This is a genomic window from Martinezella multihospitum, from assembly GCF_900094585.1.
Taxonomy (GTDB): domain Bacteria; phylum Pseudomonadota; class Alphaproteobacteria; order Rhizobiales; family Rhizobiaceae; genus Rhizobium; species Rhizobium multihospitium.
The window spans coordinates 338,184-420,742 of sequence record NZ_FMAG01000006.1; the positions used below are offsets into that span (position 1 = coordinate 338,184).

General features: G+C 59.6%; 92 protein-coding genes and 2 tRNA genes (1 of these 94 only partly in view). 36 read left to right on the top strand and 58 right to left on the bottom strand.

The window, feature by feature from the left end; all coding sequences use genetic code 11:
* Positions 1–1,067, top strand: the 3' portion of a protein-coding gene (locus GA0061103_RS24490) for a porin (RefSeq protein WP_092715745.1). The gene continues 40 nt to the left of window position 1, outside the view; 1,067 of the gene's 1,107 nt are visible here — the last part of the coding sequence; the start codon falls outside the window, past its left edge; its stop codon occupies positions 1,065–1,067.
* 338 nt (positions 1,068–1,405) lie between these two features.
* On the top strand, positions 1,406–1,573 hold the full coding sequence (locus tag GA0061103_RS35135) for a hypothetical protein (RefSeq protein ID WP_167376643.1): 168 nt from the start codon (positions 1,406–1,408) through the stop codon (positions 1,571–1,573).
* A 198-nt stretch (positions 1,574–1,771) separates the two neighbouring features.
* Here GA0061103_RS35135 and GA0061103_RS24500 read toward each other — a convergent pair whose 3' ends face one another.
* The 3 genes from GA0061103_RS24500 to GA0061103_RS24510 form a co-directional block, all read right to left on the bottom strand.
* A complete protein-coding gene (locus GA0061103_RS24500; RefSeq protein WP_092715749.1) occupies positions 1,772–1,957 on the bottom strand; it encodes a hypothetical protein in 186 nt (61 codons plus the stop codon).
* Between the two features lie 310 nt (positions 1,958–2,267).
* Positions 2,268–2,672 (bottom strand): DoxX family protein, encoded by a 405-nt coding sequence (locus tag GA0061103_RS24505; protein ID WP_092715906.1) that lies wholly within the window; start codon positions 2,670–2,672, stop codon positions 2,268–2,270.
* Between the two features lie 297 nt (positions 2,673–2,969).
* Positions 2,970–3,044 (bottom strand) — tRNA-Asn (locus tag GA0061103_RS24510).
* 116 nt (positions 3,045–3,160) lie between these two features.
* Between GA0061103_RS24510 and GA0061103_RS24515 the strand changes: the two genes are divergently transcribed.
* On the top strand, positions 3,161–3,472 hold the full coding sequence (locus GA0061103_RS24515; RefSeq protein WP_092715908.1) for a hypothetical protein: 312 nt from the start codon (positions 3,161–3,163) through the stop codon (positions 3,470–3,472).
* Positions 3,473–3,585: 113 nt separating this feature from the next.
* Here GA0061103_RS24515 and GA0061103_RS24520 read toward each other — a convergent pair whose 3' ends face one another.
* Positions 3,586–4,143, bottom strand: a complete 558-nt coding sequence (locus GA0061103_RS24520) for a sugar O-acetyltransferase (RefSeq protein ID WP_092715751.1) — start codon at positions 4,141–4,143, stop codon at positions 3,586–3,588.
* Between the two features lie 327 nt (positions 4,144–4,470).
* On the opposite strand from GA0061103_RS24520, the gene GA0061103_RS24525 reads away from it, so the two are divergent.
* The 4 genes from GA0061103_RS24525 (at position 4,471) to GA0061103_RS24540 (ending at position 9,904) form a co-directional block, all read left to right on the top strand.
* Positions 4,471–5,823: an extracellular solute-binding protein gene (locus GA0061103_RS24525; protein ID WP_092715753.1), complete on the top strand. Its 1,353-nt coding sequence runs from the start codon at positions 4,471–4,473 to the stop codon at positions 5,821–5,823.
* Positions 5,824–5,922: 99 nt separating this feature from the next.
* Positions 5,923–6,807: a carbohydrate ABC transporter permease gene (locus GA0061103_RS24530; RefSeq protein ID WP_092715754.1), complete on the top strand. Its 885-nt coding sequence runs from the start codon at positions 5,923–5,925 to the stop codon at positions 6,805–6,807.
* A 7-nt stretch (positions 6,808–6,814) separates the two neighbouring features.
* Positions 6,815–7,729, top strand: a complete 915-nt coding sequence (locus GA0061103_RS24535; protein ID WP_092715756.1) for an ABC transporter permease subunit — start codon at positions 6,815–6,817, stop codon at positions 7,727–7,729.
* A 558-nt stretch (positions 7,730–8,287) separates the two neighbouring features.
* Positions 8,288–9,904, top strand: a complete 1,617-nt coding sequence (locus tag GA0061103_RS24540) for a tannase/feruloyl esterase family alpha/beta hydrolase (protein WP_092715758.1) — start codon at positions 8,288–8,290, stop codon at positions 9,902–9,904.
* Positions 9,905–10,017: 113 nt separating this feature from the next.
* On the opposite strand, the gene ugpC is transcribed toward GA0061103_RS24540, so the two are convergent.
* Positions 10,018–11,130 (bottom strand): sn-glycerol-3-phosphate ABC transporter ATP-binding protein UgpC, encoded by a 1,113-nt coding sequence (gene ugpC, locus GA0061103_RS24545; RefSeq protein ID WP_092715760.1) that lies wholly within the window; start codon positions 11,128–11,130, stop codon positions 10,018–10,020.
* Positions 11,131–11,384: 254 nt separating this feature from the next.
* Here ugpC and GA0061103_RS24550 point away from each other — a divergent pair, with 254 nt between their 5' ends.
* The gene (locus GA0061103_RS24550; protein WP_208603564.1) at positions 11,385–12,836 is read left to right on the top strand and encodes a cryptochrome/photolyase family protein; all 1,452 of its coding nucleotides are present in this window, start codon (positions 11,385–11,387) and stop codon (positions 12,834–12,836) included.
* Between the two features lie 3 nt (positions 12,837–12,839).
* Here the strand turns inward: GA0061103_RS24550 and GA0061103_RS24555 are convergent, their stop codons facing one another.
* A complete protein-coding gene (locus GA0061103_RS24555) occupies positions 12,840–13,670 on the bottom strand; it encodes an SDR family NAD(P)-dependent oxidoreductase (RefSeq protein ID WP_092715762.1) in 831 nt (276 codons plus the stop codon).
* Between the two features lie 295 nt (positions 13,671–13,965).
* On the opposite strand from GA0061103_RS24555, the gene GA0061103_RS24560 reads away from it, so the two are divergent.
* The 5 genes from GA0061103_RS24560 (at position 13,966) to GA0061103_RS24580 (ending at position 17,826) form a co-directional block, all read left to right on the top strand.
* Positions 13,966–15,006, top strand: coding sequence for a cysteine synthase A (locus tag GA0061103_RS24560; protein ID WP_092715764.1), 1,041 nt, complete (start codon positions 13,966–13,968; stop codon positions 15,004–15,006).
* A gap of 4 nt (positions 15,007–15,010) precedes the next feature.
* Positions 15,011–15,748 carry an alanyl-tRNA editing protein gene (locus GA0061103_RS24565; protein WP_092715766.1) on the top strand — a complete coding sequence of 246 codons (738 nt, stop codon included), beginning with the start codon at positions 15,011–15,013 and terminating at the stop codon, positions 15,746–15,748.
* A 60-nt stretch (positions 15,749–15,808) separates the two neighbouring features.
* Positions 15,809–16,666: a 3-mercaptopyruvate sulfurtransferase gene (gene sseA / locus GA0061103_RS24570; protein WP_092715768.1), complete on the top strand. Its 858-nt coding sequence runs from the start codon at positions 15,809–15,811 to the stop codon at positions 16,664–16,666.
* Positions 16,621–17,235: a GNAT family N-acetyltransferase gene (locus GA0061103_RS24575; protein ID WP_092715770.1), complete on the top strand. Its 615-nt coding sequence runs from the start codon at positions 16,621–16,623 to the stop codon at positions 17,233–17,235. Before sseA ends, GA0061103_RS24575 begins: the two co-directional genes overlap by 46 nt.
* Before the next feature lie 81 nt (positions 17,236–17,316).
* Positions 17,317–17,826 (top strand): DUF1203 domain-containing protein, encoded by a 510-nt coding sequence (locus tag GA0061103_RS24580; RefSeq protein WP_092715912.1) that lies wholly within the window; start codon positions 17,317–17,319, stop codon positions 17,824–17,826.
* A 17-nt stretch (positions 17,827–17,843) separates the two neighbouring features.
* Here the strand turns inward: GA0061103_RS24580 and ald are convergent, their stop codons facing one another.
* Positions 17,844–18,962 carry an alanine dehydrogenase gene (gene ald / locus GA0061103_RS24585; RefSeq protein ID WP_092715772.1) on the bottom strand — a complete coding sequence of 373 codons (1,119 nt, stop codon included), beginning with the start codon at positions 18,960–18,962 and terminating at the stop codon, positions 17,844–17,846.
* Positions 18,963–19,114: 152 nt separating this feature from the next.
* Here ald and GA0061103_RS24590 point away from each other — a divergent pair, with 152 nt between their 5' ends.
* A complete protein-coding gene (locus tag GA0061103_RS24590; protein WP_092715774.1) occupies positions 19,115–19,576 on the top strand; it encodes an Lrp/AsnC family transcriptional regulator in 462 nt (153 codons plus the stop codon).
* A 6-nt stretch (positions 19,577–19,582) separates the two neighbouring features.
* On the opposite strand, the gene GA0061103_RS24595 is transcribed toward GA0061103_RS24590, so the two are convergent.
* Positions 19,583–20,386 carry an endonuclease/exonuclease/phosphatase family protein gene (locus tag GA0061103_RS24595; RefSeq protein WP_092715776.1) on the bottom strand — a complete coding sequence of 268 codons (804 nt, stop codon included), beginning with the start codon at positions 20,384–20,386 and terminating at the stop codon, positions 19,583–19,585.
* 163 nt (positions 20,387–20,549) lie between these two features.
* Between GA0061103_RS24595 and GA0061103_RS24600 the strand changes: the two genes are divergently transcribed.
* Complete coding sequence (locus tag GA0061103_RS24600) at positions 20,550–20,909, top strand: PilZ domain-containing protein (RefSeq protein WP_092715778.1); 360 nt, start codon at positions 20,550–20,552, stop codon at positions 20,907–20,909.
* A gap of 138 nt (positions 20,910–21,047) precedes the next feature.
* Positions 21,048–23,036, top strand: coding sequence for a bifunctional 2',3'-cyclic-nucleotide 2'-phosphodiesterase/3'-nucleotidase (locus GA0061103_RS24605; RefSeq protein WP_092715780.1), 1,989 nt, complete (start codon positions 21,048–21,050; stop codon positions 23,034–23,036).
* Between the two features lie 45 nt (positions 23,037–23,081).
* Here GA0061103_RS24605 and GA0061103_RS24610 read toward each other — a convergent pair whose 3' ends face one another.
* Positions 23,082–24,050, bottom strand: coding sequence for a LysR family transcriptional regulator (locus GA0061103_RS24610; protein WP_092715782.1), 969 nt, complete (start codon positions 24,048–24,050; stop codon positions 23,082–23,084).
* Between the two features lie 136 nt (positions 24,051–24,186).
* Here GA0061103_RS24610 and GA0061103_RS24615 point away from each other — a divergent pair, with 136 nt between their 5' ends.
* Positions 24,187–24,801 (top strand): FMN-dependent NADH-azoreductase, encoded by a 615-nt coding sequence (locus GA0061103_RS24615; RefSeq protein ID WP_092715784.1) that lies wholly within the window; start codon positions 24,187–24,189, stop codon positions 24,799–24,801.
* 53 nt (positions 24,802–24,854) lie between these two features.
* Here GA0061103_RS24615 and GA0061103_RS24620 read toward each other — a convergent pair whose 3' ends face one another.
* Positions 24,855–25,436, bottom strand: coding sequence for a TetR/AcrR family transcriptional regulator (locus GA0061103_RS24620; RefSeq protein ID WP_092715914.1), 582 nt, complete (start codon positions 25,434–25,436; stop codon positions 24,855–24,857).
* Positions 25,437–25,541: 105 nt separating this feature from the next.
* Between GA0061103_RS24620 and GA0061103_RS24625 the strand changes: the two genes are divergently transcribed.
* Positions 25,542–26,318, top strand: coding sequence for an SDR family NAD(P)-dependent oxidoreductase (locus GA0061103_RS24625; RefSeq protein WP_092715786.1), 777 nt, complete (start codon positions 25,542–25,544; stop codon positions 26,316–26,318).
* Positions 26,319–26,429: 111 nt separating this feature from the next.
* Here GA0061103_RS24625 and GA0061103_RS24630 read toward each other — a convergent pair whose 3' ends face one another.
* From GA0061103_RS24630 to wrbA, 5 genes are all read right to left on the bottom strand, one after another.
* Entirely contained in the window at positions 26,430–26,768 is a 339-nt protein-coding gene (locus GA0061103_RS24630) for an HlyU family transcriptional regulator (RefSeq protein WP_092715788.1), read from the bottom strand.
* Between the two features lie 37 nt (positions 26,769–26,805).
* Positions 26,806–28,056, bottom strand: a complete 1,251-nt coding sequence (gene ilvA / locus GA0061103_RS24635) for a threonine ammonia-lyase (protein WP_092715916.1) — start codon at positions 28,054–28,056, stop codon at positions 26,806–26,808.
* A gap of 267 nt (positions 28,057–28,323) precedes the next feature.
* Positions 28,324–28,530, bottom strand: a complete 207-nt coding sequence (locus GA0061103_RS24640) for a hypothetical protein (protein ID WP_141694469.1) — start codon at positions 28,528–28,530, stop codon at positions 28,324–28,326.
* A 77-nt stretch (positions 28,531–28,607) separates the two neighbouring features.
* Positions 28,608–28,693 (bottom strand) — tRNA-Leu (locus GA0061103_RS24645).
* Positions 28,694–28,907: 214 nt separating this feature from the next.
* Positions 28,908–29,507, bottom strand: a complete 600-nt coding sequence (wrbA, locus tag GA0061103_RS24650; RefSeq protein ID WP_092715791.1) for an NAD(P)H:quinone oxidoreductase type IV — start codon at positions 29,505–29,507, stop codon at positions 28,908–28,910.
* A 242-nt stretch (positions 29,508–29,749) separates the two neighbouring features.
* On the opposite strand from wrbA, the gene GA0061103_RS24655 reads away from it, so the two are divergent.
* From GA0061103_RS24655 to GA0061103_RS24690, 7 genes are all read left to right on the top strand, one after another.
* The gene (locus GA0061103_RS24655; RefSeq protein WP_092715918.1) at positions 29,750–30,505 is read left to right on the top strand and encodes a competence/damage-inducible protein A; all 756 of its coding nucleotides are present in this window, start codon (positions 29,750–29,752) and stop codon (positions 30,503–30,505) included.
* 238 nt (positions 30,506–30,743) lie between these two features.
* A complete protein-coding gene (locus GA0061103_RS24660; protein WP_092715920.1) occupies positions 30,744–31,589 on the top strand; it encodes a universal stress protein in 846 nt (281 codons plus the stop codon).
* 316 nt (positions 31,590–31,905) lie between these two features.
* The gene (gene gpt, locus GA0061103_RS24665; RefSeq protein WP_015339639.1) at positions 31,906–32,403 is read left to right on the top strand and encodes a xanthine phosphoribosyltransferase; all 498 of its coding nucleotides are present in this window, start codon (positions 31,906–31,908) and stop codon (positions 32,401–32,403) included.
* Positions 32,404–33,176: 773 nt separating this feature from the next.
* Positions 33,177–36,983, top strand: coding sequence for a vitamin B12-dependent ribonucleotide reductase (locus GA0061103_RS24670; RefSeq protein ID WP_092715792.1), 3,807 nt, complete (start codon positions 33,177–33,179; stop codon positions 36,981–36,983).
* A gap of 658 nt (positions 36,984–37,641) precedes the next feature.
* Positions 37,642–38,601, top strand: a complete 960-nt coding sequence (locus GA0061103_RS24680) for a DUF1963 domain-containing protein (protein ID WP_092715794.1) — start codon at positions 37,642–37,644, stop codon at positions 38,599–38,601.
* 260 nt (positions 38,602–38,861) lie between these two features.
* Positions 38,862–39,596: a phosphotransferase enzyme family protein gene (locus GA0061103_RS24685; RefSeq protein WP_092715796.1), complete on the top strand. Its 735-nt coding sequence runs from the start codon at positions 38,862–38,864 to the stop codon at positions 39,594–39,596.
* Between the two features lie 259 nt (positions 39,597–39,855).
* Positions 39,856–40,854, top strand: coding sequence for an acyltransferase family protein (locus GA0061103_RS24690; protein WP_245304857.1), 999 nt, complete (start codon positions 39,856–39,858; stop codon positions 40,852–40,854).
* A 94-nt stretch (positions 40,855–40,948) separates the two neighbouring features.
* On the opposite strand, the gene GA0061103_RS24695 is transcribed toward GA0061103_RS24690, so the two are convergent.
* Positions 40,949–42,067, bottom strand: a complete 1,119-nt coding sequence (locus GA0061103_RS24695; RefSeq protein ID WP_245304858.1) for an alpha/beta fold hydrolase — start codon at positions 42,065–42,067, stop codon at positions 40,949–40,951.
* 309 nt (positions 42,068–42,376) lie between these two features.
* On the opposite strand from GA0061103_RS24695, the gene GA0061103_RS24700 reads away from it, so the two are divergent.
* Complete coding sequence (locus GA0061103_RS24700; protein WP_092715800.1) at positions 42,377–43,999, top strand: ABC-F family ATP-binding cassette domain-containing protein; 1,623 nt, start codon at positions 42,377–42,379, stop codon at positions 43,997–43,999.
* 18 nt (positions 44,000–44,017) lie between these two features.
* Here GA0061103_RS24700 and GA0061103_RS24705 read toward each other — a convergent pair whose 3' ends face one another.
* The 5 genes from GA0061103_RS24705 to GA0061103_RS24725 form a co-directional block, all read right to left on the bottom strand.
* Positions 44,018–45,031 (bottom strand): OmpA family protein, encoded by a 1,014-nt coding sequence (locus tag GA0061103_RS24705; RefSeq protein ID WP_092715802.1) that lies wholly within the window; start codon positions 45,029–45,031, stop codon positions 44,018–44,020.
* The gene (locus GA0061103_RS24710; protein ID WP_092715804.1) at positions 45,025–45,963 is read right to left on the bottom strand and encodes a hypothetical protein; all 939 of its coding nucleotides are present in this window, start codon (positions 45,961–45,963) and stop codon (positions 45,025–45,027) included. Before GA0061103_RS24710 ends, GA0061103_RS24705 begins: the two co-directional genes overlap by 7 nt.
* Positions 45,963–46,781, bottom strand: a complete 819-nt coding sequence (locus tag GA0061103_RS24715; RefSeq protein WP_092715806.1) for a hypothetical protein — start codon at positions 46,779–46,781, stop codon at positions 45,963–45,965. The genes GA0061103_RS24710 and GA0061103_RS24715 overlap by 1 nt, the downstream gene beginning before the upstream one ends.
* A complete protein-coding gene (locus GA0061103_RS24720) occupies positions 46,759–48,207 on the bottom strand; it encodes a hypothetical protein (RefSeq protein WP_092715808.1) in 1,449 nt (482 codons plus the stop codon). The genes GA0061103_RS24715 and GA0061103_RS24720 overlap by 23 nt, the downstream gene beginning before the upstream one ends.
* A gap of 191 nt (positions 48,208–48,398) precedes the next feature.
* Complete coding sequence (locus tag GA0061103_RS24725; protein ID WP_092715810.1) at positions 48,399–50,318, bottom strand: AfsR/SARP family transcriptional regulator; 1,920 nt, start codon at positions 50,316–50,318, stop codon at positions 48,399–48,401.
* Between the two features lie 228 nt (positions 50,319–50,546).
* Here GA0061103_RS24725 and GA0061103_RS24730 point away from each other — a divergent pair, with 228 nt between their 5' ends.
* The 6 genes from GA0061103_RS24730 (at position 50,547) to GA0061103_RS24755 (ending at position 53,991) form a co-directional block, all read left to right on the top strand.
* On the top strand, positions 50,547–51,563 hold the full coding sequence (locus GA0061103_RS24730; protein WP_092715812.1) for a ketopantoate reductase family protein: 1,017 nt from the start codon (positions 50,547–50,549) through the stop codon (positions 51,561–51,563).
* A 181-nt stretch (positions 51,564–51,744) separates the two neighbouring features.
* Entirely contained in the window at positions 51,745–51,972 is a 228-nt protein-coding gene (locus GA0061103_RS24735) for a hypothetical protein (protein WP_092715814.1), read from the top strand.
* A 12-nt stretch (positions 51,973–51,984) separates the two neighbouring features.
* Entirely contained in the window at positions 51,985–52,926 is a 942-nt protein-coding gene (gene dapA, locus GA0061103_RS24740; RefSeq protein ID WP_092715815.1) for a 4-hydroxy-tetrahydrodipicolinate synthase, read from the top strand.
* Positions 52,927–53,066: 140 nt separating this feature from the next.
* A complete protein-coding gene (locus GA0061103_RS24745; RefSeq protein ID WP_092715817.1) occupies positions 53,067–53,264 on the top strand; it encodes a hypothetical protein in 198 nt (65 codons plus the stop codon).
* 32 nt (positions 53,265–53,296) lie between these two features.
* A complete protein-coding gene (locus GA0061103_RS24750) occupies positions 53,297–53,566 on the top strand; it encodes a hypothetical protein (protein ID WP_092715819.1) in 270 nt (89 codons plus the stop codon).
* 95 nt (positions 53,567–53,661) lie between these two features.
* Positions 53,662–53,991, top strand: a complete 330-nt coding sequence (locus GA0061103_RS24755; protein ID WP_092715821.1) for a DUF1883 domain-containing protein — start codon at positions 53,662–53,664, stop codon at positions 53,989–53,991.
* A gap of 108 nt (positions 53,992–54,099) precedes the next feature.
* On the opposite strand, the gene GA0061103_RS24760 is transcribed toward GA0061103_RS24755, so the two are convergent.
* Both GA0061103_RS24760 and GA0061103_RS24765 read right to left on the bottom strand, forming a co-directional pair.
* Entirely contained in the window at positions 54,100–55,416 is a 1,317-nt protein-coding gene (locus tag GA0061103_RS24760) for a replication-associated recombination protein A (RefSeq protein WP_092715823.1), read from the bottom strand.
* Positions 55,413–56,816: a DegQ family serine endoprotease gene (locus GA0061103_RS24765; protein ID WP_092715825.1), complete on the bottom strand. Its 1,404-nt coding sequence runs from the start codon at positions 56,814–56,816 to the stop codon at positions 55,413–55,415. The genes GA0061103_RS24760 and GA0061103_RS24765 overlap by 4 nt, the downstream gene beginning before the upstream one ends.
* Positions 56,817–56,990: 174 nt before the next feature.
* On the opposite strand from GA0061103_RS24765, the gene GA0061103_RS24770 reads away from it, so the two are divergent.
* The gene (locus GA0061103_RS24770) at positions 56,991–57,338 is read left to right on the top strand and encodes a lysozyme inhibitor LprI family protein (RefSeq protein ID WP_092715924.1); all 348 of its coding nucleotides are present in this window, start codon (positions 56,991–56,993) and stop codon (positions 57,336–57,338) included.
* A 212-nt stretch (positions 57,339–57,550) separates the two neighbouring features.
* On the opposite strand, the gene ilvD is transcribed toward GA0061103_RS24770, so the two are convergent.
* Positions 57,551–59,389: a dihydroxy-acid dehydratase gene (gene ilvD / locus GA0061103_RS24775; RefSeq protein ID WP_092715827.1), complete on the bottom strand. Its 1,839-nt coding sequence runs from the start codon at positions 59,387–59,389 to the stop codon at positions 57,551–57,553.
* A 339-nt stretch (positions 59,390–59,728) separates the two neighbouring features.
* Here ilvD and msrP point away from each other — a divergent pair, with 339 nt between their 5' ends.
* Both msrP and msrQ read left to right on the top strand, forming a co-directional pair.
* Positions 59,729–60,679, top strand: coding sequence for a protein-methionine-sulfoxide reductase catalytic subunit MsrP (gene msrP, locus GA0061103_RS24780; RefSeq protein ID WP_092715829.1), 951 nt, complete (start codon positions 59,729–59,731; stop codon positions 60,677–60,679).
* Complete coding sequence (msrQ, locus tag GA0061103_RS24785; protein ID WP_425349538.1) at positions 60,679–61,332, top strand: protein-methionine-sulfoxide reductase heme-binding subunit MsrQ; 654 nt, start codon at positions 60,679–60,681, stop codon at positions 61,330–61,332. The genes msrP and msrQ overlap by 1 nt, the downstream gene beginning before the upstream one ends.
* A 30-nt stretch (positions 61,333–61,362) precedes the next feature.
* Here the strand turns inward: msrQ and GA0061103_RS24790 are convergent, their stop codons facing one another.
* The 5 genes from GA0061103_RS24790 to GA0061103_RS24810 form a co-directional block, all read right to left on the bottom strand.
* On the bottom strand, positions 61,363–62,253 hold the full coding sequence (locus tag GA0061103_RS24790) for an efflux RND transporter periplasmic adaptor subunit (protein WP_092715833.1): 891 nt from the start codon (positions 62,251–62,253) through the stop codon (positions 61,363–61,365).
* A complete protein-coding gene (locus GA0061103_RS24795; protein WP_092715835.1) occupies positions 62,250–62,459 on the bottom strand; it encodes a DUF1656 domain-containing protein in 210 nt (69 codons plus the stop codon). The genes GA0061103_RS24790 and GA0061103_RS24795 overlap by 4 nt, the downstream gene beginning before the upstream one ends.
* Before the next feature lie 4 nt (positions 62,460–62,463).
* Entirely contained in the window at positions 62,464–64,536 is a 2,073-nt protein-coding gene (locus GA0061103_RS24800) for an FUSC family protein (RefSeq protein ID WP_092715837.1), read from the bottom strand.
* Positions 64,533–65,003, bottom strand: coding sequence for a MarR family winged helix-turn-helix transcriptional regulator (locus GA0061103_RS24805; RefSeq protein ID WP_092715839.1), 471 nt, complete (start codon positions 65,001–65,003; stop codon positions 64,533–64,535). Before GA0061103_RS24805 ends, GA0061103_RS24800 begins: the two co-directional genes overlap by 4 nt.
* Positions 65,004–65,298: 295 nt before the next feature.
* A complete protein-coding gene (locus GA0061103_RS24810) occupies positions 65,299–65,964 on the bottom strand; it encodes a TetR/AcrR family transcriptional regulator (RefSeq protein ID WP_245304859.1) in 666 nt (221 codons plus the stop codon).
* 70 nt (positions 65,965–66,034) lie between these two features.
* Between GA0061103_RS24810 and GA0061103_RS24815 the strand changes: the two genes are divergently transcribed.
* Positions 66,035–66,553 (top strand): DinB family protein, encoded by a 519-nt coding sequence (locus tag GA0061103_RS24815; RefSeq protein WP_092715841.1) that lies wholly within the window; start codon positions 66,035–66,037, stop codon positions 66,551–66,553.
* A 25-nt stretch (positions 66,554–66,578) separates the two neighbouring features.
* Here GA0061103_RS24815 and GA0061103_RS24820 read toward each other — a convergent pair whose 3' ends face one another.
* The 29 genes from GA0061103_RS24820 to GA0061103_RS24960 all read right to left on the bottom strand — a co-directional run.
* A complete protein-coding gene (locus tag GA0061103_RS24820; protein ID WP_208603563.1) occupies positions 66,579–66,986 on the bottom strand; it encodes a ribosomal maturation YjgA family protein in 408 nt (135 codons plus the stop codon).
* A 170-nt stretch (positions 66,987–67,156) separates the two neighbouring features.
* Positions 67,157–67,579 (bottom strand): 50S ribosomal protein L17, encoded by a 423-nt coding sequence (rplQ, locus tag GA0061103_RS24825; protein WP_015339614.1) that lies wholly within the window; start codon positions 67,577–67,579, stop codon positions 67,157–67,159.
* A gap of 47 nt (positions 67,580–67,626) precedes the next feature.
* Positions 67,627–68,637, bottom strand: coding sequence for a DNA-directed RNA polymerase subunit alpha (locus GA0061103_RS24830; RefSeq protein WP_047634789.1), 1,011 nt, complete (start codon positions 68,635–68,637; stop codon positions 67,627–67,629).
* Positions 68,638–68,740: 103 nt separating this feature from the next.
* Entirely contained in the window at positions 68,741–69,130 is a 390-nt protein-coding gene (gene rpsK / locus GA0061103_RS24835; RefSeq protein ID WP_004118426.1) for a 30S ribosomal protein S11, read from the bottom strand.
* 131 nt (positions 69,131–69,261) lie between these two features.
* Positions 69,262–69,630 (bottom strand): 30S ribosomal protein S13, encoded by a 369-nt coding sequence (gene rpsM / locus GA0061103_RS24840; RefSeq protein WP_004118424.1) that lies wholly within the window; start codon positions 69,628–69,630, stop codon positions 69,262–69,264.
* 217 nt (positions 69,631–69,847) lie between these two features.
* Entirely contained in the window at positions 69,848–70,498 is a 651-nt protein-coding gene (locus tag GA0061103_RS24845) for an adenylate kinase (RefSeq protein ID WP_092715843.1), read from the bottom strand.
* Complete coding sequence (secY, locus tag GA0061103_RS24850) at positions 70,495–71,835, bottom strand: preprotein translocase subunit SecY (protein WP_092715845.1); 1,341 nt, start codon at positions 71,833–71,835, stop codon at positions 70,495–70,497. The genes GA0061103_RS24845 and secY overlap by 4 nt, the downstream gene beginning before the upstream one ends.
* A 226-nt stretch (positions 71,836–72,061) precedes the next feature.
* On the bottom strand, positions 72,062–72,532 hold the full coding sequence (gene rplO / locus GA0061103_RS24855) for a 50S ribosomal protein L15 (protein WP_092715847.1): 471 nt from the start codon (positions 72,530–72,532) through the stop codon (positions 72,062–72,064).
* A gap of 17 nt (positions 72,533–72,549) precedes the next feature.
* Positions 72,550–72,762: a 50S ribosomal protein L30 gene (rpmD, locus tag GA0061103_RS24860; RefSeq protein ID WP_007690786.1), complete on the bottom strand. Its 213-nt coding sequence runs from the start codon at positions 72,760–72,762 to the stop codon at positions 72,550–72,552.
* A 13-nt stretch (positions 72,763–72,775) separates the two neighbouring features.
* Positions 72,776–73,345, bottom strand: coding sequence for a 30S ribosomal protein S5 (gene rpsE / locus GA0061103_RS24865; RefSeq protein WP_092715848.1), 570 nt, complete (start codon positions 73,343–73,345; stop codon positions 72,776–72,778).
* 128 nt (positions 73,346–73,473) lie between these two features.
* Positions 73,474–73,836, bottom strand: coding sequence for a 50S ribosomal protein L18 (gene rplR / locus GA0061103_RS24870; protein WP_004118412.1), 363 nt, complete (start codon positions 73,834–73,836; stop codon positions 73,474–73,476).
* A 12-nt stretch (positions 73,837–73,848) separates the two neighbouring features.
* Positions 73,849–74,382, bottom strand: a complete 534-nt coding sequence (gene rplF, locus GA0061103_RS24875) for a 50S ribosomal protein L6 (RefSeq protein WP_092715850.1) — start codon at positions 74,380–74,382, stop codon at positions 73,849–73,851.
* 43 nt (positions 74,383–74,425) lie between these two features.
* Positions 74,426–74,824, bottom strand: a complete 399-nt coding sequence (rpsH, locus tag GA0061103_RS24880; protein ID WP_004118408.1) for a 30S ribosomal protein S8 — start codon at positions 74,822–74,824, stop codon at positions 74,426–74,428.
* A 12-nt stretch (positions 74,825–74,836) separates the two neighbouring features.
* A complete protein-coding gene (gene rpsN, locus GA0061103_RS24885; RefSeq protein ID WP_004118406.1) occupies positions 74,837–75,142 on the bottom strand; it encodes a 30S ribosomal protein S14 in 306 nt (101 codons plus the stop codon).
* 33 nt (positions 75,143–75,175) lie between these two features.
* A complete protein-coding gene (rplE, locus tag GA0061103_RS24890) occupies positions 75,176–75,733 on the bottom strand; it encodes a 50S ribosomal protein L5 (protein ID WP_047634795.1) in 558 nt (185 codons plus the stop codon).
* Positions 75,726–76,034 carry a 50S ribosomal protein L24 gene (gene rplX, locus GA0061103_RS24895; protein ID WP_015339605.1) on the bottom strand — a complete coding sequence of 103 codons (309 nt, stop codon included), beginning with the start codon at positions 76,032–76,034 and terminating at the stop codon, positions 75,726–75,728. Before rplX ends, rplE begins: the two co-directional genes overlap by 8 nt.
* An 11-nt stretch (positions 76,035–76,045) precedes the next feature.
* Positions 76,046–76,414 (bottom strand): 50S ribosomal protein L14, encoded by a 369-nt coding sequence (gene rplN, locus GA0061103_RS24900; RefSeq protein ID WP_003573790.1) that lies wholly within the window; start codon positions 76,412–76,414, stop codon positions 76,046–76,048.
* A gap of 226 nt (positions 76,415–76,640) precedes the next feature.
* The gene (rpsQ, locus tag GA0061103_RS24905; RefSeq protein ID WP_069611899.1) at positions 76,641–76,880 is read right to left on the bottom strand and encodes a 30S ribosomal protein S17; all 240 of its coding nucleotides are present in this window, start codon (positions 76,878–76,880) and stop codon (positions 76,641–76,643) included.
* A gap of 12 nt (positions 76,881–76,892) precedes the next feature.
* Entirely contained in the window at positions 76,893–77,093 is a 201-nt protein-coding gene (gene rpmC / locus GA0061103_RS24910; protein ID WP_007690763.1) for a 50S ribosomal protein L29, read from the bottom strand.
* Between the two features lie 11 nt (positions 77,094–77,104).
* Entirely contained in the window at positions 77,105–77,518 is a 414-nt protein-coding gene (gene rplP / locus GA0061103_RS24915; RefSeq protein ID WP_003573792.1) for a 50S ribosomal protein L16, read from the bottom strand.
* A 36-nt stretch (positions 77,519–77,554) separates the two neighbouring features.
* Positions 77,555–78,280: a 30S ribosomal protein S3 gene (gene rpsC, locus GA0061103_RS24920; protein ID WP_004118393.1), complete on the bottom strand. Its 726-nt coding sequence runs from the start codon at positions 78,278–78,280 to the stop codon at positions 77,555–77,557.
* A complete protein-coding gene (gene rplV / locus GA0061103_RS24925) occupies positions 78,280–78,669 on the bottom strand; it encodes a 50S ribosomal protein L22 (protein ID WP_004118391.1) in 390 nt (129 codons plus the stop codon). The genes rpsC and rplV overlap by 1 nt, the downstream gene beginning before the upstream one ends.
* A gap of 2 nt (positions 78,670–78,671) precedes the next feature.
* Positions 78,672–78,950: a 30S ribosomal protein S19 gene (gene rpsS / locus GA0061103_RS24930; protein WP_015339602.1), complete on the bottom strand. Its 279-nt coding sequence runs from the start codon at positions 78,948–78,950 to the stop codon at positions 78,672–78,674.
* Positions 78,951–78,965: 15 nt separating this feature from the next.
* Entirely contained in the window at positions 78,966–79,802 is an 837-nt protein-coding gene (rplB, locus tag GA0061103_RS24935) for a 50S ribosomal protein L2 (protein ID WP_015339601.1), read from the bottom strand.
* 11 nt (positions 79,803–79,813) lie between these two features.
* Complete coding sequence (locus GA0061103_RS24940) at positions 79,814–80,107, bottom strand: 50S ribosomal protein L23 (RefSeq protein WP_028753972.1); 294 nt, start codon at positions 80,105–80,107, stop codon at positions 79,814–79,816.
* Positions 80,104–80,724 carry a 50S ribosomal protein L4 gene (rplD, locus tag GA0061103_RS24945; protein ID WP_015339599.1) on the bottom strand — a complete coding sequence of 207 codons (621 nt, stop codon included), beginning with the start codon at positions 80,722–80,724 and terminating at the stop codon, positions 80,104–80,106. Before rplD ends, GA0061103_RS24940 begins: the two co-directional genes overlap by 4 nt.
* 13 nt (positions 80,725–80,737) lie before the next feature.
* The gene (gene rplC / locus GA0061103_RS24950; RefSeq protein WP_075852342.1) at positions 80,738–81,379 is read right to left on the bottom strand and encodes a 50S ribosomal protein L3; all 642 of its coding nucleotides are present in this window, start codon (positions 81,377–81,379) and stop codon (positions 80,738–80,740) included.
* A gap of 39 nt (positions 81,380–81,418) precedes the next feature.
* Positions 81,419–81,727: a 30S ribosomal protein S10 gene (gene rpsJ, locus GA0061103_RS24955; RefSeq protein WP_003547547.1), complete on the bottom strand. Its 309-nt coding sequence runs from the start codon at positions 81,725–81,727 to the stop codon at positions 81,419–81,421.
* A 310-nt stretch (positions 81,728–82,037) separates the two neighbouring features.
* Positions 82,038–82,559 (bottom strand): EF-Tu C-terminal domain-related protein (locus GA0061103_RS24960; protein WP_245304860.1); only part of this gene is annotated, 522 nt, incomplete at its 5' end.

The window sequence follows — 82,559 nt, forward strand, 5'->3', positions numbered from 1 at the left end:
TGGCAGCAGTATCCGGTGCTCACGCGGCTGACGCTATTGTAGCAGCTGAGCCGGAGCCGCTGGAATACGTCCGTATCTGCGACGCATACGGCGCTGGCTACTTCTTCATCCCGGGCACCGAAACCTGCCTCAAGATCGGCGGCAAGGTTCGTACGGAAGGTGAATGGTACAACGCTTACAACCGCGACAGCCATCAGGGCACGCTCTGGCACACCCGTGCTGAGTTGAACGTCGACACCGCAACCGACACCGAATACGGTCCGCTGAAGACCGAAACCATCGTTCGTTGGGACTGGAACGACGGCGGCTCCACCTCCACCAACCTGCTGTGGTCCTACATCAGCCTCGGCGGCTTCACGGTTGGCAAAAAGGACTCGCAGTACAACCTTTACATGGGTTACGCCGGCGACGTCATCAACGACGACGTGATCTATGACGGCCCGTACGAACTCAACCAGTTGACCTATGAATATGACGGCGGCAACGGCTTCTCGGCTGTGATCTCGCTCGAAGATTCCAACTCTGCCACGACCGGCTCGGCATCTTACGGTGCAAGCTGGTGGACGGACGACAAGACCAACCACTACGCTCCTGACGTTGTTGCTGGTGCCGGCTTCAAGTCCGGTGCATGGGGCTTCAAGGTCGTCGGCGGCTATGACTCGATCGTCGAACAGGGCGCTATCAAGGCTCGCGTCGATGCTGACTTCGGCGCATTCACGGCCTTCTTGATGGGCGGCTGGAACACCGATGGCGACAAGCTCAACAAGTATGCAGGCACCAACCAGGACGTCTCCGCTTGCACGGCACCGAACGGTACCGTCAATGCATCGAAGTGCGGCTGGGGTGACTGGGCTGTTTGGGGCGGCGTTGGCGTTCCGTTCAACGACAAGCTGAAGTGGAACCTGCAGCTCGCCTACAGCGACTCGAAGATCTTCGAAGCGACCACGAACCTGAAGTTCAACCCGGTCAAGAACCTCCTGGTCGAGCCGGAACTGACCTACGTTCACTATGACTATGCCCACGACGACACCGTTTCGGGCATCCTGCGCTTCGAACGCAACTTCTAACCTGATCAGACTTGACCTCCGATCAGAGAAGGAAGGGGGCCGGCTTTCCCTGCCGGCCCCCTTTTTTATGGTAACTTCCGCAATTAGCGGCTCCTCCTGCGATCAATACGCGTGTCACAGGCGCCCCAGTCAACGAAAAGGGGAACCTAGTCGCTGCCCTGGCGTTTAGCGATGAAAAGGGACATGGCTGAATACAGGAGTTAGAACCTTGAAACACCACCTTGCTTCACTCGCCTTGAGTGTGACGCTGGCCATAGGCTCCGCGCTACCCGCCGCCCTGCCCGCGATGGCCGCGCCGCCGAGCAGTCCATCCATATCGCGCGCGTCGGATCTCATCCTTGTGCAAGAGCAAGGATCGCGCCGATGGGGTAATGACGATCGTCCCCGCTGGCGCGATCGCGATCGCCGTCATTGGCATGGTGACCGCGGCTGGGATCGCCGCCGTCATTGGGATGACAGGTGGCCGGACGACCGTCGCTATCATCATCGCCGCCACGGCGGCGTGATATTCGAGATTCGGCCTTAGTGCGCGAGCACCACGACCAGCCGGCATATCGTAACTGATATGCCGGCTGCCAAACTCACGCCAGACGTAGGCAGCGCGTCATTTCGAGGTATAACGCAAACAATACGGCCGCCACCGGAACCCCGGCAGCGGCCGTATCGGTTTAAGAGGAACCTGCGCCGGTTCCTAAGTCTTCCGATCAGCGGCAGACGCGCACATGGCGGACAACCCAGCGTCCATGAACCTTGCGCTTTACCTTCTTCACATGGCAGTGATGATGATACTGGTGATGACGATGATGATGCATCGGAGCGGCCTCGGACGGCACGCTGAAGGCAAAGACCGACGCCACAGCTACTGCAGAAGCAAGAATCAGATTTTTCATGTCGAACCTCTAAAGCATTGGGGGACTATGCTGCGCGGATCGCGCATTACGTTCATGCGCCGCATCGCATTAACGGCACATGAACATGCTCTCACATTCGCGAAAGCAACCATACCTTGAACTAGTTTTTTCAGAAATACCACATATATCCGCCCAAGAACCGCCTCTGCGGACTCTCGAAAACCGTGGATGTATCATGTTGGCACAATCTCATTAGCCCGCTACCATTCGCCGTCCCGTGCCGAGAAAGGTGCGGTGCAAGATATTGTTATTGCGCTGCAAAATGTCTGAATGAGGTATGCGCGGATTTTCAGTCACTCACCGAACGAAGGGGAAGCAAGCGCCGAACACGTTCGTCGCGAAGATAAAGGCCACCCCACGTCATGACGCCGAGCAATAAACTGATAAGTTGTGGCGGAGACCCGATTTCTCCGAGACGGAAATGGGCGCAAATAGCGCCGCCGAGGAAACCGGTTGTAAGGACTGCTCCAAGGACTGCCGTGCGCGGAATTGCGTAAAGAACGACGCAGACAAGGATGATCATGCCGACCGGTGTTGCCAGACCGGTTGAGAAGCCAGTCTCCTCCATCTGCCCGCTGACCAACGACGGTGCAAAGAGATCAACAGCCGCATCGGCAGCAAACGCAAGTATCACGATTGCGCTCAGAACCCATCCCAGCGCCATTCCACCACGAAAACTCGCATTCTCAGCCATCTTGTCCCCCAATGCGCCAGAACTGGTCCACATCCCCCGATTGCCGGCCGGCATTGACGCCTGGCTGACAAGCGGCGGCAATCTGGCATGAATGGGAAAGACAGGTCAACGAAGATACGGCCTTCGAACCGAACGGGTCTCGGCCGAAGTCAATGCCGCGGGGCATGTGCAATAAAACTGCAAAAATGTGCTGCTATAAGCCCGGCCACGCTCATCAGCTTTGAGAATTACAGACGCAGGATTAAATCAATCGTGCGCGCTAGCGCCGATACCAGCTTCAGTTTTGTAGAAGAAGAGTGGCTCCCCGGGCCGGATTCGAACCGGCGACCTGTCGATTAACAGTCGAATGCTCTACCGCTGAGCTACCAGGGAATGCGCTTGGCGCGGTGTGAGCGGGGTAATACAAATGCTTTCCCGATTTGCCAAGCGGTTTTTTCAAAAAAATCGCATTCTCTTGCATTATTTCCTCGCGCCACCATTTCCTGTGGATGACCGATCAAAGCGAAACGACAGCAAATGCCGATCGAAATGGCCGGAAAACCCGCCGTTTTGGCATTGATCCTTCAACGCGCGAGCTTGTTTTCGGCTCGGTGAGAATTCCTCTGCCGCGATCGCGCCTTGCCCGCGTTGGCGTGGGGATAGCGCTCATTTTCGGCGGATTGCTCGGCTTTCTGCCGGTGCTCGGCTTCTGGATGCTGCCATTGGGCTTCATCGTGCTCTCGCACGATATGCCTACGGTGCGCCGCTGGCGCCGCCGCTTCGCCGTATGGTGGACGCGAAAACGCCGCCCGGCAAACTAAAGAGCGTCGCGATCCTTCAGATCCGCTTCCCGCGCTTTAGATCTTTGATTTTGCGCATGTCGTTCTCGCAAAGCCGCTGCCCACTTTTGCGCGACATGCTCGAAGCTCTCTTCCTATTCCGCACGAACGGGACGAGCCGGATTGCCGACAACCGTCGTACCGGCGGCAACATCCCTGGTGACGACCGCGCCGGCGCCGATGATCGCGCCGTCCCCCACCGATACGCCGCCGACAAGGATCGCGCCGCCGCCGATCCAGACGCTTCTGCCGATCGTCACTGGCCGGGCGACTTCCAGACCCGCCCCGCGCAATTCGGCGTCCTTATGATGTTCGGCGCAATAGATATGGACGCCCGGCCCCAGCATGCTGCCGTCGCCAATGCGGACGCTGGCGCTGTCGAGGATCGTGCAGCCGGCGTTCATATAGACCCGGCGGCCGAGCGAGATATTGATACCATAAGAGCAATGAAACGGCGCCTCGATGAAGACGCCTTCGCCGATGTCGGCAAAGAGCGCAGACAAAGCCGGCGCAAGATTGCCGCGTTGGGCGGGCGGCATTGTGTTGTGTGCGTGCACAGCCTCGCGCGCCCGCCAGCGCAGGGCGTCGAGCTCCGGATCCAAACAGCAGTACCACTCCCCCGCCGCCATTTTCTGCCGCTCGCTGAGACTCATATTCTCATTCCTCCAATGCCTTCCGAACTTGCCCTCGGCGATCTTGCAACACCGCTCAGGGCACACGCAAGAAAGACCATCGTGTCTTCTTAGCCGATCAACAATCTATGGGCGAACACGCGCGGCCCACACCCCTTGATTAGCAAAATCTCAAATGCACGATCCTGCAATGAGCGCTGCTCCGCAAAGCCGCTACCCTTGTGAAAAAGCCCGTCAATGCGGGATTCTTGCCCTCAACAAACTGTCACACAGCTTGTCTATAACCCGCGCTACCGCGGACTTGCGCAAGACCACCGGTTCCGAGCTTTCAAAAAGGAAATAGGGATTATGTCTAAACTTAAAAACCTCATTTCGGCTGCAACAGCCGGCGTCATGAGCGTAGCGCTCGCCATGCCGGCTGCCGCTGCTCCGGTCAAGTTCGATTTCTGGTTCGGCCTGTCGGGCGACCTGCAGCGCGTCGTTGAGACCATGTGCAAGAACTTCAACGACTCCCAGAAGGATTATGAAGTTTCCTGCGTCAGCCAGGGCAACTACGACGCCGCTCTGCAGAACACCATTGCCGCCTTCCGCGCCGGCAAGCAGCCGACGATCGTTCAGGTCTATGATGTCGGTACGGCAACGATGATGCTTTCGGGCGCCTACTACCCGGTCGACAAGCTGATGGCCGAGAACAACTACAAGGTCGACTGGAACAACTACTTCCCGGGCATCGCCCGCTACTACGCCACCTCCAAGGGCGAGCTGCTTTCCTTCCCCTTCAACTCCTCGACCGCCCTGCTCTACTGGAACAAGGACGCCTTCGCCAAGATCGGCAAGACTGCCGCTCCGAAGACCTGGGAAGAAGCTGCCGAAGACATGAAGGCTCTGAAGGGCGCCGGCTATGATTGCCCGATGGCCATCAACATCTCCGGCAACGAAAGCTGGCAGCTGATGGAGCAGTTCTCTGCTATCCATGACCAGCCGGTTGCCACGAAGAACAACGGCTATGATGGTCTCGATGCTCGTCTGACCGTCAACAAGACCAAGTTCGTCAAGTATGTCACGGATCTCAAGAGCTGGTACGACCAGGGCCTCGTCAAGATCAAGTCCAAGGACCTCGGTCAGGACATGGTTCAGGCCTTCGCTGCGGGCGATTGCCAGATGATCATGACCTCGGTCGGCGACCATGGCACTGTCACCAAGACCCAGAAGGCTGGCATGAACTGGGATGTTGCCGAACTTCCGGTTTACGCGGGCACCGAGCGCAAGAATTCGCTCGTCGGCGGCGCTTCGCTCTGGGTTCTCTCGGGCAAGTCCTCTGACGAATACAAGGGCGCTGCTGCGTTCCTGAACTTCATCGCCAAGCCGGAAACCGCTCTCTTCTGGTCGACCAACACCGGCTACATTCCGGTTACGAAGTCCGGCTTCGAATTCATGAAGTCCTCCGGCTTCTACGACAAGGCTCCTTATAAGGGCCGCGAAGTCGCTATCGCCAGCTTGACCGCTTCCGAGCCGACCCCGATCACCCGCGGCGTCCGCCTCGGCAACTTCACGCAGATCCGCGCTGAATTCGGCAACCAAATGCAGGCCATCTTCGCCAACAAGGTCAGCGTCCAGGAAGGCATCGACAACCTCGTCAAGAACGGCGACGCCGTCCTCGACCGCTTCGAAGCCACCTACAAGGGCAAGCAGCTGCCGTAATCGGCGGAACTCTTAGCAAACAGCGTCCGCCGAGATTTTCCCGGCGGACGTTCGTTATGAGAGCAAGCGTGGCATCAGGCCCCCAAGCCGGAAGAGACAATGGAAAAGCGTATCACTTTCAACAAATGGAGCGTCGGCATCCTCTTCGCGGTGCCGCAGCTGCTTCTTATCTTCACCTTTTTCTATTGGCCGGCTGGTCAGGCGGTCTTCTGGTCGCTGACGCTCCAGCAACCCTGGGGCGGCGGCAACATCTGGGTTGGACTCGATAATTTCAAATCCATCCTTGCAAATGCAGATTACTGGAATTCGGTGACGATCAGCATCATTTTTGCAGCTATCAGCACTGCCATTTCCATGGGGGCCGGGCTCATATTCGCAGCCCTGACCGATCGGCAATTGCGCGGTTCGAAAATCTATCGCGTGGTGCTGATCTGGCCCTACGGCATCGCCGCACCTGCGTCGGCAATGGCCTTCCGCTTCATCCTGGCACCTGAAGCCGGCTTCATGTCCTTCGTCAATCACTATTGGCCAGGCTTCTGGGACCCGGGCCTCGATGGCAACGCCGCCATGGCCTGTATCATCGTCGCCTTCTCCTGGAAATATATCGGCTATAGCTTCATCTTCTTCCTGGCCGCTTTCCAGGCCATACCGCGCTCACAGATCGAGGCGGCCGCGATGGACGGCTCCGGTGTGCTCCGGCGTTTCTGGGACATCCAATTCCCGCTTATCACGCCGACGATCTTCTTCCTGCTTGTCATCAACATCACCGAGAGCTTCCAGGAAGCGTTCGGCATCGTCGACATCATGACTTCGGGTGGCCCGCACAACTCGACCAATCTGATGGTTTACAAGATCTATTCCGATGGCTTCAGGGGCCTTGATTTTTCCGGTGCGGCGGCACAGAGCATCATACTGATGCTGCTGATCGTCATGCTTACCATCTTCCAGTTCCGCTTCATCGAGAAGCGCGTGCATTATCGTTGAGGTTGACATGGTCGAGCGCACACCCGTTCTCAATTTCTTTACGCATCTGATCCTGTTTCTTGGTTTCGTCATGGCCGTGGCACCGCTGGCTATCGTAGCGATCGCCGCGTCGCACAATCTCGCCGACGTCAACACGGTTCCGATGTCGCTGATCCCAGGCTCGGACTTTTGGGTCAACATGAAGACAGCCTGGACCACCGCTAATCTCGGCCCCAAGCTGCTGAACAGCCTGATCTTGGCCACCGGCACCGCGGTGGGAAAGGTGGTCATTTCGGCGATAACAGCCTTTTCGCTGGTCTATTTCCGCTATCCGGGACGAGGCATCCTTTTCTGGCTGATCTTCATAACGCTGATGCTGCCGCTCGAAGTGCGCATCGTGCCGACCTACGCGGTCATAGCGAACGTCCTGTCGCCCTACCAGGGGCTCCTCGACATCACCGGCATCAGCTGGCTCATCCAGAAGATTACAGGTGTCGAAGTATCGCTGAACCTGGGACTGCTTAACTCCTACCCCGGCCTGATCTTGCCGCTGATCGCGACGGCGACCGGCACCTTCCTCTACCGTCAGTTCTTCCTGACGATACCGGACGAACTCACAGAGGCCGCCCGCATGGACGGCGCCGGGGCACTGCGTTTCTTCATCGACATCCTGCTGCCGTTGTCGCGCACCAACATGGCCGCGCTAGGCACCATCATGTTCCTCTGGGCCTGGAACCAGTATCTGTGGCCAATACTGATCACCACAGATCCAGCGTATACGACTGCGGTGATGGAGCTCAAATCGCTCATCCCGAACGTGGGCGGCCTTCCGGAATGGCATATCGCCATGGCCGGCACGCTGATCGTCATGATTCCACCGCTTGCTGTCGTGGTATTGATGCAGCGTTGGGTTGTTCGCGGCGTGATCGCCACCGAGAAGTGATATGGCTATCTGTCGCGCCCGTTCGCGGGCGCGACAGTTTTCGACAGGGAGCAACCGGCGAGCCATCCCGGCATCGGACTGATGGCCCCTACCCTAGTCCTCCAATGCAATGCCGGTCCAAGCTGGCTGCTCGCTGCCTCGATTGAGCATTCCGCTACGCACCTAGCTGCCATCAGCATTCCACCGCAGGCGAATTACCCCACCTCACGACCGAACGGCAATTGTTCAAACATCCCCGCATCTGTCGGGAGCGACTGGCCATGCGCACCTGCCGATGTTCGATTAGTGCAATTTATTGCTTGAAAAATGCATTGTGACGCTCCGCCGTTCCCTGCATTTTTCACCGACGCAATCGGATGGAGAGGCCGATTGGAGGAGTCGTCAAGCTTCCGCTCGCCGCATGTTTTTCGCCGTGATCTCGCTCCGCATCGCTGAGGTGCGGCCGGCATCAGTGACGAAGCGATGTTGCATGCGCAAATTTCCGGAGCGAACCGAAGAATTTTTCGGACGACAAGTCCAATCGCGCGAGCGTTTCAAAATTGCAAGGAGGAGGATGGAATGAGACTGTGGCATTTGACGATAGCAAATGCGGCGTTTTTGCTGAGCGCGGGTATCAGTGCCGCTCAGGACATGCCGACACCGGAAGAAGCGCATTGCATGGCCCTGCGCGGGATGTTGATCTCGCCCGAGAAGATCGGCGAGCCGGCCCGTCGCGGCGTCGTCTATTCCGCCGATCTCGTCAAAGGTGAGCAGGCTGCAGGTGGCGGCTTCTGCAAGGTGCTCGGCGGCATCGAGCCTATCGACCCCAAGGCGCCCAATATCAATTTCCAAATCAACCTGCCGCTCGCCTGGAACGACAAGATCATCCAATACGGCGGCGGCGGATATGACGGAACTCTGATCGAGGCGGTCAAGAACGTCTCCTTTGGATCGGACGCCGTCAAGACGCCGCTTCAGCGCGGCTATGTGACCTTCGGCAGCGATAGCGGCCACCAGTCTCCTTCCGTGCTCGACGGCAAATTTCTTCTGAACGACGAGGCGCTCGCCAATTTCGGCGGTCTCCAGATCAAGAAGACCCACGACGTTACCATGGCCGTGGTCGAAGGTTATTACGGCCGGAAGCCGCAGAAGAGCTATGTTCAGGGCAATTCCCAAGGCGGGCACGAATCCCTGATCGCGATCCAGCGCTGGCCCGCCGATTATGACGGCGCCATCGTCACCCATCCCGCCAATCCCTTCTCCGCCCTGCAGCTCTCCGGTAACTATCTTGCCAAGGCTTTCTACAAGAACGGTGCCTATTTGAGCCCTGCGAAAGTGGAGTTGCTCAACACGGCCGTCACCAAGGCGTGCGACAAGCTCGACGGTGTCGAAGACGGTCTCATTTCAAATACGGCAGCGTGCGATGCGACCTTCAAGGTCGAAGATCTTCGTTGCACAAGCGGCGAGGATGAGGGCAATACCTGCCTTTCGGATGCGCAGATCGCCGTGCTGAAGACGATCAATACGCCTTACAAGTCCCCGGTCAGGCTGGAGGATGGCGTCGATGGCTTCGCCCGCTGGCCGATTTTTCAAGGGGGCGATCTCTATGGTCTCTGGGGTTTCGGCTCGTCGCCTGATGTGACGACACCGCCGACGCCATTCGCCAATTTCGGCCTGGCCGTCCTTGCCGATCCAATGATCCGTTATGCGGTCGTGCGGGATCCGAAGTTCGACACAATGACTTTCGATCCGACGAAATATGCCAAGCGGGTTGCACAGGTTTCCAGGCTGATCGATGCAAACAGCGCCGACCTCTCCGCCTTCGAAAAACGCGGCGGAAAAATGCTGCTGATGCACGGTACCATCGACTTCGCGATCTCGCCCTATAATACGGTGGCCTATTATGAGCGCGTCGTGAAGACGATGGGAGCGGAGAATACCCATAGCTTCCTGCGCTTCTATCTTGTGCCGGGCTTCGGCCATGGCAGCGGCAAGTTCATCGCCGCCTGGGACCCGTTGACCGCATTGGAGAACTGGGTGGAAAAAGGGAAAGCCCCTGAAAATCTGATCGTCAGCGATGCTGGCAAGGATGGCGCCGGTCGTACGCGGCCCATGTGCGAATATCCCTCCTACCCGAAGTACAAATCCGGCGCGACCGACCCGAGCAAGCCGGAGAATTTCGAATGCGCGAAATGATCTGCCGGCGGGTTTAGGTCTGGATCGCTGCGGCAATCGATCAAACTCCGTATAAAAAAGCCCGGAAGTCGGGAAAACTTCCGGGCACACCTACTGAAAAGTTATGTTTGAAATCAGCTCGCCAGCACCTTGAGCGGCGTGACGGAGGCAACGGCATCGAGCCGCAGCCCGGTATCCTGGGCAAAGAGATGCGTGTGCTGCTGCGGCAGTTCCAGTGCTACGGACTGGCCGGTCTGGCCGGTCGTGTGATCGGCAACGGCGACGGCGAAGCTCGAACCGTTGATGTCGCAATGGATGACGCGGCCGGCACCGAGTTCTTCGACGAAATCGACCGTTGCCGGTATGGCGCCGGGCGTGCCGGCAGGAACGAGGCGTGCATGTTCCGGCCGCAGGCCGAGAGCAACCGGCTGGCCGGCATGGCGCTTGCCGATATTGGCGTCGATGGCGATGGGAATGCCGTCGAAGATGAATTGCTCGCCATTGGCCGCGAAAGTGCCTTCCAGGAAATTCATGGCCGGAGAGCCGATGAAGGAACCGACGAAGCGGGTGCGCGGCGTGTTGTAGACTTCGAGCGGTGTGCCGACCTGCTCGACATTGCCCTTGTACATGACGACGAGCTTGTCGGCGAGCGTCATGGCCTCGACCTGATCGTGCGTCACGAAGACCGAGGTCGCCGACAGGCGCTTGTGCAGGCGGCGGATCTCGACGCGCATCTGCACGCGCAGCTTGGCGTCGAGGTTGGAAAGCGGCTCGTCGAAAAGGAAGACCTTCGGCTCGCGGATGATGGCGCGGCCCATGGCGACGCGCTGGCGCTGACCGCCGGAAAGCTCGGCCGGCTTGCGGGCGAGGAAATCCTCGAGGCCGACGATCTTGGCGGTTTCCCTGATGCGGCGATCACGCTCTTCGCGCGGCACGCCGGCGACCTTGAGCGCATAGCCCATGTTGGCGGCGACATCCATGTGCGGATAGAGCGCGTAGTTCTGGAAGACCATGGCGCAGCCGCGCTCGCGCGGCTCGAGTTGGTTGACCACCTTGCCGTCGATGATGATCTCGCCCGAGGTAATGTCCTCAAGGCCGGCGATCATGCGCAGCAGCGTGGACTTGCCGCAGCCGGAAGGTCCGAGGATGACGACAAATTCGCCCGATCGGAAATTCAGGTCAACGCCATGAACGACCGGATTGCGTCCATAGGCCTTGCGAACTTGTTCGATCCGGATTTCCGCCATTTTAATCTTCCCCGCCTGTCAATTCTGGGCCTGCCAATCGGGTGGACTGCTAGCGAATTTGCATTACAGAACAGTGACAAGGATCCCTTATATCACAAGCGGAATCAAGATTCCCCAACGGGAGTTGCGTTCAAGGCTCCCTTATGAAACGCCCGGTAGTGGAACCATTTCGCTGGCCATGTCGTATGCCGGTCTGGATGGCAACACGACATGCGGGAAACTAAAAGGCAAATCGATCGGCGATGATCATGACGATATCGAAGACGGGGGCGAACCCCATTCTGCTGTGGTTTCGCAAGGACCTGCGTCTCGACGACAATCACGCCCTGCAAGCCGCCGCGACATCAGGCCGCCCCGTCATTCCGATCTATATTCGCGAGCCTGAAGAGGATGGCAGCGGACCGCTGGGCGGCGCACAGGAATGGTGGCTGCATCATTCGCTAGCTGCGCTGCAACTGGCTCTCGGTACGCTCAACAGCAGGCTCACCCTTCGACAAGGCGATGCGCTGGCTGTGCTCGATAAACTTATTGCAGAGACTGGCGCCGGGGCCATCGTCTGGAACCGGCGTTACGATCCCGCCGGCATAGCGGCGGACACGCAGATCAAGAAGGCGCTACGGGACAACGGCATTGAAGCCGAAAGCTTTGCCGGCCAGCTGCTGCATGAGCCGATGCGCCTGCGCACCGGCGGCGGCAGCCATTACAAGACCTATACGCCGTTCTGGCGCGCGTTCGAGCAATCCGGCGAGCCGCCCTTTCCGATCGAGGCGCCCGAAACGCTTCCGGCTCCCAGCCATTGGCCGAAATCGGATACGCTCGATGCCTGGTCGTTGCTACCCACCAAGCCGAACTGGGCAACCGCCTTCCCGCAGATGTGGACACCGGGCGAAGCCGCGGCACAGGAGAAACTGAGGGACTTCATCGATGGCGCTGTCGACGGTTATGCGGTCGAGCGCGATTTTCCGGACAAGCCGGCAACCTCGCTGCTCTCGCCGCATCTGGCGCTCGGAGAGATTTCACCTGCCCGTATCTGGCATGCGACGCGCGGGCTGCCTGACAACATCGCCAAGGACAATGTCGTGCGCTTCCGCAAGGAGCTTGTCTGGCGCGAATTCTGCTATCATCAGCTCTTTCATTTCCCAAAACTCAGGACGGAAAACTGGAACGATCGCTACGACGGCTTCCCCTGGCTTCCCGATGCCGAGTTGCTGAGACGCTGGCAGCGCGGGCAAACCGGCTATCCGATCGTCGATGCCGGCATGCGGCAGCTTTGGCGCCATGGCTGGATGCATAATCGCGTCCGCATGATCACCGCCTCCTTCCTGATCAAGGACCTGCTGATCGACTGGCGTGACGGCGAAGCCTGGTTTCGCGATACGCTCGTCGATGCCGATCCGGCCGCCAATACGGCAAACTGGCAGTGGGTTGCGGGCTCCGGCGCCGATGCCTCGCCCTTCTTCCGCATCTTCAATCCGGTGCTGCAAGGCGAGAAATTCGATCCGGATGGCGGCTACGTCAGGACCTTCGTGCCGGAGCTGGCCGATCTCGACCGCAAATATATCCATCGGCCTTTCGAGGCACCTGATGACGTGCTCAAAGGTGCGGGCATAGAACTCGGCAAGCACTATCCCCGCCCCATCATCGATCATGCCATGGCGCGGCGGTGTGCACTCGCTGCGCACGCATCGCTCAAAGATGATGGATAGGCGCTATTCGGCCGGATGCGCGGTTATGCGCGGCCCGACCGACCCGCGCTTGCTGCTGCTCCCGAGAAAATACCTCAGCACCTTGAAATAGAGGCCGTAGGGAAGGAACTTCAGCAGCTTTGCCCGATAGACCATGCTCTTCGGGAAACTGATGTCGAAGGATGGAGATTTCAATCCGGCAGCAATCGCATCAGCCGCCTGCTGTGCCGACACGATATCAGCCATCTCGAACTTGTTCTGCGCGGTCAACGGCGTGTCGACATAGCCTGGGGTGATGAGCTGGATGTGAATGCCCATGCGGTCGAGCTCGAAATTCAGGCTTTCGGCCATGTTGATCAGTGCAGCCTTGCTGGCTCCGTAAGCCGCGCCGCCGGGCAGACCGCCATAACCGGCCACGGAGGATACGAGGGCAACTTGGCCATATCCCCTCGCCCGCATATGCCGCACCGCCGGAACGAGACAATTGACGACACCATGAAGATTGACGGCGAAACTGCGCTCGAACACTTCGTGATTGAGGTCTTCCCCCCGTGCCGGCAGGTAGATGCCGGCATTCAGAACTGCCAGAGCGATGGGGCCGTGCTGGTATTCGATGGCGGCAACGGTATGCTCCATATCCTCGGCATCAGTCACGTCGCCATCGAGCACGACAATGCTGCCGGCAAGCGCACCGGCCTCTGCCTGCAGTGCCAGAAGCTTGTCGTGGCTGCGAGCCGTAACGGCGACCTTGTATCCTTCCTCGGCCAGCTTCAGCGCCAGCGCGCGGCCGATACCGGAACTGGCGCCGGTGATCCAGACCACTCCATGTTCAGGACGTGCGATGAACGGGCTCATGGCTCTTCTCCTTGGCTGGCGGCCGCCTAAATCAAACGCTTCAAACAGCGACCGTCGTGGCATTTTAGAAATAGCGTATCATTGTGGCCGCTTTCGGCCGGTTTGACGGCTCGACACGGAAATCGATGTCACCAACCGGGGACTGGTGCGTCCATTGGAAAACTTCAGCCAATGATGGCTGCCAAGTCGAATTTTGCGGCGCGAACAAGGAGCAAGGAACAGAATTTCTTGCCTATGCCGCCTTGTGAAGGGAAAAGACCGTTCTTACAGTAGTTGCGAACAGAAGGCAGATTCCATGACCGTCCATCCGTCCGTCCTCGAAGCAATTGGCAATACGCCGTTGATCAAGCTCAAGGGCGCCTCCGAGGCGACGGGCTCGACCATTCTCGGCAAGGCGGAATTTCTGAACCCCGGCCAGTCGGTCAAGGATCGCGCCGCTCTCTACATCATTCGTGATGCCGAAAAGAAGGGGTTGCTGCAGCCAGGCGGCGTCATCGTGGAAGGGACCGCAGGCAATACCGGCATCGGCCTGACGCTTGTCGCCAAGGCGCTCGGCTACCGCACCGTCATCGTCATTCCTGAGACACAGAGCCAGGAAAAGAAGGACGCGCTGAAGCTGCTCGGCGCCGAACTGGTGGAAGTTCCGGCAGTCCCCTACAAGAACCCGAACAACTACGTGAAGGTTTCGGGCCGGCTTGCCGAACAGCTTGCAAAGACCGAGCCGAACGGCGCGATCTGGGCGAACCAGTTCGACAACGTCGCCAACCGTCAGGCCCATATCGAGACGACCGCCAAGGAAATCTGGGCGGATACCAATGGCAAGGTCGACGGCTTCATCTGCTCGGTCGGCTCCGGCGGCACGCTGGCAGGCGTCGCCATGGGTCTGCATGCCTTCAACAAGGACATCAAGATCGGCATTGCCGACCCGGAAGGTGCCGCGCTCTATGAATTCTACAAGAACGGCGAGCTGAAATCCTCCGGTTCCTCGATCACCGAGGGCATCGGCCAGGGCCGCATCACGGCGAACCTGGAAGGTTTCACGCCTGATTTCGCCTATCAGGTCACGGATGCGGAAGCGCTTCCCTATGTCTTCGACCTGGTGGAGCACGAGGGCCTTTGCCTCGGCGGCTCCACGGCCATCAATATTGCCGGCGCGGTTCGTCTCGCCAAGGATCTCGGTCCTGGACATACCATCGTGACTATCCTGTGCGACTACGGCAATCGCTATCAGTCCAAGCTCTTCAATCCGGACTTTCTGAAGTCCAAGGGCTTGCCGCTGCCGGCTTATCTCGAAAAGCGGACGGATATCGCCGTCCCATACGAAACAATAGCGTGATCATATGACCGTCAATGCCCTCTATCGTGACGATTTCTATCTCTCGACCGCCGAGGCAGTCGTCACCGCAATCCACGAAGATGGGGGCATCGAGCTCGATCAGACCTGCTTCTATGCCACCTCAGGTGGCCAGCCCGGCGATACGGGCTTCCTGGAGCGCGGCGACGGCTCGAGGATCGTGCTCGGCCAGACGAAGCATGGGCCGATCAAGGACATCATCATCCATGCGCCGCTTGAGGGTGAGCCGCGGCCCATCGTCGGCGAGAAGCTCGTGCTGCACATCGACTGGGCGCGCCGCTACAAGCTCATGCGCATGCATACCGCCTGCCATCTGCTCTCGGTGGTCTGCCAATATCCAATCACGGGCGCGGCAGTCGGCGAGGACGAAAGCCGGGTCGATTTCGACATGAGCGAGACGATCGACAAGGACGAGGTGACGGCCAGGATGATGGCGCTCGTCAACGAGAACCATCCGATCTTCGTCCGCTGGATCACGGACGAGGAGCTGATCGCCAATCCCGGCATCGTCAAATCCAAGAATGTGCGCCCGCCGATGGGCCTCGGCCGGGTGAGCCTCGTCTGCATCGGCGAGGATTCGGCCATCGACAGCCAACCCTGCGGCGGCACGCATGTTTCGGAGACGCAGGAAGTCGGCGCGATCCATATCGCCAAGATCGAGAAGAAGGGCAAGGAAAACCGCCGCTTCCGCATTCGTTTCGGCGCGCCGGCGGACGAGAATTGACCAGGTAAGCGCCTATATCCCGATACCAAGACCAATAAACCATAGCAGGGAGAGATCATCATGGCAGCGGACAAGAGCCGTTTCGTCGTATCCGCCGACTGGCTGCAAGGCGAGCTGGGCGCCAAGGATCTGCGCATCCTCGACGCATCCTTCTACCTGCCCGCCCAGAAGCGCGATGCCGATGCCGAATATGCCAGCGGCCATATTCCCGGCGCCATCCGCTTCGACCAGGACAAGATTGCAGATCATTCGACCAACCTGCCGCATATGGTCCCCTCGCCCGAATTCTTCGCGGAGGAAGTCGGCAAGCTCGGCATCAGCGAGAGCGATCGCATCGTGATCTATGACGGTCCGGGCCTGTTTGCTTCGCCGCGCGTCTGGTGGCTGTTCCACATCGTCATGGGCGCCCCGAACGTCTTCGTGCTCGACGGCGGCCTGGATGGCTGGAAGGCGGAGGGACGGCCGCTGGAGACGGCACTCCCCGCTTTCGCGCCCGCGACCTTCAAGCCCAAGTTCAACGGCAGCCGCGTGGTTTCGCTCAACGAGATGCGCGGCATCGTCGACAGCCATTCCCTGCAGATCGCCGATGCCCGCAGTGCCGGGCGCTTTGCCGCGACCGAGCCGGAGCCGCGCGAAGGCATGCGTTCGGGTCATATGCCGGGCGCCAGAAGCCTGCCTTCGGGTGTCTTTGCCACGAACGGCAACTTCAAGTCCCTGTCGGAGCTGCGGGAAACGATCGAGAAGGCCGGCATCGATCTCGAAAAGCCTGTGGTGACCACTTGCGGCTCCGGCATTACCGCAGCCATCATCACGCTGGCGCTCGAATCCCTCGGCCATGACAACAACAAGCTCTATGACGGCTCCTGGTCGGAATGGGGCAGCCGGGCGGATACGCCCATCGTCACTGGTCAAGATTGAGCATCCCGACCGTGAAGACACCCTCGTCCATCAAGGTTCACATCACTCGTCTGGAAATGACCGCACCGCCCAAGACAAGCTTGCCGGTGCCGGTCAACATCCAAACGGCGATCATGCGTGCGCCCGGTATTCCGCTGCCCTTCTATCGCTATCTCTATCGTCAGGTCGGTGCCCGCTGGCACTGGGTGGAGCGTCTGCGCCTCTCCGACGAGCAGCTGACGGCTGTTCTTCACGACCAGCGCAACGATATCAGCGTGCTCTACGTCAACGGCGCGCCGGGCGGCTTCTTCGAATATTTCCGTCAGGACGAGGAGACGATCGAGCTCAGCCATTTCGGCCTCATCGAAAACGCGCTCGGCCTCGGCATCGGCAAATGGTTCCTACTGCAGTCGCTCTACGCCATCTGGACGCTGAACCCGCAGCGGATCATCACGACGACGAACAATCTCGATCATCCGAGAGCGTTACAGCTCTATCAGATGTTCGGCTTCTCGCCGATCTCGACAGGTGAAGGCATTGTCAGGCCCTTGAGCGACAAAGAACTGCTAGAGCTAGCCAAGAAGGGCTAAGGGTTCCATAGCGGCAGGAATCGGGTGGTTTCTGGTCTTGTTCCAGCACATCACATGGCAAATCTCGAAAGGAGCTTTGCCATGCCTTCCATCGCTTTTGCAGCCATGCCCACATCCGACGCTGAAGTTCTGTGGAGCGGCGGCGCCGATGCCTACGGTCATCAGCCGGAGACCATGATCTCCGATGGTCCCGGCCATCCCTGCCGCCATTGCCTGCGCAATATCGATGCAGGAGAGGAGCTGCTCGTCTTCGCCTATCGCCCCTTCCCGGAATTGCAGCCTTACGCCGAAACCGGTCCGATCTTCCTGCACAAGGCGCCTTGCCAGCGCTACGAAGCGGCAGAAGTTCTACCGCCGGTGCTGGCGACCAGCCGGGATTTCATCGTGCGCGGTTATGGCAAGAACGACCGCATTATCTACGGGACCGGCGCGGTAACGCCGACCGGCGACATTCCCATCTATGCGGCCTCGCTGCTTGAGCGTCCCGACATCGCCTATGTGCATGTCCGCTCAGCACGTAACAATTGCTATCAATGCCGGATCGACAAAATAGGAGCGCCGGCATACGCGGATGCCGGCGCCTCCATCTGACGTTCGCGTGATGGGCTTTACGCGACGTTCAGAACGCTTTCCGGCGCAACGGCTTCATAACCAAGCGCCTCGGCCACCGGCCGGTTGGTGATGCGCCCCTTATGGACATTGAGGCCATTGCGGAGGTGCTTGTCTTCCGCGATGGCGCGCAAGCTACGATCGGCCAAGGCGAGGCCGTGATAGATCGTGGCATTGTTCAAGGCGTGTGCCGAGGTCACGGGGACCGCACCCGGCATGTTGGCGACGCAGTAATGCACGACGCCCTCGACCACATAGGTCGGATCGGAATGCGTCGTCGCATGTGAGGTTTCGAAGCAGCCGCCCTGATCGATGGCGACATCGACGATGACAGAACCCTGCTTCATGCCCGACAGCATCTCGCGCGTGACCAGCTTCGGCGCCGCGGCACCGGGGATGAGGACGGCGCCAATCACCAGATCGGCGGAGAAGACTTCCTCTTCCAGCGCCTGAATGCTGGAATAGCGGGTGTGAACGCGGCCGTTGAAGATATCGTCGAGCTGGCGCAAACGCGGCAGCGAGCGATCGAGAATGCTGACATCGGCACCGAGACCGGCCGCCATCTTGGCCGCATGCAGGCCGACGACGCCACCGCCGATGATCGCCACCTTGGCCGGCAGCACGCCCGGCACGCCGCCGAGCAGGATGCCGAGGCCGCCATTGGCCTTCTGCAGGGCCGTCGCGCCCGCCTGGATCGACAGGCGACCGGCGACCTCGGACATCGGCGCCAGCAGCGGCAGGCCGCCGCGTTCGTCGGTCACGGTCTCGTAGGCAACGGCAGTGACGCCGGAAGCGAGAAGGCCCTTGGTCTGTTCGGGATCTGGCGCCAGATGCAGGTAGGTGTAGAGAAGCTGGCCCTCGCGAAGCTGCACCCATTCGGAGGGCTGCGGCTCCTTGACCTTCACGATCATATCGCACCTCTCAAAGATGTCCTTGGCGCTTGCGGCGATCTTGGCACCGGCTGCAATGTAGGCGTGATCGTCGGCACCGATGCCGGAACCAGCCTTCGTTTCGATCCAGACTTCATGGCCATGGGCGACATATTCGCGAACGGACGCCGGCGTCAGGCCGACGCGATATTCGTGGTTCTTGATTTCCTTGGGGCAACCAACGCGCATTTCATTCCTCCTCGAATGCTTTTGCGTCCGACATTTTCTCCACCTGGAATCAGACCACCTCCGCTCTGCAATGTCCTTGCAAAGACGATTTGCGCTGCAGTCATTTTTCGTGATTTATTGCGCGAATAGGAATTTCTTCGAAGGATCTTCGAATGTCCGACCTTGATGCCATCGATCATTCGATTCTGCGGATGCTGCAGCAGAATGCGCGGATCACCAATGCGGAGCTGGCTGAGAAGATCGGCCTATCTCCCTCGGCCTGTTCACGGCGGCTCGATATTCTGGAAAAAAGCGGCGTCATCGACGGCTATCACGCGCATCTCTCGCACAAGGCGCTGGATTACAAGATGATCGCCTTCGTGCACATCTCGCTATCCGGCCAGTTCGCCAAGACGCTTTCGGAATTCGAAACCGCGGTGAAGCGCTGCCCCAACGTGCTCTCCTGCTACCTCATGTCGGGGGAATACGACTACATATTGCGCGTCGCCGCGCGGGATCTCGAGGACTACGAACGCATCCATCGCGACTGGCTTTCCGCCCTGCCCCATGTCGTGAAGATCAATTCGAGCTTCGCGCTGCGCGAAGTCATCGATCGGCCGAATGTCGGCCTGTGATGCCCGTCAGCGCATGTCCAGCAATAGGGCGCGATGGTCCGAAACCTCTGGCTCGGCTACAGGATCGAAGCTGACAACCTCGACGTTGGGCGTCACCAACATATAGTCGGCAAAACGCGGCTGCTTCTTGTAATATGAGGTGCGCGTGTCGTCATGTCCCCGCGAGGTGACGAGATCGACAAGCCCGAGGCTGCCGAGGATTTCGAAGGTCTCGCTATCCGGCAGCACGTTGAAATCCCCACAAACAACCAGCCGGTCGCCTTCCTGCCGAACCTGGCGAATGATCTCGACGAGCGCATTCGCCTGATGGCGCCGGGCCGGCGTATCTCCCTTGCCTTCCAGATCTCGCAGGCCGTGCATATGGGCAATGGTGATGGGATAGCCGCGCTCATAGTCAAAGAGGCGGATGCAATGGGCATTGCGGGAACGCGGATGCGGTCCATAGCCGTCAGCCGAAAATTCGCCGTGAACGAAGCCGGTTGCTTGGCCAATGATCGGACGGGTTTTGCGCACGAAAGTCGCCAGCCCGAATTCTGAGTCAAATCGCCTGTCACCGTTGAAGAGATCGCCCCGCGCGACGGGGAGGAAGAAGGCATCGTAAGCCGGCAAAGCAGCCTTCAGCTCCTCGAAGAGATTGGCGCGCTGCGGAAGCTCGACGCCATGGTCGCGATAGACCAGCCATCTGCTGTCCGCATCCTGCGTACGAACCACCTCCTGCAGGCACAAAACATCTGCATCGACATCCGCGAGATAAGGCATCAACGGCTCATAAAGCCGGCCACCCCATGCATTCAACGAAACGATGCGCATCTTCTGCTCCCCCAAATATTCACATTGCAGGTCACGTGCCGGGCACCCGATCCAGTACCGATTCGAGACTCTCGACTACAATTTTAGCGATTAGCATAAGCATCTCTCAATGCTCGCCTGCTATCCAGAAGAGGAAAAAAGATGCGCGAACCGGGATAATATCATGCAATCCTCTCCCAAATCTCTTGTCGAAGGCAATCTGAAAATCAAGACGCGAGGTTCGCCGCGCCATCATGCCCGGTTGACGGGTCAGGTTCGCTATTTCACCAAGCTCGTCGCTGGCCGCGTGGTCAATATTTCCACCAGCGGCATTGCGCTCGACCTGCAGTCGCCGCTTTATGCCGCCGCCGGCAGCAAGGTTCGCGTCGAATGCGACGATATCGGCTTGCTGGACGGTTTCGTGCGCTGGGCTCACAATGGCCGCATCGGCATCGAATTCGATCGCTCGTCCAATGCCTCGGCGAAAGTCGCGTCCTATTTCCGCTTTTTCCACAAGGACATAAAGCCAGTTCTCAAGCGTTGATCGAATGTCGGCGCAAGCCGGCTACGATCCACAATAAGCCTGTCACATTCCTGGTGCACACCTTCAAAAATCGTCCTAATCTCCCTCGCCCGAGAGATGATCGACGGACTTATAGCCCCATCGTTGAAGGAGTGTCTTATGTCTTCCATTCTGGATTTGCCCAGCATGTCGCGCCGTTCCTTGCTGCAAGGCCTCAGCGCCACGGCAGCGCTGATCGTGCTGCATCCCTTCGCCGCCCGCGCCGCTGGCAACCAGGCGCATCTGCGCCTCATGGAAACGACCGACATTCACGTCAACGTCTTCCCCTACGACTACTATGCCGACAAGCCAAACGACACGATGGGCCTGACGCGCACGGCGACGATCATCGATAATATCCGCGCCGAAGCCACCAACTCGCTCCTCATCGACAATGGCGACGTGCTGCAGGGCAATCCGATGGGCGACTACATGGCCTATCAGCACGGCATGAAGGACGGCGACGTCCATCCGGTCATCAAGGCGATGAACACGCTCGGCTATTCCGTGGGAACGCTCGGCAACCACGAATTCAACTACGGCCTCGACTTCATGTTCAAGGTGCTGGCCGGCGCAAACTTCCCGTTCGTCTGCGCCAACCTGACCAAGGGCCAGCTCGCCTCCGACCCGACGAAGGACGACCTGTTCTTCAAGCCCTATCTGATCCTCGAAAAGAAGATCAAGGACGGTGCCGGCAATGAAAGCCCGATCAAGATCGGCTTCATCGGCTTCGTGCCGCCGCAGATCATGCTCTGGGATATCAAGAACCTCGAAGGCAAGGCGCAGACGCGCGATATCGTCGAGGCCGCCAAGGCCTGGGTTCCGGTCATGAAGGCCGAAGGCGCCGATATCGTCATCGCTCTCTCGCATTCCGGCATCGACGGCAGCGGCCCGAGCGACAAGATGGAAAATGCCTCGCTCTATGTCGCCGCGGTCGATGGCATCGACGCCGTCTTCACCGGCCACCAGCATCTCGTCTTCCCTGGCCCGAAGACCTGGGACGGCATCAAGGACGCCGATCCGGTCAAGGGCACGCTGCACGGCAAGCCCGCCGTCATGGCCGGCTTCTGGGGCTCGCATCTCGGCCTTATCGACCTGCTGCTCGAAAAGGACGGCAAGAGTTGGAAGATCGTCGACTTCACCTCCGAAGCACGGCCGATCTATCACCGCGACGACAAGAAGAAGGTCGTCGCAGATGTCGCCGACAAGAAGGAAGTGGTGGAAGCCGCCAAGGCCGAGCACGAGGCGACGCTGACCTATGTGCGCACCCCCGTCGGCAAGACCTCCGCGCCGCTCTACTCCTACTTCGCGCTGGTTGCCGACGACCCGTCGGTGCAGATCGTCAGCCAGGCGCAGGTCTGGTACATCAAGGACATGCTGAAGGAAACGCAGTACAAGGACCTGCCGGTTCTTTCGGCTGCAGCACCTTTCAAGTGCGGCGGCCGCAACGGCGCCGACTATTATACCGACGTTCCGGCCGGCAATATCGCCATCAAGAACGTCGCGGACCTCTACCTCTACCCGAACACCGTGCAGGCGGTCGTCATCAACGGCGCCCAGGTCAAGAACTGGCTGGAAATGTCGGCTGCGATGTTCAACCAGGTGCAGCCGGGCGCCAAGGATGCGGATCTCATCAACAACAGCTTCCCGTCCTATAATTTCGATGTCATCGACGGCGTCACCTACCAGATCGACGTGTCGCAGCCGCGCCGCTTTGGCGATGACGGCAAGGTTCTGAATGCCGATGCAAACCGCATCCAGAACCTGCAGTTTAACGGCAAGCCGATCGACCCCGCGCAGAAATTCCTGGTCGTCACCAACAACTACCGTGCCGGCGGCGGCGGCAACTTCCCGGAAATCGCAGCGGATAAGGTCGTCTACCAGGCGCCGGACACCAACCGCGACGTCATCGTGCGCTATGTCCACGATCAGGGCACGATCAACCCGACCGCGGACGGCAATTGGACCTTCAAGCCGCTGGCGGACACGACCGTACGGTTCCAAAGCTCGCCGAAGGCCAAGGATTTCCTCGATCAGGTCAAGAGCGTGAAGATCGAAGACGCCGGCGAAGGCGCGGACGGCTTCCGTAACTACCGCCTAATGCTGTAATCACAGGCGCGATTGTCCTCTCCCCGTTTCGGGGAGAGGATTTTCTCATTCTGCGGCGAGACGCTTGTCTCCCGGATGGAACATCTCAACGGCGGATTTGAAATCCTCGTGATTCGGGCATCGTGCCAGACGCGAGCGGAAAGCCTCTATCATCCAGGCTGCAGCCGGCCCTGGAGGATTGTCGACCTTGCGCACCGCATAGAGCGGATATTCGCTCTGGTCATAGGCATCGAGCGCCAAAGGCACCAGCCGCTCCTTCTGCAGGTCTTCCATAATGAACGATGCCGGCAGGCCACCCCATCCGAGACCACCGCGGATCAGCTGATGCTTGGTGGCGATATCGCTCACATGCCAGACCTTGTAGGACAGGACGTTGAAATCCCTGCCATTCGTCAGGCTAGAGGCGTCAGTGACGACGAGCTGGATCTCGTCGCGCACATCGGCCAGCGTTAATGGTCTTCCCATCTGCGCTAGCGGGTGAGTCGGTGCCGCGACCGGCATCATGAAGGAATGGCCGATGCGCTCGATGACCAGGGCATCATCCTGCTTCACCACGGAGCCGCCGATGCCGATCGTCGACTTGCCACTGGAGACGAGTTCCATCATCGAGCCGAGTTCGCCGGTGTCGAGCCGCAAAGACACGTAGGGAAAACGGTCACGGAATTCGCGTAGCACATCGACGGTGGCGTGAACCGGCACCATGACGCTAATGGCGACGGCCACTTCCGCCTCGAGCCCGGTCTTCAGGCCTTTCACCCTGGCGCGCATCACCTGGAGATCGGAAAGGATGCGGCGCGCATCCTCCAGCATCACCCTGCCCTCATCCGTCAGCTTCGGCTGGCGCGAGCCCGACCGCTCGAACAAAGGCACTTCGAGCTGGGCCTCCAGATTGGCGATCGTGTAGCTGATGACCGATTGCGCACGGTTGAGCATACGCGAAGCAGCCGAAAAACTGCCTGACTCCGCGACGGTCAAAAAGACCTGCAATTGGTCGAGGGTGGGATTGGGGAGCATCTGCCATCCATTCTATCGATAATTCCAATCCATATTATCACAGTTTTTCTCGATAGCACTGAAGACTTATCTATTGATGCAAAGGCGATCGGACTCTCCCAGCCGATTTAGCAACTCATTGAAAAGGAAAACGGATATGTCCTCCATTCTGCTTCTGACCTCCAGCCCGCGTCCGGACTCGCTCTCCACCAAGATCGCGACCGAACTGGCCGAGAAGATCAAGTCCAACAACCCGGGCAAGACGCTCGTCAAGCGCGACCTCGCCGCCGACAACCTGCCGCATATCGACGGCCCCTTCACCGCCGCCATCCGCACGCCGGCCGATGCCCGCACGCCCGAGCAGCAGGAACTGGTCAAGGTTTCCGACGCACTCGTCGACGAGCTGCTGGCAGCCGACACGCTGGTCATCGGCACCGGCCTCATCAACTTCAACATCTACTCCTCGCTGAAGACCTGGATTGACAACGTCGCCCGCGCCGGCCGCACCTTCACCTACACGGAAACCGGCCCGAAGGGCCTTGCCACCGGCAAGAAGGCCTACATCGTGCTCGCCTCCGGCGGCGTCTACTCCGAAGGTCCGGCTGCCCCGCTGAACCATGCCGTTCCCTACCTGAAGTCGGTTCTCGCCTTCATCGGCATCACCGATGTCGAGACCGTTTACATCGAGGGCGTCGCCTTCGGTCCGGAAGCTGCCGAAAAGGCCATCGGTGCCGCCCAGGCCCGCGCTTCCGAGCTGGCTCTCGCCGCTTAATTGGCAGCATTATTCCGATGATGACAGGCGGCCGGCTCCAACCGGCCGCTTTGCTATTCTGACTGCGGCAATTCCTTCACGAACTGCCTCACTGTTTCCAGAATTTCATTGGAAAGCGCTTCGTCATTCGCCACGCGCGCAAGGCCGAGGGCTCCGGTTATCAGGCAGGAGGCGATGATTGCCTTGCGCCTTGCCTCGGCTGTCTCAGGCTTCGGCATGCGCGCCGTCATCGCGTCGAAATTCCTTCGCAAGCCGTCCGTCGCGACGGTACGGACTGCATCGCTGCTGCGCGCCATGTCCGCCGTCAGCGCCGCATAGGCACAGCCCTCGCCGCAATGATCGCGGTGACGTTCGCTGAGATAAGTATCGACATAATCGTTGAGCGGGATGCTTTCAGGATCGATCCCCATTTCCTCCTGCTGCCGTCGCCAGGATCCGATCGCTGATTCCATGGCTTCCGCCACGAGTTCATCGCGTGAGGCGAAATGCTTGTAGAAGCCGCCGACGGTCAAACCCGCCTCCTTCATCAGGTCGGCAACGCCGATCCCTTCCAGTCCCTCCTCGCGCAACCGCTTGGCGGCGAGCGTCACGATGCGCTCATGCGTCTTCTGCTTTTCCAATTGCGAACGGCCCATCGAAAATCCTTTCGTGCCCGGCTTGACAAAATGGATTACGATCATAATCCTTATAGATAACGATCATAATCCAGATCGTGATGAAAGCCAACAGGAGCTACGAACATGCGTCTCAAGAACAAGGTCGCCATCATCACCGGCGGAAACAGCGGTATTGGCCTTGCCACCGCCCGCCTCTTTCTCGCCGAAGGTGCCAAAGTCGCCATAACGGGCCGCAATGCCAAAACACTGGCTGCGGCAGCGGAACAACTCGGCGGCGGCGTGCTGGCATTACAGGCCGACACCACCGATATCCCGGCGATGGAGAAGGCCTTTGCCGAGGCGGCGGAGAAGCTTGGAAAGTTCGATGTGGTCTTTGCCAATGCCGGCATTGCCGGCGATACCCCGCTCGGCAAGACGACGCTTGAGCAGTTCGAAACCATCGTCCGCATCAATTTCACCGGCGTCTTCTTCACCGTGCAGGCCGCCCTGCCGTATCTGAACGATGGCGGCTCCGTCATCCTGAACGGCTCCGTGCACGCCGTCCTCGGCATTCCCGGCGCTTCGGCCTATGCAGGCACCAAGGGCGCCGTTCGCGCCATGACCCGCAATCTCGCTTCCGAACTTGCGCCCCGCGGCATCCGCGTCAACCAGGTGACGCCGGGCGCCACCAAGACGCCGATCTGGGAGCCGCGTGCTGCGACGCCGGAGGCCCTGGATGCGCTGCAGACCCGCTTCGGCAGCCTGAGCCCGCTCGGCCGCATGAGCGAAGCCGATGAAATCGCCAGGGCCGCGCTCTACTTCGCCTCCGACGATTCCGCCAACGTGACGGCCATCGAAATCACGGTCGACGGCGGCGCCATCAACGCTCCGTCCGGTGCGAAGTTGTTCCGCACGGCTTGAGGCCAGCGAAAATCCAGTTAGCTCTCGATTTCAGGAAGTATTACGGGCCGCCAGAAGCTAACGCGGAGGCGGCCCAGCAACCATAGACGTATCAAAAAATAGGACTGACGATCAGACCTGGCGAACCTTTTCACCGTCGCCAAAGAGGCCGGCGCCGTTCTGATCGATGATCTGCTGGCCCTTGCGGAAGGTCGATTCCACCGCATCATCAGACGAGGTGAAAACGTCGGCGCGGATGAAATTGCGCACCAGGATCTCGCCGTTCACATCCTTCTCGATCCGGCCCATGAGGCGGAACTGGTTGCCCTCGCGCTGCGGGGTCGCATGGATCGTGCAGCCGGCATGCACCTGTGGTTCTACACTGACCGTAGAACCGCCAGACTTTTCAGTGCCCGCCTGCGATGCACCGCCGGTGAAGATCGAGATGATATTTGAAAAGAATGAAGCCATGGATCGCCTTTAGCATGAAGGTTGCAAGGTCGCAAAGTCAAATGATCAGGTTGGCCAGGATCTCGTTTTCGGTGATGTCCTCGTAGCCCATGCCGGAACTTTCGAAATTGGCGATAAGCTGCTTGAAATTATCCGGATTCTTCGTCTCGATGCCGATGAGGATCGAGCCGAAATTGCGGGCGCTCTTCTTCAAATATTCAAAGCGGGCGATATCGTCTTCCGGCCCGAGCATGTTGAGGAAATCGCGAAGCGCGCCGGGGCGCTGCGCCAGACGCAGGATGAAGTATTTCTTCAAGCCCGCATAGCGCATGGCGCGTTCCTTGACGTCAGGCAGGCGTTCGAAGTCGAAATTGCCGCCGGAGACGACGGCAACGATGGTCTTGCCGCGGATGCTGTCGCGATCGAGCTTTTCCAGTGCCGTGATCGCCAGCGCGCCGGCCGGCTCCAGCACCACGCCTTCGACATTCAGCATATCGGTGATGGTGACGCAGATGGCATTTTCCTCGATGAGCTTGACCTGCTCGGCCGCAAAGCCTTTCAGGGCGGCGAAGTTCAGCTCGCCGATACGGCCGACGGCAGCGCCATCGACGAAATTGTCGACCTTGGCGAGCGTCACCACCTGCCCCGCCTCGATGCTGCGGCGCAGGCTCGGCGCTCCGGCGGGCTCGGCGAAGGTGAAGGCATCACGGGGGAGTTTATCGGCAAAATAGCCGGTGATCCCAGCCGCAAGACCGCCACCGCCGACGGGAAGAAGGACGTGATCGGGGGTAACGCCCTCAGGCAGCTGCTCGGCAATCTCGGCAGCGACCGTCGCCTGCCCCTCGATGATATCGGCATGATCGAAGGGGGGCACCATGACACCATCGATGCGTTCGACATGCTCGCGCGCCGCCTGATAGCATTGATCGAAGAAATCGCCGAAGAGCTTGATGGTGATGAACTCGCCACCGAAGATACGGGTCTTGTCGATCTTCTGCTGCGGCGTCGTCACAGGCATATAAACCACGCCCGGCACGCCGAAATGGCGGCAGACGAAGGCAAAGCCTTGTGCATGATTGCCGGCGGAGGCGCAGACGAAGGTCTTTCCCGTACCGCCTTCAGCAATCACCTTGCGGAAGAAATTGAAGGCGCCGCGGATCTTGTAGGAACGGACCGGCGTCAGATCCTCGCGTTTCAGCCAGATATCCGCACCATAGCGCGCCGAAAGATGCTCATTCAGCTGCAGCGGCGTTACGGGGAAGAGGCCACGCATGGCCTCGGTGGCTTCGAGAACAGTCTGTTTGTCCACGGCTTGTCCGTCCTTCTTCAATCGCCTCCGCTATGACACAGGAAAGATGAGCAAAGAAAGCCTGTTTATCGCGTTTTCGGTCCTGCAATGGCAAGATTGGCCGCACCGAACGGGTAATTAACCATTTATGTCTCTGACCGTCGAAACCCCTAAATCTGTGAATTGACAGCCAAGCTCCCCCTGCGTCCAATATGACACAGCCATCATGATGATGGTTAGAGGCCCGCCTTACATCCGATCCGTCGGCTACGGCGGGCTTCGCCTGGGTCACTTCGCGGTGGCATCGTTTTTCCGAGCATCGGAACAGGCTACATCCGAGGCATCCAGTGTCTCCGGGCAAACCGGTACACCCCGCTCGGTCAGAACAAAGGGCTCGTCCAGAATATGCTCCTGCTTCAGGGCATTGACCAATTCCGCACGTAAACCGTCTCCACGCTTTGCCGCGATCACATGCAAATATAGGAAGATAGACATGGCACCCTCCGATCCGGTTGATGGGATCAGAGTAGGCATTGACGCAGGTGCCAGCCACCCGTTTCCTGCTGAGCCAATGGTGCGGACGACGGGGGTCGAACCCGTACAGCCAAAGGCCGAGGGATTTTAAGTCCCTTGCGTCTACCAGTTTCGCCACGTCCGCGCTGGGCGATTTCAATATCTTGCGTCGTGTGATTTGGAAAGCGCTGCGCGGTCGTTTTTTGAGTTAGACTCCAGCTTTCTCGGATACGCCGGCGACTTCAATCAAGCGATGAGCGCGACCGGGTTGATGCAAATGGACCGCCGCCAACGCATCTCGCAAACGAAAGAGGCGCAGCCTTCGCCGCGCCTCTCTCAATCGATATGCAGAATTCAAATCAAGCCGTGAGCTTGGCAGCGATCTTGGCGACGTGCGCGCCCTGATACTTTGCGGCTTCCAGTTCGATTTCGGAGGGCTGGCGCGAGCCGTCGCCATTGGTGATGGTGGAGGCGCCGTAGGGCGAACCGCCCTTGACTTCTTCCGTGCCCATCTGACCCTGGAAGGCGTAAGGGAGGCCGACGACGGCCATACCGTGGTGCAGGAGCGTCGGAATGAAGCCGAGGATGGTGGATTCCTGGCCGCCGTGCTGGGTCGCGGACGAAGTGAAGACCGAGCCAACCTTGCCGACGAGCTTGCCGCCGAACCAGAGACCGCCGGTCTGATCCCAGAAATTGCGCATCTGCGAGGCAACCGTGCCGAAACGGGTGCCGGCGCCGACGATGATGGCGTCATATTCGGCCAGTTCGTCCGGCGTTGCGATCGGGGCTTCCTGGTCGAGCTTGAAGTAGGAGGCCTTGGCGACTTCTTCCGGAACGAGTTCCGGCACGCGCTTCACCGTGACGTCGGCACCGGCGGACTTTGCGCCTTCAGCGACGGCATAGGCCATCTTCTCGATGTGACCGTAAGCGGAATAATAGAGAACCAGAACCTTAGCCATAAGAACGTCTCCCGTTTGTTGGACGCGTTGAATGTCGAGGAGTGTTGTATCAGCGATGCGACAGGGGCACAGCCCCCACGCTCAGAACGCAGTGTTCATCCTGTGTAGACGGAAATTCATTTGCAACATCTTGTGATGACCGGCGGCCCGGCAAAACGAGCGTTTGCATTCGCCGTAAACAGCGCTACCTATTTCGGACCTTTTTGCGAACGCGCGGATTGCGCATTTTCCTGGATGTCTTCATGTCGAACGAAACCATTGTCACAGCCGCCATGCTCGCCATCGGCGACGAACTGCTCTCCGGCCGGACGAAGGACAAGAATATCGGCCATCTCGCCGATGTGCTGCTGCTGGCCGGCATCGACCTGAAGGAAGTCCGCATCGTTGCCGATGATGAGGACGCGATCGTTTCGGCGCTGAACGCCCTGCGCGGTCAGTATGATTACGTCTTCACCTCGGGCGGCATCGGCCCGACCCATGACGACATCACCGCCGATGCCATCGCCAAGGCTTTCGGCGTGCCCTGCGAGCACGATGCCGAAGCCATGCGGATCATGGGCGAAATGTATGCCCGGCGCGAGATGGAATTCACCGAGGCCCGTCAGCGCATGGCTCGCATGCCTGTGGGATCAAAGCATATCGCCAATCCGGTCTCGACCGCTCCCGGCTTCAATATCGGCAACGTCTATGTCATGGCAGGCGTGCCGCAGGTTTTCCAGGCGATGCTCGACAATGTCATCCCGACGCTGAAGACCGGCGCAAAAGTGCTATCAACAGCGATTTCCTGCCCCTATGGCGAGGGCGAGATCGGCACGCCGCTCGGCCTCATCCAGAAGGCGCATCCCGATACCAGCATCGGCTCCTACCCTCGCTATGTCGGCCAGTTCTTCTCGACCGAGATTGTTGTACGTGGTCGTTCTGCCGAGCTGGTTGAAAGTGTCGCAGCCGAGGTGCGCGCGATGATCGAAACCATCCGTCAGTCGAAAGCGACTGCATAATTCCTTAAATCGAGATCGATTTAAGGATTAAAATTATGCAGCAGACTTAAAGTACGACAGCGACCTTTGCGCGTCATATATGACGCGCGGCGCTGTACCGAAAATCAGTCGGCTGAGGCCTCACGTTCAACGAGGGCGTGCAACCGGCTGGGAACTCTCAGCGCGTTCGGGACGTTATCTTGTAGCGGAATGCTGATATCATGATCCGATCCAACCCTTCCGCATGGGAGATCTCTTCATGTCCTACAAAACGATAGTGACCGTTCTCGACAATCCCGACAATACGCGCATCGCTGCAGAGTTTTCGGCAGCGCTCGCGAAGGAGCACGGCGCCTATGTCGTCGGGCTTCATGCGGAAATCGTCTCGACCGTTCCGCTGGTGGCGCCGATGGAGATTCCAGACCCTGTTGCGGTTCAGGCGCTTCAGGATGTCGCCCATAATCAGGCGGTCGACATCGAGCGGGTGTTCCGCTCGAAGATGGAGGCCTCCGGTCTCGACTACGAATGGCACAGCTTTGCCAGTACCGTCGGCTACGGCACCGAACCACTGATCGAAAGCGCCCGCAGCGCCGATCTTCTGGTGGCAGTGCAGCCGGACCCGTCAAAATACGCCGACACGCAAGTCGATGTCGAAACCTTCCTGTTCGACAGCGGCCGGCCGGTCCTGCTGATCCCCTATATTCTCAAGGAGCCGAAGCCCGTCCGCCGCGTGCTGATCGCCTGGAACGGCTCCAAGGAAGTGGCCCGCGCCACCTTCGACGCCCTGCCTTTCCTCAAGACTGCGGATTCGGTCGAGATCCTTTCGGTCAGCACGTCGGAAAAAGACCCGCATCCGTCCAGAGAAACCGGCGTCCGGATAGCAGCGGCGCTGACACGCCATGGCGTTCGCGCCAAGTTCGAGACGGCAGCCTGCACCGGCAAATCGACGCCATCTCAGGTCATCGAAAACCGTCTGGCCGACGATAGCATCGACCTGCTGGTCATGGGCGCCTATACGCATTCCTGGCTGTGGCAGATGATCTTCGGCGGCACGACGCGCACCCTGCTGCAATCGATGACGGCAATGACGTTGCTGGCCCGCTGAGCGGCTGAAAGCTCAAATCCTATGTCAACCGGTGCAAATGTGCATCGGTTGACCGCTTTGCGGCTATTGCCTTTTGCCTGCAAATCCAGCAGAAAGCAGCGACCGATGACAGAATTCCCGCCAGGGAACCGTTCGCGCGGTCGAAGGAGCATGATCCCGAAAAGCATATGGCTTTTCTTGGACGAGATCCTGTTCAAGCAGATAGCAAGCGAATCGCGTTCCGGATTTGGTTCTTGGTCCGCGCCCGCCGCGGGGTCTGCTCAGGGTCGCCGGCGCTGCCGGTGCGTCATTATTCCATGCCCCGGAGCCTTCTGCCATGTCCCTGCCCGATAAAGCCTTTCCCGTATCCTGGGATCAGTTCCATCGCGATGCGCGCGCGCTTGCCTGGCGGCTTGCCGGCCTCAACCGTGAATTCAAGGCAATCGTCTGCATCACCCGCGGCGGCCTCGTGCCGGCTGCCATCATCTCTCGCGAGCTCAATATCCGGCTGATCGAGACCGTCTGTGTCGCCTCCTATCACGACTATTCCAGCCAGGGCGAAATGAACCTGCTCAAAGGCATCGCACCGGAACTGTCGGTCAATGGCGGTGAAGGCGTCCTCGTCATTGACGATCTCACCGATACCGGCAAGACCGCTCTCGAAGTCCGCGCCCTGCTGCCCAAGGCGCATTTTGCCTGCGTCTACGCCAAGCCGACCGGCGTTCCTACAATCGACACCTTTATCACAGAGGTCAGCCAGGACACCTGGATCTACTTCCCGTGGGACATGGGCTTCACCTATCAGGAGCCGATCGCCAAGGGGCATCGCGGCTGATCTCCAGCTGCCGTCAGCGCGAATCAGTCATGATCCGCGCGCGGTGGTGAAATATGATTCGGATAACGGTAATAGAGGTGGGCGCTGCGGCGCCCACTAGATTTAGTGGGCGTCACAAAGACGAGAAAGCGTGAGATTCAAGGCTTTCCGCGCGAATCATGATGCGCCACAGCATGAATTTACTGCGCTGCCAATGGCATCGAGGTCACGGTCACAATTTTGTCGCTTTCGACACCGGCGGTGATGATACTTGTTGCGCCAACGGTCGCACGAAGGGCGAGCATCCCTCCCCAACCTCTTGAATCTCTTAGCCTACTGGCATTTCCCCAGTTTCCACAGGCAAGCCCACAAGATATTGTGGTTAGCAATCCATTACAAACCACCCCTTGACGGAATCGGGTCTTTCAAAGTTAATGGACGACGTTGCGGCGGCGACTGGACCAGGCGGGGTTACGAGGGCTGGTTCTCAATTCGAAATCGGATTTGGATTCAAGGCGATTCACCTATGCAGGTGACCGCCGTGAGGGTTTTTGTGTCGATCTCGAGGCAGCCGAAAAAACACATGCGGGGACTGGCGGCAATAAGCTGTTAATACTATATTTAGTGTTTGCGGCCACCATCACCACAATATACAGGAAAGACATCTCCGGGTGACACCTCCTGTGAAAGAGCGGATCGGAAGCTGGCTGCGCGTTGAATTCGCGATGCCGGAATGAGAATTTTTGCGCCCTGTTTTCATGCGGGCGCGCACCAACGAATGAAGGATTGGGACCATGCGCATCGAACGCCGTTTTACGAAGGCCGGCCAGTCACCCTATGCGGACATCGAATTCCGCAAGGCGACGAGCGAGATCAAGAATCCTGACGGTTCGATCGTGTTCCGCCTCGAAAACATCGACGTACCCGCGCAGTTCTCGCAGGTCGCCGCCGACATTCTGGCGCAGAAGTATTTCCGCAAGGCCGGCGTGCCTGCCAAGCTCAGACGTGTCGAGGAAAACGACGTTCCTTCCTTCCTGTGGCGCTCCGTGCCCGACGATGCGGCCATGAAGGACCTGCCGAAGGACCAGCAGAACGGTTCCGAAACCGATGCGCGCCAGGTCTTCGATCGCCTCGCCGGCACCTGGACCTACTGGGGCTGGAAAGGCGGCTATTTCTCGTCCGAGGAAGACGCCTCCGCCTTCCGCGACGAGCTTGCCTATATGCTTGCCACCCAGCGCGTCGCTCCGAATTCGCCGCAGTGGTTCAACACCGGCATGCACTGGGCCTACGGCATCGACGGCCCCGGCCAGGGCCACTATTATGTCGACCCGTTCACCGGCAAGCTCACCAAGTCCAAGTCGGCCTATGAGCATCCGCAGCCGCATGCCTGCTTCATTCAGTCGGTCGAAGACGATCTCGTCAACGAAGGCGGCATCATGGACCTCTGGGTTCGTGAAGCCCGTCTCTTCAAGTACGGCTCCGGCACCGGCTCGAACTTCTCGATGCTGCGCGCCGAGGGTGAAAAGCTTTCCGGTGGCGGCCGTTCCTCCGGCCTCATGAGCTTCCTGAAGATCGGCGACCGCGCTGCCGGCGCCATCAAGTCGGGCGGCACGACCCGCCGCGCCGCCAAGATGGTCGTCGTCGACATCGACCATCCGGATATCGAGGACTACATCAACTGGAAGGTCAAGGAAGAGCAGAAGGTTGCTGCTCTCGTGACCGGCTCCAAGATCGTCGCCAAGCACCTGAAGGCGATCATGAAGGCGACCGTCAATTGCGAAGGCGACAATGACGATTGCTTCGACCCGGCCAAGAACCCTGCGCTGAAGCGCGAGATACGCGCTGCCAAGAAGGACCAGGTTCCGGAAAACTATGTCCAGCGCGTCATTCAGTTCGCCCGCCAGGGCTACACGGATCTCGAATTCAAGACCTACGACACCGACTGGGATTCGGAAGCCTATCTCACCGTATCCGGCCAGAACTCCAACAACTCGGTCTCGATCAAGGACGACTTCCTGCGCGCCGTCGAGAATGATGGCGACTGGAATCTGACCGCCCGCAAGGACGGCAAGGTCGTCAAGACGCTGAAGGCTCGCGATCTCTGGGAGTCCATCTCCTACGCCGCCTGGGCATCGGCCGATCCGGGCCTGCACTTCAACACGACGATGAACGATTGGCACACTAGCCCGGCTGCCGGCCCGATCCGTGCATCCAATCCGTGCTCGGAATACATGTTCCTCGACGACACGGCCTGCAACCTCGCTTCGCTGAACCTGATGACCTTCAAGGACGCGGCGACGAAGCGCATCAACATTGCCGACTACGAGCATGCCGTCCGCCTCTGGACCGTCGTTCTCGAAATCTCTGTCATGATGGCGCAGTTCCCCTCGCGCCGCATCGCCGAGCTTTCCTACGAATACCGCACGCTCGGCCTCGGATACGCCAATATCGGCGGCCTGCTGATGTCGTCGGGTATTCCCTATGACAGCGACGAAGCCCGCGCCATCGCCGGCTCGCTGACCGCAATCATGACCGGCATCGCCTATGCGACGTCGGCCGAGATGGCCTCCGAACTCGGGACCTTCCCGATGTTCAAGCCGAACCGCGAAAACATGCTGCGCGTCATCCGCAACCATCGCCGCGCCGCTTACGGCGAGGCCTCGGGCTATGAAAACCTGTCGGTTAATCCGGTGGCGCTGATCCACTCCGACAATCCGGACCAGGATCTCGTTGCCCATGCCAAGGCTGCCTGGGACAAGGCGCTAGAACTCGGCGAGAAGCACGGCTACCGCAATGCCCAGGCAACCGTTATCGCGCCGACCGGCACGATCGGTCTCGTCATGGATTGCGACACCACCGGCATCGAGCCGGACTTCGCCCTGGTGAAGTTCAAGAAACTCGCCGGCGGCGGCTACTTCAAGATCATCAACCGCGCCGTTCCGGAAGCGCTGCGCACGCTCGGCTATTCGGAAAGCCAGATCGCCGAGATCGAGGCTTACGCCGTCGGCCATGGCAACCTGAACCAGGCTCCGGCCATCAACCCGTCGACGCTGAAGGCCAAGGGCTTCACCGCCGAGAAGGTCGATGCCGTCAACGCCGCGCTCAAGAGCGCCTTCGACATCAAGTTCGTCTTCAACCAGTGGACGCTCGGCGCCGACTTCCTGAAGGGCACACTGAAGGTGTCCGACGAGCAGATGGCCGACATGAGCTTCAACTTGCTCGATCACCTCGGCTTCTCGAAGAAGGACATCGAAGCCGCCAACATCCACGTCTGCGGTGCGATGACGCTGGAAGGCGCTCCATTCCTCAAGAACGAACATCTCGCCGTCTTCGATTGCGCCAATCCTTGCGGCAAGATCGGCAAGCGCTACCTCTCGGTCGAAAGCCACATCCGCATGATGGCTGCCGCCCAGCCCTTCATCTCGGGTGCAATTTCCAAGACGATCAACATGCCGAACGAGGCGACCGTCGAGGATTGCAAGACCGCCTACATGCTCTCCTGGAAGCTTGGCCTTAAGGCGAACGCTCTCTATCGCGATGGCTCCAAGCTCAGCCAGCCGCTGAACGCCTCGCTGATCGAGGACGACAGCGACGAGGATGCGCTGGAGGAGTTCCTGCAGGCTCCGGCGGCCGCACAGGCTGTCACCATCACGGAAAAGATCGTCGAGCGCGTGATCGAAAAGGTCATCCGCACGCAGGAAAAGCTGCCGGGCCGCCGCAAGGGCTACACCCAGAAGGCCAAGATCGGCGGTCACACCATCTTCCTGCGCACCGGCGAATATGACGACGGCCGCCTCGGCGAAATCTTCCTTGATATGAACAAGGAAGGCTCGGCCCTGCGCGCCTTCATCAACAACTTCGCGATCTCCGTCTCGCTCGGCCTGCAATATGGCGTGCCGCTCGAGGAATATGTCGACGCCTTCACCTTCACCAAGTTCGAGCCGGCCGGCATTGTGACTGGCAATGACGCCATCAAGAATGCCACGTCGATCCTCGACTACGTGTTCCGCGAACTGGCGATCTCCTATCTCGGCCGCCACGATCTCGCCCATGTCGACACGTCCGACTTCAACAACACGGCGCTCGGCCGCGGTGTTTCCGAAGGCAAGGCCGATGTCGTCTCCAAGGGCCTGACCCGCGGCTACAAGCCGACACTGGTGCCGACATCGGGCGAGCGTCCGGCAGCCGAAGTGAAGGGTTCGGCAACCGCCGCCCCTGCCCGCGCTGCCTCGCTTTCGACCGTGACAGCCTTTGCCGGCAACACGGTGCGCAAGCTGGAGCCGGCAGGCGCCGTCTCCACTTCCGAAGTCGTCGCCTTCAAGCGCGATTATGAAGAGCGTGCCAAGGAACTGGCCGAAGAGATCGCCGAGGAATTGGCAAGCGAAACCGCGGAGACCACCGGCCTCTTCAGCGACAAGGCCGCGAGCGACGCAGCAGCCGCGAAAACGGACGCCAAGAAGCTGGAATCCGAGCGCCGCGCCCGCTCCATCATGCAGGGCTATACCGGCAACATGTGCACCGAGTGCCAGAACTTCACGATGGTCCGCAACGGCACCTGCGAGAAGTGCGACACCTGCGGCGCAACGAGCGGCTGCAGCTGAGCGTTCGACTGATCGCCCGGGTGCTGGCAGTCAATGAATTTGACGCGCAGCCACTAGAATGACGCAGTAAAACGAAGGCCGCAACATCCGCTGCGGCCTTCGAGACTCAGAGAACCGCGAAAAAGCCGCCCATCGCCCCCATGTGGGGAAGCGCGCGCTTCTCCGGTCCGCTGGTTTCGTTATTTCTTCTTCTCTTGATCGCGATGCCACTTGATGGCGAAGAACATGCCCGTGCCTAACACGAGAAGCTTGAGCGGAAAGAAGACTATAGGGAACCAATCCCACATTTCGGATATTTCCAGGCTATTACTTGACACTCTATCGTGGGGGAGCATTACCTCAAAACTGCAGCATACAACATCAGCCATGTTGACGCAGATGAGATCATAACATTCCCATCACATGGCATGAGTGGGCTCGCCCCATGTATCCGGACAGGTTGTTTAACCTAACAAGCTGGTGACCGCTTCTGGCGCATTCTTGCCACCTCTATCACAACCGCAGCGTCCGAAACGGGCCAACATTCTTGGTCAAGGTGCTAGGAAAGCAGCGCTTACCCCCTTCCTTACGCGGGTGGTAAACAGGCTACCTGGCGCTTTAAAGCTAAAAAAACCGACCTAAATCCCCATCAAAAAGCTGTGCGAACGAAGAGGACTTGATGGCCGCGTTTCTGACCAAGGAAGATATTAGGCGCGCATTGGCAGATGAAAATCTGTCGCAATTTGAAGATCGTGTCCTGGCTACGGTGAAACCTGCCATCGATTTCGTTCGTCGACAGAGAAAAGATAAAGATCTCCCGGTAGGTATCAGCAAGATGGGAGGCCTTCCGGATCTGCCGACAGGATTTCGTTGGCCGACGCGAACCGCTCTCGCCCACGAAACCGGCAACGAGCCCACGGCCTCCCGTGACATCTATGACGAGATGCGAGAAGAGGCGCGCCGAAAGGAGTTCTCGCTGGCGTTCTTCGCGCAACTGAACTTGAATACGCTCTCGCTGGAAGCCGGCTTCGATCTGGACCTTCCTGACAGCGGAATACTGTATATTTTCGAAGATATAACCGCCTACGACGAGCATGAGGCGTATTGCGTTTTTCGAATTGAAGAAAATCTGGGACGACTGGAGAGACATACACCTCCCGAGGAATTGGTTCTCCTGTCTGATGCGAAGGATCCTACTCTACCATTTTCCGATCAGCAGATGGCAGAAGTGCTCGAACCCTATTCGATCCTGACAGTGCCGTTTCACTGGCGCCAATCGTCAGGCTCATCTTATTCCCGGATGTATGACTTCCTCGAGAAGCCGAGCACGGATTATTGTCCGGTTATAGAGGCTACCGACGGCGAGAACGTCAACCCATTCGGCGATCGTCTGGGAGGATGGCCCGTACCCATTCAGCACGATCCAGAGCCGAAGTTCAGGGATGATCGCTCACGTTCTTTCTTGCCGGGAAACGACGAAATTCGTCTTTTGTTTTCATGGGGCGGCGAATATTTCGCTGGTACGCGCCTAATGCATTCCGATCTCAGTGGCGACGGAGTAATGCATCTAATGATGCATCGGGAGGACATGCTCGCCGGTCGTTTCGACAAAGCAAAGGCCCTCTATCAATATACATAGCCCTGTCGCCTCTCGGAACAATCATCATGGCCGATTGCCTCGCGCGCATGCCTGCATACCTTCGAGTAGGCACCTTGTCAGGAAACGTTCGACTCGATAGCGAGGAATCGTAGCCTTGAGGGGCGCTGCAAACTCCTGGATGTCCCTAGAGCATATGTGACAACGTCAACTTGCCGAGCTTGCTGAACTCGAGTTAATTGGCTTGTCCGCGCCTGCGGCCAAGCAAGTTCAGCACTGATGATGCGCTGAGGGTATCACCAATGGGATGGGAAGCACTCCGGCAATGGGGTGAAGATGTAGTTCGCGTCGAACCACTCACCGGTGGAGTAGCCAACGACGTGTGGAGCATTCGCATCCGCGGACAGATTGCGGTCGGTCGCCTCGGCTCCAGGCCCGACGCTGATCTCTCATGGGAAACCGAGCTACTCCGGCACCTCGACCGCGAAGGTATGACCGTTCCGGTGCCAATCCCGACGACGGATGGCCGGCTGTTCGTGGATGGTCTGGTGGTGATGGAATATATGGAAGGCAGACCGCCCGAGACGGAATCCGATTGGCGTCGCGTTGCCGACACGCTTCGCGAACTGCATCGGCTGACGCAGGGCTGGCCGCAGCGTCCCGGCTGGAAATCGTCGACCGATCTCCTGCATGTCGAGACCGGAACGAGGGTCAATCTTGCCGCGATGCCGCGCGAGGGCGTTATTCGATGCCGAGCAGCGTGGGCGCGGCTCGTCGGGCGTCAGACATGCGTTGTCCATGGCAACCCCAACAACCCCGGCAACGTCCGCATGACCGCAGATCTCGTCGCGTTGATCGACTGGGATGAGTCACATGTCGACGTTCCAGACCTCGACCTCGTGCTGCCCGACAACGCCGCCGACCTTGACGATGGTGCCTACGATATCGCCGCGCAGGCGTCAGCGGCATGGGAAGCTGCTGTCTGTTGGCAGGACGAATATTCGGCCAAGCGGCTTGCCGAAGTTCGAGCGGTCTGAGCCGTTTCGGCGGCATGACGGAAGCCCTCGGTTTTATCGCCGTTCACGCCAAAGCATCCCAATTGCCCGATTTCGGCCACGAAACCGGCGGGAAATGATCCATTTTCATTGAAATTGTTGCTGCAGCAATATGCAGCAATATTCGGTCTGCCGAGCCTCAAACCCGTCATGCACGGTGCCCGGCCTTTCGACGCATTTTATCGCTGAATCTGGCCCTTGGGGCATCGGAGATAGCAGTTCAATCGTGTGAGGCACCGCTTTGAAAATCAGCAGCGATATCGCGAGCATTCAATATCTGCGGGCCATCGCCGCAATTTCCGTTCTTTGCTTCCATGTCTGCGAAACATATGGCCTGGAGTTCAAGAGCGGAGCAGCTGGGGTCGATATATTCTTCGTCATCAGCGGCTTCATCATGTGGGTCACGACCGATGGAAGATCGCTCGGCCCCCAGGAATTCATGTGGCGCCGGCTCATCAGGATCGTGCCGCTCTACTGGATTGCGACTGCGGCGACCTTCATCATCGCCGTGCTGAAACCGCAATTCTTCTTCGACACGAATTCGAGCATCGAGAATTTGATCGGCTCGCTGTTCTTCGTGCCCTTCATGAAGGACGAAGCCCTGCACCCTGTCGTCGAGCAGGGATGGACGCTCTCCTACGAGATGTTCTTCTATCTCATCTTTTCGATTTCACTGCTTCTGCCTGAGTTCAGGCGGCTATGGTTCCTCATGATGGCCCTGGTGACCATCGTGATTGCGCATTACCTGCTGCCTTCCGGCTATCTCAGTGTTTTCACACAGCCGGTCATTCTGGAATTCGCCGCCGGCATCGTCATCGGGTGCCTATGGAAACGGGGCTTTCGGCTGCCTTTTCCCGCCGCCATCGGCTTGATGATCGTCGGGGTCGTGCTGCTGGTGGCGAGTGATCCGCTGATCCATCTGGAGCGGGCTGTGCGCTGGGGCATACCGGCAGTGTTGCTGTTGTCAGGCGCTGTTTTCGCCGAGCGGGAACGAGGCGTGCCGCAGCTGGCGTTCCTGCATTTCCTGGGGAATGCCTCCTATTCCATCTATGTTTGGCACGTCCTGACCGGCATCCTGGTCACGGCGCTGCTTTTGCGCGTCGAGATGCCGCACCATATGCAGCCTGTGCCTATCGCATTGGGTTCGCTGGCCTTTGCTATCGTTTGCTACCTGGGCATCGAGCGTCCGATACAGCGAAAAATGCGATCGTCGCACTCCCGGCCGGCCTATCGCAGCTGACGCATGGAAAGTGCATGGCCGGATCACGATAGGCCCCAAGCATCGGTACCGGGATTGCATGTGATCGCGATGAGGATCCACAGCTCGAGAAAACTTACGGCACAGCTCCGGATACTTTTGCAGTCCCATCGATAACCGGGCAGGATTGCGGCACCGGTCGATCGAACAGAACGGCAATGCCGCAATCCGAGGTGAACATCCCTTCATCATCATGCCCCACGCCAGGTACCTCGACGACCTTCTGATTGAAATCGGAAGGATGCCGCTTCTTCATATAGTCGAAATAGGTGAGCCCGCGCGCAAGCCGATACGGCCCTTGCTCCATCGCCCCGCAGGAGCGGTCGATGAAATGGGTATAGGGATTCGTGTCCGCCTGGCCTAGCAGATAGACCACGTTGCGCGCGGCATATCTCGTTTCGATAAGCTTCGGGTCCTGCGAGGATACGTATGGTGGTGCGCCGGCGAGCCCATATCGCCATTGCGTCGCCTTTGGGCAGGAAGCCAGCCCCGCCTGCTGATCCGGCAAGGCCGGCCGCTCGTTGTCGAAATAAAGATAGCTCGACGGATTGGCGACAAGATAACGAACGTCGATGCCGGCGCTCGTCAGATTTTCCACCTCCCGTCCGACAACGGCATAGCGCTGGACCAATTGCGCCCCTGCCGAGTGCCCCATTACGACAACGGTCTTCAGCGAAGGATACAGGCGACGATCGGCAAAATGCTGCAGCAGGGCATCGAGCGCGGCGAAGGAACTGATCGGCGCCGGCTGGCGGGCGGCTTCTCCGCCTTTCCAGCCATTCTGCGTCCAGGCCAGTGTCTGCGCGGACAGCGAGAAGGCGCTCACATCCGGCCTTATCAGGAATTGCGGCGCGACCACCATCGTACCGTCGGCGAGATCGCCTGCCTTTGCGAGCAGTTCCTGCCCGGTCGCATAATAGGCATCGGCATTTCGGAGCGTGCCATGGACTATGATCAACACCTTGGTCACGTCGGGCGACGCCGCTTCGATCGCGTGATCCGCGTAGACGGGCAGCTCCCCCTTCCCCTCGGGCGTATCGAGGAGCAGGCGCTGATCTGCCACCTCCTTGACGGGTTCTTCGAGCCGCGCGTGTTGGGAAGCAGCATTGGTCGACTGGGCTTCGCCTGACATGCCGATGGCGATCAATGCTGCAATCGTCAGTTGGGTGAAAACCCGGCTCTGAATGCTTCTCATAATCTTCATCGGTAAAAACTCGGCTGAGATGGATGACAATGAATATAGTGACTTCCAATCGGAAGACAGCCGGAGATCCGATTAACTGCCGGTCCTGCTGGAAGTCATGCTGCTTGAACGAGCGCGTGGGCAAGAATCCGTCGTCTCGACGAAAGTTTCTCCTGCGCATGGCAAGTGGGCACCCCGGAAGCTGTCGCCTCTGAACGTCAGTTCGCTATCGATCTCAATTCTCCGCTCGAAAAGCTGCGACAGAGACGATAACCCGTGGCATAAGGCCCCCGAAAAACTTTCTTCGGACTTCGCGTAATCATGATTCGTATCGAGAATATCAGCAAGCAGAACAGCCATCGCATCCTCTTCATCGAGGCATCCGCGGCGCTCAACAGGGGCGAGAGCGTCGGTCTCGTGGGGCCGAACGGCGCCGGCAAGACGACGCTTTTCCGGATGATTACCGGGCAGGAGCTGCCCGACGAAGGGCAGGTTTCCGTCGATAAGGGCGTCACCATCGGCTACTTCAATCAGGATGTCGGCGAGATGGAGGGCCGCAGCGCCGTCTCCGAAGTCATGGAGGGCGCCGGCCCTGTGAGCGCGGTCGCGGCTGAATTGCGCGAGCTGGAAGCCGCCATGAGCGATCCGGACCAGGCCGACAGGATGGATGAGATCATCGAGCGTTATGGCGAGGTGCAGGCGCGCTATGAGGAACTCGACGGCTATGCGCTCGAAGGCCGCGCCCGCGAAGTGCTGGCGGGTCTGAGCTTCAGCCAGGAGATGATGGACGGCGATGTCGGCGCACTTTCGGGCGGATGGAAGATGCGCGTGGCGCTTGCCCGCATCCTCTTGATGCGACCCGACGTCATGCTGCTCGACGAGCCGAGCAACCATCTGGATATCGAGAGCCTGATCTGGCTCGAATCCTTCCTCAAGGGCTACGAGGGCGCTCTCTTGATGACCTCGCACGACCGCGAGTTCATGAACCGCATCGTCACCAAGATTATCGAAATCGATGCCGGCAGCCTGACCAGCTATTCGGGCGACTATGAATTCTACGAGCAGCAGCGCGCCCAGAACGAGAAGCAGCAGCAGGCGCAGTTCGAGCGCCAGCAGGCGATGCTTGCCAAGGAAATCAAGTTCATCGAGCGCTTCAAGGCGCGCGCCTCGCACGCTTCGCAGGTGCAAAGCCGCGTGAAGAAGCTGGAGAAGATCGATCGCGTCGAGCCGCCGAAACGCCGCCAGACCGTTGCCTTCGAATTCCAGCCGGCGCCACGCTCGGGCGAAGACGTGGCCGTGCTGAAGAACGTTCACAAGAAGTATGGCAGCCGCAGCATCTACGAAGGACTGGATTTCATGGTACGCCGCCGCGAGCGCTGGTGCATCATGGGCATCAATGGTGCCGGCAAATCCACGCTTCTGAAGCTGGTCGCGGGCTCGACGCAGCCCGATGAAGGCAGCGTCGCGCTCGGCGCCAGCGTCAAGATGGGCTATTTCGCCCAGCACGCCATGGATCTGCTTGACGGAGAGCGCACCGTATTCCAGCAGCTCGAACATGATTTTCCGCAGGCAGGCCAAGGCTCCCTGCGAGCGCTTGCCGGCTGCTTCGGCTTCTCCGGCGACGATGTCGAAAAGAAGTGCCGCGTGCTGTCGGGCGGCGAGAAGGCGCGGCTCGTCATGGCGATCATGCTCTTCGATCCGCCGAACCTGCTGGTGCTGGACGAGCCGACCAACCATCTCGACCTCGACACCAAGGAAATGCTCATCCAGGCGCTGTCGCAATATGAGGGCACGATGCTCTTCGTCTCGCACGACCGGCATTTCCTGTCGGCGCTCTCCAACCGCGTGCTGGAGCTGACGCCGGAAGGCATCCACCAATATACCGGCGGCTACACCGAATACGTGGAACGCACCGGTTACGAGGCACCCGGCCTCAGAAGCTGATAGCAGGCAGAACGAGCACTATTGCGTGTTCGTTGAGGGTGCGGCGCCGGCATTGATGACTGCAACAGGCGCTGTCCTGCCCCGCACGCGAATTTCGATGCGGCGGCGCGCTTCGACGGCGCCGCGTTGGCCCGAGGTGACGGTATCGCCGGGCAGGATCAGCTGCGCGGCGGACATCGGCAGGATCGTGGCATCCTTCAGCTTCGGATTGGCCTTGAGCACATTGGCAACCGCAATGGCGCGGGCAAGGCCAAGCCCGGCATTGTCGGCCGGCAGCAGGGCCGAAACAGGCAGCTTGCCGTCCATCGCATTGATGATCGCATCGTCGAGGTTGGATTTTTCGCGCGCCACCGGCTGCTCGTCCGTGTGGCCGATCACCTCGACGATATTGGCACCATAAAGGCTCAGATTGCTGGCGATTTCATCCGTGATCGTCGTGCTGAGAAGCTGGGCGAAGGTGCCTGTGAGCTCGGCGCTTCCCGATTGGAAATAGTTCTTCTTGGCATCGTCGAGATTGATGATGGGCGGCCAGTCGTGCGCGCCCTTCCCGCCCGCATTGCCGGCCAAGAGCTTGTTGACCTCATCGGGTGCCGCCTTAAGCGAAACACCATGTTCCTTCAGAACGGCGGCAACCTTGGAAAGCGATTGCAGATCGGCCGTTGTCGCGCCCTGATCCGCCATGCTGTCGAGTGTCTCTTTCGCCAGCACCAGCTCTCGCCATTGCTTGTCCACCACGGCCTTGTCGGCAGCGGAAAGATCGCCCGAGACGACCTTGGACTGGAGAAGCACGATCTCGGCCGCCTGCTCCGCTCGCTTCTTCTCCAGCACCGCGACTTGCTGCTCAGCCTTCTCGAGCTTCCGCTCGACCTCGTCGCGCTTGTTTCTCTCCGCCGAAATCATGGCAGCGGCCACGAGCAGCAGGCAGAAAACCAGAAGCAGCATGGATTCGGCCATCGTCAGGCCAAGGATGAGGCCGCGATTATAGCCCTTGTGCTCCAGTTTCGGCTGAATGTCCGAGCCTCCAGCTACCATAGATGCCACCAGCGTTTTCGCGGCACGACCTCGGGCTCAGCGGCGATGTCATCATCGGCTTTCGGCTTTGGCAGCGGTGCCTGCCCCATCGCCTCCGCCATACGACCGAGCGCCACTTCGATGTTGCGCAGGGGCTGCAATTGCGCTTCCGACATCTCCTTGATGGCGGCAATCGCCGGCGCCAGCTCGGCACGCACGACATCCTCCGGCGCGCGAATCTCCTCCAGCTTCTTGCCGACATTCTCGACTGCGGTGCCGAACGTGCCGATGATCTCAGACAGCTGCGAGGTCGTCGCCGTCAGCTGTGCGGCCGCATCGTTGATCGGGGCGACAGCCTGCTTCGCCAGCAGTTCCAGGATCTTGTTGATCTCCTGGCCATTGCGTTCGGCCTGGTGAGCGATCTCCTCAAATCCTTCCGACAGCATCTGATTGCTGACGCGCCGATAATGCGAGAATTCGCGCGAGGAGGAATCAAGCTCTGTGCGCACGCGCCGCGTCATCTCGGCAAGCTCGTGGCGGACACTGCGTTCGATGTCGATCGGGTCGCGCCGCATCTGGTTGAAGAGGATACGCAGCGTCACGCCGGCAATGGTCGAGGTGACGGCGATACCGAAATTGCGGACGATGGTCTCGATCGATGTTTCGCCGGCGAAAAGATAGAGCGATACGCCGAGGCTCGAAAGCGTGAAGAGAAAACCCATGTAATAGAGGTTGTCGCCCGCCTGCTCATTGTGCAGCCGGAACCCGGCAACGGCCAGCGACACGATGAAGTAGATCCCCATCAGCACCAGCGGCACACCGGTCACGACGGGTAGCGACCAGCCCATGAGCTTCGACGACCAGATGAAGATCATGCCTCCGACAGTGATGGAGGCGAAAAGCACCATCGGCCCATAATCCCGGATGAGATATCTGGCGTCGGTGTTGGCCATCAGCGTATCCCCTCCAGCCGCACGAAGCCGCCAAAGTCACCCTTGTTGTTCTTGATCCACTGCGCCCAGAAGTTCGCGAGATCCTCTATGCTGAACTTCATGTTCGGCCTTTGAAAGGCAAGGATCTTGACCGTGACACCATCCAGTGACGTGCGAAAGCGGTCGTTTGCCGCGCTTTGCTGGTATTTCTGATAGGAGACGCCATCCCGGTAGTTGGAGAAGGCGGCGGTATGTTCGATCATGTCGGAAGCGATATAGAGGCGCTTCGGGATGCCGCCTGGCGCATTGGCAAAGACTTCCAGATTGATCTTCTGGATGGCGGCCATGATCGGCGACAGCCGGCCGGTTTCGCCCGCCGTCAGCTTGCCGGCGATATCGGCGAGCGGCTTTTGGAAGCCCTTTTCCCAACGTGCCTGCGCCAGCCGCGGATTGCTGGTCCACTCATCAACATTCGCGCCGCTTCCAGGATTGCAGCCATGGAAGGTCTGGATCAGCTCCCCTTCCTTCTCGGTGAGCGCATAGATATCGATCGCGCCGCCGATCGGCACGTCGGCCACGATCTTCTGGAACTGGTTGCGCAGATCGAGCGCCGTCGCATCGGCGATCGGATCGGTGACGTCGAGGAGGATCGCCGTTTCCGCCTTCGGCCCATCCACCGGGCAGAGCGATGCCTGGTCGACGGCGACATTGCCGCTTGCCTTGTAGCGCAGCCAGCCATAGGCGCCGACGATCCCGAGGGACAGGACGGCGAGACAGACCGTTGCGATGATGAGACCGGCGGATCCGCCGCGCCGGCTACGCCGCTTGCGTCGCGCCAAGGATGCTCTCCGGGAAAAGATTGTCGAGCTGGTGGTACTTCTCGATGGCGCGCTCGAATTCGTCGCCGATCCGCTTGATCTGCTCCGACAACTCCGCCTGGGCGCCCTGGATGCGCGAGCCCAGCACCTTGTCGTCCCATTCCTCTTCGGTGCGGATGACCGGCGTCAGGCGCTCCATCTTGTAGGCAGCCTTGAAGTAGGATGGTTCCGGCTCGGTGCGCGCGGCCCGGTTCGCATCCCGATAAGAGGTGAGCAGCACATTGGCGGCGCGCTCGAGATGGTTCTGGTGTTCGGCAAAGAGGCCCGCGGTCCTGGCACGATGCGCAATGATGGCAGCAGTCTCCTGTCGGCGTAGCGAGAGATCGCGGATGATCTCCTCAATCTTGCCGTTGTGATCGTCGCGGATCTCGCGGAGATCCTCGATCAGATCGAGCTTGCGGTCGATATAATTGTCTCTGGCCGCATCGAGCCGCTTCTGCACGCCGGCAAAGCCGGGATAGGGATCGGTCAGATAGCAGCCGTCGATGAAGGCGACGAGCGAGAACATCAGGCCGATGGCGAACAGCATCCAGGAATTCAGCTCCTGCAGCCCCAGCGGCGCGGTTTTGAGCCGCTGGATCACTTCGGCACCGGCCCCGCTCAGGATCGTCGCCGAGACCTCACGATAATGTGCCAGCGCGATATTGATGCCTAACGCCACAGCGACATAGGCGACAAGCCCAAGCAGGCCGAGCAGTTTCAGCACAAAGGAGCGATGCACCAGAAAACGGACGCAGAAGAAGGAAAAAATCAGCGCCATGCCGATATTCAAGAAGGCGAAGGCGGCCGCCTCGGTTACACCACCGACGAGACCCTGCTCGCTTCCTTTGGCCAGAAAGCTGCCGTTCATCACCATTTCGATGAGGACGAGGAAGACGATCAGCGAGACTTTGAAGCCCCATGCCGCCCGGCTGGAAACCTTCGCGGCGCGCTGCAGCTTATGCCTGGCCTTGAAGCCCACCATTTCATCCTCGGCGGTTTTCAGATTGCGGCGCAGGCCATGCAGTTCATCGACACCGCTCGCCACCTCCGCCTTGAAATCCGAGACGCTTGACGCATTCGCCTGGCGGATCAGCCCGAACTGACCCTCGAAATCGAGGTTGCGCAGGCGGCTGTCGAAGGTCTGAAACTGGTCTTCGAGGATCTGGTAGGAGCTTTTCTTTTCCGCCTCGACCCAAGCGACGATGCGCTGCTCCGTCTCGTCATGCGATTGCGCATCCGGTGGCGGCCGGTTCTGCCGGCCGGCGGCAGCGCCCTTCTCCTTCAGGTCGAGGGTCGCGCCCAGCTTTTCGATATCGACGACGGGAAATACATCCGTCGAGGCGCGGAAATCATGGCTGGTCTCCCGAACGCTGTCCCAGAGACGGTTGAGGGCTTCGAAACGCAACGATCTTCCCCGGCGAATTCATCAACTTAGAAAGGACAATTGAGAAATCGATACTGCACTGGTTGTCCACGGTCCAGAGCGATATGGCAGAGGTTAGGATGCGATTGTGGTAAAGACTAGCCCGAGCCTGTGTTGATCGGAAAACACTGACGTGAGCAAGGGCGACGCTTCCACCTGATGGTGGATTGCTGCTATGCCATGGTCACGTTCGGGATTGCCTTCCAGAAACCTGCCCGGCGCAGCCCTTCCCGATAGATATCACGCTGCCATTGCTCCTTGAACGGCACGACGGAAAGCCATCGATCGACATCGAAATCCGGGCTGGTTCTTTGGACGCGCCGAACGAAAAAGCCTGCCTTTTCCTCATGTCCGAGCATCGCCCAGCTCGCCGCGGAAATCCTGTCCGCCAGGCGTGCATTCGCCATTCGACCGATATAATCGAGGGCGGCTTCGAACCGACCGAGCGTGTAGCTCGCCACGGAAGCAGTCCAAAGATAGGTATCGGGGCTGACCGGATTGAGCGCGATGGCGCTTTCAATCTTCGTCAACGCCAGATCCGGCCGGGACGCATGAAGCAAAGCTTCGGCATGGTCGGCAATGATGCCGGCATGGCCCGGATTAAGGGCTTCCGCCAATTTCAATGCCTCAATGCTCTCGTCACTCGCCTTGCGGAAGACCTTCGTCATGCCAAGCTCGCGATAGCCGTCGGCGATATCGCGCCGCGCTGCGATGGCCTGCATCGCATAGCTTTCCGCCTCGTCCAGCAAGGCAGCATCGCCACCGAACGTCAGCACCCATTCCTTGGAATAGGTGCGGGCCATCGAGCTCAAGGCAGGCGCGAAGTGGCCGCCGGTGCGCAGCGCCATCTCAAGCTCCCCACGCGCCCTCTGCAGATCGGCTACTGAGAGGCGCTCGATGTAACGCTTGCCGGCGAGATAGCGCTGATAAGCCGCCGGGTTTTCCTCGAAATGGGACCTCATCATCTCCCGGCGTTCGATCTGCCCTGCAAGCGACAGCACGATATGACGGGCGACGGCCTGTCTGTGCTCTCCTGGCGAGGATTGTCCGAGGCTGATGCGCTCGGCCCAGATGATTTCATCGCTTGCGGCGTCGACCAGTTGCGAAAACAGCAGCGGTCCGTTGTCGCGAAGGCTAAGCCGCATCTCGAGAATGTAGGAGCGATCCCATTGGTCGAAAGTTGCGACGGCGCGTTCCCCAGCCCTGCCAACCCGGACCGCCGCGTAGCGATCCGCAATCTGGAGACTGTCCAGCGCGCAGAAGCCGATTGTGATGTCGTTCACGAGGGATGAGGCATCATAATCTTTCCCTTGCCCCTCCGTGGAAGGCAGGAGCAGGAGGGGTATCTTCACCCTCGCTCGCGCAGCTGAAGTCCCTTCGTGACGGGGAATGGTATCCCCGGCTCGAATTTCCGAAGCATATTCCCGCTGCGCCGACCATGAGGCCAGCAGCGCAGCACGCTGCGCGAAAATCTGCCTAAAGTGCTCCACCTCACCTTCCGCATCGAATATCCGCAACAGGATACGATGAATATCGCGATCTTCGGGGTCTATACCAAAGACCAGGAGTGCCGCCTCTCTCACCAGAGCGACATCCTCCATCCCATTGGCTTCGGCGGCAGCGGCATTCAGTGCCGCCTTCAGCACCGACAGATGCCTACCGCTTTGGGCCTCCCGCCAATGAAAGAAAACCGCGCTCTGGCAATCTGTACCCTGCAAGAATTCCGCCTCGAACGTCCTCACCAGCGATTTCAATCTCGCAAAGATTGGCCCGCCATCGTCCGTACGCGCGAACCAGAGATCGGAGGTTGTTGGAGGCGCGTCGAGTTCGACAGCTGTCTCGCTGAAACGCAGAAATGATCTCCCGAGTGCTTCCTGGCGGACCCTGACACGCGAAACCAGCTTGCGCAAATTGACCTGCGCACTGCCATTGTCGTCTCCCCATAAAAGCCGGGCGATCGCGCTGCGCGACGCGCGCGGCGTTGGCTCCAGCATCAGATGGGCCAGGATCAACAGGCCCTTTTCGGGAAAGGCGACCTCGCGACCATCGCCGTCCAAAAGCTTCAAGCCGCCAAATGTATGCAGTGAAAACATAACCTGTTTACAAAATCCGGGTGAAGCAGCGACGGCTGAGAAGGTATTTCCTTTACCTGTTAACCCCATTCGCGCGGACGAGTATGGTGAAATTTCGATAAGGCTGTAGTGTGTCGGAAGGTTTGGCGATTTTCAATTCCAATTGCCGGCAATCTGATAAACCACTCGCTAAATCACGGGTTCGCCATATCTTGGCAGAGCACGCGACTTCTTTCGGAGCATCAAATCATGACGCCCTCTCCCTTCAGGAACATCTGTGTCTACGGCGCCGGCGCACTCGGCGGTGCGATCGCGGCCAAGCTTGCCTCCGCCAATGAGGCGCAGACGAGGATTTCCGTCGTGGCGCGCGGAGCTCATCTGGAGGCCATTCGCGCCGGCGGCATAAGTCTGTGGGAAGCCGATGCGGATAGTCCCCTCGTTGCGCAGATGACAGCAACGGCCGATGCTGGCGAACTGCCGCCGCAGGATCTCGTCATCACCGGGCTTAAAGGCCATCAGCTTGCCGCAGCTGTCCCCGGCATTGCGAAACTGCTGCATTCGGGCACCCGCGTCGTCATGATCCTCAACGGCGTTCCATGGTGGTATTTTCACCGGGACCGCCAGAGCGGCCATGCCGAATACCAGATGAAAGAGCTCGATCCGAACGGCGATCTCTGGCGCATGATCGGGCCGGAGCGCGTCATCGGCTGCGTTGCCTATCAAGGAGCGGAAGTCGTCGCACCCGGCGAGGTCAAACTCGCCAACAACGGACATTTCATCCTTGGCGAACCTTCCGGCGAGACGACGGGCGATATCGAAGCCATTGCCGCGCTGCTACGGCGGGCCGGCGTCAATGTTTCGATTTCCTCGCGTATCCGCGACGATATCTGGAGCAAGCTCATGGGCAACGCCGCTTTCAATCCGATCAGCGCGCTCACCCGCGGATTGATGTCCGACATCATGGACGATCCCGCACTTGCCACCATGGTCGGCCAAGTGATGGGCGAGGTGAAAGCCGTTGCCGAGGCTTTGGGATCGCAAATCGCCATGTCCGTGAAGGAACGTCTTGAACGTTCCCGCCAGATCGGACCCGTACGCACCTCGATGCTGCAGGATCTGCTTGCCGGCAAGGCGCTGGAAATCACGCCTCTCGTGGGCGTCGTCGTCTCGCTCGGAAAGCTCGCGAATGTGCCGACGCCGGTCTCGGCGACCATTCTGGCGCTGGTGACGCAGCTCGACCGCAAGAACCAGCAAGGCGCCGAGTAAGCGGCGGTCGGCTACGCCAGATAGATTCTCGATCCTCCGACAGCGGTTCACGGGCCAGTTTCCGGGGGAATTCCGAGTATGTCGGCTCTTTATATTTCACTTACTTCTTCGTCCTTGGCCCCGAATGGATTTCCTATGAGGGCCGGCGTTACGCTTGCGGTGGAATATGGAGATAGACCCCATGCTCGACACGCACGCACCCAATCTCACGGAATCCATCCGCGTCCTCGTTCATAACAGCGACGATAAGCATCATCGCGTTGCGGCATCGGCTGCAACAACCAAGAGATCACGCAAACGCCCGCTTCACTCGCGCCAAGTGCGGGAAAAGCGCACCTTTCAGGCCATGTTCGCCTTCGGGCTGCTGCTCGGCGCTCTCGAGCTGTACATCGTGCTGCATTACCTCTGAGATTTCACCCACATGAGTAGACCGACTTTTCGAAGGCGCATCGGCGGTGCGATCACCGCACTCGTCACGCCTTTTCGCGACGGCGTTTTTGATAGCGTCGACATGATGGCCCATATCGAGTGGCAGCTGCTAAGCGGGATCGATGGACTTCTCGTCTGTTCGCTGACCGGCGAAGGTCCGACGCTGACCGAGGCCGAGCGCATCCGCGCCATCGAAATCTGCATCGAGCTTTCGGAAGACAAGGTGCCCGTCATCGTCGCGACCGGGACCAACGACACGAAGACGACTTTGGAGGAAACGATACAGGCACAGCGCCTTGGCGCCGATGCGGCCTTCGTGACGGTCCCCTATTATTCCAAGCCGACGCAAAAAGGGATCATCCACCATTTCGAGCAGCTGGCAGCGCAGGCCGAGCTGCCCATCATCGTGCATAATCAGCCATCACACACCGCAATCGATCTCGCTCCGGCAACCGTCGCGCGGCTTTCCGAAATTCGAGGGATTATCGGGATCGCCGACAGCGGCTGCGATATCTCGCGCGTCGACCTCTGGCGACCCTTCCTGCCGGAGCGGTTTAGCCTGTTTACCTCGAATGACGCCAGCGCGCTCGGCTTCACCGCCGCGGGCGGACATGGCTGCTTCTCTAACGCGGCCAATATCGTTCCGCGGCTCTTTCAATCCATGCAGCATTCGGCCGCGGGCGGCAATGTCGGCGCGGCACGATCCATCGACGAGCGGCTGCAGCCATTGTTCGGCGCGCTCGCCCGCGAAAACGAGCCGGCGACGGTCAAGCATGCCCTGTCACTGGCAAGAGATATCGAGGCGGAGGTTCGTCTGCCATTGGTCGGCGTCGGGACAGAGACAGCCGCGGCCATCCAGGCGGCAATCACCCCGTTTCAGCTCGATGGCAGCGGCCGGTTCGCCTCGCGAAATACCTATCGCCTGGGGTTGTAAAATCGCTCCATCCCTATGAGATTTTAATATTTTTGCCGTTTCAGGCAAATGGAAAACCTAGCAGCTCCCCCATAGATTCAACAGCGTAGCACCGGGATTGGTCTCATGGACCCATGGTGCCGGTGACACTGAAAGGAACTATGATGTCACGCTACAGGCATGTCGGCCTATCCGCCGACCCTCTCCAACGCCCTCGTGCCGTCGCGCTTGCGCGCAACGAGCGGCACTTCTCTTCGGACGCATTGCTGGACGGAATTCGCTCCGTCGCTCCGCGCCTCGGGCTTGTCCTCCTGATCGCCGCCGCCCTGCAAGTGGCGCTGTATCTGACCGGTCACTGAGTGAAATCAAAGAGATCCAAGAGGAAATAACAATGGCAAACGCACAGCATCTTCCGCGCCGCTCGGCCCACAGCCCGCTCTCGCCGGCTCCTGCACGCTTCATCATCGGCCGTGACCGCCGCGGTGGCTGGATCGTTCAGGACCGGCAAGGCCTCGTCGGCGGCCTGTTCCGCAATGAAGCAGCCGCCCTGCACTTCGCCGCTGAAGAATGCAACCACAATCCGGCTGATATCTGCCTGGCGCCCGAAGGCGCCATCCTCGATCTCGACGGCTTCGCCCCCGCCACGTCCAATCTGCACTAAACTTGCCCTTGGCAGGCTTCGACAATATCCCGCCGAACGCTTCCTTAACCGCCCTCAGTTAAGCTTTCTGCCAGATATCCAAAGAACAGAAGACGATGTCGAAGCCTGCCTTCCGCTATAGCCACTACGACCTCAAGGAACAGCGCGCCGGAACGGTGATCGAAATCACCCTCACGGCCATTGCCAATGTCAGGCTGATGAACAGCTCGAATTTCGAGCGCTTCACGGAAACGCTCAAGCATCAGTTTCTCGGCGGCGTCGCGAAGAAATCACCGATCCGACTCACCATTCCCGAGGCTGGCCATTGGCATCTGGTCGTCGACATGGAAGGTCACAAGAGCCTGGCGGAATCGAGCGTGAAGATGGTCGATAGGGTAACAGTGCCGCGAATACAGAAAGCGCCACAGGATGCCGCCGGCAGGTGATGTAGGCTAGAGCCTTTCCGCCTTTCTTCGAATTGCGAAAACGCTCTATCCTTTTGTTTTCACGCAATTCCGGACGGAAAACCGCTACGCACTTTTCCTGGAATTGCTTTAGCGTTCGCCACGTTCCTTGCGCAGCTTGGCCCACCAATCCAACCGCTTGCGTATCTCGCGTTCGAAGCCGCGCTCCGGCGGATCGTAGAAAGTCTGGCGGCCCATCTTCTCAGGAAAATAATTCTGGCCTGAAAAGGCATCCGGCTCGTCATGATCATAGCGATAGCCGTCGCCATAGCCTTCCGTGCGCATCAGCTTGGTCGGCGCATTGAGAATGTGCTTCGGCGGCAGTAGCGAGCCGTTCTGCTTGGCAGCCTGGGTCGCCGCCTTGAAGGCCGTGTAGACGGCATTGGATTTTGGGGCGGTGGCGAGATAGACGCAGGCCTGCGCCAGCGCCAATTCACCCTCCGGCGATCCGAGATAATCATAGGCATCCTTGGCGGCATTGCAGATCACCAGAGCCTGCGGATCGGCAAGGCCGACATCCTCCACTGCCATGCGCACCAGCCGACGGCCGAGATAAAGCGGGTCTTCACCGGCATCGAACATGCGGGCGAGATAATAGAGAGCGGCGTCCGGATCGGAACCGCGAACCGACTTATGCAGCGCGGATATCAGATTGTAGTGGCCGTCCTGCGCCTTGTCATAGACCGGTGCACGGCGCTGGACGATCCTGACCAGCAGGTCGGGATCGAAAAGCTCGTCCTTGCGCGCAGCTCGCCAGACTTCTTCGGCCAGCGTCAGGACCGAGCGCCCATCGCCGTCGGCCATGCGGATCAGGCTGGCGCGGGCATCTTCCGTCAGCGGCAGTGGCTTGCCCTCCACCGCTTCGGCACGGCGCAACAGCTCTTCCAGACTCTCCTCATCATGTGATTGGAAGGTCAGAACACGAGCGCGCGACAGAAGAGCGGCGTTGAGTTCGAAGGATGGATTTTCCGTCGTCGCTCCCACAAGAATGACGGTGCCGTCTTCCATCACAGGCAGAAAGCTATCCTGCTGGGCGCGATTGAAGCGATGGATCTCGTCGACGAACAGCAGGGTCTGGCGGCCATCCATTCGTCGCAGCATTGCCGCCTCGAACACCTTCTTCAGATCGGCGACGCCGGAAAAGATCGCCGAAATCTGCTCGAAGGCGAGACCGGCTTCACCCGAAAGCAGACGAGCAACCGTCGTCTTGCCGGTGCCGGGCGGCCCCCAGAAGATCATCGACCCAAGCGAGCCCGCCTCGATCATCCGGCGCAGCACGCCGTCCTCACCGGTCAAATGTTCCTGGCCGGTGACTTCGGCCAGTGTTTGCGGCCGCAGACGGTCGGCCAGAGGCCGCTTGTTGGCGACCTCCTCCGGTATCCGCGGTGCAAACAGATCATTGCTCATCGGAAGAACTGCCGGATGCGCTGGCCGTCACGCTCGATCTCGACGCGCCAGAAGCTGGGGTTTGACGTGACGGTCTTCTGAAGGATTTCCGTCGTGTTGATCGCGACGCCATTGATGGAGATGACGATATCGCGGGCGGCAAATCCAAGCCGGTCAGCCGGCGAGTTCTGCTTCAGGCTCTCGATGACGACACCCGTGGAATCCGGTGGCATGTGCAGATCATCGGCAACGCGCGGCGAGAGATTGGCAACGGTCGCGCCGGAGAAGGGATTGTTGCCCTCGATGACCCGCTCGTCGCGCGGTGTGGATTCGGGTGCTGCGGCCAGCGTCATCGTGGCCTGATGCTCCTTGCCATTATCAAGCACGGTCAATGAGACGGTCGCGCCGAGACCGGCCGTGGTCAGGCGATATCCGAGCGCATCGGGGTGTTCGATCGAGATGTTGTTCAGCGCCGTGATCACCTCACCGGGCTTGAGGCCGGCCTTGGCCGCCGGGCCGCCGTCGACCACCTTCGTCACCAGCGCACCGCGCACCTTGTCGAGGCCAAGCGCTTCGGCAACGTCCGATGTGACAGGCTCGAAGGAGGCGCCGATATAGGGGCGCTCGAAAGACTTGTCACCACGATCGGCCGCAGCCAGGAAGACCTTGACCAGATTGGCGGGGATGGCAAAACCGATACCGTTGGAGCCGCCGCCCTGGGAGAAGATCGCCGTGTTCAGCCCGATCAACTGTCCCGTCATGTTGACGAGCGCGCCGCCCGAATTGCCGGGGTTTATCGAGGCATCGGTCTGGATGAAGAAGCCGACCTCGTTCTTGACCTGGTTGCGGGCAAGCGCCGAGACGATGCCGCTCGTCACAGTCTGACCGACGCCGAAGGGATTGCCGATCGCCAGCACGAGATCGCCGACCTCGATGCCATCGGAATTGCCGAGCGGCAGAACGGGGAAAGTCTCGTTCTTCGATTGGATCTTCAGGACGGCGAGATCGACGCGATCGTCCTTCAAAATCACCTTGCAGGGAAACTCGCGGCCATCCGAAAGCGCGATCTTGATATCGTCGGCACCATCGACGACGTGGTTGTTGGTGATGACGGTGCCATTCGCCTCCACGATCACGCCCGAACCGAGCGACGACTGCTTCTCGGTGCGATTCGGCATGCGCTGCCCGAAGAACTGCTCGAAGAAGGGATCGCCGGCAAAGGGAGACTGACGCTGCACGACGCGCTCGGCATAGACATTCACCACGGCGCCGGACGTCTGCTTGACCAGCGGGGCGAAGGAGAGCTGCATCTGCGTCTGGCTTTCCGGCAGCGTCTTCGCCGTCTGAGCCTCAGCGGAAAGCGGCATCGCCATGACGAGGGCAAACATCGAAACGGCAGTGCGCTTCAGGAGGAGGTGCATGAAATTTCCCTTTTTAATTCTCTTTAAACAACGTTGTAGCGCCCGACGCTAGAAAGAAAAGAGGGCGGAAGCATGAAGCATAAATGGAGTTTTGCAGCGATAAAAAACAGGCTCGGTGAACAAAAACATGCTGTCATGCATTTCGCGTTGGGAATCGTCAAAAGGGAACCAGACATGCGATTGAACCATCTTGCCGCCGCTACCTTCTTCATCTCCCTGGGCGTGGCCGGCGCCTCTCACGCCGCCAGTTTCGATTGCGAAGCGCAGAACCTGAAACCGGACGAGAAGACGATCTGCGACGTAAGGACGCTCAACGATGCCGATGTGAAGATGGTGACGACCTTCGACCTGCTCTCAGGGCTTCTCGCTATGGGCTCACGCGGCACGATGCAGGACCAGCAGACGGAATGGCTTAAGAAGCGGCAGGCGTGCGGGGCGGATAAGGCCTGCCTGACCACGTCCTATGAGGAGCGCCTGAAGGTGCTGAACGACACGTACAAGCAGATCAATCGGCCGCTATAGGGGCTTGGTTTGCGAAGACATGAGGGCATCGCCGGATAAGTCCCCTCTCCCCGCCTGCGGGGAGAGGGTTAGGGTGAGGGGCAAACGCGGGAACGGTAAACTCCGCCGTCGCGATAAAGCTCGAAAGGCGCCTCATCCGTCCCTGCCCAGCTTCGCTCCGCTCAGCCGCTCAGGTCCACCTTCTCCCCGTTTTACGGGGCGAAGGGGTTTGGTTACTTTCCACCAAGATCCCTGACCGCACCGCGGTCAGCGCTCGTGGCGAACGCAGCGTAAGCCTTGAGCGCCGTGGTGACATTGCGCTTGCGCGGTTCGGCCGGGTGCCAGCCCTTGGCGTTCTGAGCTTCGCGGCGCGCGGCAAGTTCAGCATCGTCTACACGCAGGCTGATGGTGCGGTTCGGGATGTCGATGTCGATCATGTCGCCTTCGCGCACCAGGCCGATGGTACCGCCATTGGCCGCCTCGGGCGAAACGTGACCGATGGAGAGACCCGAGGTGCCGCCGGAGAAGCGGCCGTCGGTGATGAGCGCGCAGGCCTTGCCTAGGCCCTTCGACTTCAGATAGCTCGTCGGATAGAGCATTTCCTGCATGCCGGGGCCGCCCTTCGGGCCTTCGTAGCGGATGACGACGACGTCGCCGGCCTTGATCTCGTTGCTGAGGATAGCCTTGACGGATGCGTCCTGGCTTTCGAAGACCCTAGCGGGGCCGGAGAATTTCAGGATCGATTCATCGACACCTGCCGTCTTCACGATGCAGCCGTCGAGCGCCAGATTGCCCTTGAGGACGGCTAGACCGCCGTCCTTGGAGAAGGGATGCTGGGCATCGCGGATAACGCCCTTTTCACGATCGAGATCAAGCTCTTCCCAGCGCGCGCTCTGGCTGAAGGCAACCTGCGTCGGGACACCGCCAGGAGCGGCACTGAAGAGCTCCAGAGCAGCTTTGTTGTCGGTGACTGCAATATCCCATTGCGCCAGTGCCTCGCCCAGCGTCGGAGCGTGGACGGTCGGCAGGTCGGTGTTCAACAATCCCGCGCGGTTCAACTCGCCGAGGATAGCCATGATGCCACCGGCGCGATGCACGTCTTCCATGTGAACGTCTGCCTTCGCCGGAGCGACCTTGGACAGGCAAGGAACGCGGCGCGACAGGCGATCGATGTCATCCATGGTGAAATCGACTTCGCCCTCATGGGCAGCCGCGAGAATATGCAGCACGGTATTGGTCGAGCCGCCCATGGCGATATCGAGCGCCATAGCGTTCTCAAATGCGCCCTTGCTGGCGATCGTCCGCGGCAGTGCGGTGACATCGTCCTGCTCATAATAGCGCTTCGCCAGAGCAACGACACGACGGCCGGCTTCGAGGAAGAGTTCCTTGCGGTCCGCGTGAGTGGCAAGCGTCGAGCCGTTGCCCGGCAGCGACAGGCCAAGCGCCTCGGTCAGGCAGTTCATCGAATTGGCGGTGAACATGCCCGAGCACGAGCCGCATGTCGGACAAGCAGAGCGCTCTATGACTTGGACGTCCTCGTCGCTGATCTTGTCGTCGGCGGCGGCAACCATGGCATCGACGAGATCAAGCGCATGCTTCTTGCCGTGCAGGACGACCTTGCCGGCTTCCATCGGGCCGCCGGAGACGAAGACCGTCGGGATATTGAGGCGCAGCGAGGCCATCAGCATGCCGGGGGTGATCTTGTCGCAGTTGGAGATGCAGACCATGGCGTCGGCGCAATGGGCGTTGACCATGTACTCGACGCTGTCGGCGATCAGTTCGCGCGACGGCAGCGAATAGAGCATACCGTCATGGCCCATGGCGATACCGTCGTCGACGGCGATGGTGTTGAACTCCTTGGCAACGCCGCCGGCTGCCTCGATCTCGCGCGCGACGAGCTGGCCGAGATCCTTGAGGTGAACGTGGCCCGGCACGAACTGGGTGAAGGAATTGACCACCGCAATGATTGGCTTGCCGAAATCGCTGTCCTTCATACCCGTCGCGCGCCAAAGGCCGCGCGCGCCGGCCATGTTGCGGCCGTGGGTGGTGGTTCTGGAACGATAAGCTGGCATGGTGTCTTCCTCGTCATCCTAGAATTTGTGCGGCGTCGGCAGGGGCCAAAGGTTTCGGGCCGAAGGAGACGCCGGCAACTCCGCTTTTTGGAATTGTCCTAATCCAATCGTGCAATACTGTCACTATCAACTCAAGCGAATCCGGTACGCTGCGAGGCAAGCGCTGCGTCCGGACAAACAAGCACTACGATCACAATTGGGAACGAAGCCGCCTGTTCACAAGCACACACAAAAAGTTGCTTTCACTTCCAAAGAAATGCCTGCCTAAGAGTGTAACAAAATCCGTGTCCACTGCGTATGGCTGATATCGAAGCTGTTACCGCATAGAGGAATTGCTCCATGGCCTCCTTCCGCCCGCCGAAAATTGCGTCTTCCGAGATCACCCCCCGCTCGGCCTATCTCAAGCGCCGCGAATTTCTGACGGCCGCCACCGCCGGTATCGGCATGGCGACGGTCGGCGGCAAGGCCGCGCTGGCTGAGGCGCTGACGGCGACCAAGAGCAATTACACGGTCAATGAGAAGCTGACGCCGATCAAGGACGTCACCACCTACAATAATTTCTACGAATTCGGCCTCGACAAGGCCGATCCGGCCAATCTTTCCGGCAAGTTCAAGCCGCGGCCGTGGACCATCAAGGTCGACGGCATGGTCAACAAACCCGGCACTTTCGATATAGACGCGCTGATCAAGGAGTTTCCGCCGGAAGAGCGCGTCTATCGCATGCGCTGCGTCGAGGCCTGGTCGATGGTCATCCCCTGGGACGGCTTTCCGCTCTCGGCTCTGCTCGACAAGGTGGAGCCGCAGGGCAGTGCCAAGTTCGTGGCCTTCGAAACGGTCGTCAGGCCGGAAGAGATGCCGGGACAATCGGGCGTCTTCCAATCGCTGGACTGGCCCTATGTCGAAGGCCTGCGGTTGGACGAGGCGCGCAACCCGCTGACGCTGCTTGCCGTCGGCCTTTACGGCGAGACGCTGCCGAACCAGAACGGCGCGCCGATCCGCCTCGTCGTACCGTGGAAATACGGTTTCAAGGGCATCAAGTCGATCGTCCGCATCACGCTGACCGACAAGCAGCCGCTGAATACCTGGCAGGCCACCAACAGCCAGGAATACGGCTTCTATGCCAACGTCAACCCAGCGGTGGATCATCCGCGCTGGAGCCAGGCGACCGAACGGCGCATCGGCGAAGGCGGCTTCTTCGGCTCCAACCGCCACCCCACCCTGCCCTTCAACGGCTATGCCGATCAGGTCGCCAGCCTCTATAGCGGCATGGACCTCAGGGTGAATTTCTGATGGCCGTTTCTTTCGCCTTGCCCAAACGCTGGCAACCCGCCTCCGTTTGGGCGCTTTATGTGGTTGGGCTGTTGCCCGCCGCCTGGGAATTCTATCTCGGCGCGACCGATCAGCTCGGCGCCGATGCGGTCAAGACTTTCGAGCTCTTCCTGGGGCTATGGGCGATCCGCTTCCTACTGCTGACGCTGGCGGTTACGCCGCTTCGCGATCTCTTCGGCTGGAACTATCTGCGCTACCGCCGCGCGCTCGGCCTGCTCTGTTTCTACTATGCGCTGATGCATCTAACCGTTTACATGGTGCTCGATCAGGCGCTGGACGTGCAGGCCGTCATCGACGACGTGCTGAAGCGACCCTTCATCATGTTCGGCATGGCCGGTCTCGTCATGCTGCTGGCGCTCGCCGTCACCTCGAACAATTTCTCGATCAAGCGCCTCGGCAAGAAATGGATCTGGCTGCATCGTCTCGTCTACATCATCGCCGCCTGCGGCGCCCTGCACTTCGCCCTGTCGACCAAGGTGCTGTCACTGGAGCAGTTCATCTATATCGGCCTGCTGATCGCGATGATCCTCTACAGATCCTACCGGCCGATCATGATGGAGAGACGCCGGGCGGCGCGAAAGCCGGCTGCAGCCTCCAGTTCCAGAGCGGCCTGAAGGCGGCCGCTCCATCGTTTCAAGTAAAAGTCATTCCGCAGCGCTGGCGACCTTCGCCTGGCCCTGCTCCTGCACCTCGACGGTCGCCGTCAGGCCGGCGATCAGCTTCGTACCTTCGGGCACCTTGTCGAGTGCGATACGCACCGGCACGCGCTGTGCCAGACGCACCCAGCTGAAGGTCGGGGTAATGTTGGCAAGCAGGCTGCCGGAGGTACGTTCGCGGTCCTCGATGCCGTAGGCGATGCTTTCGACATGGCCCGCCAGCTTCTCGGCCTGCCCCATCAGATGGATATAGACTTCGTCGCCGATCTGGATGCGCGGCAGCTTGGTTTCCTCGAAATAGCCTTCGACACGCAGGGAATCGCTGTCGATCAGCGCCACCTTGGCGGTACCGGCGGAGACATAGTCACCCGGCCGCAGGCTGAGGTTCGAGATCGTGCCGTTGACGGTGGCGCGAACCTCAGAACGGTCCAGGTTCAACTGTGCAAGATCACGGTTGGCGCTCGCCTCGCGAACGGCAGCTTCATCTTGTGCCACAGTGGTCAGTGCCTGCTCCTTCTGCTGCAGGGAGGCAGCATCGCCGAGACGCGCCTGTCGCGCGCTTTCGCGCTGGGCCTGCTCGAGAGCCGCCTTGCTGCTTGCAAGGGCAGCATCGGCCTGTTCGAGAGCGATGGCGAAGCGATCACGATCGACGCGGAAGAGGACGTCGCCCTTCTTGACGGTCTGATTGTCCTTGACGAGGACCTCGCTCACCAGGCCGGAGACGTCAGGCGCGATGCCGACGACATCGGCCCTCAGGCGCGCATCGCGCGTCCACGGCTCGTCCATGTAATGGCCCCAGAGCTGGCGGCCGACATAGACGGCGGCAACGACGAAGATGAGAGTGACGGCCACACGGCCGATAAGTTTTAAGGCGTTCATGTGAAGTACCAACGAGAGACGGAGGAGACGGCGCCGAGCAGCAGAACGTAAAGCGCGAGATCGAAAAGACCGCGATGCCAGACCAGAGTGTAGACTCCGATCCATGCCAGCAGGCGTCGAACGACGATGACGACAAACAGCGTCAGGAGCATGAGAACGAGAAGGCGCGGGATATAGACGCCATAAAGATCGAATTCTGCGGGCATGATATTACTCGGCGGCGATGGAAAGAGGTTGAGACGTATCGGACAGGGGTGGCCGCCAGCTCGCCGGCGGCTTGGCATGGGGGAAGAGCGCCCGGCGAAGGCCGACGAGCGCATCAAGGCTCGCGCGACCGGACTGCCGCTTTTCCTGAGCGACGGCTTCCAGGCCATGGTCGATCGACACACGCAGTTCGTCGGCGGGGTCGATGGCGCGCTTGGCCTTCAGCCGGGAACGATAGAAATCCGATACGCCGATCAGGACTTCGCTGACCGATGCGGCGGCGGCCGGCTTCAGCTGACCACGCTCCTTCTGCAGCATCAGCACGTTGAAGCCGAGACGGACATCGGCGTAACCGTCGACCTTTTTCAGTTCGCGGTCCTCGATGCCGGCAAGGCGGGGCACGAGTTGGCCGAGACGATCGAGGATGCGGCCCGAAAGGCGCTCATGGTCTGCGCGGCGGATACCGGCCGCGGTTTCGGCAAGATCCGTCCAGCCAGCCCTGACCAGCCGCCAGGCGGCAAGTTCCGAACCGAACGGGCGGGTCAGCAAGGTCCAGACAAGGGCGAAACCAACACCGGCCAGAGCGGCGATCGCGCTATTGGTGAAGCTGGCGAAATCGGCCGTGTAACGATCCTGAAGCGCGATGAAACTTGCACCGTTCACCGCCAGCAGCATGCCGAGCATGTTGGTCTGCGGGCGGGTAATCAGCAAGCCCATCACCAGGAAGGGCGGAGCAAAGACCAGCACCAGCATCTCGAAGCCGGAGATCGACGGCAACACACCGAAGATATAGATGCAGGCGACGACCAGGCTTACCGCAGTCCAAATGAACATCGTCGTGATGAAGGGCGCGGGACGATCGAGCGCGGCGAAAAACGAGCAGGCAACGGCCGCCATGGCGATGAAGCCGGCACCATCCGCCCAGCCGGAATAGATCCAGAAGAAACAGGCGACCGCGATGCCGACGACGACAGCACCGGCCGAGAAGGCGAGCAGTGCGTAATCATAGTGCCTGCTGCGACCGACGACATTGCGGTAGCGGAAGGCGGGACGCCAGGTGCCGACCTGCTGCCCGGAAACGATTTGGGCGCGCAGCGTCAGGCAATCCTGCCACAAGTCAACGATTTCCTTGAGGCGAGCGAGAGCGCTCGACCGGACCAGATCGTCCCAACCGATATCGAGATCGTTCTCCTGCAGTTCCTCGATTTTCTTCGACAAGGTCTCAGCGGTTTCATCGGCCTTGCCGCGACCGCCCTGCCCCAGCCAGTCAGCCACTTCGTTCAAAACAACGACCAATTCCTGCGGTAGCGGCTTTCCACCAGCTTTCAAGGCGTGCAGGCGATCGGCAAGGGACGAGAAGAGCGGCAGCAGCATCAGCAGGCGACCACGCAGCTCGCGCGAATGCCTGACGATATCGCGGCTGCCTGCATCGTATTTCAACTGGCTGATGACGAGATCGAGGCCGGAAACGTCGGCGGCAAGCTTCTGCCGCTTCAGCGGGGTCGCGGGAGACGCGCCCTCGCCGCGCAGGATCTCATCCGCCCAGGTGCCGGCATCGTCCAGCCATGAGCCTATGCGCTGACCGAGCACCGTTCCGACGCTGCTCGGAAAGACGACGGCGCTGACCACGCTCGCGCAGACGATGCCGATGAGGATTTCCTCGGAGCGGGCAAGCGCCACATCGAAAATGGTTTCGGGCGAGCCGACGGTCGGCAGCGCGATCAGCGGCAGCGTATAGCCGGCCAGCATGAAGACATAGCTGCGCGAGGTGCGGTCGAGCATCGAGATGAACAGCAAGGTGCCGGTCCACAGTGCAACGACGATCGAAAGCAGTTCCGGCGCGTTGACGAAGAGCGGGATGAGGATCACCGACGCGGTGGCGCCGATAAGCGTGCCAAGTGCGCGATAAAGCCCCTTGGAGCTGGTTGCGCCGGCAAGCGGATTGGCAACCACATAAACGGCGGCCATCGCCCAATAAGGCCGCGGCAGATCGAGCGACAAGGCGATGAACAGCGCCATGATCGCAGCAATGAAAGCTTTGACGGAAAACAACCACTCGCGCCAGGACGGAATGTTCATAGGAACTTCTCCGGCTCCGGTTCGACAACCTTGGATGCTTCGAACTCCTCGAAAGCCTTGAGGACACGAACGGCAGCTTCGATGTCTGCAGGGTCGACATTGGCAAGAATCTTGCCACGCAGCTCGTCGAGCGCCTCCTCCATACGGGAGGCGAGCTTCTCGCCCTCCGGCGTCAGCCATAGGCCCTTTGCACGCCGATCTGTCGGATCATCCTTGCGGATGACAAGATCCATGCTTTCGAGCTGATCGATCAGGCGCACCAGAGACGGGCCTTCGATGCCGACATAGGTGGCAATCACCACCTGCCGCACGCCTCCCCCCAGGCGGCCGATCCAAAGCAGCGGCGCGGCCACGGCCTCGGATACGCCATGAGAGCTCAGCGCGATGTCGACGACCCGGCGCCATTGGCGGCCGGTGGTCAACAAGTTGGCGGTGAATACGCGTTGTAGGGTGTTTGACGAGTTCATGCAAACCTATTAGCACTAAACTAATTAGGATTCAAATTATTATCATCAAAAGCGCTATCGAAAATGCGAAATGCAGCTATGTGCTCAGCGACGAGCGTGACGGCAGCAGGCGAGATTACAAGCGATACCAATCCGACTGGCCACTCGAACGGTCTTTCATTAATCGGCCTTGCCAAGATAGGAGCAGATCACCCTGACGAGTTCCTGCTTCACTTCCGACGAGCCCAGCGCACGCTTTCGAGCCGCACCGTGGACTCCCCCGCACCGGATAGCAGCTGCGCCAGAAAGGGCCGGTTCAGGCCAAGGGCGAAATGACACTCTCAGCGGTCTTCTTGGTCGCGCGATCGTTACCAAGATATAGGCTCACCAAGCAAACAAGCTCATTCTGCATCGTCAGGTCATCAATGCACCCCCGGCGCGCTGCATTATGGATTACCCCGTCTATCGCATCCGAAATCACGCGGCCCGCGATATAGTCGGCGTCGGTGGGTAGGCGTTTTCGGTAAGTGGCAACGGCCCGGGCGTAGTAGGAGAGATATTCAATCTCAAATTCGCTGTGCGGGTTTCGATACTCTTCGGAGCTGGGAGCTTCGTCCAGCAGCACGCGGTGCAGGCGCGGGTAAACGCTATGGGCAGCGACTACGGCCCGCACCAGCTGCGTCGCGAACTCTACTGGCGATAACCCGTCTGGACGGACGCTGCGCATGACGGCCATGCTGTCATCTAGATGACGACGTCTGATGGCTTCGACCAAGGAAAGCTTGTCGGGGAAATACTGATAGAGCGAACCGATGCTGATGCCAGCGACGGCCGCGACCGTATTCGTCGTGAACCCGGCCCATCCGCGCTCCCCTAAAACGCGAGCACCCGATTCGACGATCGCATCGACCGTTGCCCGCGAACGCGCCTGGCTCGGCTCCTTTCGCATCGGCGAACGCGGCTTCTTAATGCGAGTAGACATGGGGCACCCGTTCCATGAAAATGTGAACAGATTACTCGCATTTCATTGACCGACGAAAGGCTGTTTCATCATGAGCGAAATATCATTGCTGCAAACTCTGTTCCGCTATCAGGCCTGGGCGAATGAGGAATTGCTCGACGCTATCGATCGCCTCGATACTGCCCGCCATGGCAAGGAACGCCATCTCTCCATACGCCTGATGAACCACTCGCTGGTCGTCGGCCGCATATTTGCGGCGCATCTCACCGGAAGGGAGCACGGCTACGCGGACGACAATACGCCGGAGACGCCGACGCTCTCCGATCTTCGCGCTGCGCTAACGGCTTCGGATCAATGGTATCTGACCTATCTCGAAACCATCAGCCCGGAGCTTCTGTCAGCGCCGATACCGTTCATCTTCACGGACGACGACAAAGGCTGCATGACGCGCCAGGAGATGCTCCTGCATGTTGTCACGCATGGAGGTTACCATAGAGGCGAGATTGGACGGCTTCTGGCGCAGCTTTCCATCACGCCGCCCTGGGACACGCTCGCGGTTCATCTTCACCGAAGCGAGCCGGCACGCAGGCTGGCCGTGGCGGCCGAATGAGCCGCGCCCCGGCGGTTTTGGCTTTTCACAACGGCCTGGGCTTCGACAGTACACAATCGAGCGCCAGTGCCAGCGCGATGCCGGCGACATAAGCGACGATATTCCAGAGTGAGAACACCCTGCCCAGCAACAGGGCTCCGGCGGTGGTCAATCGAAAGGCATCGAGATCGGGCGTGTGCCAAAGCCTGAAAAGTTCTACGGCGACAGCGACGAGCAGCGCCGTTGTGGCAATTCCGAAACGCCCCGACGACACGAATATTGCCGCCAGAAGCCAGTAGACCATCGCTCCCCACAGCAACGAGCCGCCATATTTGACAATGACGAAAGGCAGATTGACTGCGTAGCCATAGCGCCGCAGCGCAAGACCAGTGACGATGGTTAACAGCAGCGCCGGGAACAGAAACAGCCTTCCGCGCGTCAGTTTTCGCTGCATGTCCCTCGGAGCCCCTGTTCCCTGGCGCTTGAATCAATCGCGACTCAGCAAGCCTGCTTGCGATACTCCGAGGCAATCGGGGAGATTGAAAGGCCGTTACCGCAAGCCCAAACGGCAAAAGGCCGGATGATTGCTCATCCGGCCTTCAATATTCTATCCGAAGCTTAGCCTTAAGCGGCTGCGGCTTCTTCTTCAGCGGCAACGCGAGCCTTGTCGGCTGCGCCCTTTGCGTTGACGTCGCGATCGACAAACTCGACGACTGCGAGAGCGGCATTGTCGCCCTGGCGGAAGCCAGCCTTCATGATACGCAGGTAGCCGCCGTTGCGGGTGGCGTAGCGCGTAGCAATCGCATCGAAGAGCTTCGAAACGACAGCTGCGTCGCGGATCTGCGAGATGGCCTGACGACGAGCGTGCAGGTCGCCGCGCTTGCCGAGGGTTACCAGCTTCTCGACGATTGGGCGAATTTCCTTCGCCTTCGGAAGCGTGGTGACGATCTGCTCATGGGTGATGAGCGAAGCCGCCATGTTGGCGAACATCGCCTTACGGTGGCTAGCGGTTCTATTCAGCTTGCGGCCGGCTTTACCGTGGCGCATGGCTATTCTCCTTCACTTGCAGGCATCGTTCGCCTGCAGTTTGTTGGTTAGTATTGGTCTTCGTAACGCTTGGCGAGATCTTCGATGTTCTCGGGCGGCCATGCCGGCACTTCCATGCCGAGGTGCAGGCCCATGGAAGCGAGAACTTCCTTGATTTCGTTCAGCGACTTGCGACCAAAATTCGGCGTGCGGAGCATTTCTGCTTCGGTCTTCTGAATGAGGTCGCCGATGTAGACGATGTTGTCGTTCTTCAGGCAGTTTGCCGAACGAACGGACAGTTCGAGTTCGTCCACCTTCTTGAGGAGCGCCGGGTTGAAAGCGAGCTCGGTGACTGCTTCTTCTTCGGCTTCCTTCTGCGGCTCGTCGAAGTTGACGAACACGCCAAGCTGATCCTGGAGGATGCGAGCCGCGAAAGCGACGGCATCTTCACCGCTGATCGAACCATCGGTTTCGATCGACATGCTCAGCTTGTCGTAGTCGAGAACCTGTCCTTCGCGGGTATTTTCAACCTTGTAGGACACCTTCTTGACCGGCGAATAGAGGCTGTCGACCGGGATAAGGCCGATCGGAGCGTCTTCCGCACGATTGCGCTCGGCGGGCACATAGCCCTTGCCGTTGTTGACGGTGAATTCCATGCGGATTTCGGCGCCCTCGTCGAGCGTGCAGATGACATGCTCGGGATTGAGGATTTCGATATCGCCGACCGTCTGGATGTCGCCAGCCGTTACAACGCCTGGGCCCTGCTTGCGGACGACCATGCGCTTGCTGTCATCGCCGTCCATCTTGATGGCGATTTCCTTGATGTTCAGCACGATGTCCGTCACGTCTTCCCGGACGCCCGGGATAGAGGAGAACTCATGCAGCACGCCGTCGATCTGCACGGCCGTCACAGCGGCGCCACGCAGAGAGGACAGCAGAACGCGACGCAGCGCGTTGCCGAGGGTGAGACCAAAGCCACGCTCCAGCGGTTCGGCCACGAGCGTTGCCTTGGTGCGGCCGCTCGAGGTGAACTCGACCTTGTTGGGCTTGATCAGTTCCTGCCAGTTTTTCTGAATCATGTTTTTGCCTTCCGTTCGTTGCCACCATCCAATCGTGGCAACCGAGCTTGAGTAACACCAAGCCGGGCGCATCTACCCCGGCCGGTGTCGTGAGTGGCGATGATCAGACGCGACGCTTCTTGCGCGGGCGGCAACCATTGTGCGGGATCGGGGTCACGTCGCGGATGGACGTGATCATGAAACCAGCAGCCTGGAGGGCGCGCAGAGCGGATTCACGGCCGGAGCCCGGACCGCAAACTTCAACTTCCAGCGACTTCATGCCATGTTCCTGAGCCTTCTTGGCGCAGTCTTCGGCAGCGATCTGGGCAGCGAACGGGGTCGACTTGCGCGAACCCTTGAAGCCCTTGGCACCAGCGGACGACCAGGCAATGGCGTTGCCCTGTGCGTCGGTGATGGTGATCATCGTGTTGTTGAAGGTCGAGTTGACGTGTGCGACGCCCGACGTGATATTCTTGCGCTCGCGACGACGAACGCGGACGGCTTCCTTGGCCATGTTAGTCCTTTCTTGGATCTCTGCACCGCCGTAATCCCAGCGGCTACACCGAAGCGGCACCCATGGAGCACCGCTTCAAACTCAAAAGAGGCCGGCGGACCGCCAGCCTCCCAAATCCGGTTGCCCGGAAATTACTTCTTCTTACCAGCGATCGCCTTTGCCGGACCCTTGCGGGTACGGGCATTGGTGTGCGTGCGCTGACCACGAACCGGCAGGCCGCGGCGATGACGCAGACCACGGTAGGAACCCAGGTCCATAAGACGCTTGATGTTCATCGCGGTTTCGCGACGCAGGTCACCTTCGACCTGATAGTCACGGTCGATGGTTTCGCGGATCTGCAGAACTTCAGCATCCGTCAACTGGTTGACGCGACGCTCGGCCGGAATGCCGACCTTCTCGCAGATTTCCTGTGCAAACTTCGGTCCGATCCCGTGAATGTAACGAAGCGCAATAACTACGCGCTTTGCAGTCGGGATGTTGACGCCAGCGATACGAGCCACGCCTGTTCTCCTTGCATTCCCCTTGCCTCAGCAAAAGGTCTTGTTATGCAGCCCGGGAGCTGCTTGTTCAATGTGTGTCCGCCACATGTCAAAACGACCGTACCCGGACTTCCCGTTGGAAATCCGCGCCGATCGCATAGCATGTCGCGAGTTGGCGCGGTGTTTAGCGGAATCAGCGCAAAAAAGCAACCGCTCCGACAAGTTTATTTTAGGCTATCTAAAGCTTAGCCAGGATAGCCTCTATGCTCTCGGTCACATGCTCGATATCGGCCATGCCGTCGATGCTCTGCAACTTGCCCTTTGCATAGTAGTAACCGATCAGCGGCGAAGTCTCCTTGTAATAGACCTGGAGACGGGTCGCCATGGTTTCGGCATTGTCGTCCGGGCGGCGCTTGAAATGCGTCGAACCGCATTTGTCGCAGACGCCGGCGCTTGCCGGAACCTTGTCAGTATCGTGATAAACACTGCCGCAGTTCGAGCAGGAATAACGGCCGGAGACGCGGCGAATCAGTTCGGCGTCGTCGACCTTCAGCTCGATGACGACGGAGAGCTCGAGGCCCTTCGCATTGAGCATCTTTTCGGTCGCATCCGCCTGCACCAGTGTGCGCGGGAAACCGTCGAGGATGAAACCCCTCGCGCAATCCGGCTGGTCGATACGCTCGGAAACGATCGCGTTGACCACCTCATCCGGAACGAGCTTGCCAGCCTTCATCAGGGCCTCGGCGCGCTTGCCAACTTCTGTGCCGGCCTGAACGGCCGCGCGCAGCATATCGCCTGTGGAAAGCTGCGGAATGCCATGCTTTTCCACGATGCGCTGGGCCTGGGTCCCCTTACCTGCTCCCGGCGGCCCTAAAAGTATGAGTCTCATCGCCCCCTCTTTCCTCCACGCAACTTCGATTTCTTGATCAGGCCTTCATATTGCTGTGCGATCAGGTGACCCTGAATCTGCGCCACCGTATCCAGCGTTACGCTAACCACGATCAGAAGCGAAGTGCCACCCAGAGACAAGGGAATACCTGTCTGGGATACGAGAATTTCGGGCAGGATGCAGACGAAGACAAGATAGATCGCGCCGATGACCGTAATGCGGGTCAGCACGTAATCGATATATTCGGCGGTGCGCTCGCCCGGGCGGATGCCCGGAATGAAGCCGCCATGCTTCTTCAGATTGTCGGCCGTGTCCTTCGGGTTGAAGACCAGCGCCGTATAGAAGAAGGCGAAGAAGGCGATCAGCGCGGCGTAGAGCACCATGTAGACGGGCTGTCCGTGGCCGAGCGCTGCAACGATGGACGTTACCCAGGTCGGGAGCGCCGTGTTGTTGCCGAGACCGGCGACGGTTGCCGGCAGCAGCAGCAGCGACGATGCAAAGATTGCCGGGATGACGCCCGAAGTGTTGAGCTTCAGCGGCAGGTGCGACGTGTCGCCCTGGAACATTCGCGTGCCGACCTGGCGCTTCGGATACTGAATCAACAGGCGACGCTGGGCGCGCTCGACAAAGACGATGAGCGCGATGACGAGAATGGCGACGACCAGCACGGCGAGAATAAGCGGCGTTGAAAGCGCGCCGGTGCGGCCAAGTTCAAGGGTGCCGGCGAGCGCAGTCGGAAGACCAGCGGCGATACCCGCGAAGATGATCAGCGAAATGCCGTTGCCGATACCGCGCGACGTCACCTGCTCGCCAAGCCACATCAGGAACATCGTGCCGCCAAGCAGCGTGATGACGGTGGAAATGCGGAAGAACCAGCCGGGATCGACGACGACGCCATTGCCGTGCTCAAGGCCGATCGCAATGCCATAGGCTTGCAATGCGCCGAGCAGCACCGTGCCGTAACGGGTGTACTGGTTGATGATCTTGCGGCCCTGCTCGCCTTCCTTCTTCAGGTTTTCGAGCGACGGGACAACCGAGGTCATCAGCTGAACGATGATCGAGGCCGAGATGTAGGGCATGATGCCGAGCGCGAAGATCGCCATACGCTGCACGGCGCCGCCCGAGAACATGTTGAAGAGGCCAAGAATGCCGCCGGACTGATTCTGGAAAGCCTGGGCGTAAGCGGCAGGATTGAGGCCAGGAAGCGGAATGTGGGTGCCGAGCCGGTAAACGAGGAGAGCGCCGAGCGTAAACCACAAGCGCTTCTTGAGATCCTCGGCTTTGGCAAAGGTCGAAAAATTGAGGTTGGACGCCAATTGTTCCGCTGCAGAAGCCATGCAAATCTCCGCATCACCAATTCCGGCATAGTCGGCCGAGCCCGGAATCGGTCTGTAAATTGTTCAAAAGCCGGGCTTCGGACGGATTGCGCTGCAATCGGGCGCCTCACCCTTGGTTCCCGTTATCGATCGGAAAGATACTTGCCGCATCGATCAGATTCGTGAGGCTCACATATGGGAGCAAAATCGCCCGAAGTGAAGTCACTTCGGGCGATTATTGATAATATTATTCTGCGGCAGCAGCGAGCAGCTTGACGGAACCGCCAGCCTTTTCGATCTTCTCGACTGCAGACTTGGAAGCGCCTGCAACTTCAAGAACGAGCTTCGCCTTCAGTTCGCCGTCCGAGAGAACCCGAACGCCGTCCTTGACGCGGCGAATGACGCCGGCAGCCTTGAGAGCTGCTGCATCAACGGTATTCTTGGCATCGAGCTTACCGGCATCGACGGCAGCCTGGATGCGTGCCAGCGACACGACAACGTAATCGGCTGCGAAGATGTTATTGAAGCCGCGCTTCGGCAGACGACGGTAGATGGGCATCTGACCGCCTTCGAAGCCGTTAATGGCAACGCCCGAACGGGACTTCTGACCCTTCACACCACGGCCACCGGTCTTGCCGGAGCCGGAGCCGATGCCGCGGCCGAGGCGCTTGCGGCTATGGGTCGAGCCTTCGTTATCCTTGATTTCATTCAGTTTCATAGCGAATTACCTCCGGCTCACTTCTCGTCGACAACGCGAACGAGATGCTGGACAGCACGGATCATGCCACGAACAGCCGGAGTATCTTCCAGCGTGCGGCGACGGTGCATCTTGTTCAGTCCGAGACCGATCAGCGTCTTCTGCTGAACATCCGGACGGCGGATCGGGCTGCCAATCTGCTCGACCGTAACGGTCGCCTTAGCTTCAGCCTTCTTGGTCGTCTTGGCCATAGGTCAAACTCCCTTATTCTTCGGAGGCGTTGCCCGAAGCGGCGCGGCGAGCCTGCAGGGTAGCATACTTGATGCCGCGCTGAGCTGCGATGTCCTTCGGGTGAACCTGGTGCTTCAGGGCGTCGAACGTGGCGCGAACCATGTTGTACGGGTTCGACGAACCGGTCGACTTGGCAACGACGTCATGAACGCCGAGCGTTTCGAAAACGGCGCGCATCGGACCGCCGGCGATGATACCGGTACCAACCTTGGCCGAACGCAGCAGAACCTTACCTGCGCCGTGACGGCCATGGACGTCGTGATGCAGCGTACGGCCGTCGCGCAGCGGTACGAAGATCAGATCGCGCTTGGCGCTTTCGGTGGCCTTGCGGATAGCTTCCGGCACTTCGCGTGCCTTGCCATGGCCGAAGCCTACGCGGCCCTTCTGGTCGCCGACAACGACGAGAGCGGCGAAGCCGAAGCGACGGCCACCCTTAACAACCTTGGCGACGCGGTTGATCGCGACCAGCTTGTCGACGAATTCGCTATCGCGCTCTTCACGGCTCTGACGGTCTTCCCGCGGAGCCCTCTTTTCCTGTGCCATTGTCCTCTTCCTTTTTCTTTTCCGGGTGCAATCGGCAAACAAAACGAGGACCGCATCAACCTCCTTGCGGAGATTTGCGGTCCGGTGAAATCCGGCCGGCGCCTATCGGCTACCGGCCGGAAACTTGATTAGAAGGTCAGGCCGCCTTCACGGGCTGCTTCAGCCAGGGCCTTGATGCGGCCGTGGTAGATGAAAGCGCCGCGATCGAACACGACTTCCTTCACGCCGGCCTTGGAGGCGCGCTCGGCTACGAGCTTGCCAACGAGGGCTGCGGCTGCGGTATCGGCACCGGTCTTCAGAGAACCGCGCAGATCCTTGTCGAGGGTGGAGGCAGCCGCGAGGGTCTTGCCAGCCACGTCATCGATGACCTGGGCGTAGATGTTCTTCGACGAGCGATGAACCGACAGGCGCGGACGGCCATTGGCCACCGACTTGATTTGGCGGCGCACGCGGTTGGCGCGACGCGCAAGTGCTTCTTTCCTGCTAGCCATTTCGCGTGTTCCTTACTTCTTCTTGCCTTCTTTGCGGACAATCCGCTCTTCGGCATACTTCACACCCTTGCCCTTGTAGGGCTCGGGGCCGCGGTATTCGCGGATTTCAGCGGCAACCTGGCCGACCTGCTGCTTGTTGATGCCGGTGACGACGATTTCCGTCGGCTTCGGCACAGCGATCGAGATGCCCTGCGGGGGCTCATAAACCACGTCGTGGCTGAAGCCGAGCGCAAGCTGCAGGTTCTTGCCCTGCATGGAGGCACGGTAGCCGACGCCGTTGATTTCGAGCTTGCGCTCGTAGCCGTCCTTAACACCCTTGAAGATGTTCTCGATCATCGTGCGGGACATGCCCCACTTTGCGCGAGCATCCTTGGAGTCGTTGAGCGGCGTCACGACGATTGCATTGTTTTCCAGCTTGAGACCGATTTCGTCGTTAGCGACGAAAAACAGCTCGCCCTTGGGGCCCTTCGCAGTCACTTTCTGGCCATCAACCGTGGCCGTGATCCCTGCAGGTACCTGAACGGGCTTCTTACCGATACGAGACATTTTTCAAACCTGTCTGTTTCGAGGGAGATATCTCTGTTCGATCTTAGAAGACCGAGCAGAGAACCTCGCCACCAACATTCTGTTCGCGAGCCTGGTGATCGGCCATCACACCCTTCGGAGTCGAAAGGATGGTGATGCCGAGGCCGTTCGCGACCTGCGGAATGGACTTGACCGAGACATAAACCCGGCGGCCCGGCTTGGACACGCGGCCGATCTCACGGATCACCGACGAGCCTTCATAGTACTTGAGTTCGATGTTGAGCTCAGACTTGCCGTTGCCGAAATCGACGACGGAATAGCCACGGATGTAGCCTTCAGCCTGGAGTACATCGAGAACGCGCGCACGGAGCTTGGACGCAGGCGTCGAAACCGACGACTTGCGGCGCGAAGCGCCATTGCGGATGCGGGTGAGCATATCGCCCAAAGGATCAGTCATAGACATCTAATCTGCTCCTTACCAGCTGGACTTGACGATGCCCGGCACCTTGCCGAGATTGCCGAGTTCACGCAGCGCGATACGCGACATGCGCAGTTTGCGGTAGTAGGCGCGCGGACGGCCAGACACTTCGCAACGGTTGCGAATACGGGTCTTCGATCCATCGCGCGGCAGCGATGCCAGCTTCAGGGTGGCCTTGAACCGGTCTTCGATCGAGAGAGACTGGTTCATGATGATTGCCTTGAGAGCAGCCCGCTTAGCGGCCTGGTTGGCAACCGTATTGCGGCGGCGCTTGTTCTTTTCAACTGCGCTTGTCTTCGCCATATCAGGGTTCCTTTTCTACGCTCGTCGTTACGGTTATTGACGGAACGGGAAGTTGAACTCTTTCAGAAGAGCCCGTGCTTCGTCGTCGGTCGTCGCCGTCGTGCAAACGATGATGTCCATGCCCCACATCTGATCAACCTTGTCGTAGTTGATCTCAGGGAACACAATGTGCTCCTTGATGCCCATGGCAAAATTGCCACGACCGTCAAAGCTCTTCGGGTTCAGGCCGCGGAAGTCGCGAACGCGCGGGAGCGCGATGTTGACCAGACGATCCAGGAACTCATACATGCGGGCGCCGCGCAGGGTAACCTTGGCGCCGATCGGCATATTTTCGCGGACCTTGAAGCCAGCGATGGAGTTGCGTGCGCGGGTGATGACCGGCTTCTGGCCAGCGATGGCCGCCAGGTCGGCAGCAGCAACGGTCGGCTTCTTCGAATCAGCCGTCGCTTCGCCAACGCCCATGTTGATCACGATCTTGTCCAGCTTCGGGATCTGCATCTCGTTAGCGTAGGAGAACTTCTCCTGCATGGCTGCACGGATGCGAGCAACGTATTCCTTCTTGAGCCGCGGCTCGTACTTTACCTCAGCCATCGATCACTTCTCCAGAGGTCTTGGCCACGCGGACCTTCTTGCCATCCACAACCTTGAAACCGACGCGGGTCGGCTTGCCGTCCTTGTCGACGATCGCCAGGTTGGACAGGTGAAGCGAGGCTTCCTTGCTGATGATGCCGGCTTCCTGGTTCTGCGTCTGGCGCTGATGGCGCTTGATGACGTTGACGCCACGAACGACCGCACGGTCTTCCTTCGGCAGCACTTGAATGACTTCGCCGGTACGGCCCTTGTCCTTACCGGTCAATACGACAACCTTGTCGCCTTTACGGATCTTCTGCATCGCTCCGCTCCTTACAGTACTTCTGGAGCCAGCGAGATGATCTTCATGTGGTTCTTGGCGCGAAGTTCGCGCGGAACCGGTCCGAAGATACGGGTGCCGATCGGCTCTTTCTTGTTGTCGATGAGGACTGCTGCGTTGGTATCGAAGCGGATGACGCTGCCATCCGGACGACGGATGTCCTTGGCGGTACGAACGACGACCGCCTTCATCACGTCACCCTTCTTCACACGGCCGCGCGGAATAGCTTCCTTGATCGAAACGACGATGACGTCGCCGATCGAGGCATACTTGCGCTTCGAGCCGCCCAGCACCTTGATGCACATGACACGACGTGCGCCGGAATTATCCGCCACGTCGAGGTTTGTTTGCATCTGAATCATGTCAGGTCGCCTTCTTGTTGTTACCGGAATGGTTGGGCCAAACGACCCCCTACCCCGGCTTATGGACTAGTGTCTTGTCTGATTATGCCTGGCTTCGCGACCACTCACGATCGTCTCTGCCGGCCATCAATAAAGCAAAAGAACGCCCGTTCTCGAGCGTCCTGCTTCCAAGCTCGTGCTTCATACAGATATTTCGCCCAAGCGCAAGGGCCTGAGCGAAATTCTGTTACTTGGACTGGGCGGAAACGACCGTCCAGGTCTTATCCTTGGAGATCGGCGCGCATTCCTCGATGGAAACGACGTCGCCGGTCTTGTACTGATTGTTTTCGTCGTGAGCCTTGTACTTCTTGGAACGACGAACGGTCTTCTGGAGCAGCGGGTGAGCGAAACGACGCTCAACGCGGACAACTACCGTCTTCTCGTTCTTGTCGCTGACCACGACGCCCTGCAGAATGCGCTTCGGCATGTTATTTTTCCTTTAGGCCTTTGCTTCTGCCGCCTTCTGGCGGGCAATGGTTTTTACGCGAGCGATGTCCTTACGGACTTCGTTGATGCGCGAGGACTTCTCAAGCTGGCCGGTCGCCTTCTGAAAGCGCAGGTTGAACTGCTCCTTCTTCAGCTTGGCAAGCTCGTCCTTGAGTTGGTCGGCGCTCAGGGCGCGAACATCTGCGGCTTTCATGAGCTTCTTCCTTACTCTGCAATGCGCTGAACGAAGCGCGTCTTGACCGAGAGCTTGGCGGAGCCGAGGCGCAGAGCCTCACGAGCGATTTCTTCGCTCACACCGTCGATCTCGAACATCATGCGGCCGGGCTTGACCTTGCATGCCCAGTATTCGACGGAACCCTTACCTTTACCCATACGGACTTCGGTCGGCTTTGCCGTCACCGGAACATCCGGGAAAACACGGATCCATACGCGGCCGGCGCGCTTCATGTAGCGCGTGATCGCGCGGCGGGCCGCTTCGATTTCGCGAGCGTTGACGCGGTTAGGTTCCTGCGCCTTCAGACCGAATTCGCCGAAAGCCAGATCAGAACCGCCCTTGGCGACGCCCTTGATGCGACCCTTGAACTGCTTACGGTACTTCGTACGCTTTGGTTGCAACATTTTCTTATTCTCCGAACTTATCTGCCACGTACGCTATCAAGCGTTGTCGCGGCGACGGTCTCTATCGCGATCGCGGCTAGCCGGACCCTGGGCGTCGCCTTCGAGCGCGCGGCGTTCGGAGGCCATCGGATCGTGCTCAAGGATTTCGCCCTTGAAGATCCAGACCTTGATGCCGCAGATACCGAAAGCGGTTTCTGCTTCAGCCGTACCGTAGTCGATGTCAGCGCGCAGCGTATGCAGCGGCACGCGACCTTCGCGGTACCATTCCGTACGAGCGATTTCAGCACCGCCGAGACGGCCGGCGCAGGTGATCTTGATGCCTTCGGCGCCAAGACGCATCGCGGACTGAACGGCGCGCTTCATGGCGCGACGGAAAGCAACACGGCGCTCGAGCTGCTGAGCGATCGACTGGGCAACCAGCGTCGCGTCGATTTCCGGCTTGCGAACTTCAACGATGTTGAGGTGCGTTTCGGAATTCGTCATGTCCGACAGCTTCTTGCGGAGCTTGTCGATGTCAGCGCCCTTCTTGCCGATGATCAGGCCCGGACGAGCCGAGTGGATCGTGACGCGGCACTTCTTGTGCGGACGCTCGATGACCACCTTGGAGATACCAGCCTGCTTCAGTTCGTTCATGACGAACTTGCGCATCTTGAGGTCTTCGTGGAGAAGCTGGCCGTACTCGGCATTGTCCGCAAACCAGCGGCTATCCCAGGTACGGTTAATGCCGAGACGAAAACCGATCGGATTGATTTTCTGACCCATTATGCGGCCTCCCCTTGAGCTTCAACTTCGCGGACAACGATCGTCAGGTGGGCGAACGGACGCTCGATACGAGACGCACGGCCACGGCCACGAGCGTGGAAACGCTTCATGACGATCGACTTGCCGACATAAGCTTCCGCTACGACCAGCGAGTCAACGTCGAGGTCGTGGTTGTTTTCTGCATTGGCGATCGCAGATTCGAGCGTCTTCTTCACGGCGCCAGCGATACGCTTGCGCGAGAATTCCAGCTCTGCGAGCGCGCGATCAACCTTCTTGCCGCGGATCGAAGCCGCGACCAGGTTGAGCTTCTGCGGGCTGACGCGGAGCGTGCGCGCAACTGCCTGCGCCTCGTTGTCCTTCAGCCGGCGTTCGGTTTTTGCCTTGCCCATTGTTACTTCCTCTTCGCCTTCTTGTCCGCACCGTGACCATAATAGGTACGGGTCGGGGCGAACTCGCCGAACTTGTGTCCGACCATGTCTTCATTGACGCTGACCGGAATGTGCTTGCTGCCGTTGTAGACGCCGAAGGTGAGACCGACGAACTGCGGCATGATGGTGGAGCGACGGCTCCACATCTTGATTATTTCGTTACGTCCGCCTTCGCGCACCTTCTCAGCCTTCTTGAGAAGATAGCCGTCAACAAACGGACCTTTCCATACTGAACGAGCCACTTGAGACTTCCTCTCTTACTTCTTGCGCTGATGGCGCGAGCGCATAATCATCTTGTCGGTCGACTTGTTCGACCGCGTACGCTTGCCCTTGGTCGGCTTGCCCCACGGAGTCACCGGATGGCGACCACCGGAGGTGCGGCCTTCACCACCGCCGTGCGGATGGTCGACCGGGTTCATGACAACGCCGCGGTTATGCGGCTTCTTGCCACGCCAACGCGAACGACCGGCCTTACCGTCGTTGATGTTGCCGTGATCCGGGTTGGAAACCGCACCGATCGTAGCAAGGCAGGTGCCGTGCACGAGGCGCTGTTCGCCCGAGTTCAGGCGAAGGATCGCCATTCCCTGGTCACGACCAACGAGCTGAGCGTAGGAACCGGCGGAGCGAGCGATCTGACCACCCTTGCCCGGCTTCATTTCCACGTTGTGGATGATGGAGCCGACCGGGATGAACTGAAGCGGCATGGTGTTCCCAGGCTTCACGTCCACTGCCTTTTCCGAAGCGATGACCTTGTCGCCCGAAGCAAGACGCTGCGGAGCAATGATGTAGGCCAGTTCGCCGTCCGTGTACTTCACCAGAGCGATGTAAGCGGTACGGTTCGGGTCGTATTCGATACGCTCGACGGTTGCCTCAACGTCGAACTTGCGACGCTTGAAGTCGACCAGACGATAGCTGCGCTTGTGACCACCGCCCTGGAAACGGACGGTGATGCGGCCGGTGTTGTTACGGCCACCCTTGGAGGTGAGGCCTTCCGTCAGCGACTTGACCGGCTTGCCCTTGTAGAGCGAGGAGCGATCGACGATGACCAGCTGACGCTGGCTCGGGGTCGTCGGATTGAATGTTTTCAATGCCATTTTCTTATTCCTCAGAGACCGGTGGAGACGTCGATCGACTGGCCTTCGGCGAGCGTCACAACAGCCTTCTTCACGTCCTTCTGCTTGCCGACGAGACCTTTGAACCGCTTGGTCTTGCCCTTGCGCAGCAGAGTGTTGACGGCCGTAACCTTGACGCCGAACAGCGCTTCGACGGCAGCCTTGATCTCAGGCTTCGTCGCGGTCTTGGCAACGTTGAAAACAACCTGGTTATTATCCGAAACCAGCGTGGACTTTTCGGTGATCGCAGGAGAAACGATCACATCGTAATGGCGAAGATCCGTCACTTGAATCGCTCCTCTAGAGCTTCAACTGCAGCCTTGGACAGCACGAGCTTGCCGCGGCGCAGGATGTCGTAAACGTTGATGCCCTGAACCGGCAGAACATCGATGTTCGGGATGTTCTGGGCTGCGAGCTTGAAGTTGCTGTCGAGCTCAGCACCGCCGATGAACAGAGCGTTCGTCAGGCCGAGCGTCTCGAAAGCACCAGCGAGTGCCTTGGTCTTGGCTTCGGTTGCGACGAGATTGTCGATGACGATCACGTCTTCAGCCTTGAACTTGGCCGAGAGAGCATGACGCAGGCCGAGGGCGCGAACCTTCTTCGGCAGATCGTGCTCGTGGCTGCGAGCGACCGGGCCGTGAGCCTTGCCACCGCCGCGGAACTGCGGAGCGCGAGCCGAATGGTGACGAGCGCGGCCCGTACCCTTCTGCTTGTACATCTTGGCGCCGGTGCGCGCTACGTCAGCGCGGCCCTTGGCCTGATGCGTGCCCTGCTGCTTCTTGGCAAGCTGCCAGCGAACGACGCGAGCGAGAATGTCTTCACGCGGCTCGAGGCCGAAAATCGCATCAGAAAGGGAAACCTTCCCGGCGTCTTTGCCCTCAAGGGTCTTGACGTTGAATTCCATTGGTTTGGCTCCCTTACTTCGCTGCCGACTTGACGGCGTCGCGCACGATGATCCAGGCACCCTTGGAGCCGGGAACCGCACCCTTGACGAGGATCAGACCGCGATCTTCATCGGTCGATACCACTTCGAGGTTCTGCGTCGTGACGCGGGTCTGGCCCATGTGACCAGCCATCTTCTTGTTCTTGAACACCTTGCCCGGGTCCTGCCGCGAGCCGGTCGAACCGTGCGAGCGGTGCGAAACCGACACACCGTGCGTGGCGCGCAGACCGCCGAAGCCGTGGCGCTTGATGGCGCCGGCAAAGCCCTTACCGATCGTCGTGCCGGTCACGTCGACGAGCTGACCCGCCGTGAAGTGGCCTGCGTTGAGCTCGGTGCCAACTGCGAGCAGATTGTCTTCCGTGACACGGAATTCTGCGAGCTTGGCCTTCGGCTCTACGCTTGCAACGGCGAAATGGCCGCGAAGAGCCTTCGTCGTGTTCTTAACTTTAGCCTGGCCGGCACCGAGCTGAACTGCGGTGTAGCCATTCTTTTCAACTGTGCGCTGGGCTACGACCTGGCAGCCTTCCATACGCAATACGGTAACCGGGACATGCTCGCCGGCGTCGTTATAGACGCGGGTCATTCCCACCTTCTGTGCAATCACACCTGAACGCATCGGTTCAATCCTTCTCACTCAGCTCGAGGACCAGAGGTCTTAGAGCTTGATCTCAACATCGACACCGGCGGCGAGATCGAGCTTCATCAGCGCGTCTACCGTCTGCGGGGTCGGGTCAACGATGTCGAGGAGGCGCTTATGCGTGCGCATCTCGAACTGCTCGCGGCTCTTCTTGTCGATGTGCGGGGACCGGTTTACCGTAAACTTCTCGATACGAGTCGGAAGCGGAACGGGGCCCCGGACGCTAGCACCGGTGCGCTTCGCCGTCGACACGATCTCGCGCGTGGAAGCATCGAGAATTCGGTGATCGAACGCCTTCAGGCGAATGCGGATATTTTGGCCGTTCATTCGACGTTATCCTTGTGTTTGTTATCTCGCGTGCCTCTCCAACAAGGGCACGGGTTGTTCTGTTTCCTAAGGCGGACCACCGGTTTCAAAGATCGAGAGGGACGCCGGCGACGGCATCCCCATCCACTCTTTAGGCCTTTCGACCCACCTTATTGTTAATTTCATTGGCCGCTTCGTCATCCGAAGCAGCGCGCAACTCGCGCTCGCGCGCCATTTGCAACATTTCTATGTCATAAGCAAGCGGCTACAGCCGCTTGCATCATAATATTGTCATCGAATCGGCCGCTCGGATGGAGCGGCCGCCTTCGAATTACTCGACGATGGAAGCCACGATGCCAGCGCCGACGGTACGGCCGCCTTCGCGGATCGCGAAGCGAAGCTTTTCTTCCATCGCGATCGGAACGATCAGCTCAACGGCAACGGTGACGTTGTCGCCAGGCATAACCATTTCCGTGCCTTCCGGAAGCGTCACGATGCCGGTCACGTCAGTCGTACGGAAGTAGAACTGCGGACGGTAGTTCGTGAAGAACGGCGTATGACGGCCGCCTTCTTCCTTCGTCAGGATGTAGGCTTCGGCCATGAACTTCTTGTGCGGCTTCACGGAGCCCGGCTTGCACAGGATCTGACCACGCTCGACGCCGTCACGGTTCACACCGCGGATCAGCGCACCGATGTTGTCGCCAGCCTGGCCCTGATCGAGCAGCTTGCGGAACATTTCAACGCCGGTAACCGTCGTCTTCGACGTCGGACGAATGCCGACGATTTCGACTTCTTCACCAACCTTGACGATACCACGCTCGACGCGGCCCGTCACAACCGTACCACGGCCAGA

What these genes read in the sequence shown, in the direction of transcription:
- secY (WP_092715845.1), bottom strand. Translation starts at nt 71,835, where the DNA reads ATGGCTTCTGCAGCGGAACAATTGGCGTCCAACCTCAATTTTTCGACC.
- rpsQ (WP_069611899.1), bottom strand. Translation starts at nt 76,880, where the DNA reads ATGCCGAAGCGCATTCTGCAGGGCGTCGTGGTCAGCGACAAGAACGAG.
- GA0061103_RS24505 (WP_092715906.1), bottom strand. Translation starts at nt 2,672, where the DNA reads ATGGCTGAGAATGCGAGTTTTCGTGGTGGAATGGCGCTGGGATGGGTT.
- GA0061103_RS24770 (WP_092715924.1), top strand. Translation starts at nt 56,991, where the DNA reads ATGCGATTGAACCATCTTGCCGCCGCTACCTTCTTCATCTCCCTGGGC.
- GA0061103_RS24625 (WP_092715786.1), top strand. Translation starts at nt 25,542, where the DNA reads ATGCGTCTCAAGAACAAGGTCGCCATCATCACCGGCGGAAACAGCGGT.
- GA0061103_RS24750 (WP_092715819.1), top strand. Translation starts at nt 53,297, where the DNA reads ATGGCAAACGCACAGCATCTTCCGCGCCGCTCGGCCCACAGCCCGCTC.
- GA0061103_RS24830 (WP_047634789.1), bottom strand. Translation starts at nt 68,637, where the DNA reads ATGATTCAGAAAAACTGGCAGGAACTGATCAAGCCCAACAAGGTCGAG.
- GA0061103_RS24640 (WP_141694469.1), bottom strand. Translation starts at nt 28,530, where the DNA reads ATGTCTATCTTCCTATATTTGCATGTGATCGCGGCAAAGCGTGGAGAC.
- GA0061103_RS24705 (WP_092715802.1), bottom strand. Translation starts at nt 45,031, where the DNA reads ATGGTAGCTGGAGGCTCGGACATTCAGCCGAAACTGGAGCACAAGGGC.
- GA0061103_RS24655 (WP_092715918.1), top strand. Translation starts at nt 29,750, where the DNA reads ATGTCGAACGAAACCATTGTCACAGCCGCCATGCTCGCCATCGGCGAC.
- GA0061103_RS24670 (WP_092715792.1), top strand. Translation starts at nt 33,177, where the DNA reads ATGCGCATCGAACGCCGTTTTACGAAGGCCGGCCAGTCACCCTATGCG.
- rpsN (WP_004118406.1), bottom strand. Translation starts at nt 75,142, where the DNA reads ATGGCGAAGACAAGCGCAGTTGAAAAGAACAAGCGCCGCCGCAATACG.
- GA0061103_RS24760 (WP_092715823.1), bottom strand. Translation starts at nt 55,416, where the DNA reads ATGAGCAATGATCTGTTTGCACCGCGGATACCGGAGGAGGTCGCCAAC.
- GA0061103_RS24580 (WP_092715912.1), top strand. Translation starts at nt 17,317, where the DNA reads ATGCCTTCCATCGCTTTTGCAGCCATGCCCACATCCGACGCTGAAGTT.
- GA0061103_RS24710 (WP_092715804.1), bottom strand. Translation starts at nt 45,963, where the DNA reads ATGGCCAACACCGACGCCAGATATCTCATCCGGGATTATGGGCCGATG.
- rplN (WP_003573790.1), bottom strand. Translation starts at nt 76,414, where the DNA reads ATGATTCAGATGCAAACAAACCTCGACGTGGCGGATAATTCCGGCGCA.
- GA0061103_RS24680 (WP_092715794.1), top strand. Translation starts at nt 37,642, where the DNA reads ATGGCCGCGTTTCTGACCAAGGAAGATATTAGGCGCGCATTGGCAGAT.
- GA0061103_RS24725 (WP_092715810.1), bottom strand. Translation starts at nt 50,318, where the DNA reads ATGTTTTCACTGCATACATTTGGCGGCTTGAAGCTTTTGGACGGCGAT.
- GA0061103_RS24800 (WP_092715837.1), bottom strand. Translation starts at nt 64,536, where the DNA reads ATGAACATTCCGTCCTGGCGCGAGTGGTTGTTTTCCGTCAAAGCTTTC.
- rplP (WP_003573792.1), bottom strand. Translation starts at nt 77,518, where the DNA reads ATGTTGCAACCAAAGCGTACGAAGTACCGTAAGCAGTTCAAGGGTCGC.
- GA0061103_RS24815 (WP_092715841.1), top strand. Translation starts at nt 66,035, where the DNA reads ATGAGCGAAATATCATTGCTGCAAACTCTGTTCCGCTATCAGGCCTGG.
- msrP (WP_092715829.1), top strand. Translation starts at nt 59,729, where the DNA reads ATGGCCTCCTTCCGCCCGCCGAAAATTGCGTCTTCCGAGATCACCCCC.
- ald (WP_092715772.1), bottom strand. Translation starts at nt 18,962, where the DNA reads ATGCGCGTTGGTTGCCCCAAGGAAATCAAGAACCACGAATATCGCGTC.
- GA0061103_RS24525 (WP_092715753.1), top strand. Translation starts at nt 4,471, where the DNA reads ATGTCTAAACTTAAAAACCTCATTTCGGCTGCAACAGCCGGCGTCATG.
- rplR (WP_004118412.1), bottom strand. Translation starts at nt 73,836, where the DNA reads ATGGCTAGCAGGAAAGAAGCACTTGCGCGTCGCGCCAACCGCGTGCGC.
- GA0061103_RS24540 (WP_092715758.1), top strand. Translation starts at nt 8,288, where the DNA reads ATGAGACTGTGGCATTTGACGATAGCAAATGCGGCGTTTTTGCTGAGC.
- GA0061103_RS24805 (WP_092715839.1), bottom strand. Translation starts at nt 65,003, where the DNA reads ATGAACTCGTCAAACACCCTACAACGCGTATTCACCGCCAACTTGTTG.
- rplE (WP_047634795.1), bottom strand. Translation starts at nt 75,733, where the DNA reads ATGGCTGAGGTAAAGTACGAGCCGCGGCTCAAGAAGGAATACGTTGCT.
- rplQ (WP_015339614.1), bottom strand. Translation starts at nt 67,579, where the DNA reads ATGCGCCACGGTAAAGCCGGCCGCAAGCTGAATAGAACCGCTAGCCAC.
- GA0061103_RS24560 (WP_092715764.1), top strand. Translation starts at nt 13,966, where the DNA reads ATGACCGTCCATCCGTCCGTCCTCGAAGCAATTGGCAATACGCCGTTG.
- GA0061103_RS24630 (WP_092715788.1), bottom strand. Translation starts at nt 26,768, where the DNA reads ATGGCTTCATTCTTTTCAAATATCATCTCGATCTTCACCGGCGGTGCA.
- rpsC (WP_004118393.1), bottom strand. Translation starts at nt 78,280, where the DNA reads ATGGGTCAGAAAATCAATCCGATCGGTTTTCGTCTCGGCATTAACCGT.
- rplB (WP_015339601.1), bottom strand. Translation starts at nt 79,802, where the DNA reads ATGGCATTGAAAACATTCAATCCGACGACCCCGAGCCAGCGTCAGCTG.
- GA0061103_RS24745 (WP_092715817.1), top strand. Translation starts at nt 53,067, where the DNA reads ATGATGTCACGCTACAGGCATGTCGGCCTATCCGCCGACCCTCTCCAA.
- ilvD (WP_092715827.1), bottom strand. Translation starts at nt 59,389, where the DNA reads ATGCCAGCTTATCGTTCCAGAACCACCACCCACGGCCGCAACATGGCC.
- GA0061103_RS24500 (WP_092715749.1), bottom strand. Translation starts at nt 1,957, where the DNA reads ATGAAAAATCTGATTCTTGCTTCTGCAGTAGCTGTGGCGTCGGTCTTT.
- rpmD (WP_007690786.1), bottom strand. Translation starts at nt 72,762, where the DNA reads ATGGCCAAGACGACCAAGAAGGCTGAAGCTAAGGCGACCGTTACGGTC.
- GA0061103_RS24515 (WP_092715908.1), top strand. Translation starts at nt 3,161, where the DNA reads ATGACCGATCAAAGCGAAACGACAGCAAATGCCGATCGAAATGGCCGG.
- GA0061103_RS24615 (WP_092715784.1), top strand. Translation starts at nt 24,187, where the DNA reads ATGTCCTCCATTCTGCTTCTGACCTCCAGCCCGCGTCCGGACTCGCTC.
- GA0061103_RS24660 (WP_092715920.1), top strand. Translation starts at nt 30,744, where the DNA reads ATGTCCTACAAAACGATAGTGACCGTTCTCGACAATCCCGACAATACG.
- GA0061103_RS24605 (WP_092715780.1), top strand. Translation starts at nt 21,048, where the DNA reads ATGTCTTCCATTCTGGATTTGCCCAGCATGTCGCGCCGTTCCTTGCTG.
- rpmC (WP_007690763.1), bottom strand. Translation starts at nt 77,093, where the DNA reads ATGAAAGCCGCAGATGTTCGCGCCCTGAGCGCCGACCAACTCAAGGAC.
- GA0061103_RS24575 (WP_092715770.1), top strand. Translation starts at nt 16,621, where the DNA reads ATGGGGCAGCCGGGCGGATACGCCCATCGTCACTGGTCAAGATTGAGC.
- GA0061103_RS24845 (WP_092715843.1), bottom strand. Translation starts at nt 70,498, where the DNA reads ATGAGACTCATACTTTTAGGGCCGCCGGGAGCAGGTAAGGGGACCCAG.
- GA0061103_RS24530 (WP_092715754.1), top strand. Translation starts at nt 5,923, where the DNA reads ATGGAAAAGCGTATCACTTTCAACAAATGGAGCGTCGGCATCCTCTTC.
- rplC (WP_075852342.1), bottom strand. Translation starts at nt 81,379, where the DNA reads ATGCGTTCAGGTGTGATTGCACAGAAGGTGGGAATGACCCGCGTCTAT.
- GA0061103_RS24730 (WP_092715812.1), top strand. Translation starts at nt 50,547, where the DNA reads ATGACGCCCTCTCCCTTCAGGAACATCTGTGTCTACGGCGCCGGCGCA.
- GA0061103_RS24765 (WP_092715825.1), bottom strand. Translation starts at nt 56,816, where the DNA reads ATGCACCTCCTCCTGAAGCGCACTGCCGTTTCGATGTTTGCCCTCGTC.
- rplV (WP_004118391.1), bottom strand. Translation starts at nt 78,669, where the DNA reads ATGGGCAAGGCAAAAACCGAACGCCGGCTGAAGGACAACGAGGCGCAG.
- GA0061103_RS24600 (WP_092715778.1), top strand. Translation starts at nt 20,550, where the DNA reads ATGCAATCCTCTCCCAAATCTCTTGTCGAAGGCAATCTGAAAATCAAG.
- gpt (WP_015339639.1), top strand. Translation starts at nt 31,906, where the DNA reads ATGTCCCTGCCCGATAAAGCCTTTCCCGTATCCTGGGATCAGTTCCAT.
- rpsH (WP_004118408.1), bottom strand. Translation starts at nt 74,824, where the DNA reads ATGTCTATGACTGATCCTTTGGGCGATATGCTCACCCGCATCCGCAAT.
- rplD (WP_015339599.1), bottom strand. Translation starts at nt 80,724, where the DNA reads ATGGAATTCAACGTCAAGACCCTTGAGGGCAAAGACGCCGGGAAGGTT.
- ugpC (WP_092715760.1), bottom strand. Translation starts at nt 11,130, where the DNA reads ATGGCGGAAATCCGGATCGAACAAGTTCGCAAGGCCTATGGACGCAAT.
- GA0061103_RS24620 (WP_092715914.1), bottom strand. Translation starts at nt 25,436, where the DNA reads ATGGGCCGTTCGCAATTGGAAAAGCAGAAGACGCATGAGCGCATCGTG.
- GA0061103_RS24735 (WP_092715814.1), top strand. Translation starts at nt 51,745, where the DNA reads ATGCTCGACACGCACGCACCCAATCTCACGGAATCCATCCGCGTCCTC.
- rplX (WP_015339605.1), bottom strand. Translation starts at nt 76,034, where the DNA reads ATGCAGAAGATCCGTAAAGGCGACAAGGTTGTCGTATTGACCGGTAAG.
- rpsJ (WP_003547547.1), bottom strand. Translation starts at nt 81,727, where the DNA reads ATGAACGGCCAAAATATCCGCATTCGCCTGAAGGCGTTCGATCACCGA.
- GA0061103_RS24610 (WP_092715782.1), bottom strand. Translation starts at nt 24,050, where the DNA reads ATGCTCCCCAATCCCACCCTCGACCAATTGCAGGTCTTTTTGACCGTC.
- GA0061103_RS24820 (WP_208603563.1), bottom strand. Translation starts at nt 66,986, where the DNA reads ATGCAGCGAAAACTGACGCGCGGAAGGCTGTTTCTGTTCCCGGCGCTG.
- GA0061103_RS24795 (WP_092715835.1), bottom strand. Translation starts at nt 62,459, where the DNA reads ATGCCCGCAGAATTCGATCTTTATGGCGTCTATATCCCGCGCCTTCTC.
- rplO (WP_092715847.1), bottom strand. Translation starts at nt 72,532, where the DNA reads ATGAAACTGAATGAAATCAAGGATAACGAAGGCTCGACCCATAGCCGC.
- GA0061103_RS24695 (WP_245304858.1), bottom strand. Translation starts at nt 42,067, where the DNA reads ATGAGAAGCATTCAGAGCCGGGTTTTCACCCAACTGACGATTGCAGCA.
- rpsE (WP_092715848.1), bottom strand. Translation starts at nt 73,345, where the DNA reads ATGGCACAGGAAAAGAGGGCTCCGCGGGAAGACCGTCAGAGCCGTGAA.
- GA0061103_RS24590 (WP_092715774.1), top strand. Translation starts at nt 19,115, where the DNA reads ATGTCCGACCTTGATGCCATCGATCATTCGATTCTGCGGATGCTGCAG.
- rplF (WP_092715850.1), bottom strand. Translation starts at nt 74,382, where the DNA reads ATGTCTCGTATCGGTAAGAAGCCCGTTCAGGTACCTGCAGGGATCACG.
- GA0061103_RS24685 (WP_092715796.1), top strand. Translation starts at nt 38,862, where the DNA reads ATGGGATGGGAAGCACTCCGGCAATGGGGTGAAGATGTAGTTCGCGTC.
- GA0061103_RS24555 (WP_092715762.1), bottom strand. Translation starts at nt 13,670, where the DNA reads ATGAGCCCGTTCATCGCACGTCCTGAACATGGAGTGGTCTGGATCACC.
- msrQ (WP_425349538.1), top strand. Translation starts at nt 60,679, where the DNA reads ATGGCCGTTTCTTTCGCCTTGCCCAAACGCTGGCAACCCGCCTCCGTT.
- GA0061103_RS24810 (WP_245304859.1), bottom strand. Translation starts at nt 65,964, where the DNA reads ATGTCTACTCGCATTAAGAAGCCGCGTTCGCCGATGCGAAAGGAGCCG.
- GA0061103_RS24790 (WP_092715833.1), bottom strand. Translation starts at nt 62,253, where the DNA reads ATGAACGCCTTAAAACTTATCGGCCGTGTGGCCGTCACTCTCATCTTC.
- GA0061103_RS24535 (WP_092715756.1), top strand. Translation starts at nt 6,815, where the DNA reads ATGGTCGAGCGCACACCCGTTCTCAATTTCTTTACGCATCTGATCCTG.
- wrbA (WP_092715791.1), bottom strand. Translation starts at nt 29,507, where the DNA reads ATGGCTAAGGTTCTGGTTCTCTATTATTCCGCTTACGGTCACATCGAG.
- GA0061103_RS24700 (WP_092715800.1), top strand. Translation starts at nt 42,377, where the DNA reads ATGATTCGTATCGAGAATATCAGCAAGCAGAACAGCCATCGCATCCTC.
- GA0061103_RS24565 (WP_092715766.1), top strand. Translation starts at nt 15,011, where the DNA reads ATGACCGTCAATGCCCTCTATCGTGACGATTTCTATCTCTCGACCGCC.
- sseA (WP_092715768.1), top strand. Translation starts at nt 15,809, where the DNA reads ATGGCAGCGGACAAGAGCCGTTTCGTCGTATCCGCCGACTGGCTGCAA.
- GA0061103_RS24755 (WP_092715821.1), top strand. Translation starts at nt 53,662, where the DNA reads ATGTCGAAGCCTGCCTTCCGCTATAGCCACTACGACCTCAAGGAACAG.
- GA0061103_RS24520 (WP_092715751.1), bottom strand. Translation starts at nt 4,143, where the DNA reads ATGAGTCTCAGCGAGCGGCAGAAAATGGCGGCGGGGGAGTGGTACTGC.
- rpsK (WP_004118426.1), bottom strand. Translation starts at nt 69,130, where the DNA reads ATGGCCAAGGAAGCCGTCCGCGTTCGTCGTCGCGAGCGCAAGAATATC.
- dapA (WP_092715815.1), top strand. Translation starts at nt 51,985, where the DNA reads ATGAGTAGACCGACTTTTCGAAGGCGCATCGGCGGTGCGATCACCGCA.
- GA0061103_RS24595 (WP_092715776.1), bottom strand. Translation starts at nt 20,386, where the DNA reads ATGCGCATCGTTTCGTTGAATGCATGGGGTGGCCGGCTTTATGAGCCG.